This window comes from Streptomyces yatensis, from assembly GCF_018069625.1.
Lineage (GTDB): Bacteria > Actinomycetota > Actinomycetes > Streptomycetales > Streptomycetaceae > Streptomyces > Streptomyces yatensis.
In genome coordinates this window covers 6,405,233-6,519,254 of sequence record NZ_CP072941.1, presented here as the reverse complement: position 1 = coordinate 6,519,254, position 114,022 = coordinate 6,405,233, and the positions used below count along the sequence as shown (strand labels likewise).

96 protein-coding genes, 2 tRNA genes and 2 pseudogenes (2 of these 100 cut by a window edge) are annotated in these 114,022 nt (G+C 71.7%); 49 read left to right on the top strand and 51 right to left on the bottom strand.

Features of this window, described 5'->3' with window-relative positions; translation table 11 throughout:
* The 8 genes from J8403_RS27490 to J8403_RS27455 all read right to left on the bottom strand — a co-directional run.
* Positions 1-1,034: the 5' portion of a hypothetical protein gene (locus tag J8403_RS27490; protein ID WP_211125508.1), read on the bottom strand. Its footprint begins 781 nt before the window's first position; only the first 1,034 of its 1,815 coding nucleotides appear in the window; its start codon is at positions 1,032-1,034; its stop codon lies off the left edge, out of view.
* Positions 1,035-1,077: 43 nt separating this feature from the next.
* A complete protein-coding gene (locus J8403_RS27485) occupies positions 1,078-1,662 on the bottom strand; it encodes a hypothetical protein (protein ID WP_211125507.1) in 585 nt (194 codons plus the stop codon).
* 6 nt (positions 1,663-1,668) lie between these two features.
* Positions 1,669-2,550 carry a carbohydrate ABC transporter permease gene (locus J8403_RS27480; protein WP_093461948.1) on the bottom strand — a complete coding sequence of 294 codons (882 nt, stop codon included), beginning with the start codon at positions 2,548-2,550 and terminating at the stop codon, positions 1,669-1,671.
* Positions 2,547-3,509, bottom strand: a complete 963-nt coding sequence (locus tag J8403_RS27475; protein ID WP_211125506.1) for a carbohydrate ABC transporter permease — start codon at positions 3,507-3,509, stop codon at positions 2,547-2,549. The genes J8403_RS27480 and J8403_RS27475 overlap by 4 nt, the downstream gene beginning before the upstream one ends.
* Positions 3,506-4,795, bottom strand: coding sequence for an ABC transporter substrate-binding protein (locus tag J8403_RS27470; RefSeq protein ID WP_211125505.1), 1,290 nt, complete (start codon positions 4,793-4,795; stop codon positions 3,506-3,508). The genes J8403_RS27475 and J8403_RS27470 overlap by 4 nt, the downstream gene beginning before the upstream one ends.
* A 69-nt stretch (positions 4,796-4,864) precedes the next feature.
* Positions 4,865-5,614 (bottom strand): cupin domain-containing protein, encoded by a 750-nt coding sequence (locus J8403_RS27465; protein ID WP_211125504.1) that lies wholly within the window; start codon positions 5,612-5,614, stop codon positions 4,865-4,867.
* A 5-nt stretch (positions 5,615-5,619) separates the two neighbouring features.
* The gene (locus J8403_RS27460) at positions 5,620-6,567 is read right to left on the bottom strand and encodes a DUF6807 domain-containing protein (protein WP_211125503.1); all 948 of its coding nucleotides are present in this window, start codon (positions 6,565-6,567) and stop codon (positions 5,620-5,622) included.
* Between the two features lie 7 nt (positions 6,568-6,574).
* On the bottom strand, positions 6,575-7,732 hold the full coding sequence (locus J8403_RS27455) for a Gfo/Idh/MocA family protein (protein WP_211125502.1): 1,158 nt from the start codon (positions 7,730-7,732) through the stop codon (positions 6,575-6,577).
* Positions 7,733-7,915: 183 nt separating this feature from the next.
* On the opposite strand from J8403_RS27455, the gene J8403_RS27450 reads away from it, so the two are divergent.
* Complete coding sequence (locus tag J8403_RS27450; protein WP_211125501.1) at positions 7,916-8,974, top strand: LacI family DNA-binding transcriptional regulator; 1,059 nt, start codon at positions 7,916-7,918, stop codon at positions 8,972-8,974.
* Between the two features lie 132 nt (positions 8,975-9,106).
* Here J8403_RS27450 and J8403_RS27445 read toward each other — a convergent pair whose 3' ends face one another.
* Positions 9,107-13,192 carry a discoidin domain-containing protein gene (locus tag J8403_RS27445; protein WP_211125500.1) on the bottom strand — a complete coding sequence of 1,362 codons (4,086 nt, stop codon included), beginning with the start codon at positions 13,190-13,192 and terminating at the stop codon, positions 9,107-9,109.
* A gap of 222 nt (positions 13,193-13,414) precedes the next feature.
* Between J8403_RS27445 and J8403_RS43830 the strand changes: the two are divergent.
* Positions 13,415-13,528 (top strand): annotated as a pseudogene (locus tag J8403_RS43830) (LacI family transcriptional regulator); the annotation flags it as partial.
* Between the two features lie 43 nt (positions 13,529-13,571).
* On the opposite strand, the gene J8403_RS27440 reads toward J8403_RS43830, so the two are convergent.
* The 3 genes from J8403_RS27440 to J8403_RS27430 form a co-directional block, all read right to left on the bottom strand.
* The gene (locus tag J8403_RS27440; RefSeq protein ID WP_211125499.1) at positions 13,572-13,889 is read right to left on the bottom strand and encodes a hypothetical protein; all 318 of its coding nucleotides are present in this window, start codon (positions 13,887-13,889) and stop codon (positions 13,572-13,574) included.
* Positions 13,886-14,479, bottom strand: coding sequence for a hypothetical protein (locus tag J8403_RS27435; RefSeq protein ID WP_211125498.1), 594 nt, complete (start codon positions 14,477-14,479; stop codon positions 13,886-13,888). The genes J8403_RS27440 and J8403_RS27435 overlap by 4 nt, the downstream gene beginning before the upstream one ends.
* A 167-nt stretch (positions 14,480-14,646) precedes the next feature.
* Positions 14,647-15,879 (bottom strand): helix-turn-helix domain-containing protein, encoded by a 1,233-nt coding sequence (locus J8403_RS27430; RefSeq protein WP_211125497.1) that lies wholly within the window; start codon positions 15,877-15,879, stop codon positions 14,647-14,649.
* Between the two features lie 256 nt (positions 15,880-16,135).
* Here J8403_RS27430 and J8403_RS27425 point away from each other — a divergent pair, with 256 nt between their 5' ends.
* The 4 genes from J8403_RS27425 to J8403_RS27410 all read left to right on the top strand — a co-directional run bounded on the left by J8403_RS27425 (position 16,136) and on the right by J8403_RS27410 (position 20,729).
* The gene (locus tag J8403_RS27425) at positions 16,136-17,086 is read left to right on the top strand and encodes a bifunctional helix-turn-helix transcriptional regulator/GNAT family N-acetyltransferase (RefSeq protein ID WP_246586010.1); all 951 of its coding nucleotides are present in this window, start codon (positions 16,136-16,138) and stop codon (positions 17,084-17,086) included.
* Between the two features lie 345 nt (positions 17,087-17,431).
* Positions 17,432-18,211, top strand: coding sequence for an RNA polymerase sigma factor (locus J8403_RS27420; protein ID WP_211125496.1), 780 nt, complete (start codon positions 17,432-17,434; stop codon positions 18,209-18,211).
* Entirely contained in the window at positions 18,208-19,287 is a 1,080-nt protein-coding gene (locus J8403_RS27415) for a CU044_5270 family protein (RefSeq protein WP_211125495.1), read from the top strand. Before J8403_RS27420 ends, J8403_RS27415 begins: the two co-directional genes overlap by 4 nt.
* 296 nt (positions 19,288-19,583) lie before the next feature.
* On the top strand, positions 19,584-20,729 hold the full coding sequence (locus J8403_RS27410) for a N5-glutamine methyltransferase family protein (protein ID WP_211128448.1): 1,146 nt from the start codon (positions 19,584-19,586) through the stop codon (positions 20,727-20,729).
* Positions 20,730-20,877: 148 nt separating this feature from the next.
* On the opposite strand, the gene J8403_RS27405 is transcribed toward J8403_RS27410, so the two are convergent.
* Positions 20,878-21,873, bottom strand: a complete 996-nt coding sequence (locus tag J8403_RS27405) for an aldo/keto reductase (RefSeq protein ID WP_211125494.1) — start codon at positions 21,871-21,873, stop codon at positions 20,878-20,880.
* Positions 21,874-22,032: 159 nt separating this feature from the next.
* Between J8403_RS27405 and J8403_RS27400 the strand changes: the two genes are divergently transcribed.
* Complete coding sequence (locus J8403_RS27400; RefSeq protein WP_211125493.1) at positions 22,033-22,893, top strand: helix-turn-helix transcriptional regulator; 861 nt, start codon at positions 22,033-22,035, stop codon at positions 22,891-22,893.
* A 302-nt stretch (positions 22,894-23,195) separates the two neighbouring features.
* Entirely contained in the window at positions 23,196-23,993 is a 798-nt protein-coding gene (locus J8403_RS27395) for a sugar phosphate isomerase/epimerase family protein (RefSeq protein WP_211125491.1), read from the top strand.
* A 501-nt stretch (positions 23,994-24,494) separates the two neighbouring features.
* Here the strand turns inward: J8403_RS27395 and J8403_RS43820 are convergent.
* Positions 24,495-25,340 (bottom strand): annotated as a pseudogene (locus tag J8403_RS43820) (EamA family transporter); the annotation flags it as partial.
* 137 nt (positions 25,341-25,477) lie between these two features.
* On the opposite strand from J8403_RS43820, the gene J8403_RS27385 reads away from it, so the two are divergent.
* A complete protein-coding gene (locus J8403_RS27385) occupies positions 25,478-26,392 on the top strand; it encodes a LysR family transcriptional regulator (protein ID WP_211125487.1) in 915 nt (304 codons plus the stop codon).
* A 359-nt stretch (positions 26,393-26,751) separates the two neighbouring features.
* Here J8403_RS27385 and J8403_RS27380 read toward each other — a convergent pair whose 3' ends face one another.
* Positions 26,752-27,972: a macrolide family glycosyltransferase gene (locus J8403_RS27380; RefSeq protein ID WP_211125486.1), complete on the bottom strand. Its 1,221-nt coding sequence runs from the start codon at positions 27,970-27,972 to the stop codon at positions 26,752-26,754.
* Between the two features lie 220 nt (positions 27,973-28,192).
* Here J8403_RS27380 and J8403_RS27375 point away from each other — a divergent pair, with 220 nt between their 5' ends.
* Positions 28,193-30,130 carry a glycoside hydrolase family 3 protein gene (locus tag J8403_RS27375; protein ID WP_425519836.1) on the top strand — a complete coding sequence of 646 codons (1,938 nt, stop codon included), beginning with the start codon at positions 28,193-28,195 and terminating at the stop codon, positions 30,128-30,130.
* Positions 30,131-30,431: 301 nt separating this feature from the next.
* Here the strand turns inward: J8403_RS27375 and J8403_RS27370 are convergent, their stop codons facing one another.
* Positions 30,432-31,835 (bottom strand): S28 family serine protease, encoded by a 1,404-nt coding sequence (locus J8403_RS27370; protein ID WP_211125484.1) that lies wholly within the window; start codon positions 31,833-31,835, stop codon positions 30,432-30,434.
* 183 nt (positions 31,836-32,018) lie between these two features.
* On the opposite strand from J8403_RS27370, the gene J8403_RS27365 reads away from it, so the two are divergent.
* On the top strand, positions 32,019-32,462 hold the full coding sequence (locus J8403_RS27365) for a hypothetical protein (protein ID WP_078641555.1): 444 nt from the start codon (positions 32,019-32,021) through the stop codon (positions 32,460-32,462).
* Positions 32,463-32,671: 209 nt separating this feature from the next.
* Here J8403_RS27365 and J8403_RS27360 read toward each other — a convergent pair whose 3' ends face one another.
* Positions 32,672-36,880: an ABC transporter ATP-binding protein gene (locus tag J8403_RS27360; RefSeq protein ID WP_246586382.1), complete on the bottom strand. Its 4,209-nt coding sequence runs from the start codon at positions 36,878-36,880 to the stop codon at positions 32,672-32,674.
* Between the two features lie 358 nt (positions 36,881-37,238).
* Here J8403_RS27360 and J8403_RS27355 point away from each other — a divergent pair, with 358 nt between their 5' ends.
* Positions 37,239-38,231 (top strand): helix-turn-helix domain-containing protein, encoded by a 993-nt coding sequence (locus J8403_RS27355; RefSeq protein WP_211125481.1) that lies wholly within the window; start codon positions 37,239-37,241, stop codon positions 38,229-38,231.
* Positions 38,232-38,370: 139 nt separating this feature from the next.
* Here the strand turns inward: J8403_RS27355 and J8403_RS27350 are convergent, their stop codons facing one another.
* The 5 genes from J8403_RS27350 to J8403_RS27330 all read right to left on the bottom strand — a co-directional run bounded on the left by J8403_RS27350 (position 38,371) and on the right by J8403_RS27330 (position 45,616).
* Positions 38,371-41,151, bottom strand: a complete 2,781-nt coding sequence (locus tag J8403_RS27350) for a glycosyl hydrolase family 65 domain-containing protein (RefSeq protein WP_211125480.1) — start codon at positions 41,149-41,151, stop codon at positions 38,371-38,373.
* 165 nt (positions 41,152-41,316) lie between these two features.
* Complete coding sequence (locus tag J8403_RS27345) at positions 41,317-41,994, bottom strand: response regulator (RefSeq protein WP_211125479.1); 678 nt, start codon at positions 41,992-41,994, stop codon at positions 41,317-41,319.
* On the bottom strand, positions 41,991-43,346 hold the full coding sequence (locus J8403_RS27340; RefSeq protein ID WP_246586009.1) for a sensor histidine kinase: 1,356 nt from the start codon (positions 43,344-43,346) through the stop codon (positions 41,991-41,993). The genes J8403_RS27345 and J8403_RS27340 overlap by 4 nt, the downstream gene beginning before the upstream one ends.
* Positions 43,347-43,356: 10 nt before the next feature.
* Positions 43,357-44,610, bottom strand: a complete 1,254-nt coding sequence (locus J8403_RS27335; protein ID WP_211125477.1) for an acyltransferase family protein — start codon at positions 44,608-44,610, stop codon at positions 43,357-43,359.
* A gap of 82 nt (positions 44,611-44,692) precedes the next feature.
* On the bottom strand, positions 44,693-45,616 hold the full coding sequence (locus J8403_RS27330) for an alpha/beta hydrolase (protein WP_211125476.1): 924 nt from the start codon (positions 45,614-45,616) through the stop codon (positions 44,693-44,695).
* A 304-nt stretch (positions 45,617-45,920) separates the two neighbouring features.
* On the opposite strand from J8403_RS27330, the gene J8403_RS44615 reads away from it, so the two are divergent.
* Positions 45,921-46,880 (top strand): gluzincin family metallopeptidase, encoded by a 960-nt coding sequence (locus J8403_RS44615; protein ID WP_343245311.1) that lies wholly within the window; start codon positions 45,921-45,923, stop codon positions 46,878-46,880.
* Here the strand turns inward: J8403_RS44615 and J8403_RS27320 are convergent.
* From J8403_RS27320 to J8403_RS27310, 3 genes are all read right to left on the bottom strand, one after another.
* Positions 46,765-47,394: an SRPBCC family protein gene (locus J8403_RS27320; protein ID WP_211125475.1), complete on the bottom strand. Its 630-nt coding sequence runs from the start codon at positions 47,392-47,394 to the stop codon at positions 46,765-46,767. The two genes, J8403_RS44615 and J8403_RS27320, sit on opposite strands and share 116 nt — an antisense overlap.
* A 3-nt stretch (positions 47,395-47,397) precedes the next feature.
* Positions 47,398-47,769: an ArsR/SmtB family transcription factor gene (locus J8403_RS27315; protein ID WP_211125474.1), complete on the bottom strand. Its 372-nt coding sequence runs from the start codon at positions 47,767-47,769 to the stop codon at positions 47,398-47,400.
* A 152-nt stretch (positions 47,770-47,921) separates the two neighbouring features.
* Entirely contained in the window at positions 47,922-48,221 is a 300-nt protein-coding gene (locus J8403_RS27310; protein ID WP_211125473.1) for an SCO5918 family protein, read from the bottom strand.
* Between the two features lie 295 nt (positions 48,222-48,516).
* Between J8403_RS27310 and J8403_RS27305 the strand changes: the two genes are divergently transcribed.
* From J8403_RS27305 to J8403_RS27295, 3 genes are all read left to right on the top strand, one after another.
* Positions 48,517-48,720 (top strand): cold-shock protein, encoded by a 204-nt coding sequence (locus J8403_RS27305; protein ID WP_010986199.1) that lies wholly within the window; start codon positions 48,517-48,519, stop codon positions 48,718-48,720.
* A 98-nt stretch (positions 48,721-48,818) separates the two neighbouring features.
* The gene (locus tag J8403_RS27300) at positions 48,819-50,210 is read left to right on the top strand and encodes a DEAD/DEAH box helicase (protein ID WP_211125472.1); all 1,392 of its coding nucleotides are present in this window, start codon (positions 48,819-48,821) and stop codon (positions 50,208-50,210) included.
* A gap of 140 nt (positions 50,211-50,350) precedes the next feature.
* Positions 50,351-51,160, top strand: a complete 810-nt coding sequence (locus tag J8403_RS27295) for a phosphatase (RefSeq protein ID WP_425519835.1) — start codon at positions 50,351-50,353, stop codon at positions 51,158-51,160.
* Positions 51,161-51,317: 157 nt separating this feature from the next.
* Here J8403_RS27295 and J8403_RS27290 read toward each other — a convergent pair whose 3' ends face one another.
* The 3 genes from J8403_RS27290 to J8403_RS27280 all read right to left on the bottom strand — a co-directional run bounded on the left by J8403_RS27290 (position 51,318) and on the right by J8403_RS27280 (position 54,341).
* Positions 51,318-52,208, bottom strand: coding sequence for an acyl-CoA thioesterase (locus tag J8403_RS27290; protein WP_211125470.1), 891 nt, complete (start codon positions 52,206-52,208; stop codon positions 51,318-51,320).
* Positions 52,209-52,267: 59 nt separating this feature from the next.
* A complete protein-coding gene (locus tag J8403_RS27285; protein WP_211125469.1) occupies positions 52,268-53,425 on the bottom strand; it encodes an acyl-CoA dehydrogenase family protein in 1,158 nt (385 codons plus the stop codon).
* Positions 53,426-53,675: 250 nt separating this feature from the next.
* On the bottom strand, positions 53,676-54,341 hold the full coding sequence (locus J8403_RS27280) for an SACE_7040 family transcriptional regulator (RefSeq protein ID WP_211125468.1): 666 nt from the start codon (positions 54,339-54,341) through the stop codon (positions 53,676-53,678).
* Between the two features lie 93 nt (positions 54,342-54,434).
* Here J8403_RS27280 and J8403_RS27275 point away from each other — a divergent pair, with 93 nt between their 5' ends.
* From J8403_RS27275 to J8403_RS27255, 4 genes are all read left to right on the top strand, one after another.
* Entirely contained in the window at positions 54,435-56,087 is a 1,653-nt protein-coding gene (locus J8403_RS27275; RefSeq protein ID WP_211125467.1) for a carboxyl transferase domain-containing protein, read from the top strand.
* Between the two features lie 77 nt (positions 56,088-56,164).
* Complete coding sequence (locus tag J8403_RS27270; protein WP_246586381.1) at positions 56,165-58,672, top strand: ATP-binding protein; 2,508 nt, start codon at positions 56,165-56,167, stop codon at positions 58,670-58,672.
* A complete protein-coding gene (locus tag J8403_RS27260; RefSeq protein ID WP_211125466.1) occupies positions 58,672-59,604 on the top strand; it encodes a hydroxymethylglutaryl-CoA lyase in 933 nt (310 codons plus the stop codon). The genes J8403_RS27270 and J8403_RS27260 overlap by 1 nt, the downstream gene beginning before the upstream one ends.
* Before the next feature lie 3 nt (positions 59,605-59,607).
* Positions 59,608-60,774: an acyl-CoA dehydrogenase family protein gene (locus J8403_RS27255; protein WP_174887363.1), complete on the top strand. Its 1,167-nt coding sequence runs from the start codon at positions 59,608-59,610 to the stop codon at positions 60,772-60,774.
* Between the two features lie 97 nt (positions 60,775-60,871).
* Here J8403_RS27255 and J8403_RS27250 read toward each other — a convergent pair whose 3' ends face one another.
* Positions 60,872-62,506 carry a beta-N-acetylhexosaminidase gene (locus tag J8403_RS27250; RefSeq protein WP_211125465.1) on the bottom strand — a complete coding sequence of 545 codons (1,635 nt, stop codon included), beginning with the start codon at positions 62,504-62,506 and terminating at the stop codon, positions 60,872-60,874.
* A gap of 103 nt (positions 62,507-62,609) precedes the next feature.
* Here J8403_RS27250 and J8403_RS27245 point away from each other — a divergent pair, with 103 nt between their 5' ends.
* The 3 genes from J8403_RS27245 to glmS all read left to right on the top strand — a co-directional run bounded on the left by J8403_RS27245 (position 62,610) and on the right by glmS (position 65,904).
* Positions 62,610-63,518 carry a DUF4429 domain-containing protein gene (locus J8403_RS27245; RefSeq protein WP_211125464.1) on the top strand — a complete coding sequence of 303 codons (909 nt, stop codon included), beginning with the start codon at positions 62,610-62,612 and terminating at the stop codon, positions 63,516-63,518.
* Between the two features lie 156 nt (positions 63,519-63,674).
* Positions 63,675-63,950, top strand: coding sequence for a hypothetical protein (locus J8403_RS27240; RefSeq protein ID WP_037953108.1), 276 nt, complete (start codon positions 63,675-63,677; stop codon positions 63,948-63,950).
* Between the two features lie 121 nt (positions 63,951-64,071).
* On the top strand, positions 64,072-65,904 hold the full coding sequence (gene glmS / locus J8403_RS27235; RefSeq protein ID WP_211125463.1) for a glutamine--fructose-6-phosphate transaminase (isomerizing): 1,833 nt from the start codon (positions 64,072-64,074) through the stop codon (positions 65,902-65,904).
* A gap of 657 nt (positions 65,905-66,561) precedes the next feature.
* Here glmS and J8403_RS27230 read toward each other — a convergent pair.
* Entirely contained in the window at positions 66,562-67,083 is a 522-nt protein-coding gene (locus J8403_RS27230; protein WP_093462001.1) for a universal stress protein, read from the bottom strand.
* Positions 67,084-67,704: 621 nt separating this feature from the next.
* Between J8403_RS27230 and J8403_RS27225 the strand changes: the two genes are divergently transcribed.
* The 4 genes from J8403_RS27225 to J8403_RS27210 all read left to right on the top strand — a co-directional run bounded on the left by J8403_RS27225 (position 67,705) and on the right by J8403_RS27210 (position 70,574).
* Positions 67,705-67,956, top strand: coding sequence for a hypothetical protein (locus tag J8403_RS27225; RefSeq protein ID WP_343245310.1), 252 nt, complete (start codon positions 67,705-67,707; stop codon positions 67,954-67,956).
* Between the two features lie 497 nt (positions 67,957-68,453).
* Positions 68,454-69,776, top strand: coding sequence for a helix-turn-helix domain-containing protein (locus J8403_RS27220; protein WP_059142079.1), 1,323 nt, complete (start codon positions 68,454-68,456; stop codon positions 69,774-69,776).
* 5 nt (positions 69,777-69,781) lie between these two features.
* Positions 69,782-70,390 carry an oligoribonuclease gene (orn, locus tag J8403_RS27215; RefSeq protein WP_059142078.1) on the top strand — a complete coding sequence of 203 codons (609 nt, stop codon included), beginning with the start codon at positions 69,782-69,784 and terminating at the stop codon, positions 70,388-70,390.
* A 111-nt stretch (positions 70,391-70,501) separates the two neighbouring features.
* Positions 70,502-70,574 (top strand) — tRNA-His (locus tag J8403_RS27210).
* Between the two features lie 92 nt (positions 70,575-70,666).
* Here J8403_RS27210 and J8403_RS27205 read toward each other — a convergent pair.
* From J8403_RS27205 to J8403_RS27195, 3 genes are all read right to left on the bottom strand, one after another.
* Entirely contained in the window at positions 70,667-71,521 is an 855-nt protein-coding gene (locus tag J8403_RS27205) for a helix-turn-helix domain-containing protein (protein WP_211125462.1), read from the bottom strand.
* Positions 71,522-71,545: 24 nt separating this feature from the next.
* A complete protein-coding gene (locus tag J8403_RS27200) occupies positions 71,546-72,097 on the bottom strand; it encodes a DUF6879 family protein (RefSeq protein ID WP_343245309.1) in 552 nt (183 codons plus the stop codon).
* A gap of 142 nt (positions 72,098-72,239) precedes the next feature.
* A complete protein-coding gene (locus tag J8403_RS27195) occupies positions 72,240-72,674 on the bottom strand; it encodes an Rrf2 family transcriptional regulator (protein WP_211125461.1) in 435 nt (144 codons plus the stop codon).
* A 128-nt stretch (positions 72,675-72,802) separates the two neighbouring features.
* On the opposite strand from J8403_RS27195, the gene J8403_RS27190 reads away from it, so the two are divergent.
* The gene (locus J8403_RS27190; RefSeq protein WP_211125460.1) at positions 72,803-73,552 is read left to right on the top strand and encodes an SDR family NAD(P)-dependent oxidoreductase; all 750 of its coding nucleotides are present in this window, start codon (positions 72,803-72,805) and stop codon (positions 73,550-73,552) included.
* 213 nt (positions 73,553-73,765) lie between these two features.
* The gene (locus tag J8403_RS27185) at positions 73,766-74,368 is read left to right on the top strand and encodes a DUF4352 domain-containing protein (protein ID WP_211125459.1); all 603 of its coding nucleotides are present in this window, start codon (positions 73,766-73,768) and stop codon (positions 74,366-74,368) included.
* Positions 74,369-74,542: 174 nt separating this feature from the next.
* On the opposite strand, the gene J8403_RS43810 is transcribed toward J8403_RS27185, so the two are convergent.
* From J8403_RS43810 to J8403_RS27170, 3 genes are all read right to left on the bottom strand, one after another.
* Positions 74,543-74,716: a hypothetical protein gene (locus tag J8403_RS43810; protein WP_343245308.1), complete on the bottom strand. Its 174-nt coding sequence runs from the start codon at positions 74,714-74,716 to the stop codon at positions 74,543-74,545.
* 294 nt (positions 74,717-75,010) lie between these two features.
* On the bottom strand, positions 75,011-75,487 hold the full coding sequence (locus J8403_RS27175; RefSeq protein WP_211125458.1) for a hypothetical protein: 477 nt from the start codon (positions 75,485-75,487) through the stop codon (positions 75,011-75,013).
* 114 nt (positions 75,488-75,601) lie between these two features.
* Entirely contained in the window at positions 75,602-76,813 is a 1,212-nt protein-coding gene (locus J8403_RS27170) for a helix-turn-helix domain-containing protein (RefSeq protein WP_246586008.1), read from the bottom strand.
* Positions 76,814-77,049: 236 nt separating this feature from the next.
* Between J8403_RS27170 and J8403_RS27165 the strand changes: the two genes are divergently transcribed.
* From J8403_RS27165 to J8403_RS27155, 3 genes are all read left to right on the top strand, one after another.
* The gene (locus J8403_RS27165; protein ID WP_211125456.1) at positions 77,050-77,463 is read left to right on the top strand and encodes an ATP-binding protein; all 414 of its coding nucleotides are present in this window, start codon (positions 77,050-77,052) and stop codon (positions 77,461-77,463) included.
* Positions 77,464-77,723: 260 nt separating this feature from the next.
* Positions 77,724-78,272 (top strand): DUF1062 domain-containing protein, encoded by a 549-nt coding sequence (locus tag J8403_RS27160; protein ID WP_211125455.1) that lies wholly within the window; start codon positions 77,724-77,726, stop codon positions 78,270-78,272.
* A gap of 229 nt (positions 78,273-78,501) precedes the next feature.
* The gene (locus tag J8403_RS27155; protein WP_211125454.1) at positions 78,502-79,131 is read left to right on the top strand and encodes a hypothetical protein; all 630 of its coding nucleotides are present in this window, start codon (positions 78,502-78,504) and stop codon (positions 79,129-79,131) included.
* 30 nt (positions 79,132-79,161) lie between these two features.
* On the opposite strand, the gene J8403_RS27150 is transcribed toward J8403_RS27155, so the two are convergent.
* Both J8403_RS27150 and J8403_RS27145 read right to left on the bottom strand, forming a co-directional pair.
* The gene (locus tag J8403_RS27150; protein WP_211125453.1) at positions 79,162-79,542 is read right to left on the bottom strand and encodes a MerR family transcriptional regulator; all 381 of its coding nucleotides are present in this window, start codon (positions 79,540-79,542) and stop codon (positions 79,162-79,164) included.
* 83 nt (positions 79,543-79,625) lie between these two features.
* The gene (locus J8403_RS27145; RefSeq protein WP_211125452.1) at positions 79,626-79,982 is read right to left on the bottom strand and encodes a helix-turn-helix transcriptional regulator; all 357 of its coding nucleotides are present in this window, start codon (positions 79,980-79,982) and stop codon (positions 79,626-79,628) included.
* A gap of 107 nt (positions 79,983-80,089) precedes the next feature.
* Between J8403_RS27145 and J8403_RS27140 the strand changes: the two genes are divergently transcribed.
* Positions 80,090-80,575, top strand: a complete 486-nt coding sequence (locus J8403_RS27140; RefSeq protein WP_211125451.1) for an STAS domain-containing protein — start codon at positions 80,090-80,092, stop codon at positions 80,573-80,575.
* Here J8403_RS27140 and J8403_RS27135 read toward each other — a convergent pair.
* The 3 genes from J8403_RS27135 to J8403_RS27125 all read right to left on the bottom strand — a co-directional run bounded on the left by J8403_RS27135 (position 80,553) and on the right by J8403_RS27125 (position 84,739).
* Positions 80,553-81,302 (bottom strand): Clp protease N-terminal domain-containing protein, encoded by a 750-nt coding sequence (locus tag J8403_RS27135; RefSeq protein WP_211125450.1) that lies wholly within the window; start codon positions 81,300-81,302, stop codon positions 80,553-80,555. The two genes, J8403_RS27140 and J8403_RS27135, sit on opposite strands and share 23 nt — an antisense overlap.
* 50 nt (positions 81,303-81,352) lie before the next feature.
* A complete protein-coding gene (locus tag J8403_RS27130; protein ID WP_211125449.1) occupies positions 81,353-81,697 on the bottom strand; it encodes a hypothetical protein in 345 nt (114 codons plus the stop codon).
* A gap of 150 nt (positions 81,698-81,847) precedes the next feature.
* Complete coding sequence (locus J8403_RS27125) at positions 81,848-84,739, bottom strand: glycoside hydrolase family 48 protein (RefSeq protein ID WP_211125448.1); 2,892 nt, start codon at positions 84,737-84,739, stop codon at positions 81,848-81,850.
* 345 nt (positions 84,740-85,084) lie between these two features.
* Between J8403_RS27125 and J8403_RS27120 the strand changes: the two genes are divergently transcribed.
* Together J8403_RS27120 and J8403_RS27115 are read left to right on the top strand one after the other, a co-directional pair.
* On the top strand, positions 85,085-86,275 hold the full coding sequence (locus J8403_RS27120) for a glycoside hydrolase family 5 protein (protein WP_211125447.1): 1,191 nt from the start codon (positions 85,085-85,087) through the stop codon (positions 86,273-86,275).
* Positions 86,272-87,639 carry a glycoside hydrolase family 6 protein gene (locus tag J8403_RS27115; RefSeq protein ID WP_211125446.1) on the top strand — a complete coding sequence of 456 codons (1,368 nt, stop codon included), beginning with the start codon at positions 86,272-86,274 and terminating at the stop codon, positions 87,637-87,639. The genes J8403_RS27120 and J8403_RS27115 overlap by 4 nt, the downstream gene beginning before the upstream one ends.
* A 73-nt stretch (positions 87,640-87,712) precedes the next feature.
* On the opposite strand, the gene J8403_RS27110 is transcribed toward J8403_RS27115, so the two are convergent.
* Positions 87,713-88,759 carry a LacI family DNA-binding transcriptional regulator gene (locus tag J8403_RS27110; protein WP_211125445.1) on the bottom strand — a complete coding sequence of 349 codons (1,047 nt, stop codon included), beginning with the start codon at positions 88,757-88,759 and terminating at the stop codon, positions 87,713-87,715.
* 279 nt (positions 88,760-89,038) lie between these two features.
* Here J8403_RS27110 and J8403_RS27105 point away from each other — a divergent pair, with 279 nt between their 5' ends.
* The 5 genes from J8403_RS27105 (at position 89,039) to qcrB (ending at position 95,679) form a co-directional block, all read left to right on the top strand.
* On the top strand, positions 89,039-90,373 hold the full coding sequence (locus tag J8403_RS27105) for an ABC transporter substrate-binding protein (RefSeq protein WP_211125444.1): 1,335 nt from the start codon (positions 89,039-89,041) through the stop codon (positions 90,371-90,373).
* 7 nt (positions 90,374-90,380) lie between these two features.
* The gene (locus J8403_RS27100) at positions 90,381-91,406 is read left to right on the top strand and encodes a carbohydrate ABC transporter permease (RefSeq protein ID WP_211125443.1); all 1,026 of its coding nucleotides are present in this window, start codon (positions 90,381-90,383) and stop codon (positions 91,404-91,406) included.
* Between the two features lie 17 nt (positions 91,407-91,423).
* Positions 91,424-92,338 (top strand): carbohydrate ABC transporter permease, encoded by a 915-nt coding sequence (locus J8403_RS27095; RefSeq protein WP_211125442.1) that lies wholly within the window; start codon positions 91,424-91,426, stop codon positions 92,336-92,338.
* A gap of 72 nt (positions 92,339-92,410) precedes the next feature.
* Positions 92,411-93,817 (top strand): GH1 family beta-glucosidase, encoded by a 1,407-nt coding sequence (locus J8403_RS27090; protein ID WP_211125441.1) that lies wholly within the window; start codon positions 92,411-92,413, stop codon positions 93,815-93,817.
* A 179-nt stretch (positions 93,818-93,996) separates the two neighbouring features.
* A complete protein-coding gene (gene qcrB, locus J8403_RS27085; RefSeq protein ID WP_211125440.1) occupies positions 93,997-95,679 on the top strand; it encodes a cytochrome bc1 complex cytochrome b subunit in 1,683 nt (560 codons plus the stop codon).
* A 299-nt stretch (positions 95,680-95,978) separates the two neighbouring features.
* Here the strand turns inward: qcrB and J8403_RS27080 are convergent, their stop codons facing one another.
* From J8403_RS27080 to J8403_RS27070, 3 genes are all read right to left on the bottom strand, one after another.
* Positions 95,979-97,034 carry a chitinase gene (locus J8403_RS27080; RefSeq protein WP_211125439.1) on the bottom strand — a complete coding sequence of 352 codons (1,056 nt, stop codon included), beginning with the start codon at positions 97,032-97,034 and terminating at the stop codon, positions 95,979-95,981.
* A 138-nt stretch (positions 97,035-97,172) separates the two neighbouring features.
* Positions 97,173-98,576 (bottom strand): HAMP domain-containing sensor histidine kinase, encoded by a 1,404-nt coding sequence (locus J8403_RS27075; RefSeq protein WP_211125438.1) that lies wholly within the window; start codon positions 98,574-98,576, stop codon positions 97,173-97,175.
* Positions 98,573-99,286 carry a response regulator transcription factor gene (locus J8403_RS27070; RefSeq protein WP_211125437.1) on the bottom strand — a complete coding sequence of 238 codons (714 nt, stop codon included), beginning with the start codon at positions 99,284-99,286 and terminating at the stop codon, positions 98,573-98,575. The genes J8403_RS27075 and J8403_RS27070 overlap by 4 nt, the downstream gene beginning before the upstream one ends.
* A 42-nt stretch (positions 99,287-99,328) precedes the next feature.
* Here J8403_RS27070 and J8403_RS44770 point away from each other — a divergent pair, with 42 nt between their 5' ends.
* On the top strand, positions 99,329-99,904 hold the full coding sequence (locus J8403_RS44770) for a hypothetical protein (RefSeq protein WP_211125436.1): 576 nt from the start codon (positions 99,329-99,331) through the stop codon (positions 99,902-99,904).
* 94 nt (positions 99,905-99,998) lie between these two features.
* Here the strand turns inward: J8403_RS44770 and J8403_RS27060 are convergent, their stop codons facing one another.
* Together J8403_RS27060 and J8403_RS27055 are read right to left on the bottom strand one after the other, a co-directional pair.
* Positions 99,999-100,889, bottom strand: coding sequence for a spermidine synthase (locus J8403_RS27060; protein WP_211125435.1), 891 nt, complete (start codon positions 100,887-100,889; stop codon positions 99,999-100,001).
* Positions 100,890-100,982: 93 nt separating this feature from the next.
* Positions 100,983-101,504 (bottom strand): hypothetical protein, encoded by a 522-nt coding sequence (locus J8403_RS27055; RefSeq protein ID WP_211128446.1) that lies wholly within the window; start codon positions 101,502-101,504, stop codon positions 100,983-100,985.
* A 211-nt stretch (positions 101,505-101,715) separates the two neighbouring features.
* Here J8403_RS27055 and J8403_RS27050 point away from each other — a divergent pair, with 211 nt between their 5' ends.
* A complete protein-coding gene (locus J8403_RS27050) occupies positions 101,716-103,146 on the top strand; it encodes an NsdA family TPR-like regulatory protein (protein WP_211125434.1) in 1,431 nt (476 codons plus the stop codon).
* Between the two features lie 14 nt (positions 103,147-103,160).
* Here the strand turns inward: J8403_RS27050 and J8403_RS27045 are convergent, their stop codons facing one another.
* A complete protein-coding gene (locus tag J8403_RS27045) occupies positions 103,161-103,754 on the bottom strand; it encodes a histidine phosphatase family protein (RefSeq protein ID WP_211125433.1) in 594 nt (197 codons plus the stop codon).
* A gap of 311 nt (positions 103,755-104,065) precedes the next feature.
* Between J8403_RS27045 and J8403_RS27040 the strand changes: the two genes are divergently transcribed.
* The 7 genes from J8403_RS27040 to J8403_RS27010 all read left to right on the top strand — a co-directional run bounded on the left by J8403_RS27040 (position 104,066) and on the right by J8403_RS27010 (position 110,969).
* On the top strand, positions 104,066-105,088 hold the full coding sequence (locus J8403_RS27040; protein ID WP_211125432.1) for a phosphatase PAP2 family protein: 1,023 nt from the start codon (positions 104,066-104,068) through the stop codon (positions 105,086-105,088).
* Positions 104,976-106,283, top strand: a complete 1,308-nt coding sequence (locus J8403_RS27035; RefSeq protein ID WP_425519834.1) for a hypothetical protein — start codon at positions 104,976-104,978, stop codon at positions 106,281-106,283. The genes J8403_RS27040 and J8403_RS27035 overlap by 113 nt, the downstream gene beginning before the upstream one ends.
* Positions 106,274-107,935: a hypothetical protein gene (locus J8403_RS27030; protein WP_211125431.1), complete on the top strand. Its 1,662-nt coding sequence runs from the start codon at positions 106,274-106,276 to the stop codon at positions 107,933-107,935. Before J8403_RS27035 ends, J8403_RS27030 begins: the two co-directional genes overlap by 10 nt.
* Positions 107,935-109,317: an AAA domain-containing protein gene (locus J8403_RS27025; protein ID WP_211128444.1), complete on the top strand. Its 1,383-nt coding sequence runs from the start codon at positions 107,935-107,937 to the stop codon at positions 109,315-109,317. The genes J8403_RS27030 and J8403_RS27025 overlap by 1 nt, the downstream gene beginning before the upstream one ends.
* Before the next feature lie 370 nt (positions 109,318-109,687).
* On the top strand, positions 109,688-110,053 hold the full coding sequence (locus tag J8403_RS27020) for a hypothetical protein (protein WP_059142052.1): 366 nt from the start codon (positions 109,688-109,690) through the stop codon (positions 110,051-110,053).
* Between the two features lie 114 nt (positions 110,054-110,167).
* Entirely contained in the window at positions 110,168-110,839 is a 672-nt protein-coding gene (locus tag J8403_RS27015) for a bifunctional DNA primase/polymerase (protein ID WP_211125430.1), read from the top strand.
* Between the two features lie 56 nt (positions 110,840-110,895).
* Positions 110,896-110,969, top strand: a tRNA-Lys gene (locus J8403_RS27010).
* A gap of 111 nt (positions 110,970-111,080) precedes the next feature.
* Here the strand turns inward: J8403_RS27010 and J8403_RS27005 are convergent.
* The 3 genes from J8403_RS27005 to J8403_RS26995 form a co-directional block, all read right to left on the bottom strand.
* Positions 111,081-112,337, bottom strand: a complete 1,257-nt coding sequence (locus J8403_RS27005; RefSeq protein ID WP_211125429.1) for a nucleotide disphospho-sugar-binding domain-containing protein — start codon at positions 112,335-112,337, stop codon at positions 111,081-111,083.
* A 92-nt stretch (positions 112,338-112,429) separates the two neighbouring features.
* A complete protein-coding gene (locus J8403_RS27000; RefSeq protein WP_211125428.1) occupies positions 112,430-113,200 on the bottom strand; it encodes an SDR family NAD(P)-dependent oxidoreductase in 771 nt (256 codons plus the stop codon).
* 103 nt (positions 113,201-113,303) lie between these two features.
* Positions 113,304-114,022, bottom strand: partial view of a GlxA family transcriptional regulator gene (locus J8403_RS26995; RefSeq protein WP_211125427.1) — the 3' portion only. Its footprint extends 232 nt past the window's final position; 719 of the gene's 951 nt are visible here — the last part of the coding sequence; the start codon falls outside the window, past its right edge — the gene reads right to left on this strand; its stop codon occupies positions 113,304-113,306.

Sequence of the window (114,022 nt, the reverse complement as noted above, 5' to 3'; positions counted from 1 at the left end):
GCGGCCAGCTCCGGATGGTCCAGCACCTCGGCCAGGAAGTCCCCGAGCGGCGTCTCGTCGAAGGTCTGGTCCGCCCCGCGCCGCTGGATGGTGGCGGCGACGGCCGCGAACCGCCCGTCCCGCTCCCGCAGCGCCAGCGCCCGGAACTGCAGCCAGTACTCGGACAGATGCTTGAGGCTCTTCTGATCCTGGCGGCGCGAATGCACCGTCTCCACCTCGCCGTTCGGCTCCAGGAGGTGCAGGGTGGCCTCCAGATTGCGGCGCACATGGTCATGCAGCCGCGGGCGCTCGGTGAGCCGGGCGAGGGTCAGCAGCGACGGGTTGGTGACGATGGGCGCGTAGGTGGCGCTGCGCTCGCTGTACTGGCCGCTGTCGTACTGGTCGATGCCCTCGGCCAGCCAGGCGTCGATACGGCGGGTGAAGCGGGCGTCGGGCCAGAAGGAGTTGATCCGGGCCAGCGCGGCGCACACCTTCCAGCGGTGGTTGGGGGTGTGCACCCCGCCGGTGGACAGGCCCTTGCCCGCCTTGAGCAGGATCGTCTTCAAGGTGGCGCGGATCGCCCGGGTGCCGCTGTGGCCGTCCGCGTCCAGCAGGCCGTACACCAGGCCCAGATCGACGATCGAGAAGGCGGTGTCCGGGGGCGAGTGGACCGCGCCCTGGTCGTAGAGGCCGTCGTCGAACTGGGCGGCGGCCAGCGCGTCCACGAGCCGGGTCATCGGCGCGAGCAGCGCGCCGTCGTGGTGATGGGCGGCGTCGCCCCACACATGCACGGAGCTGAGCAGCCGCAGGCTCCGGGCGGCGGGGCGCGCCTGGCCGAGGTGGTCGAGCTGGTCGAGGACCGCGTCGAGCCCGTCCACGACCTCGGCCACCCGGGCGTCGGCCGCCTCGGTGAGCAGGGCCAGGAACGGCTTGTCGACCCGGCCCTCGGCGGAGACCCGGCCCGCGGCCGAGGCGGCCCCCGGAGCGCCGACGGCCAGCAGCCCGCCCGCGACGGCGGTCCCGGCGAGGAAGTGACGGCGGGGCAGGGGTGTCATCGGTGGTGCTCCGTGGCTCTCATCGGTGGTGCTCCGTGGCCTCTCATAGGTGGTGCTCCGTGGCTCTGGCGGCGATCGCGAGGGGGCCGGGGACGAGGAAGAGCAGCGGCGGATAGGCCCAGGCGCAGACGGCGGCGGTGGCGACGGCCAGCAGCAGCACGGCGCTCGCGCGGGGCCCGCGCACGCTGGCGTACGCCGCCGAGCGCAGCGCGGCCCGCCAGCTCGTCGCCGACTCGGGCCGGGCGCAGGCCCGCAGACAGACGACGGCGAGCAGTCCGGCCACGGCGAGCAGCGCGGGCCGGAAGACCACCGCGCCCGGCAGCCCCGCCCCCGCCGCGAGCGCGTTGAACAGCAGCAGGACGCCGCCGGCCAGCAGCCCCGCCCCGGCCAGCAGATCGCCGGTGCGCAGCCGCCTCCGCAGCGCGCGGAGGTAGCCGCCCGCCGTGGTGGGCGCGTCCTGGCGCACCCGCCGGTCCAGCACGGCGCAGGCCGTGGACATGGCGGCCGGGGCGGTGATCAGCGGCAGCGAGGCGGCGGCCGTGGCCAGGCCCACCGCCAGGACGTCGGCGAAGAGGGCGAAGCGCGGGCCGAACAGCTCGCCGGGTTCACGTTTGGTGGCGGTGTCCATGCCCGGTCACCCCTTCAGTCCGGAGCTGGCCATGCCCTCGACCAGGAACCGCTGGAAGGCGAGGAAGAAGAGCACGATGGGCAGCAGCGCGAACACCGACATCGCGAACATCGGGCCGAAGGCCGACTGGCTGGAGGCGTCCACGAAGGACCGCAGGGCCAGGGTCAGGGTGAACTTCTCCGGCTCGAAGAGATAGATGAGCTGGGTGAAGAAGTCGTTCCAGGTCCAGATGAAGGTGAAGATCGCGGTGGTGATCAGCGCGGGCCGGGTCAGCGGCAGGATGACGCTGAAGAACGAGCGGAAGGGCCCGCAGCCGTCGATCCGCGCCGCCTCCTCCAGCTCACGCGGCAGTCCGCGCATGAACTGCACGATGAGGAAGACGAAGAAGGCGTCGGTGGCCAGGAACTTCGGCAGGATCATCGGCCAGTAGGTGTTCACCATGCCGAGCTGGTTGAAGATGATGTACTGCGGAATGAGGATGGCGTGGTGCGGCAGCATGATCGTCGCAATCATGAAGGCGAAGAGCGGACCGCGCATCCTGAACCGCAGCCGCGCGAAGGCGTACGCGGCGAGCGAGCAGCTGATGACGTTGCCGAGCACCGCACCGCAGGCGATGAGCAGCGAGTTCCACAGCAGCCGTCCGACGCTGACCTCGTTCACCCCGTCCAGGGCGGTGGAGTAGTTGCTCCATTCGAAGTGGCTGGGCAGCAGCTTGAGGCTGGCGATGACCTCGTCGGCGGGCTTGAACGAGGTCGCCAGCAGCCAGGCCAGCGGATAGAGCATCACCAGCAGCACGGCGATCAGGCAGGCGTGCAGCGCGATCCGGCCCGCGGGCCGCCGCCGCGCCGCCGGGCCGGCCGGGGCGGTGGAGATCGGGGCGGTGGTCATCGGCCCCCCTCGTTGGTGTCGTTGGCGTAGAAGACCCAGGCCCGGGAGGTGCGGAAGAGCACCGCGGTGACGACCCCGATGGCCAGCAGCAGCACCCAGGCCATGGCGGAGGCGTAGCCCATATGGGAGGCGGTGAAGCCGCGGTCGTAGAGGTAGAGCGTGTAGACCAGCGTGGAGTCGGCGGGTCCGCCCTTGCCCGCGCTGACCGCGAAGGCGGGGGTGAAGACCTGGAACGCCTGGATCATCTGGAGCACCAGGTTGAAGAAGAGCACCGGGGAGAGCATCGGGATGGTGATGGAGCGGAACTGCCGCCACCAGGAGGCCCCGTCGACCGCGGCGGCCTCGTACAACTCCACGGGTATCTGCTGAAGCCCGGCCAGGAAGATCACCATGGGGGCGCCGAACTGCCAGATGGTCAGCAGCGCGACCGACAGGATGGCCCAGCCCGGCTTGTTGATCCAGCCGCCGATGTCGATGCCCATACCGGAGAGCAGGTTGTCCACCGAGCCGCCGTCGTTGAAGATCGCCCGCCAGACCAGGGCGATGGACATCGAGGCGCCGAGCAGCGAGGGCGCGTAGAACGCCGAGCGGTAGAAGCCCTTGCCGCGCTTGACCGACTTCAGCGCGATGGCGACGGCGAGCGCCATGGCGAGCTGCAGCGGCACCGCGATCACGACGTACGTCAGGGTCGTGACGACCGACCGCCAGTAGCGGGGGTCCTCGGTGAACATCTGCGTGTAGTTGCGGAAGCCGATCCACTGGGGCGCGTCGAACATGTCGTAGTCGGTGAACGACAGATACAGGGACACGGCCATGGGCAGCAGGGTCAGCACGGCGGCGCCGAGCACCCATGGGGACAGGAACACCCAGGCGGCCCCCTGCCGCTCGCGCTTGGGCGCCCGCTTGCCGCCGGTGGCGGGGGGCGCGGCGCCCTGGGGGCGGGTCGCGGTCGCGGTCATTGCCTCAGCTCCGCCTTCGCCTCGGTGATGTAGTTCTCCGCCGCCTCGCGCGGCGACAAGCGCTCGTAGCTGACCTGGTCGTAGTCGCGCGAGAAGGTGCCCTGCAAGGAGGTGTCGCCCTTGGGCGGCGCGGGCGGCGGGTCCTTCAGCTTGCCCTCGAACTGCTTCTGGTAGGTGGAGATGACCTGGTCGAAGCCCTCCAGCTTGGGCAGCACGCCCTGCCGGATGGCGTCATTGGCCGGGATGCCGCGGGAGGCGCCGAGGATGGCGCCCGCCTCCTTGTCGTTGAGCAGGAAGTCGATGAACTGGGCCGCCTGCTTGGGGTGTCCGGTCTTCGCCGAGGCGCCGAAGAACATGGACGGCTTGAAGTACTGCCCGGGGGTGCCGTCCTCGCCGACCGGGAACGGTGCCATTTTCAGCCCCTCGCCGACGATGGCCGAATAGCCGCTCACGGGGGCGTCCCAGTTGAAGTCGGCGACCGACTTGAGCCGGCCCAGCGGGGTGTTCTCCACCGTGCCGTCCATCTGGGTGGTCTGCTCGGCGGAGGAGACCGCGCCCTCCTTGCGGAGCTTGGTGCACCACTCCCAGTAGCGGGTCAGATCGTCGGCGGTGAAGCCGAGCCGCGCGTCCTTGGTGTAGAGGGACTTGCCCTGGCCGCGCAGCCAGATCTCGAAGACGTCCTCGCTCTGGCCCGGATCGGTGGAGCCGACCCGCCCCTTCGTCGCCGGGGACGCCGCCAGCTTGCGCATCGCCTCCGCCCAGTCGTTCCAGGTCCAGGTCAAGGTGGGTTCGGGGACGCCCGCCTTGCGCCACAGGGTGGCGTCGTACGCCATCGTCTCGGTGCCGCGGGCCACCGGGAGCGCGTACTGCTTGCCGTCCACCACTCCGGTGGCCAGCAGCCCCTTGTCGATCTCCGAGGTGCGCAGCTCGGGGTGTTCGCCGAGGTTCAGCAGGATGCCGGAGGTGGCGTACTGGTTGATCTGCCGGTAGTCCAGCTGCATCACATCGGGGGCGTCGCCGCCCGCCGCCTGCGTGGCCAGCTTCGCCTTGTAGGTGTCGAAGCCCGCGAAGGACGTGCTGATGTCGATGTCGGGGTGGCGCTTCTCGAAGAGCTTGACAGCCTCTTCGGTGCGGGCGGCCCGGTCGGGGTTTCCCCACCAGGTGAACCGCAGGCTGACCTTGCCGCCCGAGCCGCCGCCGCCATCGCCGCCGCAGCCCGTGAGGGTCCCTGCGAGCGTGAGCACGAGAGCCAGGGCGCAGGACGCCTTTGTCCTGTTTCCGCGCATACCGGAGCCGACCTCCCTCCTGAATTGTCCGTTGAGCGTATGAGCGTGCGTGTTGGTGTTCTACGGCGACTATTCGCCGTAGTACGGGAGCGTGACACCCGGCAGTTCGTACTCGTCCCGGCGGCCGCACATGCCGTAACCGCCCCTGCGGCTGGGCCCGGTCGCGGTGACCCGCGCCTCGGCCAGATGCGAGGGGTCGCCCGCGGCGAGCGCGGTGAGCTGCTCACCGGTGCGCCGGGCGGCGGCGAGCGCCCCGTCCCGCCAGCGCGGCTCCCACTCCTTGACCTTGGGCGCGGCGATCCGCACCGCCGCCTCGTGGAAGGCGCGCAGCGGTCCCTCGTCGCCGCTCTCGGCGGCGGCCCGCAGCGTCAGATAGCCCTCGATCGCCAGGTCCCGGCGGCGCCTGGCCGCCGCGTCGGCCTCCGGCCCCTCCTTGGCGGGCAGCGCGGCGGCCGCCGCGTACCGCTCGGGGTCGGCCAGCACCTCGGGCGGGAAGGTGAAGACGGCGTCCCCGGCCTCCGGCAGCCCGCTGTTCTGCATCAGCACGGTCACCTTGAGACCGCCGCCCTGCACCATCCGGTGCACCGTGCCGGGGGTGAACCACACCACCGCGCCCGGCTCCAGCGGGGTCTCGGTGAAGCCGTCCTGGACGGTCAGGGTCTGCACGGCGCCACGCCCGGCGGTGACCACATACGCCTCGGTGCAGGCCAGATGGAGATGGGGGCTGCCGCCGCACACCCCGTCGGCGGCCTCCCACTCGTACGCGCTGATGTGAGACATCCCCACACCACCCGGCAGCGGGGCGGACATCTCGCTCATCCGGCTCACCACCCGTGGTTCTTGAGGTAGCCCTCGGCACGCGCCCGGTCCCAGGCGCCGTCCGCGACCACCACCCGGTAGCGGTAGCCGAAGGACTCGCCCGGCGGCAGCTCGAACTCCTCGAAGAACGCCCAGGAGGGGGCGACCGAGGGGATCGGCTCGGAGCGCACGAACCAGTGGGAGGCGTGGATGGATTCGGCGTTCTCCGGGGCGTGCGCGAACAGCAGCGTGGAGTGCCCGTCCACGCCGTCGTGCTCACCGGTGAAGGCGACCCAGGGGGCCTCGGCGGCCGGGGTGCCCATCAGGTCCGAGGCGCCCTTCTCGCCCTCGCCGCCGCGCCCGTCCGGGCCGATCACATCGCCGCCGGTGAAGTCGCGCGGGCCGCGCCAGTTGAGCCCGGTGTATCCGGCCATCTCCCGGCCGGCGGTGGTCGGGGAGCCGAAGTGCAGGGCCTCACCGCGGATGTTGGTGAGCTGAATGGACCAGTCCAGCGCCCAGGTGCCCTCCTCCGGTTCCACCGAGTGGAGTTCGATGGTGCGCACCTCACGCGCCCACTCCTGGCCTGCGTTCTCGACCCAGGTGAGGTTCTCCACGAAGCGCAGCCGGTCGTCCGCGACCGCGAACTCCTCGAAGCCGTCGTGGCGCATCGAGCCCACGCGCTCCTCGACGTGCTGGTAGCCCTGCTCGGGGCCGAGGTAGGAGTTGCCGCCCCAGAAGTTCTGGCCGGACAGATGGCTGGAGGTCATCTGCAGGCCCTTGTGCCAGCGGTGGTCGCTGGGCCGGTAGCCGGAGACCGGGTTTCCGGCGAGGGTGCGCAGCGGATGGGCGTAGGGCTTACGGGCCTCGAAGGCTTCCGGGTCGGGCCGGTAGACGTAGGCCATCAGCTCGACGCCGCCGGAGGCGACCGAGATCCGTTCGCCGTGGGTGTGGGTGACGGTGATGTGCTGGGTCATGGCGGCCTCAGCTCTCCTTGGTGGTGGCGGTCGCTGCCTTCGGCGCCCAGGCGGGGTGGTTGCCGTGCATGGCGTCGTAGTACGGGTCCCCGGGCACGATCTCGCCCGCGCGCACGGGCTGCCCGGTGAAGGCCGCCTTGTAGAGCGCGGCGATGAACTCGAGGGTGCGGCGGGCGTCCTGGCCGCTGCCGGGCGGCCGTACGCCGTCGCGCATCGCGTCCAGCAGCCCGGTCAGCTGGGCCCCGTGCGAGCTGGGCAGATCGGCGGCCGGGGTGCGCCAGCGCTGCTGCCGGGCGGCCTCGTCGCGGACGTGCGGGGCGGGGGTGTAGACCCAGTCGTCGTTGCGGTGGCCGTAGAGATGGGTCAGCTCGACGGTGGCGTCCGCGCAGTCGATACGGATCCGGCTGACCTCGTCGGGCGAGAGCACGCTGTTGACGACGGTGGCCATGGCGCCGCATCCGAACCGCACCAGCGCGGTGGACACGTCCTCGCTCTCCACCTCGTGGATCAGCCGTCCGGCCATGCCGCGGATCTCGGTCCAGTCGCCGAGGAGATGGAGCAGCAGATCCATCTGGTGGATGCCGTGGCCCATCGAGGGGCCGCCGCCCTCGGTCTCCCAGCGGCCGCGCCACGGCACCGCGTAATAGGCGGTGTCGCGGTGCCAGGTGGTCTGGCAGTGGGCCACCAGCGGCTGCCCCAGCGCGCCCTGGGCCAGCAGCTCGCGGGCGTGGACGGCGCCCGAGCCGTAGCGGTGCTGGAAGACCACCGAGGCGTACGGGCCGCCCGCCTCCCGCTCGGCCGCGGCTATCTCGTCGTACTCGGCGAGCGTGAGGCACAGCGGCTTCTCGCACAGCACCCAGGCGCCGGCCTTCAGCGCGGCCACCGTCTGCTCGCGGTGCAGGGAGGGCGGGGTGCCGATGAGGACAAGATCGGGGCGTTCGGCCTCCAGCATGGCCGCCACATCGGAGTAGCCGGTGACGGCGAAGGTGCCGTCCTCGGCCGCGGCGGCGCGGAAGGCGTCGAGTCGGTCGGCGGCCACGTCGACGGCGGCCACGAGGTCCACACGGTCGGCGTGATCACGTAGTGCGGGCAGATGGCTGCCGGTGACGATTCCTCCGGTGCCGACCACTGCGGCACGGAAACGGGCGGTGGCTGCTGCGGCCATGGGCTGAGGCTCCTCGCCGGGGGTAAGCGCTTGCTGGGGAGGACCCTAGGCATGGTCCGGATGACAGGACAAGACCCTGGACGGCAGAATCGCGCCGCTCATGGAGTGAGAGCATGGGGGCGCCAACCAGTGCGCGCGGGGTCCCAGAAGGTGACCATCGGGTGACCATCCAACGGAGGAAACATGGCAGTGACCCTGGCCGATGTGGCGGCACGGGCTCGGGTCTCGGCGGCCACCGTGTCGCGCGTCCTGAGTGGCAACTACCCCGTCGCGGAATCGACCCGGACCCGGGTGCTGCGCGCCGTCGATGAGCTGGAATACGTGGTCAACGGCCCGGCAAGCGCTCTCGCCGCCGCCACCTCCGATCTGGTCGGGGTACTCGTCAACGACATCGCGGACCCCTTCTTCGGCATCATGGCGGGCGCCGTGCAGGCCGAGATGGGCGCACCCGCGGGCGAACCGGGCCGCGGCGCCGAGAAGCTGGCGGTCATCTGCAACACCGGTGGTTCGCCCGAGCGCGAGCTCAACTACCTCACCCTGCTGCAGCGGCAGCGGGCCGCCGCCGTCGTGCTCACCGGCGGCGCGGTCGAGCACCCCGACCACGCCGCCGCCGTGGCCACCAAGGCGTCCCGGCTGGCCGCGTCCGGCACCCGGGTGGTGCTGTGCGGCCGCCCGCCGATCGCGGACGCGACCACCCTCACCTTCGACAACCGCGGCGGCGCCCGCCGCCTCACCGAACATCTGCTGACCCTCGGCCACCGCCGCATCGGCTATGTCGCGGGCCCCGCCGAGCGCACCACGACCCGCCACCGGCTGGAGGGCCACCGGGCGGCGCTCGGCGCCGCCGAAGTGAACAGTCTCGATGCCGACATGGAGCGGCTGACCGTGCACGGCCTGTACGACCGCGCCTCCGGCTATGACGCGACCCTCGAACTGCTGCGCCGCGACCGGGGGTTGACCGCCATAGTCGCCGCCAACGACACCATCGCGCTCGGCGTCTGCGCGGCCCTGCGCGACCAGGGCCTGCGGATCCCCGAGGACGTCTCGGTCGCGGGCTTCGACGACCTCCCCTTCAGCGCGGACGCGGTCCCGGCCCTCACCACGATGCGGCTGCCCCTGCACGAGGCGGGCGCCCGGGCCGGGCGCCTGGCCCTGGGCCGCGAGCCGCAGCCGCCGGGCGGGGTGGCGATGGTCCGCGCCGAACTGATGGCTCGCGCCTCGACGGCCCCGCCGCGAGGTTAGCCCCCTGCCCCGCACCCACCGGGCGGCTGAGCCCTGTGGTGTCCACCGGCTCCGGCCGACTCGTGGAGATCTCTTCGCCCGACGCGGTGCCCCGGTTTCCGGCCCGAGTTCCGGAAACCGGGGCGCGGACGTTCACCCGCGCAGCGTCGCGACCGGGCTGTTGTACGCCTGTGCCGTCAGCACCGGGTGCCGGGGCGAGCCGGCCGTGGACGGCCAGGACAACTCGACCGTGCGGGATTCGCCGGGGAGCAGCCACAGATAGTTGTCGCCGTAGAGCGTGGGGAGCACCCGGGGGCCGTTGGGCCGCTCCAGCAGGGACAGGCGGACCATCGCGGCCACGGACGAGCCCCGGTTGCGGATCCTCGCCGTCAGACCGTGGCGGTCCGCGGCGCGGGTCACCTCGGCCACCTCGCCGGTCAGCTTCACCTGCTTCGCCCTGTTGAGCTCCCGCAGTGCCGCGGGATCGCGGTAGCGCCAGTAGGTGTTCCGCGACAGCTCCCCGCCCTTCGCGTCCTTCAGGGTGAGGCGCAGCAGGTGCAGGGCCGGAAGGCCGTCCGACCAGGGGGCGGCGAACGCTTTCGTGGTGCTCGCCCGTGCCACGTTCACCAAGGTCGTCCTGGGCTTGCCGAGCAGGCGGCCGGACAGGTCGTACAGCTGGGCCGTGACGGTCGCGCCGTGCACCTCGCTCGCGGTGTGGTTCACCGCCATGACCTGCCAGTTCACCGGGTCGGCCTGCACATGCAGCGGCTCGCAGGCCGAACGGGCGCCGAAGTAGGTGCCGTTGACGTCGAAGTCGTAGTCGTACGTCTGCCAGACCGTGCTGTGCCAGGCCGGGTGGGACATCCACAGCATCAGTCCGGAGGCGTTGTCCCACAGGTTGGCGTTCCACGCCTCGAACATGGCGCGGGCGTTCTCGTAGTTGACGAACTGCGCCTTGCGGGCGAAGTCGTCCAGGTCACCCGCCTCGCCGAGGCGCGCCTCAATGGCGGCCTTGTACACCTGGGGCGCCTGGTTGCCGCGCTCGCTCCAGTCGTGGTGGTACCAGGCGCCCTTGATCGGCCACTCCGGCTCGTCACCCGTCATGGAGCGCAGGCTCGCCGCGGTGGAGACGACGGGCATGCCGATCTCGGTGTGGAAGCCGAAGTCCCTGCTGCCGTACGTCATGGGGTCGAAGTACTTCTCCGGCTCGACCCAGCCGTAGGGGCCACCGCCCGTGATGATGCCGCCGGCCGAGTTGTTCTGGTAGAGCAGGCCGGGCACCTGCTGCTCCACCGCCTCGCGCATCCCCTTGTCGATGGCGGCGGGCGGGTTGCCCTCGTTGGCGCCGCACCAGATCACGACGGACGGGTGGACGCGGTAGCGCAGCACCGTGTCGCGGGCGAGCGAGATGAACGCCTCGTGGTCCGGCGGGTCCATGCCCCAGGCGTTGGGGAAGTCGTTCCAGACCAGGATGCCGTGCCGGTCGCAGGCGGCGAAGAACTCCTCCCGGTCGCTGCTGCCCACCCAGTTGCGGATCATGGTGAAGTTCATGTCGCGGTGCATGCGCACCGCCGCGTCCATGCGGTCGGCGGGCATGCGGCGCAGCAGTTCGTCCCAGCCCCAGTTGCCGCCGCGGGCCAGCACGCGCACACCGTTGACGAGGATTTTCAGCGGGTCGGGCGCGTTCGACACGGACTTGACGTCGGTCCACCGCTCACCGTCGCCGGACACCTGGATCACATAGCTCTTGGGGTACGCCGACTCCCAGACGATCGCCACCCGGTCGAACGTCCGCGCGGAGCCCAGGTCCACCTGGATCCACTGGTGGTCCTCGTACTGCGACGACCAGCGGGTACCCGCGTCGCCGTCCGTGGCGTTCGAGGCGGGGTGATCGGATTCCTGCGTCGACGCCGTCACCGTCTTGCGCAGGGCGAGGTCGGTCCCGGGCTCGGCGCGGTCGATGACCCCCAGGGACCACAGCGAGTTGCCATAGCCGGTGTTGCGCAGACCGCAGCTGATCCGGACATAGCGGGCGGTTTGCTGGTCGAAGTCCTCGACCTGGAGGCTGGCGTTGCCGTTGTTGAACGGCAGCGGCACGGCCCCGTTGTCCACCGACGTCACATCGGCCCACTCGGCGTCGTCCGTGGAGACCTGCACGACGAAGGTCTTGGCGTACGCCTGCTCCCAGGTGAGGTCGACCTGGTCGACGGAGTGCGCCGAGCCCAGGTCGACACGGATCCACTGGTCGTCCTCGAACGCCGAGGACCAGCGGGTGTCCGGATCGCCGTCGGTCGCGTTGCCCGGACCGTGGTCGTCGCCGTCCGTGCTCGACGACTCGGCGGGCGCGTGCAGGGCGAGGTCGAGGGTCGGCCGGGTGCTGTCCCGCACGGCCAGGGTCCACAGCGAGCTGCCCCAGGAGGTCGCCCGCGTCCCGCACCTGATCCGGACGTACCGCGCCTGCCGCCGGTCGAAGGTGACCGTCTGGGTGTACGAGTCGCCGGACGCGGCGAACGGCAGCGGCACGTTGTACTCGTAGCCGAACTGGCGGATGCCGAAGCGGGTGGTGCGCCGGTCGCTCTCCGAGCCGTCGACCGACGCGGTGAGGGTGAGGTCGTGCAGGTTCGGCTCGCCGAGGCCGTTCGGCCACCACAGCTCGGGGTCGCGCAGCCGCAGCTGCCCGAAGGCGTCGGGGGCGAAGACGACGTCGACGCTCTTGCCGGCCGGCACGGTGACGGCCTTGGACACCCGGACGCCGCCGAAGGACGCGGTGACCGTCGTACGGCGGTCGACGGAGTCGGCGTTGCGGACCGGGACGACGATCGTCAGCTCGGCGACCGAGACGTCCGGCAGCTTCGGCAGGACGGTGTCCACCCGCGGGTCACCGATGACGATGTGCCCGGTCGACCGCAGCCGGACGTGGTTCCAGATGCCGGCCGCGCGGTCGCGCACCGCGGGCATCCAGTCCCAGCCCGAGGAGGCGAGGTACGTCGGGGAGTTGAGGTTCATCGACGACGCGCCGGCGTCCACCCACGACTCGCCCTCCGGGCCCTTGTCCCCCGGGCTGCCGGGCACCGGCATCGGGGTGATGCGCACGGCGAGCGCGTTCTCGCCGTCCCCCGCGAGCCGCCGGGTGACGTCGAACGCGGCACGGGCGAACGGGTACGTCAGGTCGCCGACCCGCTCGCCGTTCAGCCACACGTCCGCCTTGTGGTTGACGCCGTCGAACTCCAGCCACACACGCCGGCCGGCGCCGGTGCGCAGACCGCGGGGCAGCGCGAAGTCCCGCTTGTACCACCAGGAGTGGCGCGACAGGGCCTCCGGAATGCGGAGGTTGTTCAGGCCCGCCACCGGGTCGGGCAGCTTGCCCTGCTCCACGAGCGAACCGAGCACCGTGCCGGGGACGGTCGCCGGCAGCCAGGTGCTGGTGTCCACGGACGTCTTCGACAGCCGGGCGCCGTCGTCGTCGGCCCAGTCGTCCATGGTGAGCCGCCAGCCCGACGCCACGGGTACGGTGCCGTCGTGGGCGACCGTGAGCCGGGGCGCCTCGCCCTTGTGGGTGCCCCAGTCGGTCCAGCCGGTGACCGGGGGGCGGTGGTCCCCGGCAGTGCCGTACACCTCGAAGCCGTTGAGTCCGAGCGGCAGCGGGCTGGAGCGCTTCTGGGAGGTCAGGCGTACATGGCGGGCCCGCACCGGCCGGGCGGGCCGGATGTCCACGACACCGCCGGTGCCCGCCGTGCTGCGGTACGCGGTGGTCCAGGACGTGTTGTCCAGGGACGTCTCCACGACGAAGACCAGCGGGTAGCTCGACTGGATCTCCTTGCCGGTGGTGCCGCTGTGCACATTGCCCGAAGTGGGCGGCGTGTAGACCGGATCCGAGGAATCCGCCTCGAAGGTCAGACGGATGTGGGTGACCTCGCAGGCCGACTGGAGGTCGACGGCCACCCACTGCGGGTCACCGCCCTCGGCGCGCCATCCGCTGCCCCTGACGCCCGGGGAGGACAGCCGGTCGACCACGAAGGTGCCGGGCGTGGCGGCGTAGGCCGTCGAGGAGACCGAGACGGGGCGGTAGAGGGCCAGTTCGCCGGAGCCGGGGGGCTCGGCCGACGCGCCGGTGGGGACGGCGGCAGCATGCGGCACGGGGAGCACGGATCCGAGGCCGAGCGAGGCCAGCAGCGTGGTTCCCGTGGCGACGACGGTGCGTCGCGACGGAAGGCGTGACGGACCCGACTGTTCTGTCATGTTATGTGACGTCCCATCAGACAAACGCAAGCCGAACCGGCTCCGCACGCCCTCGCGCCGAACCGGGATGACAACGTTGCCAAAGGCTGTGCCGCCCAGCGATCCCTGTCAACCCCCGCGACCCGGATTGGCGGTTTCGGCGCCGGTGACGGGCGGGCCGGGTGCCGCGTCTCGACGTGGCCGAGCGATGCTTCAGCCGGGGTGGCCGCCTCTGCACGAGGCGGGGCGCGGGCCGGGCGCCTGGCCCTGGGCCGCGAGCCGCAGCCGCCGGGCGGGGTGGCGATGGTCCGCGCCGAACTGATGGCTCGCGCCTCGACGGCCCCGCCGCGCGGCTGAACGCTTCGGCGGAGCCGAGCCCGTGAGTGGCGCCCCGCCCCGTCTATGCCCCGGTCCGCTGGCGGGGCGCGCGGATCGCCGCGCTGCCGCCGTCCGGCGGGACGGGGCGCTGTGCGGCGCGGGCCGCCTCGCATGCGGCGCGGGCCGCCTCGCACGAGGGGGCGCAGACGTACAGCCGGCACGTCTCGGTGACGCCGCCGTAGTCCACCTCCACCGTGCAGATCGGCCGGTCCGCGTAGAGGCGTGCCGCGCACAGGGCGCAGTTCCAGCCCTGGAGCTGGCCGAAGACCCATTTCCGGCCCGGGGCCAGCAGTTCCGCTATCCGCTCCCGCTCCTGCTCGGTGCGCTCCTCTTCCGTCACCGGGTGTGCCCCCGTTCGCGGGCGCGGCGCATGGCGGCGGCCTCGGCGACCGGGTCGCGCCGGTGGGCCAGGGCGTGGGTCGGGCAGGCGTACACCGTGCGGCCGGGTCCGCTGCCGCCGTGCTGGACGTCCACGATGACCGGCTCGTCGGTGGGCAGCTCGCAGCGGTAGCAGGTCTGGCGCCCTTGCGGGACGGGGCCGAGTTCGACACGGTCGGCCTCGGCCAGCGCTCCCCACAGCTTCCAGGCATCGGTCAGGTAGTGATCGACGGAGAGCGGCACACGCCAGTGGGTGCCGGGCGGCGTGGTCCAGGAGTTGGGCGGCACGCCGAGGTAGGTGCACTCGTCCGCCAGCTCGGTCAGGACCCGCACCTGCCGCAGCTGCCAGCTCGTGGCCGAGCCCACCGCGACGAGCCAGTACAGGGTGCCGTACTTGTCCTGGATGACGGCGCCGTTCTCGTCGCCGAGGAGCTTTAGGGCGCGTTCCCCGACGGTCGGCGCGGCTCTTACGGCATCCCACCACTTGCCTGCGGGTAACGCCTGGACATCCGTGGCGGGCGGCGGTGTCCACGGTAAGGCTCTGGTCGTCACGTCGGGCTCCCCTGCTGATCTGCGAGGGGCGGCGCCGAACAAATTCCTGGCGGGAGCAAGGGGCAACGCCGCCGCGATACGGATCACGCTAGGTGTGCGCGCGATTACGCCCCAGTGACGAAGTGCCGTAGCCCAGCCTCAGTTTTCGGCGGGACTACGGCACTTGTTCATGCCGCCGGGTCCACGCCCAGCCGCACCGCGAGCTTTCGCAGGTCCCGGTCGCGGCGCCGCTCGGTCTCCAGCAGTCCCCCCACGGTGGAGGCGGCGAGCATCTGGTGGGTCAGCCACTCGGGATGCTCCTCGTCGAGGGTGAGCAGCACATCGCGGGCGCCCTCGTCGTCATGCGTCTGGTAGCGGGCGAATGCCAGATCCAGCCGGTGCCTGGCGCGCGAGATCTTCCACGGCAGCTCATCCATGTTGACCCCACTGGCTGTGGCCAAAGCCTTGTCCGGGTGGCCGAGCGACACCTGGACGGTGGTGGCCTGCATGCCCACGCTCGCCGGGCCGAAGGCGGTGCCTCGCACCCGTACCGGGCCGGACAGCGCGGCCGCCGCCTCCGCCTGCCTGAGGAAGGTGAGCGCGTCGTCCTTTGTGCTGTCGGACTCATCGCGGTTCGCCCGTGCCGCCGAGACGGCACCGGACAGCAGCAGGATCCCGAACATCGCGAACTTCTCAGGGTTGCGGTCGGAGAAGCGCGGCTCGATCTCGGCCGCCCTGCGGGTCGCCACCTGCTGGGCATCGCTCCATCGGCCCTGCCGCAGGAGCACAAGCGAAAGCGTCGAGACGGCGAGAGCGTGCCGCAGCTCGTCGCTCGCGCGCGCCGTGGCCTGCATGGCTCGCTCCACCGCGGTGTAGGCCAGGTCGGTCTGCCCCAACTGCGCGGCCACGTCGGCGACGATGATGTGTGCGGCGGCGGACATCGACCACACCGTGTCGTGGTCGGGGCCGCCCTCGGCCTCGCGGGTGGCCGCCTTCAGATCGCTCACGAGCCCGGGCAGCATGCCGACCAGGTCGGTGAACTGGCCGAGCCGATAGTGCCTCTGGGCCTGCTCCATGACCGGGCGGAGATCGTCCGGGCCGGGCGCGTCACTGTCCGCGCCGCACAGGTCCAGCCCCGGCAGATCGCCCGGGGCCTGGATGGCGGCCCGCAAGGCGATGACTCCGCCGTCGGGCGCGAGGGATCGCGTCATGGTGGGCTGGCCCAGCAGGCGGGCGAGTTCGATGTCGAGTGCGCCCGCCAGCTTCTGATACGTGGCGATTCTCGCTCCCCGCTGGGTGCCCTGCTCCAACCTGCGGATGGTGTCGACGGACACGCCGGCGCGGTCGGCGAGTTGCTCTTGCGTGAGGTCGCGAATGTCGCGAAGCCGGACCAGTCGCTTGCCAACGGACAGATCAGTCATCTGATACACCACCGCCAGAAGGTCTTTGGGCCACGGTACGCCCGGAGGGGGGAGCCGTGGGAAGCCCAGCAGGCATCGGGCACACGAAGGAGCGCCCGCCCGCCGCGCGGGCCGGGGGCGAACTCGAAACGCGTCCGCGTTGCGGTCGCCGCCGAACATCTCCCCCTCCCGCAGGGGACCCCCCCTTCCCAAATACTTGATCTGGCGCAACTATGAGGTCAAGCGAAATCGACACAGGGGTACGGAGGGGTGCCGGATGGGCCCGCGCGACAATCTCGATCTGGCCGTGGACGAGGTCCGCGACTTCAACCGGATGTACACCCGCCTGATCGGCGTCCTCGACTACCCCGGGCAGCTCAACACCCCGTACACGCTGAGCGAGGCCCGCATCCTCTACGAGCTGGCGCGGCGGGAGCGCACCCACGTCTCGGCCCTCCGGGAGCAGCTCGGGGTCACCGCCGCGCATCTGAGCCGGACGCTCAGCCGGTTCGAGGAGCGGGGGCTGGTGACGCGCGAGCGCCACCACCGGGACGCCCGCTTCCAGGAGGTGCTGCTCACCGCCGAGGGCCGGGCGGCGGCCGACGATCTCGACCGGCGGTCGCACGAGGCGGTGACCAGGCTGCTGGCCAAGTTCCCCCGGAACGAGCTGGGGCGGCTGCGGGAGGCGCTGGCGACCGCGCGGCACGCGCTCACCGGCCCGGCCGAGCCCGAGGTGCGGCTGCGCGGGCTGGAGCCGGGCGACCTGGGCTGGATCGTGCAGCGCCACGGCGCCGTGTACGCCCGGGAGTTCGGGTGGAACGCCGAGTTCGAGGCCCTGGTGGCCCGGATCGTCGGGGAGTTCGGCGCGGGCCACGACCCGGCCCGCGAGCGGGCGTGGATCGCGGAGCTCGACGGCCGTCCCGTCGGCTCGGTGATGTGCGTCCGGGACGAGCAGCCCGATACGGCCCGGCTGCGGCTGCTGCTCGTCGAACCGGAGGCGCGCGGACGGCGGCTCGGCGAGTGGCTGGTCGGCACCTGTGTCGACTTCGCACGCGAGGCGGGCTACCGCGATCTCGTGCTGTGGACCAATGACGTCCTGACCTCCGCCCGCCGGATCTACGAGCGCGCCGGGTTCGAGCTGATCGCCGAGAAGCCGCACCGCGGCTATGGCTCGCCTCTGGTCGGCCAGGACTGGCGACTCGCGCTACGGGGCCCGGAGCACGACTGACGGCCTGCGGTCCGCGTCGGTCCGCCTGCCGTCCACGTCGGTCCGCCCACGGTCCACGTCGGTCCGCCCGCGGTCCGCGTCGGTCCGCCCACGGTCCGGGGGATGCGCCGTGCGCGTCCCAGCGGACCTGGTGAAGTCGGCCGCGGTTCAGCAGCGCCGCCAAGGGGCGCGGGGCTGTGTCCATGTGCGGCTCCGCCGCGGCCGTGTCGATATGCGGCTCCGCCGCGTGGGCGACCAGCCACGACGGGCGCCGCGGACGAACGACGGGACGTCACGGCGCACCCGGCGGAGCACTCTGTGACGCAGATCACCGCAACGCGGTCCGCGCGGTGGACAGGGGGGAGTGTGGAGACATCACTGCGCACTCGCGTGCGAGCCGGGGATCCGGATGCCTTCGGGCAGCTCTTCGACGAGTGCGCCTCGGTGGTCTACCGGCATGCCATCCGGCTGACCGGCGACGGGGGCATGGCCGACGACATCGTGTCGCTCACCTTCCTGGAGGCGTGGCGGCTGCGGGAGCGGCTGCTTCCGGGGGACGACAGCCTCCGCCCGTGGCTGCTGGGCATCGCGACGAACGTCACGCGCAACACCACGCGGGCGGCGCGAAGACACCGGACCGCGCTCGCCAAACTCCCGCCCCCGGACCCCGTTCCGGACTTCGCCGACGAGGTGACCCAGCGCCTGGCCGACACCGAGGAACTGGCCGCCGCGCAGAAGGCGTTGCGCACGATGCGCCGCGGGGAGCGCGAGGTGTTCACGCTCTGCGTGTGGGAGGGGCTGGACGCCGCGACGGTGGCCGAGGCCCTGGGCGTGGCCACCGGCACCGTACGGGCCCGGCTCTCGCGCGCGAGAAAGCGCCTGCGCAAGCTCACCGAGCTCGAACTCGCCCGCGGCACGGGCGGCGGCAACGTCACGGGCAGCACGGACAGCGACGCCACGGGCAGCGACGGCGGCACGCGGGACGCGGACAGCGACGGCGGCACGCGAGGCGTGCGCAGCGGACTCCCCACGCGGGACGCGGACGGCGGCGCCGGGCAGGGCGCGGTGCAACGCGCGGCGATGGTCGGACAGATACCGGTCAGCCGCCATCAGGCGGCCCGGTCCACGCAGGAGAAGAAGCGATGAACACCAACCCGCGACGAGCCGATCAGCCGGTCGACCCCCAGGAGCTGGCCGAGTTGCTGCCCGCCCCGGGCCGTCCGGTGCTCCGGCAGGACCGCCACCGCGTCCTGAAGGAGCATCTGATGAAGCAGATCAGCGACGAGACCATCAGCAACGAGACCGTCTACGAACTGTCGGGTACGCCGGACACGGCATCCGCGCCGCCCGCACCCCGGCGCCCCCGACGCCGCCTCGTCCTCATCGCGGCACCGCTGGCGCTGGCCACCGCCGTGGTCGTGGGCGCGGTGGCGGTCGACGGTCTGCGGGACGGCGAGGGCGGCGCCACCGGCGTCGGCGGTGACCCCAGGGCCGAGCACCGGCAGGCCGTACAGCTGCTGGACCGGATCGCCGTGGCGGCGGCCGACCGCCCGGCGGTCAAGGCCCGTGACGACCAGTTCATCTACACCAGGTCCCAGGGACCCTCGTCCACGTGGGGCGGTCCCTCGAAGCTCGTACGGGACTCCAAGGGGAAGGTCACGGGCACCAAGACGTACGAGGGGAACGTCCGCAGTGAGGAGTGGCAGCCCGTGTCCGGCAAGCGGGACGGTCTCCGGCACCTCACCGGGTTGTCCCCCAGCGGCGAACCCGTCCACAACGAGACCGAGGACATCGCCATGTCTCCGGGAGTTCGGACCGTCCGGCAGCTCGAGGCCCTCCCCACCGACCCCGACGCGCTGCTGAAGAAGCTCAAGAGCGACAGCGGGGTGGTGAAATCCCGGCTGACCGAGACGGTCTTCGAGAACGTCTCAGCCATCCTCGATCAGGCCACCCTGCTGCCCGAGTTCAATGCCGCGCTCTACCGTGCCGTGGCCAAACTGCCGGACGTCCGCGTCGTGGAGAACGTCAAGGACGGCGCGGGCCGGTCCGGTATCGGCCTCACGTACACCCCTCGCGAGAAGCGTGACCAGACCACGACCGAGTGCTGGGTCTTCGACGCGAAGAACCTGACCTACCTCGGAACGAACACGAGCGCGCTCCTGGACGTCACCGTCGCCGATGAAAAGGGCAAGGTGACGCGGATCGACATCGACGCGTCCTGAGCCGCCCTGAGCCGTCCCGCACCGTCCCGAACCGGCTCGAACAGTCATGAACAGGCTCGAACCGCCACTAACCGGCCGTCAAGCCGCCGAACGGCGTCCGCCCCGGCGGGCGCCTTCCCGGTCGCACAGGTGACGAGTCGTCACCTCGACCGGAAATCCGCTCGCGCGGGCGGGTCCCGTACGGGAAGGATCGGCGCACACGCAGGCCCGTACAGCACGCGGGAATCACACGGGGAACGTCCATACGACGCACCCGTGCGGCACGTCGGAACGGCACAAGAGCAAAGGGTGTACCCCTGAGTACCCAGCAGGTCATCGAGTGGACCGAGGACGGCCGGACCCGGACCGCCCACTGGCGCTCCGAGAACGGCACGCCGCCGCCCCGGCGGATCGAGGTGGCGGACGACCGGATGCCCGCCGGCACCGCCCACCGCCGCGCCTGCGAGGGCACCGCGCTGCTGTGGCGCGGCGACTACCAGGGCGCCCGTCAGCTGCTCACCGCGCTGGCCCGCCGGATCGACCGCGGACCACGCCGGGCCAAGGAGCGGCGGGCCCCGGCGGCGTCACCGGCCGAGGTGTTCCACCGGCACCGCCAGGCCCAGTCCCGGCGGGCCCGGCTGCTGGGGATGCTGCTGGTGCCGCTGGACGCGGACTTCGGCATCCCGCTGCGCCGGGCGCCGGACGTGCGGCAGGCGTGCGCCGAGGCGTACGGCCCGGCGAGCGGGCGGGCGTCGGTGACCTCGCTGCCGGAGTTACTCGGGCTGATCGGCGCGCACCAGTGGCGCCGTAAGGGCGTCGAGGTGCCGGCGCTGGGCGGCGACCGCATCCATCCGCACTACGGGGTCTTCTCGCCGGTGCGCGGCGAGTACGTCGACCTGGTGGCCGAGGCCCCGCTGCCCACGCGGGAGCTGGCCTTCGACATCGGCACCGGAACCGGCGTCCTGGCCGCCGTCCTCGCCCGGCGCGGCATCCGGCGAGTGGTGGCCACCGACCAGGACGCGCGGGCGCTGGGGTGCGCCCGCGAGAACGCGGCCCGTCTGGACCTGTCCGAGCGGATCGAGGTGGTCGAGGCCGACCTCTACCCGCCGGGCCGCGCCCCGCTGGTGGTCTGCAACCCGCCGTGGGTCCCGGCCCGACCCTCCTCACCGCTCGAATACGCGGTCTACGACCCGTCCAGCCGTATGCTGCGCGGCTTCCTGAACGGCCTGGCCGGGCATCTGACCCCCGGCGGCGAGGGCTGGCTGATCCTCTCCGACCTCGCCGAACACCTCGGCCTGCGGCCACGCGCCGAACTCCTGGCCGCCTTCGCCACGGCGGGCCTGACGGTCGCGGCCCGCCTGGACATCCGCCCCGCCCACCCCCGCGCCCTGGACCCCACCGACCCCCTCCACACGGCCCGCGCGGCGGAGGTCACCTCGCTATGGCGGCTGACGGCGGGCTGAACTCATTCGGGTGCGCCCCGAAGGGGCGCGGGGCTGTGTCGATATGCGGCTCCGCCGCGTCGGCGCGACCAGCCACGACACAGCCGCGGATGAACGACCGCACCTCGCAACACTTCCCGCGGAGCGCTTGCGCCACAGCGAGCCCGGCTCAGTTCCCCACGCCGAGGCCGGACATGAACGCGGACGGGTAGCGGTCGCCGCGTGCCGCGCCCCGGGGCATCGCCTTCTCGATCTCGGCGAGGTCGTCGGCGGTGAGGTCCAGCTCCGTCGCGGGCAGTGCCTCGGCCAGCCGCTCGCGGGTGCGGGCGCCGATCAGCGGCACGATGTCCTCGCCCTGTGCGAAGACCCAGGCGATGGCCAGCTGGGCGACGGTGCACCCCTTCGCCTCGGCCACCCGGCGCAGCGCGTCCACGAGGGCGAGGTTGTGTGCCACGTTCTCGCTCGCGAACCGCGGGCTGAACGCGCGGGAGTCGCCGGGGTCGGCGGTGCGGTCGGGGGTCCAGTGCCCGGAGATGAGGCCGCGGCCCAGGACTCCGTACGCGGTCAGTCCGATGCCGAGCTCGCGGAGCGTGGGCAGGACGTCCGCCTCCACCGCGCGGGAGATCAGCGAGTACTCGATCTGCAGGTCGGCGACCGGGTGCACGGCATGCGCCCGGCGGATCGTCGCCGCGTCGACCTCCGAGAGGCCGAGGTGCCGTACGTACCCGGCGTCGATCATCTCCTTGATCGCGCCCACCGTCTCCTCGATCGGCACCGCGGGGTCCAGCCGGGCGGGGCGGTAGATGTCGATGTGGTCGGTGCCCAGCCGGGTCAGCGAGTAGGCCAGGAAGTTCTTCACCGCCTCGGGACGGCCGTCATGCCCAGCGGCGCCGGGGCCGGGCCCCCGCAGCATGCCGAACTTGACGCTCAGCGTGTAGCTGTCGCGATCGCGGCCGCGCAGCGCCTCGGCGAGCAGCAGTTCGTTGTGGCCCATGGCGTAGAAGTCGGCGGTGTCGATCAGCGTGACGCCGGCCTCCAGCGCGGCGTGCACGGTGGCGATGCTCTCCGTACGGTCGGCGGCGCCGTACGCACCCGACATGCTCATGCCGCCCAGCCCCATGGCGGATACGGCCGGGCCGGTGCTGCCCAGGGTTCGCGTCTGCATCGCGTTCTCCTTCGTCGTCGATCTGTCGTCGAGCTTTCGTCGATCTGGTCTCGATCTGTCGCCCACCCTGCGCCCGCGCCGCGGCCCATGGGAGCGGAGCGTTCATCGTGGGAGAGCCGCTCCCTGGATGGTCCGCCCGCCGCGAGGGACCCTGGGGAGATGGAACGTGACCAGCTCGCCGACTTCCTGCGCCGCCGCCGCGAGGCGATCCGCCCGGCCGAGGTCGGCATCACCGACGGCCCCCGGCGCCGGACCAGCGGCCTGCGCCGGGAAGAGGTGGCCATGCTCGCGGGCATGTCGGTGGACTACGTCGTCCGCCTGGAACAGGGCCGCAGCAGTCAGCCCTCGCCCCAGCTGCTCGGCGCGCTGGCCCGGGCGTTGCGCCTCTCCGAGGACGAGCGCGACCACCTGTTCCACCTGGCCGGGCACCGGCCCCCGCCCGCGGACGGGGTGGCCGGCCTGGCGCGCGCCGGTCTGATCCGCATGCTCGACCTGCTCGGCGACAACCCGGCCCTGGTCCTGTCCGACCTGGGCGAGGTCCTCGCCCAGAACCGTGCGGCCGTCCTGCTGACCGGCGACCACACCGGCTTCACCGGCGACCGGCGCTACATCGCCTACCGCTGGTTCACCGACCCCGCCGAGCGCGCCGTCGCCCCGCCCGAGGATCGGGAGCACCACGCCCGCCAGCTCGTGGCCGACCTGCGCGCGGCCGCCGGCCGCCGGTCCGGCGACCCCACGGTCACCGGACTCATCGACCGGTTGCGGGCCGCGAGCGCCGACTTCCGCCGGCTCTGGGCCGAGCACGAGGTGGCGGTCCGGCGCGCCGACCGCAAGACCCTGCTGCACGCGCGGGTGGGCCGCCTGGTGATGGACTGCGAGACCCTGGTCACCCCCGACCAGGGCCAGCTCCTGCTGGTGCTCACCCCGGCGGACGCCGAGACCCGCGAACGGCTGCAGCTGCTTCAGGTACTCGGCATCGAGGAATTCCCCACGGGGTCGACGGACACGCCCATCCGGTGAGGCGGCCGCCCCACGGGGGCGCGGGGCGCCCGCAGAACCGGGCGGTCGGCCACGACGTAACGGGCCGCCGAGGCAGGCATAGCCCGCACGCTGCGGGCCGAGCGGCCACGGCCCCGACGGGCCCGGACGACCGCGCAGGGCACCGGGCGCCCGCGGGCCCGGGCGGTGGGCCACGACCTGCCCGCCAAGACACGCCGTAGGCGTGAGGTCAGGATTGACCCGACTCGTGCCCCTGCTTAGCGTCCGGGATGCAGGGCAGGAAGATCCCCACGTACCGCACGACCCCCATCAAGGGAGCCCGCATGAAGCTCGCCTTCTCCACTCTCGGCGTCCCCGGTATGCCCATGCCCGACGTCGCCCGGCTCGCCGCCGGGGCCGGATACCACGGCGTGGAGCTGCGCGCCCACCCCGAGGAGCCGGTGCACCCGGGGATCGGCGCGGATGAACGGGCCAGGGTGGCGGCGGAGTTCCGGGACGCCGGGATCGAGATCCTCACCGTCGCCGGATATGTGCGCGCCGCCGAGGCCGGGCCGGACGAGCCGGTGCTGGCCGGGCTGCGGGAGCTGCTGGAGCTCGCCCACGACCTGGGCGCCCGCCATGTCCGGGTCTTCCCCGGCGGCGGGGAGCAGAGCCCGGAGGAGGCCGACGCCACGGCCGCCCGGCGGCTCGCCGCGGCCGCGCCCCGCGCCGCCGACCTCGGCGTACGGCTGCTGCTGGAGACCCACGACTCGCATCGGACGGGCGCGGACGCGGCCCGGGTCCTCGGCCTGGTGGGCCATGGCAGCGTCGGGGCGATCTGGGATGTGATGCACACCTGGCTGGGCGGTGAGGACCCGGCCACCAGCTATCCGGCGCTCTTCCCGCATCTGGGCTACGTCCAGGTCAAGGACATCGCCTCGGCCGACGACACCACCCCGCTGCCGCTGGGCGAAGGGGTGCTGCCGCTGACCGAGTGCGTGGAGCTGCTCAGCCGTGAGGGCTGGGACGGCTGGCTGTGCTGGGAGTACGAGAAGCGGTGGTATCCGCAGGCCCGGGAGTTCCCGGAGCTGCTGGCCCCGGGCCGGGAGCACCTGCTACGCCTGCTGACCGACGCGGCCTGACCACGCCGGGTCCCCGACAGCCCCGGGCTCGCGGCCGCTCGGCTCGGAGCCGTCCAGCTCGGAACCGACCGACTCCGGCAGAAGCGGCTCGGGGCGGCGGTCCGACTCGTTCGCCTCGGATCGGGGGCCCGACCCAGGCGCCTCAGGTCGGAGGCCCGACCCGGGTACCCCGGGACGGAGGCCCACCCCAGGCGCATCTGGCAGCGCGCCCACCCCAGGCACATCCGGCCGGGCGCCCGCCCAGCGCACCTCAGATCGGCGGCCCGCCCCGCGGGATCGGGGACCCGACCCAGGTGCCTCGGTACGGAGGCCCGACCCGGGTACCTCGGGACGGAGGCCCGACCCGGGCACCTCGGGACGGAGGCCCACCCCAGGCGCCTCAGGGCGGAGGCCCACCCCAGGCACATCCGGCCGGGCGCCCACCCCGGGCACCTCAGATCGGCGGCCCGCCCCGCGCCGAACGCGCGCCCCGCCCGCCCCGCGCCGAAGGCGCGGTGGGCGCGGGAGCGAGGTCAGGGCCACGCCGCCCACCAGCAGCGCCGCCGCCAGCCAGCGCGGTGCGCTGATCCCCTCCCCCAGCACCAGCGCCGCCGAGGACATCCCGAAGACCGGCACCAGCAGCGAGAAGGGGGCGACCGTCGAGGCGTCGTAGGTGCGCAGCAGAAAGCCCCAGACCCCGAAGCCGAACACGGTGGTGACCCAGGCGACATAGACGATCGCGCCCACTCCGGCCCAGTCGAGCCTGCTCAGCGCGTCCAGGTCGGGGTCCGCGCCCTCGAACATCAGCGAGAGCCCGAGCAGTGGCAGTACGGGCACCACGCTCACCCACACCATGAAGTTCAGGGCATCGGGCGGCGCCGCCTTGCGGGTGAGGACGTTGGAGACACCCCAGAAGGCGGCCGCCGCGACGACGAGGACGAAGCCGATGAGCGGCCCGGCGGTGCCCTCGTCCACGGCGGCCACCGCGATCCCGGCGAGGGCGACGGCCATGCCCAGCAACCGCCGCCGACCGGGGCGTTCGCCGAGCACGACGGCCGCGAACAGCGCGGTGAACACCGCCTGGATCTGCAGCACCAGCGAGGAGAGCCCGGCGGGCATCCCCTCGTGCATCCCGATGAACAGCAGCCCGAACTTGGCCACGCCCAGGGCCAGCCCCACCCCCAGGACCCATCGCCAGGCGACCCTCGGCGGGCCGACCAGGAAGACGGCGGGCAGCGCGGCCACCAGGAATCGCAGGGCGCAGAAGAGCAGGGGCGGGAAGTGGTCGAGGCCCATCTCGATGACCACGAAGTTGACCCCCCACAGGGCCGTGACCAGCACGGCGAGGGCTATGTGCACAGGTCGCATGGATCGAGGATCAGGCGCCGGGACCTTGTAGCACCAGCGCGGATGTCTTCATGCTTGGATGCAGTAACGGTTAAAGATGCGGGACCGGTCAACGATGTGGCGACAGCCAAAGGCGACAGCCAAGGAGGGGAGGGCCCATGCTGGATCTGGCCCGGCTGCGGGCGCTGCACGCGGTGTCCGTGCACGGCTCGGTCAGCGCCGCCGCGATCGCGCTCGGCTACACCCCGTCCGCCGTATCGCAGCAGATCGCCAAGTTGGAGCGGGAGACCCGGACGACCCTTCTGGAGCGGCAGGGCCGGGGTATCGCGCTGACCGACGCGGCCCGCCATCTGGCCGCCACCGCCCAGCAGTTGCTCGCCATCGTCGAGGAGGCCGAGACCACCCTGGAGGAGCGGCGCGGACAGCCCACGGGCCGGCTGGTGATCGGCGCCTTCGCCTCGGCGGCGCGCGGGCTGATGCCCGTGGTGCTGGCCGCTCTCGCGGCCGAACACCCCTCCCTGGACGCCCGGCTGCTCGAAGTGGATCCGCATCTGTCGGTGGACCTGGTGACGCAGGGAGTCATCGACCTGGCGGTGGCCCATGACTGGGACATCGCCCCGCTGCCCGCCCCGGAGGGGCTGGAACGGGCGGTCATCGGCGACGACCTGTGCGATCTGCTCGTCCCGGCCGGACATCCGCTGGCCGAGCGGGCCGCACGGCGGACGCTGCGCCGCGAGGACCTGCCGGGGCAGCGGTGGATCTGTCAGCCGCCCGGGTCGGTGTGCCACGACTGGCTGGTCCGTACGCTGCGCGCCTCGGGCCATGAGCCGGACCTGGCGTATCAAACGGCCGAGAACCACACCCAGATCGCCCTGGTGGCGGCCGGTCTCGGCGTCGCCCTCATGCCCCGCCTGGGACGCGGTCCGCTGCCGGACGAGGTGCTGGCGCTGCCCCTGGAGCCGGTCCCGGTGCGGCGGCTGTACGCCCTGTGGCGCACCGGCGCGGCCCGCCGCCCCGCCATCACCGAAACGGTGCGGCTGCTGGGCGACCTGTGGCCGCGGCGCACGGTCTGAGCACCGGCAGGCACCGGCAGACAACGGCAGGGCACCGGCAGGGCACCGACTCAACTGGCTGCCCGGCGCAACCACTCGGGGCGCGTACGCCCCACCCTGCCGAATCTCTCTCCGCACACCCGTCGCGGAACCGGCGCGCGCCGCGACGCGTCGAAGCGGTGTGCTGATGGGGAGTCTCCGCATGGCGGTAATCGGCCTCGCCGCTGGCTGCGTCGCTGACCACCTCTCCGCCGCCCGCGGCCAGCAGCACCCCGCCGCCGACGCGACACCCCTCCCAGAGCGTCGGCGGCGCCCAAGGGGCACACCGGGGGGCACCCTAGGGGCGCCCAGGGGGGCCGGTGCGCCCCTAGGGCGACCGTTCAGACGGGCAGCTCCGCCTCGATCAGGTCCGCCGCGCGGTCCGGTCCGCCCTCGGCGGCCATCCGCGCCTTGAGCGTGGCGCAGCGGGCGGCCACCTCGGGGTCGTCCACCAGGTCGAGCACCGCCTTGCGCAGCGCCGGGGCGGTGGCCTCCTCCTTGGGCAGATGGCGGCCGACCCCGAGCGCTTCGAGGGTGTCCGCGTTGCTGAACTGGTCGACGGCCTGCGGTACGGCGACCATCGGCACCCCGCAGGCCAGCCCCTCCTGGGCGCCGCCCGCACCCGCGTGGGTGACGAAGGCGTCGGCCTTCCGCAGGATGCTCAACTGCGGTATCCAGCTGTGCACTTCGACGTTGGCGGGGATCTCGCCGAGGTCGGCCGGGTCGACGAACTCGCCGATCTGCAGCACCACATGCCACCCCGGCAGATCGCCGAACGCCGCGACGCAGGCGCGGTAGAAGCCGGGCTCCTTGGTCCAGGTCGAGCCGAGCGAGACCAGCAGGATCCGGTCGGTCTCGGCAGCCCGCTCGGGGCGGCGCCACTCCGCCACCTCGCGGCGGGCGCTCTGGCAGCCGCCGACGAAGCTGTAGACGGAGGGGTCGACGCGGTCGGCGTTCGGCTGGAGCAGCTCGGGGATGAGGGCGAGACAGCGGCTGGGGCGGCCGATGAGCCGGTCGGGGTCGGTGCCGGCCAGTCCGTTGTCCTCCAGCCAGGCGCGGTAGCGCGCGTAGTAGGCGCGGCCGCGCTCGGAGCACCGCAGCCGCGCGTACATCGGCTCGAAGACCTCTTCGCGGTAGCCGTCCCAGGGCACGAAGCTGGGCGCCAGCTCGACGGCGGACACGCCCCAGCGATGGGCGAGGACATGCGCCGGGTACGCCGTGACGTCGTACATCACCAGATCCGGCTCATCGCCCTCGTAGGCCGCCAGATGCTGCGGCAGCGCCTGCTCGGCCTCGGTGAGAAACGGCTCGATGTAGTCGATCAGGTCGGAGCCTCTGGCGCCCGGCACATTCTCACCGTGGAGAACCGAGGTATAGGTCTTCGGCTCGGCGCCGGTCTCGGCGACCTTCTCGGCGAACGACTCGGGAATGGCGTAGGTAACCCGGTGCCCGCGGGCCACCAGCTCGCGGATCACCTCCAGGCTCGGGTTGACGTGCCCGTGCGCCGCGATGCCGAACATGGCGATATGTGTGGGGGGCTTGGCACCCGTCGATGGGGTCATGAAAACGGAACCTAAGCGAGACCGGATGCCGCGTACAAATAGTGCGCATACCCGATCGGTACATTAGCGCCGGTTTCGCACGAGCACCAGATCCCCGTCTTTAACGAGTCTTTTCCTTTACGCTTCCGGGCCGTCGGAAAGTCCAACTCTCCTTGACCCGGCCACGCTTTGTGTCCCAGCGTGTCCTGCACCACCTTCGGCCACCCCCTCCGAACGTCCCATGGAAGGAGTGCGGGTGCACACGACGACGTCTCGCCGCGCCCTGCTCACCGCCACCCTGGCCGCCGCCGCGGCCGGTGCCTGCAGTGCGCCGACGAACAGCTCCCCCGCGCCCGCGGCCCCCGCGCGCCGCACCACCGCCGGTTCCGGCGGCCCTTCGGCGACGCCCTCACGAGCCGCCACGGATCCCGGCCGGGACCATGAGCGCGAACGCCGGCGGATCGACGAGCTCATCGGCCGGATGACGCTGGACCAGAAGATCGGCCAGCTCTTCGTGATGCGGGTGTACGGCCATTCGGCCACCCACCCCGATCCGGCCGATGTCGCGGCCAACCGCAAGGACATCGGCGTGGACAACGCCGCCGAACTGATCGCGAAGTACCACGTGGGCGGGGTGATGTACATCCGCTGGGCGCACAACATCCGCGACCCCCACCAGGTCGCCGCGCTCTCCAACGGCATCCAGAAGGCCGCGCTGGCCGCCTCCGTGCCCGTCCCCGTCCTGCTCTCCACCGACCAGGAGTACGGCGCCGTCGCCCGGGTGGGCGCGCCCGCCACGCTGTTCCCGGGTGCCATGGCGCTCGGTGCGGGCGGCAGCGCCGCCGACGCCCGTACGGCCGCCCGCACCGCGGGGGCGGAGCTGGCCGCGCTCGGCATCCGGCAGGACTACGCGCCGATCGCGGACGTCAACGTCAACCCCGCCAATCCGGTGATCGGCGTGCGCTCCTTCGGGGCCGATCCGAAGGCCGTGGCGCGGCTGGTGGCGGCCCAGGTGGAGGGCTATCAGAGCGCCGGGGTCGCGGCCACCGCCAAACACTTCCCCGGCCACGGCGACACCTCGGTGGACAGCCATGTGGGGCTGCCGCGGATCACCCACTCCCGCAAGGAGTGGGAGCGGCTGGACGCGCCGCCGTTCCGCGCCGCGATCGAGGCCGGGATCGACTCGATCATGACGGCGCATCTGCTCTTCCCCGCGCTCGACCCGGCCGACGACCCCGCCACGCTCTCCCGCCCCATCCTCACCGGTGTGCTCCGCGAGGAGCTGGGCTACGACGGGGTGGTGGTCACCGACTCGCTCGGCATGGAGGGGGTGCGGAAGAAGTACGGCGACGACCGGGTGCCGGTGCTCGCGCTCAAGGCGGGGGTGGACCAGCTGCTCAACCCGCCGAGCCTGTCCCGCGCCTTCGAAGGCGTGCGCAAGGCCGTGCGGGCGGGCGAGCTCGACGAGGACCGGATCGACCGCTCGCTGCGGCGCATCCTGGAACTCAAGGCGCGCCGGGGGCTGTTCGACGATCCGTACACCAGCGACCGCGCGGTCAACCGCACGGTGGGCACCCGGGAGCACCGGGCCACCGCCGACCGGATCGCCGAGCGCACCACCACGCTGATCACCAACCGCGGCGGCCTGCTGCCGCTGTCACCGCGCCGCCATCACGACCTGCTGGTGGTCGGGGTGGACGCCGCCGCGCCCTCGGGCACCGGCGGCCCGCCGACGGCCGTCCTGGCCCGCACCCTGTCCGGGCTCGGCTTCCAGGCGGAGGCGCTGCCCACCGGCACGGGCGACTCGCCCGGCCCCTCGCCCGCGCGGATCGAGGCGGCGGTCGCGGCGGCGCGGGGCCGGGACGCGGTGATCGTGGCGACGTACGACATCGCGGCCGGATCCGCCCAGCGCACCCTGGTGGCGCGGCTGGTGGCCACCGGGGTGCCGGTGGTGCATCTGGCGCTGCGCGGTCCGTACGACATCGCGCGGCTGGTCGGACGTGGCACGGAGCCCGCCGCGTCGCTGGCCGCGTACTGCTGGACGGATGTGGAGCTGCGCGCCGCCGCCCGGGTGATCGCGGGGCGGGTCACCCCGCACGGCAAACTGCCGGTCGCGGTGCGGCGCGCGGACGACCCGTCCCGGGCGCTGTACCCGATCGGGCACGGGCTGGGGTATTGAGCCCCGGTCACTCGGGTATTGAGCGGCGGTCAGATCACCGAGCGGATCGTGCCGCCGTCCACGCGGAGTGTGTCACCGCTGACGTAGGCGCCGTGGGGGCCGGCCGGACAGGCGACGGCGCCCGTGATCCGCGATGGCCGCGCCGAGCCCGGAGCCGGAACCGGTCACGAGGGCCCGGCGGCCCGTCAGCTTCAGGTCCCTCGCGGTGTCCTTCGATCATGTCCACGGATACGGGCCCAGCGTGCCCGCGACGAGGGTGTCCGCCTCGGCGGACACCCTCGTCGCCCACGCATGGGCTCGCCTACGGCCGCAAGGCCGGTTCGCGCTCGACCTCGCGGCGGTCCAGCTTGGCGTCATGCCGGGCGAGCGGCTTGCTGGTCGGGCTGACGCCCGCCCACCGCTGCACCTCCGCCGTGGCCTCGGCCTTCTCCTCGCCCGTGAGCTGGGCGATGCTGGAGCCGTGGTTGCCGCCGGCGACCGTGTAGACGTGGGAGTCCTTGGCGCCCTTGCCGACCCGGAAGCGCTCGGCGCCCCACGGGTCGTTCTGGCCGTAGACGAAGAGCATCCGCCGGGCGTCGTGCCGCACCCAGTTGTCGACGTCCCGCATCACGCCCGGCGTGAACCGCATCGGGATGTCGCGCGGCACATAGTTGCGCGGGGCGTAGATGCCGGGGTAGCGCAGCAGCCCGTCCAGGTGCGGGGTCTTGAAGGTGGGCGAGCCGAGCTCGGTGCCCGCCTGGTAGTAGTACGGCGTGTAGGTCTCCAGGCCCTGGTCGGTGTAGGCGGAGAAGCCCGAGATCTCGTCGATGAAGCCGTACAGCTCGTCGGTGGACGCGGTCGGGGCGGGGACGTCCGCGCAGTCCTTCAGAAGGTGGTACTGCCAGAAGGCCCACACCAGGTCCAGGACGACGTTCTCGTACGCCTTGTCGGCGCTGCCGACGACGGTGAAGGTCTGCTTCTCGTCGTCCGCCCACTTCTGGTAGCGCCGCACGATCTCGTCGCGCCGCACCAGCGCCTCGCGCTGCACCGCGTTGAGCTTGGTGCGGCATTCGGCCGTGCCGACGCCCGCGAAGAAGCGGTCGTAGGCGGAATCCTCGTCGTTGGCCACGTCGTTGGGCGCGACATACGCGACGGTGCCGTCCATGTCGTGCGGATAGAAGCGGCGGTAGTAGGTGGCCGTCATGCCGCCCTTGCTGCCGCCGGTGGCCAGCCACTTCTTGCCGTAGATGGGCTTCAGGGCCCGGTAGAGGCGGTGCTGGTCGCTCGCGGCCTGCCGGATGTCCAGCTTGGACCAGTCGGCGGGCTGGGGCCGGGAGGGAGTGAAGAAACGGTACTCCATGGACACCTGGTTGCCGTCCACCAGCTGCGTCGGCTCACTGCGGCGCGGTGCGGTGGTGACGTTGTAGCCCGAGGTGTAGAAGACCGTGGGCCGGTCGGTGGCCTTGTGCAGCAGGGTGAACCGCTGCTGAAAGGTGCCCTTGGAGGGATGCCGGTGGTCCACCGGCTGGGCATAGGTGAAGACGAGGAAGCGATAGCCCTCGTAGGGCTGCTCCTCCACGAAACGCATCCCGGGAATCGCCAGGACGCGCTCCTTGATGTCCGGCTGGGCGGGGGCGGCCGGCTCCGCGGACGCGCCTCCGGCGCCCGCACCGACCACCCCCATCAGTATCGCGAGCGCCACCAGCCATCTGAGCATCTTGCGCATGCACCCTCCCCTTGTTGCCGTGATGACCCTTGTGGCCCGAGAATTCGCACAGGCCGCCGAGAACCTATCCGGGCACACACTCGGGTCGCCAGAGGTCGTCGGTGCTCCAACACGACGCCGAATACGGAGAGTTGTTACCGTCGCCCTCTTTCGTAGCGGGCTGTGATGGCTCATGCTGCCTGTATGGACCGAGACGAACGGCACGACCGGAGTGAACGGGCCGAGCGGCTGACGCGGTATCTGAACGAATTGCAGGAACGAATCGATCCCCGCTCGCTCGAGCTGCTGATGCGGCTGCTGCGCGAGTTGAGCACCTCACCGGCCGTCCGCGGGGGGACGTACGAGCTCGGTATGGGGCCGGAGGAGAAAGAGCTGTTCACCCCCGCTCTCCAGGCCGAGCTGCTGGTGCTGTTCGGCCTGCTCACGTCCCAGGACGAGCGGGTGGTGGTCGACCTCGGCGACAGCCCGCACGCCAAGGGCATGAAGGTGCTGGTGCCTCAGGAGCGGGCCGGGGACCCCGATTTCCTGCACCGCCACAAGCAGCGGGTGGCGGCCGAGGCGGAGCAGCGGGAGCAGGACCGGCGGGAGGTGGAGGCCATAGCGAGGGCCAGCGGCATGGAACCGTGATGTTACCGTACGTAACAGCGGGCGAACGCTGAGCGTCACCGCCGTACGGCGGATGACCGGTGCGCAGCGCCCCGAAAGGGGCGCGGGGCTGTGTCGATGTGCGGCTCCGCCGCGGCCGTGTCGACGTGCGGCACCGCCGCGTGGGCACGACCCGCCACGACGGCGCCGCAGACGGTCGACGCCAGGTTGGGGCACTTCCAACGGCGCGCTCAGACAGTCGCAGGGGCCGTCTCGCCCATGAACGTGCGCCACAGCGCGGCGTACCGGCCGTCCCGCGCCACCAGCTCCTCATGAGTGCCGTCCTCGACGACCCGGCCGTGGTCCAGGACCACCACCCGGTCCGCACGAGCGGCGGTGGTCAGCCGGTGGGCGACGACCAGCGTGGTGCGCCGTCCCGTCAGACGATCCGTGGCCTGGTTGACCAGCGCCTCGGTGGCCAGATCGAGCGCGGCCGTGGCCTCGTCGAGCAGCAGGATGTCCGGGTTCACCAGCTCGGCGCGCGCCAGTGCGATCAACTGCCGCTGCCCGGCGGAGAGATTGCGCCCGCGCTCGGAGACCTCGTGCAGATAGCCACCGTCCAGCGACGCCACCATGGCATGGGCGCCGACCGCCCGCGCGGCGGCCTCCACCTCCGCGTCGCTCGCGCCGGGCCGTCCGTAGGCGATGGCGTCGCGCACCGTCCCGGGGAAGAGATACGGCTCCTGCGGGACGACCCCGAGGTGGCCGCGGTACCCGGCGAGGTCGAGCTCGCGCAGATCCGCGCCGTCCACCCGCACGGCGCCCCCGGTCGGGTCGTAGAACCGGGCCACCAGCTTGACCAGGGTGGACTTACCGGCCCCGGTCTCCCCGACGAACGCCACCGTCTGCCCCGCGGGGATCGTGAGCGAGATGCCCGCCAGCGCCTCCTCGTCGTCCCCGTACCGGAACCGCACATCGTCGAAGGCGATCTCGCCGCGCGTGGTGCGCACCTCGCGCGGATCGTCGGCGACCGGTGTGGTGGTGGGCTCGCGCAGCAGCTCCTGGATGCGGCCCAGGGACACCGAGGCCTGCTGATAGCCGTCGAAGACCTGGGAGAGCTGCTGGACGGGGGCGAAGAACAGGTCGATGTAGAGGAGATAGGCCACCAGCGCGCCCGCCGTCAGCGTGCCGTCCCCGACCCGCCCGGCGCCCACGATGAGCACCAGCGCGGAGGCCACGGACGACAGCAGCTGGACGAACGGGAAGTACACCGAGATCAGCCGCTGACCGCGCAGCCGCGCCTGGCGGTAGGCGTCGCTGCGCGCCGCGAACCGCTCCCGGCCGGAGCGCTCGCGCCGGAACGCCTGCACGATCCGCAGCCCCGCCACGCTCTCCTGCAGATCCGCGTTGACCACGCTCACGCGCTCGCGGGCCAGTTCGTACGCCTTGACGCTGAGGCGCCGGAAGACCACGGTGCCGATGATGAGCGGCGGGAGGGTCAGGAAGACCACCAGCGCGAGGCCCACGTCGATGATGAGCAGCGCGACCAGGATGCCGAAGAAGGTCAGCAGGCTGACGACGGCGGTGACCAGGCCGGTCTGGAGGAAGGTGGACAGCGCGTCGACGTCGGTGGTCATCCGCGTCATGATCTTGCCGCTCAGCTCGCGCTCGTAGTAGTCGAGGCCGAGCCGCTGCAGCTGCGCGAAGATCTTGACGCGCAGTGCGTAGAGCACCCGTTCACCGGTCCGCCCGGTCATCCGCGTCTCGCCGATCTGGGCGGCCCACTGCACGAGGACGACGAGGAGCGCGAGCCCGGAGGCGGCCCACACCGCCCCGAGCGAGAGCCGCTGGACGCCCTGGTCGATCCCGTGCCGGATGAGCACCGGCAGCAGCAGCCCGGCGACCGCGTCCACGGCGACGAGCAGCAACGCGACCGCCAGCGGCGCCCCGAAGCCGCGCAGCAGCCGCCGCAGCCCGTAGCTCTCCTCGGGGCGGGCGGCCTGCTCCTCGTCGATGTCGGGGGTGTCGGTGGCGGGCGGCAGGGCGGCGACCTTGGCGAGCAGCTCGGGGGTGGCGGGCATTCCGGACAGCGCCCCGGCGATCCCGGGCCCGGCCACGGCCGCGGCTCCCGGTCCGGCCGCCGTGTCGTCCTTACGGCCGTCACCATCGGGCCGCACCCATAGCTCGGGGGTCACCCCGCCACGGCTCGGGCCCGGTGGGCGGCCCGTCCCGGCCCCGTCCGGCGCGCCGACGGTGCCGTCCCCGTCCAGCGCACGGACGGTGCTGTCCCCGTCCAGCGCACGGACGGTGCTGTCCCCGTCCAGCGCACGGACGGTGCTGTCCGCCTCGCGAACGGCGTGCGCGGGGTCGTCCCCGCCGTACGAACGGCTCCGCCCCTGCCCGTCGGACGGCATCCACGGTTGGGGCGCCGCCCCGTCACGGGCCGCCTCACCAGTGGCGTGCTCGGGATCGTCCCCACCACGCGCCCGCAGACCCGTCGTCGGGCACGGGCACTCCTCGCGGTCATGCGCCGCGCCGTCGCCGTCCGCGGACGGCCCGCCGTCGATGCCCGGCTCGGCCAGCCCCGTCGCGGCGGACTCCCCGCCGAACGCCCCGGCGAGGCCCACCGCGTGCGCGGAGGCGTCGCCGCCGCGCGGCTCGGCCCGGTCCGGGGCCGGGCCGTCGGCCCCGGGCCACGGCCGGGGGCCGTTCGCCGTCGGCGGCACGACCGCGTGGCCCGGGCCGTCGCCCCGGGCGGCGACGGCCTCGGACCCGTCCGCCAGCAGCCGCCGGTAGACGGCGCTCCGCGCCCTCAGCTCCTCATCCGTGCCCACGTCCACGACCCGGCCCCGGTCCAGGACCGCGATGCGGTCGGCGAGGGCGAGCGTGGAGGGGCGGTGGGCGATCAGCAGGGTCGTACGGCCCGCCATGACGCCCCGCAGCGCCTCGTGGATCTCGTGCTCGACGCGCGCGTCCACCGCCGAGGTGGCGTCGTCCAGGACGAGCAGCCGGGGGTCGGTGAGGATCGCGCGGGCCAGGGCCAGCCGCTGGCGCTGGCCGCCGGAGAGGGTGAGCCCCTGCTCGCCGACCTCGGTGTCATAGCCGCCCGGCAGCGCGGAGATGAAGCCGTCGGCCTGCGCGGCGCGGCCGGCGGCCCGGATCCGCTCCTCGCTCGCGTCCGGCTGCCCGTAGGCGAGGTTGGCGCGCACGGTGTCGGAGAAGAGGAAGCTGTCCTCCGGCACCAGCCCGACCGCCCCGCGCAGCGAGTCGTACGTCAGCTCCCGCACATCGTGGCCGCCGATCCGCACCGCGCCCGACGACACGTCGTAGAAGCGCGGCAGCAGCATGGACAGCGTCGACTTGCCGCTTCCGGAGGCGCCCACGACGGCCAGGGTCTCGCCCGGCTCGATCCGCAGGGACACCTCGGAGAGCACCGGGCGCTCGGGGTCGTAGCCGAAGCTCACCCGGTCGAACTCGACCGTCGCCGGGGCGTCCTCGGGAAGCTCCCGGGCGCCGGGGCGCTCGTCGATGACCGGCTCGGTGTCGATGAGCTCGAAGACCCGCTCGACCCCGGCCCGCGCCTGCTGCCCGATGGTCAGGAGCATCGTGAGCATCCGCACCGGGCCCACGAGCTGGGCGAGATAGGTCGAGAAGGCCACGAAGGTGCCGAGGGTGATCTGGCCGCGGGTGGCCATCCAGCCGCCGAGCGCCAGCATGGCCACCTGACCGAGGGCCGGGACGGCCTGGAGGGCGGGGGTGTAGCGGGAGTTCAGCCGTACGGTCCGCAGCCGGGCGGCGAACAGCCGGCGGCCGACCGCCCGCAGCTTGTCGGTCTCCTGCGCCTCCTGCCCGAACCCCTTGACCACCCGGACACCGGTCACGGCCCCGTCGACGACCCCGGCGACGGCGGCCGCCTGCCCCTGGGCGTACCAGGTGGCGGGGAAGAGCCGGATGCGGCTGCGCGAGGCGAGGATCCACAGGGCGGGGGCGACGGCGAGGGCGACGACGGTGAGCAGCGGCGAGAGCGTCGCCATCACGACGAGCGAGACCAGGAAGAGGAGGATGTTGCCGATCATCATCGGCACCATGAAGAGCAGGCCCTGGATCAGCTGGAGGTCGCTGGTGGCCCGGCCGATGATCTGGCCGGTGGAGAGGTTGTCCTGCCGTCGGCCGTCGAAGCGGGCGATGGACGCGTACATCTCGGTGCGCAGGGCGTGCTGGACGTCGAGGGCGAGCCGCCCGCCGTAGAAGCGGCGGATATAGGTGAGGACGTACACCACGAGGGCGGCGACGATCAGCAGGGTGGCCCAGGGGGCGAGCGACCGGTCGTGCTGGACGATCACATCGTCGATGATCAGCTTCGGCACCAGCGGGACGAGCGCCATGACGGCCATGCCGGCGAGCGAGGCACCGAGGGCGAGCAGCACGTCCTTGCGGTACAGCCAGCAGTAGCCGAACAGCCGCCTTACCCAGCCCTGCCCGGCGGTCGGCCCGTCCGCATCTGACCCACTCTTATCCCTTTTGCCCGTTTCATCCGTTGCGTCCGTCGCTACGTCCGCCACCCGTTGACCTCCCGATCCGCACACGCTTCCGGAAGGCACCAACACACTGATGTGCGGATTTCATCCTTCGGCAACAATCGGACCGGGTCACATCCGGCCGGGCCGCCCCCTCGGCCCGCTCCGCCCCCGCCCGGATACGTGTTCGCGGAATCGCCCAAAAGCGGACTGTTCAATACCGGACCGTTCATCAAACACTTAGCAGTGCCGTCTAAGGTCGCGTCCACCGAAAAGCTCACCACCGTACGGCGAAAGGGTGATGATCGTGACGGGACTCCAGATCGACGACATCCCGCCCGAGGAGCGATTCGCGGCCTGGCGCGCCCTGTGCGAGCTGACGGCGATCCCGATGGAGCTCCGCAGCGACCATGAGCACGACTTCCGCGCGAGCGTACGGGGCGGAGTGAGCCTCGGCGAGGTGATGCTGACCTCCACCTCCGTACCGTCACTGCGCAACGAGCGGACGGCGGCCCATATCCGGCGCTCCGACCCGGAGCTCTACCATCTGCGGCTCACCCTGCGCGGCGAGAGCGATGTGCGCCACGGGGACACCGAAGCCACGGTCGGCCCCCGGCAGCTCATGCTCACCTCGACCTCCACGCCGTACGTGGCGGTGTGCGAGCGCGGCAGGGTCGACGGGATGTCGATCACCCTCAGCCCCTCGCTGCTGCCGTTCCCGGCGGCCGAGCTCAACCGGCTGCTCGGGCAGCGGCTGTCCGGGCGGTCCGGCATCGGGGCCATGCTCGCCGACTTCCTCACCCGGCTGGCCGCCGAATCCGGCCACTACGGCCCGGCCGACGCACCGCGCCTCGGCACCGTCGCCGTCGATCTGCTCAACGCGCTGCTCGCGCATGAGCTGGACGCCGGTGCCGAGGCGCGCGCCGAGAACCGGCTCACCCCCGAGAGCCGTCGGCGCACCCTGCGGTTACGCATCGAGGAATTCGTCCGGCAGAACCTGCACAGCCCGGGGCTCACCCCGGCGTCGATCGCCGCGGCCCATCACATCTCGCTCCGGTACCTCTACCGCCTCTTCGAGGAGCAGGGGCACACGGTCTCCGCGTGGATCCGCGCCCAGCGCCTGGAGCGCTGCCGCCGCGACCTCGCCGACCCCGCCCTGCGCGACACCCCCATCCATGTCATCGCCGCCCGCTGGGGTTTCGGCCACGCCGCGGACTTCAGCCGTGCCTTCCGCGGCGCCTATGGCATCCCCCCTCGGGACTTCCGCCATACGGCGCTGTGGACGAACAGGTGAGCGGGGCTCCCCCCGTGGTAACCCCAGCTCACCCGTCACTGATCAGCATGGGCCGAACGGGGCCGGGATGTCATTGGCGTTCTGTGCACAGTGCCTTGATCCTCTGTGCACAGAACGCACTGCCCCGCCTGCCGGGCCCTCACTTGGCCCGGGTCACCCGCAACTCCTCGATGCCCGCGCGCTTCTTGTCGTCCGCCGACCGCACGGTCACGCGGACGTAGCGGGCCGGGCCGGTCGTCCCCTCCCGCCAGTGGCGGCCGTCGAGCGAGGTCCGCACCTCGTGGGAGGCGGGCCGAGTGCGGGTCCACTCCGGGCTGACCTTCGCCAGCCGTACGGCGCGGCCGAGATCGGCCGTGAGCGTGCCCTGTGCCGCGTCGGGGACCCAGGCGGTGGCCGCGTTGCCGTCCACGGCGGCGCCCGCGTACATCCCGGGCTCCTCCGTGCTCGCCGTCGCCTTTCCGCAGCGCGCGACGTTGTCGGTCGGCTCGAGGTCCGGGCGGCGGGTCTTGAGCACCGCGGGCGCTCCCCGGCTCACGAGCTGCGCTCCGCCCCGCGGGGTGTCGATCCGCATCGGCGCGCCCTCGGTCAGCCTTACGGTCGTCTGGTGCGGGCCGATGGCCACGTCGTAGGTGCGGCCCCGCCAGTGCAGCCCCCGCAGGGTGACGCCGTCGTGGAGCTGCGGCGGCAGCATCGGGTCGAGCCGCACCCCGTCCTCGCCCATCCGCATCCCGGTCAAACCGTGGGTGAAGACCTGCAGAAAGCCGCCCTTACCGGTGAGGAAGTCCTGCGCCGGGGAGCCGGACAGGGGGTCCTGCGCGCCCGCCTTCTCGCCCCGCGCCTCCGAGAACGTGTCGAAGGGGCCGCGCACGAACGGCTTGATGGAGCGCTGGAGGTAGGTGTACGTGGAGCAGCCGGGCTCGCCGATGGCGGCGGCGTCGATGGCGTGCACCGAGTCCGTCATGGCCGGGCCGTCCGGGTCGGTGCGGGCCGCGTAGTAGTCGAGGGTCCTGGCCGCCGACGTACCGGACATCGGCCACTCCAGCGGATACATCAGCAGCACGGTGTCCGCCTGCTTGATGGTCGAGCCCTTATAGCCGTCGTACTGCTGGAAAACCCGCTTCTTCTTGTCGTACGGAATCCGCAGCCTGTCCGCGATCCGGGCCCAGGAGGCGGGCGCCGCACGGCCGAGGACGCGGGCGGCGCGGGCGGCGTCGCGCAGCGCGGTGGCGGCTCCGGCGTTGGTGAAGACACCGTCGTCGACGCCGTTGCTGTACTCGTCGGGACCGGCCACGTTCTTGATCGAGTAGCTGCCGTCGGCGTTGTGCGTGGCGCGTCCGGCCCAGAACTCGGCGATCCCCTTGAGCACCGGCCAGCCGCGTCCGCGCAGCCACCGGGTGTCGCCGGTGGCCTCGTAGTACTGCCAGGCCGCCAGGGCGATATCGCTCTGGAGGTGGTTCTGGGTGCGGCAGTGCGGCGGGTCCCAGCTGTGGCATTCGGTCCACAGTCCGCCCTTGCTCGCGCTGGTCCAGGGGTAGAACAGGCCGGGATAGCCGAGCTTGCGGGCGTTGGCGCGGGCGCCCGCGCGGGTCTTGTAGCGGTACTCCACCACCGACTTGGCGAGTTCGGGATGGGTGGCGAGCAGCCCGGGGTACATCCAGGTCTCGGCGTCCCAGAAGATCAGCCCGCCGTAGTTGTCGCTGCTCAGCCCGGTCGGGGAGATGCTGTTCCGGGAGCCGGCGCGGGTGGCGGAGAGCAGTCCGTACTGCGTGGAGCGCACCCAGTCCCGGAGGTCGTTCCGGCCCCGCCCGGCCACCTCGACATCGGAGCGCCACAGCCGCCGCCAGGCGGCGCTGTGCGCGGCGAACAGCCCGTCCCAGCCCTGGTCCGCCGCGCGGCGGGAGGCGGCGCGGGCGTCGGCGCGCGGGGTGCGGGAGGTCAGCGCGGTGTCCACGCCCACGTACTTGGTGAACTCATAGGAACGGCCCGGACGGACGGGGAAGCGGAGGGCCTGGCGCGCGGACAGCTTCCGCGCCGCCTCCGACCCCTCCGGCCCTTCCGACCCCTCTGTCCCCTCTGTCTCCTCTGTCTCCTCTGCCCTCGCCTCGCCCGCCCGGACTCCCGGGCCCGGCCGCAGTGTGGAGGCCACGGCTCCGTCGGTCTTCGTGCCGTCCGTACGGAAGCCGACATCGACCGTGCCGCCCTTGTGGGCACCACCGCCGGTCCCGCTCATCCGCCGCGCACCGCGTCCGTCGAGGAGGTCGGTGACGGTCGCGTCCCCGCCCCAGTGCGGGGTCATCCGCATCCTTACGGCGCCCACGTGCGCGTTGGCGCGGTCGGCGACGATGTCATACGTGAGGTCGGTGGCGCGTCCGTCGGACGCGGTCCAGGTGAGCGAGGTCCGCACCAGCCCGCAGCGCATGAAGACCGTCTGCCGGTAGTGGGAGATCCGCCCGGCGGGCGTCCGGGAGCCGAAGGTCTCCGAACCGGCGCCCCCGGTGGCCACGTTCAGTGTGGACCAGGTGGGGATGGCGGCGGCGACCTGCCGGTTCTCGGTGGTCTTCGCGTTGTGCGCGTAGAGGCCCGAGACGAACGCGCCGTCGTAGCGGGGGGTGAACAGCGGCCAGCCGGTCTTGTCGCCCCCTCCGGAGTACCCGGTCCCCTGGGGCGGCACCCGCTGCCCGAGATAGCCGTTGCCCACATACGCGTGGGAGCTGTCCTTGGGGTCGATACGGCCGGACGAGAGCGCCCAGCCGTCGGACGGCCCGCGCGTGCAGTCCCCGCCGGCGGCGGCGTCGGCCGCCGGGGCGGGGTCGGATTCGGGGGCGGCGGACGCCGGGGGCACGGCGGCGATCAGCCCGCAGACGAGCAGCGGGGCGAGCAGCCGGGCAGGCCGGGGCGGCCGGAGGGGGGAGTACGTCATTGTTCTCCGTCGTGGTGGGCCGATGACGGTCCCGGTGACGATAAAGAGGTGAACACGACAGGTCAATGGATGGCGTGATGTCTTCAATATCTGAACGTGAGTTCACATGAGAGAACACGATCAATACGCCTGCCGGGTGCGCCGGCGCCAGGCGTCCCGGGCCCGTCAGAACGCGGACGGGCGCACCAGCCCCGTCTCGTACGCGAAGACCGCCGCCTGGGTCCGGTCGCGCAGCCCCAGCTTGAACAGGATCCGGCTCACATGGGTCTTCACGGTCTGCTCGGCCACCACCAGCCGCGCGGCGATCTCCGCGTTCGACAGCCCCTGGGCGATCAGGGTGAGCACCTCGGTCTCGCGCTCCGTCAGAGCGCCCACCCGGTCCCGCAGGGGACCGCGCGGGGCGGCGGCGCTCACCCGGGAGAACTCGCCGATCAGGCGCTTGGTGATGTTGGGCGCCAGCAGCGCGTCCCCGGCCGCCACCACCCGCACCGCATGGGCCAGTTCGTCCGCCGAGGCGTCCTTCAGCAGAAACCCGGACGCGCCCGCGCGCAGCGCCTCGTAGACGTACTCATCGAGGTCGAAGGTGGTGAGGACCAGGATCTTGACGGTGGCCCCGGCGGGTTCGGTGAGCCGGCGGGTGGCCTCGATACCGCCGACTCCCGGCATCCGTATGTCCATCAGGACCACGTCCGGGGCCAGCTCGGCGACCTGCTCGATTGCGTCGGCACCGTCCACCGCCTGGCCGACGACCTCGATGTCCGGTTCGGCGTTGAGGAGCACCGTGAAGCCCTGGCGGACCATCATCTGGTCGTCGGCGATCAGAACGCGGATGGTCGTCGTCATACGGGGTCCTCGGCGGTTTCGGTCGCGGCGGTGGACGGGTCGGGGTGGTGCGTGGGCAGCACGGCGGTCACCTCGTAACCGCCGTCCGGCGTCGGGCCGGTGGTCAGCTCACCCCCTAGCATCGCAGCGCGCTCCCGCATCCCGAGCAGCCCGTGCCCGGCGCCCGGCGAGGGCGGGGCGGGCCGGTCCGGGGTCGTGTTGACGATCCGGACGGTGAGCCCGCGCCGCTGGTACCCCAGCTCCACCCGCGCCTGGGAGCCCGGCGCGTGCCGCATCACATTGCTCAGCGCCTCCTGCACGATGCGGAACGCCGACAGCTCGACGCCCGGCGGCAGCGGCCGCCGCTCCCCCGTGACATCCGTAAGGATCGTGATTCCGGTCCCGCGCACCGTGCCCACCAGCTCGTCCAGCCGGTCCAGGGTGGGCTGCGGGGCGTGCCGGGCGCCGTCGGCCAGGGCGTCCTCGGAGCGCAGCACGCCCAGCACGCGGCGGAGTTCGGCCAGCGCCTCGACCGCGTTCTGGCGGATGCCCGCGAGGTTCTCCTTGAGGTCGTCGGAGGGGTTCTCGGCCAGATGCGGGGCGACCTGCGCCTGGATGGAGATCACCGACATGTGGTGGGCGACCACGTCGTGCAGCTCGCGGGCGATGCGGTTGCGCTCCTCCAGCAGGGTGCGCCGGGCCCGTTCCTCCGCGGTGAGCTCCTCCTGCTCGACCAGCCGCCGCCGCGCCACCCGGCGGCCGCGCAGCGCGGCCCCCACCACCACGGCGGTGGTGAAGGACACGAACGCCTCGTAAAGGCCATCCGTATGGGGCCGGGTGGCGAAGGCCGCGGTGGCCACCCCCACCAGCAGGGTCAGGATCAGCGCCTCGGCGGCGATCCGGGGGCGGACCCGCAGCGCGAGGAGGAGCAGCACGACGGTGTGCAGCGCGATCTGGCCGTAGTTCCAGGGGTAGAGCACGTATACGGGGACGCGGCCGTCCACCTCCAGCGCCGTCACCAACAGCATGGCGGTCGAGAGCCACCACGCCGCTATCGGGCGGGTCAGCGCCACCTGGACGGCCAGCGCTTCGAGCACCACGAAACCGATCATGGGCACCGGGTCCTGGGCCGTCCCCGGGCGGGCGGGCTCCTGGAACTGCGCCATGCTGAGCCAGGCCATGAGCACCGCGAACAACACCACATGGCCATGGGGCAGCCGGCCCAGCCAGCGCATCCGCGGCAGCGGGTCCCGCCGCATCGTCCACAGGTCCGCACGGAGGATGCCCGGCGCCGCGCGCAGCCTCTCGCCCATCGTGCGCGGCAGGGCGCGCGCCCCCTCCGCCAGCCGGTCCGCCATCCGCCCGCCCGTCATGCCCTTGACTCTAGACACCGGGCTTCTCCACCTGCCGGGCCTCCCGGGCCAACCGCCCCTCGCGGACGACGCGGCTCCCACCGCGAGTGACGCCGCCACCACCGCGAACGCCGCCACCACCGCGGACGACCCCGCCACCGCGGACGACCCCGCCGCCGCCCTTGGGCGGCCGTCCCGCCTCGTAGGTGTGGAACGCCGCCCAGCAGATCAGCAGCGCCCCCGCGAACACCGGAAGCCAGCACAGCCGCGTCAGCACCCAGCCGAGGCCGTCGGGCACGGTGTGCAGCCCCGGCAGCGGCCCGTACAGCCGCAGTGTGGTCACGCTGACCGCCATCATCGCCGTCTGGTGCCACAGGAACACGGTCATCGCGGAGAGGTTGACCAGCGCCACCGCCGCCCACGCGGCGGGCCGCGCCAGCACCCGGCGCAGCGGGCCGCGCAGCAGCAGGGCCGCGCCGCACTGGGTGAGACCGAAGGTGACGGCCGCCAGGGTGGGCGGGTTGAGGTTGGAGACCGGGGCGCCGGGCACCCCGACCATCGCCGCCGGATAGCCGCCGAACAGGACCAGCCCGGCGGTGACCACCGCGCCCCCGATCAGCAGCACCCACCCGGCCGTCCGGCCGCGCAGCAGGCCCCGGCCCCAGGTGGCGCCCAGGCAGTACGGGACCAGCCAGCCCGCCGCCAGATTGATCCAGCCGAGCCAGGCCGGGCCGCCGAAGCCGAACCGGATCAGGTCGACATGGAGCACGACGGCCAGCGGCCACAGCGGATGCAGCCGCGCCACCAGCGGGGTCGCGGCCGTGAGCACCGCGTAGACCAGCAGGAACCACAGCGGGGACAGGACGAGTTTGAGCAGTGTGTGCACGGTCAGCAGGCTCACCCCGGAGCCGAGCATCGCCCCCGCCGCCACGGCCCACACCGCGAGCACGGCGGCGACGGGCCGGAACAGCCGGGCCAGCCGGGCGCGCAGCCACCGCCGGTAGCCGATGCCCCGGGCGCGGGCACTGGCGTGGCTCTTGGCACCCATCTGCCCGCCGACCAGGAAGAACACCGCGAGGGTCTGGAACGCCCAGGAGACGGGGGTGAGTTCGGGCTGGTACAGCAGCGGGCTGGCCGCGCGCAGGGTGCCGCTGTCGGCGACCAGGGCGGTCACCAGCCAGTGGCCGAGCACCACGCCGAGGATGGCGAGGGCCCGCAGGGCGTCCACGGCGCGGTCGCGGTCGGGCGGGGTGGCGGCCTCGATCCGCCGCACGAGATCACGCAAACGGAACGTGTCACGCGTACGAGCCGTGTCACGCGGGCGAAGCCCCGCGCTCCTACGAACGGTGTCAGGCGTACGCACGGTGTCACGCATAGCGGCCCTCCACGATCCGGCCCATGCTCGCCAGGGCGGCGGATCCGGGCTTGAGATAGTCGCTGTGCCCGACGTCCCCCGCGTCGAATTTCCGTGCCCCGAACCGCCCGGAGACGGGATCGGTCCCGAAGCCGACGGTCGTGCCCAGCAGCCGGATCCGCACATGCGGCACCCCGCCGATCCAGTCGTTCCCGCCCCGCCCGGCCCAGACGGTGGCCCGGGTGTGCAGCTGCCGGGCGTCGTCGAACCCGGTCCCGGGGCTGCCGTACAGGACGATGTCCGCGGCGTTCAGCCCCCGCGCGGCTCGGGCGCAGACCACCGAACCGTAGGAGTGGCACAGCAGCGAGATCCGGGCCCGGGGCTTGGCCGCGTTCAACTCCCGTACGAATGCGGCCAGTCGGGGAGCGGCACCGGCGGCCAGGCCCGTGGTCAGCACCTCGGGTCCCACGGTGCCCGGCGTCTTGTACCCGAGCCAGCTGACGACGGCGGTACGGCTGCCGAGTTGATGGCTCAGCGCGAGGGCCCCGGCCCGGAACCGGTCGTATGTCTCCAGGTTGGTGTCCGACCCCGGCACCAGTACGGCGACGCGTGTGGCCCGGCCCAGGTCCCCGTACACCTCGACGGCGCGGCCGCCGTCCCGCCCGTCGAAGGACAGGAAGTGCCGCGACGGCTTCCGCATCTTCCGCAGCGCCCGCTCCCGCGCGCGGTCGCCGTGCCGGGCCGCCATCGCCTCGGCCGCCCCGATCCCCTCCCGGTTGGCCGCGTACCGGTGGTCCAGCCCCTGGACGCTCACGGGCCCCAGCGCCACGGGTGCGGGCGCCGGCACCTCGCTCGGCCCTGCGGCCCCCATCAGGGGCACCACCACCGAGGTGGTGACGAGCGCCACGAGCAGGGCGCGGCGAAGACGGGACGCCATGGCTGTTCCTTCCGTACCGACAGCTGGTGTGAGTACGGAAGTTATGGAGTCGGCCGTGTGGTTGGCGTCCCACCGGGGAGTGCATCCGCGCGGTAGTCCCCAGGTATGACGGGTAGGGGGTCGGGCCGCCGCGGTGATCGCCCTGCGCGCCGCGACGGTGCCCGGGCCGACGGCCGGTACCTACGTGGTGACGGCTGATACGCGGCTACGGCCGATACGCGGTTGATGCACAGCCGAGCGGCTCCGGAGGCCCCGCTCCGCCGGGGCGGAGATCTCCTTCGCCCAAGGTGACGCCGGTGCGCCGATGCGGCGCACCGGTCTCACCGTAGGAGGTCACGATGTCCCCTGCCCCCACCCACCACCGGGCGCGCCGCCGCCGTACCGTGCTCATGGCCATGGCGGCCTCGACGGCGGCGATGGCGACCGTCGCGGCCGGTCCGCCCGGCGGGGCCGGTGCCTCCGCGGGCGACCCGGCCCCCCCGACGCCCGGAGCGCCGGTGACCGGCTGCTGCCGTATCTGGGCAACGGCGGCTACGACGTCCACTCGTACGACGTCGGCTACACCTACCGGCCCGGCACCACGCTGATGGACTCCTCCGTGCGGATCCGGGCCACCGCCACCCAGGCGCTGTCCCGGTTCAGCCTCGACGCGGCCGTGGACGAGATCGAGACGGTCACCGTCCAGGGCGAGCCGGCCCGCTTCGCCGTGGACAAGGCGGGCGAGAAGCTGGACATCACGCCGCGGCAGGCGCTCGGCAAGGGCCGGCCGTTCGAGGTGAACATCGCCTACCGCGTCGACCGGAGCGACAACCGGACCCGGCCCGGCGACCCGACCAGTCCCGCACCACGCCTGACCCCGTGGGTGAACAAGAAGGACGGCTTCGTGGTGTTCGGCCGGCCGGACCGGGCGCATATGTTCTTCCCCGCCAACGACTACCCGACCGACAGGGCCCGGTTCACCTTCCGCGTCACCGCGCCGAAGGACCTCCAAGCCGAGGATCGACCACATACTCGTCCGCGGCGTGGACCCGCGCTCGTCCTGGACGCTGCCCGCCACCGACAGCGATCATCTGCCGGTGGCGGCACGGCTGAAGCTGTGACCCGCCCCGGGAGCACCGCACGGCGGACCCGCACGGCGGGTCAGACGACTACCCCTGGGGTACGTAGAACTCCGTGGTCGCCCGCATCGTCGCGGCCGCGACCTCCGCCGGAGCCCCCGAGGCTTCGTGCGCCGCGCCCCAGGCCGCGCTGGAGCGGGTCATGAACTCCCGCGCCTCGTCCGAGGTCTGCCAGGCCTCCGGGTCGGCGGGCGTCTGCCCCACCAGATGCAGGGCGAGGCCGAGCAGTGCCCCGTCCCAGCCGACGCCGACCGCGCCGGGGCCGAACTGGTCCCACATCTCGGGCGGTACGACGGCGACATGCTCCAGTTCGAAGACGGTCCGATCCTCGCCCTCGGCGCTCAGCCGCACCTCGACCTCGCTGAAGCCGGGGTTCTCGCCGAACAGCCAGCTCACCGCGAGCAGCCGCGGGGGTTCGCAGCGCAGGATCTCGCCGCCCGCGTTGCCCTCCAGCTGGTAGTGGCCGCCGAGCTTCAGGTCGCCGCTCACCGGCAGGAACCAGCGGCTGATCCGCTGCGGATCGGTGCACGCGTCCCATACGTCCTCGATCGCGGCGTCGTAGGTGCGCCGCAGCAGGACGGTACGGGCCTCGCCGTCGGGCACCTGACGGGTGCCGGCCTCGCGGTGGACGTCGTTGATCTGGTCGACGATCTCGCTCATGACTTATGTTTCCTCACCGGTTCGACTGTCGCCGCCACGCTCCTGATCGAGCCGCCGCCGGCGCTTGCCCCGCGCCAGTTCGGTCCCCAGCGCGTCCAGCCGCTGCTCCCAGAAGCCCCGGAACTGGTCCAGCCACCGGTCGACCTCCCGCAGGGGCGCGGCCTCGACGGCGTATAACCGCCGTGTGCCCTCGGCCCGTACGGAGGCGAATCCGCCCTCCCGCAACACCCGCAGATGCTGTGACACGGCGGGCTGCGAGATGCCGAACTCAGACCGGATCACGGTGCTGACCTCGCCGGAGGATCGCTCCCCCGCGGCCAGCAGCTCCAATATCCGGCGCCGAACGGGGTCTCCGAGGACATCGAGTGCGTGCACGCCAGGACTATGACAGTCGCCGCTTATATAAGTCAACGCTTAAGTTCGTGCATGGCCGCCATGGACGGCCGATGATGTGGCCCGCTCGCGGCAGCGCAGGAGGTCAGCGCCTTCTCGACGCCCTTACCGCGCCCGCGCCGCACCGTCGGGTGTCAGCCCTCCAGCGGCTTGCCCAGAAGGTCCGAGGCGGTCTCGACGGGGTCGGCCGCCGCGACCGCGGGCGCCGGGTGACAGGTGAAGCCGAGGCGCGTCATCGCCCGGATCACCTCGCCCGCCGTGAAATCGCGGCGGTCCTGGCGGGTGACCACGGCTCCGACCTGCTTGACCGGGTAGGCACGACGGCCGATCTGGACCGATGGGCCGGTGATCGGCTCCGGGCTGACGCCGCTCATCGCGTCCGTCACCTCGCGCGCGGTCAGGTCGAAGGCGAAATTGGCGATGATGCAGCGCATAGTGCCTCAACGGGGAGAGAAGGGAGCCGGGACGACCAGCGTGTCACACCTCGCAGCGGGATGGCACAGCCCGGCGGCAAAAATCGCTCACGTGGTTCCCGCCGTTCCGAGGTGGCACGTGATAGGGTCCTTACTAGTTGCAGTTTTGGTACCCATGGACTTGTGTGCGCCTGACGATATGTAGCGTCCGGCGCATTTTTTGTTTCCGCCGGTCATTTCCGGATGGGGTCATTTCGGCGACTCGGGGCGCGTTTCCTGCGCGTTCCGGACCGATCCCAGCAAAAAGGAGAATGACATGGCTACTGGCACCGTGAAGTGGTTCAACGCGGAAAAGGGCTTCGGCTTCATCGAGCAGGACGGTGGCGGCGCCGACGTCTTCGCCCACTACTCGAACATCGCCACCCAGGGCTTCCGTGAGCTGCAGGAAGGCCAGAAGGTGACCTTCGACGTCACGCAGGGCCAGAAGGGCCCGCAGGCCGAGAACATCGTTCCCGCCTGATAGCAGCGCCTGTCACGAGCCGGGGCCCGCACCTGAAGGGGTGCGGGCCCCGGCTCGTACGCATTTCCACAGACCACGCCCAGCCGAAAGGCACCGCGTTGACCCGAACCACCCGCTCGCACCGCCGCAAAAAACCCGTCCCCTCCCGTTCCGCCGTCAGTGGGCGCCCCCGCCCATCCGGCGCGGGTGAATTCGCCCTTGCGCCCGGTTCCACCCCGGTGCTGCCCGCCGTCTCCTCCTTCGCCGAGCTCGACATGCCGAAGGAGCTGATCACGGAGCTGACCGAGCAGGGCGTCACCGTGCCGTTCCCCATTCAGGCGGCCACCCTCCCCAACGCACTCGCCGGCCGGGACGTACTGGGCCGTGGCCGGACCGGCTCCGGCAAGACCCTCGCCTTCGGCCTCGCCCTGCTGGCCCGCACCGCCGGGCAGCGCGCGGAGCCCCGCAGCCCCCTCGCACTGGTGCTGGTCCCCACCCGGGAGCTGGCCCAGCAGGTCACCGAGGCGCTCACCCCCTATGCCCGGCGGCTGGGGCTGCGTGCGGCCACGGTGGTCGGCGGCATGTCGATCAACCGCCAGGCCGATGCCCTGCGCAAGGGCGCGGAGGTGGTCATCGCGACCCCCGGGCGCCTCTACGACCTGATCGAACGCGGCGACTGCCGGCTGGACCAGGTGCGCACCACCGTCCTCGACGAGGCCGACCAGATGGCCGACATGGGCTTCCTGCCCCAGGTGACCCGGCTGCTGCGGCAGGTCCCCGCCGACGGCCAGCGCCTGCTGTTCTCCGCGACCCTCGACCATGACATCAGCAAGCTGACGCGCCAGTTCCTCGACGACCCGGCCGTGCACTCGGTCGACCCGTCCGCCGGTGCCGTCACCACGATGGAGCACCACGTCCTGCACATCGCGGACACCGACAAGCGCTCCGTCGTCACCCGGGTGGCCGCCCGGGACGGCCGCGTCATCCTCTTCCTGGACACCAAGCGCGCCGTCGACCGGCTCACCCGGCATCTGCTGACCAGCGGCGTCCGGGCGGCCGCGCTGCACGGCGGCAAGTCCCAGCCGCAGCGCACCCGGACCCTGGACCAGTTCAGGTCCGGCCATGTCACCGCGCTGGTGGCCACGAACGTCGCGGCCCGGGGCATCCATGTGGACGATCTCGATCTGGTCGTCAATGTCGACCCGCCCGCGGACCACAAGGACTATCTGCACCGCGGCGGCCGCACCGCCCGCGCGGGCGGATCCGGCAGCGTCATCACGCTGGTCACCCCGGACCAGCGCCGGGAGATGGGCCGTCTCATGGCCGACGCGGGCATCACCCCGCAGACCGCCCAGGTCCACTCCGCCGACCCCGAACTCACCCGGATCACCGGCGCCCAGGAACCCTCCGGCGTGCCCGTGATCATCAGCGCGCCCCAGCCCCAACCGCAGCGTGCGCGCCGCCCCGGCGCCCCCCGCCGCTCCGGCCGGAGCCGTCGGCCCGGCCGCTAGGCCAGATACGGGGCCCGGGCGTGAGGCCCGATACGGGGGCCCGGGCGGCGGCCGTCCGGGCCGACATCCGGAATTTCGCCATGGTCGCATCACGCCCGACCGGCGGCGGATGTCCCCATTCCCCCGTCGGAGAGGCGACAATGGGCCACATGCCGATACCCAGCTCCGTGCCCAGCCGTGCCGAACTGATCGACCACCTCATCCGTACGCGCATCGCGGGCGATGTCGCCACTCCTCGTGAGAACAACCTCTCCCACTACCGCAAGCTCGCGAACGGCGACCGCCACTACTGGCTCGGCCTGGAACTGGGCGACCGCTGGACCGACGAGCAGGACGTGCTGGCGGTCATGGCGGAGCGGTGCGGCGTGGTGGACGACCCGGAGTACCGCTCGGGACAGGACACGATCGACCCGGAGCTGACGGTCGGCGCGCTGGACCGGATGGCCTCGGTGCTGCGGAAGGCGGCGGAGGCGAACGAGCGGGTGCTGTTCGCCACCGGGCATCCCGGCGGGCTGCTGGAGGTCCACCGGGCCACGGCGGCGGCGCTGCGGGCCGCAGGCTGCGAGATCGTGGAGATCCCGGGCGGGCTGCAGGCGGACGAGGGGTACGTCTTCCAGTTCTGCGATGTGGCGATGCTGGAGCGGGGCGCCACGCTGTGGCACACCCACTCCCCCGCGCCCATGGCGGCGATCCTCGACGGGCTGGCCCACGAGGGGCGGCCGCTGCCCGATCTGGTGGTCGCCGACCACGGCTGGGCGGGCTGCGCGGGCCAACGGGGCATCGACGCGGTCGGCTACGCGGACTGCAACGACCCGGCGCTCTTCCTCGGCGAGTCCGAGGGCACGCTGTCGGTGGTGGTCCCGCTGGACGACCACGTCACCAACCCGCGGTTCTACGACCCGATGACGGCGTACCTGCTGGACGCGGCGGGGCTGTCGGCCCAGTTCTGACGGCGCCGGGCCGCCGCGGCAGACGCCCGGCGGGCCCTGGCCGCCCCCGCGGGCGCCCGGCGGGCCCTGGCTGCCCCGCTCGCGCCCGGCGGACGGCGGATTCCGGCCGTCCCCGCGGACTACCGACGAGCCCGGGCGGCCCCGCCGCCCGCCGCGCTCACTTCTTCGCGCGCGGCACCCGCATGACCCCCTCCTGGATCACCGAGACGGCCAGCCGCCCGTCGGCGGTGAAGATACGGCCCTTGGCCAGACCGCGCCCGCCGGACGCCGAGGGGCTCTCCTGGTCGTACAGCAGCCAGTCGTCCACCCGGAACGGCCGGTGGAACCACATGGCGTGATCCAGGCTGGCCCCGACGATGTCGCCGACCGCCCAGCCGCCGCGCCCATGGGCGAGCAGGATGGAGTCCAGCAGCGTCATATCGGACACATAGGTCGCCAGGCAGACGTGGAGCAGGGGGTGGTCGGCGACGCCGTCCAGTTTGCCGTTGGTCCGGAACCAAACCTGCGACTTGGGTTCGCGCGGCCGTCCGACGCTGCCGAAGGGCGGCTCGTCCACGTACCGCAGATCGATCGAGGCCCGCGCCTGGAGCATCCGCTGGGTCACCCCGGGAGCGAAGAGGTGCTCATAGCGGGGCAGCAGCTCATCGGCGGTGGGCAGGGTGAGCGGGTCCGGTACGTCCGGCATCGGCTCCTGGTGCTCGAGGCCGTCCTCGTAGAGCTGGAAGGAGGCCGAGAGATGGAAGATCGGCTGCCCGTGCTGGACGGCGACCACCCGGCGGGTGGTGAAGGAGTGGCCGTCCCGGATCCGGTCGACGGTGTAGACGATGGGCGCCCCGGGGTCGCCGGGCCGCAGGAAGTACGCGTGCAGCGAATGCGCCGAGCGGTCCTCGGGAACGGTGCGGCCCGCGGCGACCAGGGCCTGGGCGGCGACCTGACCGCCGAAGACCCGCGGTACGAGGGGGGCGGCGTCGCTGGTGCCACGGAAGATGTCCTCCTCGATCTGCTCGAGATCGAGCAGATCGAGAAGGCTCTGAAGTGCGTCATTCATGGTTCAAGCAGTCTTGCAGACCTGGATTGCGGTCCTGTTGCCGCCGCTCATGACGGTCGTCACAGCCCCATCGACTTGGCGACGATGGACCGCATGACCTCGCTGGTGCCGCCGTAGATCCGGTTGACGCGGGTGTCCGCGTACAGCCGGGCTATGGGGTACTCCATCATGTAGCCGTAACCGCCGTGGAGCTGCAGGCACTTGTCGATGACGACGGCGGCGCGCTCGGTGGTGAAGAGCTTGGCGGAGGCGGCGTCGGCGGCGGTCAGCTCACCGGCGTCATGCGCGTCCAGGGCCCGGTCCACGACCGCCTGCATCGCGTCCACCTCGGACTGGCAGTCGGCGAGCACGAACTTGGTGTTCTGGAACGACGCGACCGCCTGACCGAAGACGGTGCGGTCCCGGACGTACTCGGTGGCGAACCGGACGGCCGCCGCGGCCTGTGCGTACGCCCCGACGGCGATGCCCAGGCGCTCCTGCGGCAGATTGTGGGTGAGGTAGCCGAACGCCTTGCCCTCCTCGCCCAGCAGGTCCTCCACCGGCACCTTGACGTCGGTGAAGGAGAGCTCGGCGGTGTCGGAGGTCTTCAGGCCCAGCTTCTCCAGCTTGCGGCCGACCGCGTAGCCCTCGCTCTTGGTGTCGACCACGAGGATGGAGATGCCGCCGCGGCGGTCCTCGGGGGTGGCCGGGGCGGTGCGGGCGCAGACCAGCACCCGGTCGGCCAGGACGCCGCCGGTGATGAACGTCTTGGCGCCGTTGAGGACGTAGTGGGTGCCGTCCTCGGAGAGCTTGGCGGTGGTCTTCATGCCCGCCAGGTCGGAGCCGGTGCCGGGCTCGGTCATGGCGATGGCGGTCATCAGGTCGCCGGTGACGAAGGAGGGCAGCCAGCGCCGCTTCTGCTCCTCGCTGGCGTACTTGAGGAGGTACGGCAGGCACAGCGCGGTGTGGACGCTGCTGCCGCCGAAGCTGACCCCGGCGCGGGCGGTCTCCTCGGTGATGACGGCGTTGAACTTGAAGCTGGTCTCGCCCGCCCCGCCGTACTCCTCGGGCACCTCGATGCCGAAGACACCCAGCTCGCCGAGCTTCTTGTAGAAGTCGCGCGGGGCCTGGCCGGCCTCCCGCCACTGGTCGTAGTACGGCACGACCTCGGCCGCGATGAAGTCGCGGATGGTCTCCCGGAACGCCTCGTGGTCCTCGTTGAACACCGTGCGGCGCATTGGCGCGGCCCTCCTTACGGCTGAGCCGCCGCCGCTGCGCGGACCGGCCGACCGCCGTCGTGATTCCTCAACTGGTAGCTTGGCGACACTCACCTAAGCGCTTGCTCAGTGAAAGCTACCCGCGAGTCACCAGGACTGTCCAGCCCCCCTCTCAGGGGGCTCGGTTCGCCTCCGGGGCGCCTCAGCCGCTGTCGACGACTCGACCGCGCTCGGTCCTCCACGCGGCGGCAGCCGCATATCGATCACAGCCTCAGGACCTGCGCGCGCTCTCCTTGTCGACAGCGGCGCGCCCCTTCGGCTCACTCGCCCGGCCGTCCGCACCGTGGGCACCGCCGAACGCGCCGAGGGCCAGCCGGTGCAGCAGGGCGGCGGTGGCCGCGCGCCCCGGGAGGGCGCCGGGGCGGCCGAGGTGGGGCGTGGAGTTGAGCAGTCCGAAGACGGCGTGGACACACGCGCGGGCCTCGGCCTCCGCGAGCCGGGGGTAGACCTCGCGCACCACCTCGACCCACAGCTCCACGTACTGCCGCTGGAGCGAGCGCACCAGCTTGCGGTCGGTGTCCCGCAGCCGGTCCAGCTCGCGGTCGTGGAGGATGATCAGCGGGCGGTCGTCGAGGGCGAAGTCGATATGGCCCTCGATCAGCGAGTCCAGCACCTCGGCGGGGGCGAGCCCGGCCCCCTCCCCCTCGGCGGTGCGCCGCTTGCCACCCGTCAGCAGCCGGCCGCTGATGCCGACCAGCAGCTCGGCGAGCATCGCCTCCTTGCCGGGGAAGTGGCGGTAGAGACCGGGGCCGCTGATGCCGACCGCGGCGCCTATCTCATCGACGCCGACCCCATGGAAGCCGCGCTCGGCGAAGAGGCGGGCGGCCTCCCTGAGGATCTGCTCGCGGCGGGTCGGGGCGGCTGCTTGCGTGCTCATGAAATCGATTCTAGACAGCCGGGTTAGTGGTCGTTAACCTGGTGGTAACTAGTTAACGTTCACTAACGGTACCGAGCGAGGGGGCTCGCAGCCATGGAGCAGGCACCGGCGCTGCACAGCGGCGCCGACCCGGCGTCCGACGCCTGGAAGGCCAATGAGGCAGCGCACCGCGAGCTGGCCGCGCGGCTGCGCGAGAAGCTGGCCGTGGCGCGGCTGGGCGGCGGGGAGAGGGCGCGGGCGCGGCACACCGCGCGCGGCAAGCTGCTGCCGCGCGACCGGGTGGACACACTGCTGGATCCGGGCTCCCCGTTCCTGGAGCTGGCCCCGCTCGCCGCCGAGGGGATGTACGAGGGCCAGGCCCCGGCGGCGGGGGTGATCGCCGGGATCGGCCGGGTGTCCGGCCGTGAGGTGGTCGTGGTCGCCAATGACGCCACCGTCAAGGGCGGCACGTACTACCCGATGACGGTGAAGAAGCATCTGCGCGCCCAGGAGGTCGCGCTGGAGAACCACCTGCCGTGCGTCTATCTGGTCGACTCCGGCGGTGCCTTCCTCCCCATGCAGGACGAGGTCTTCCCCGACCGCGACCACTTCGGGAGGATCTTCTACAACCAGGCGCGGCTGTCCGGCTCCGGGATCCCGCAGGTCGCCGCGGTGATGGGGTCCTGCACGGCGGGCGGGGCGTATGTCCCGGCGATGAGCGACGAGGCCGTGATCGTGCGCGGGCAGGGCACGATCTTCCTGGGCGGGCCGCCGCTGGTGAAGGCGGCCACCGGTGAGGTCGTCTCGGCGGAGGAGCTGGGCGGCGGGGAGGTCCACTCCCGGGTCTCGGGCGTGACCGACCATCTGGCGGAGGACGACGCCCACGCGCTGCGGATCGTCCGCTCCATCGTCGCCACCCTGCCGCCGTCCGCGATGCGCCAGGGGTCGCCGCCGTGGGCGCTGGAGCCCTCCCAGGAGCCCGCGGTCGACCCGGCGGGGCTCTACGGGGCGGTGCCGGTCGACTCCCGCACGCCGTACGACGTGCGGGAGGTCATCGCGCGGCTGGTGGACGGCTCGCGGTTCGCCGAGTTCAAGTCCGAGTTCGGCACCACGCTGGTCACGGGCTTCGCGCGGATCATGGGCCACCCGGTGGGCATCGTCGCCAACAACGGCATCCTGTTCTCCGAATCGGCCCAGAAGGGCGCCCATTTCATCGAGCTGTGCGACCAGCGCGGCATCCCCCTGGTCTTCCTGCAGAACATCTCGGGATTCATGGTGGGCCGCAGCTATGAGGCGGGCGGTATCGCCAAGCACGGCGCCAAGATGGTCACCGCCGTGGCCTGCACCCGCGTCCCCAAGCTGACGGTCGTGATCGGCGGTTCCTACGGCGCGGGCAATTACTCGATGTGCGGCCGCGCCTATTCGCCGCGCTTCCTGTGGATGTGGCCCAACGCCAAGATCTCCGTGATGGGCGGTGAGCAGGCCGCCTCCGTGCTCGCCACCGTCAAGCGCGACCAGATGGAGGCGCGCGGGGAGGAGTGGAGCGCCGAGGAGGAGGAGACGTTCCGGGCCCCGGTCCGCGAGCAGTACGAGGCGCAGGGAAACGCGTATTACGCCACCGCCCGGCTGTGGGACGACGGCGTGATCGACCCCCTGGAGACCCGCACGGTGCTCGGCCTCGCCCTTACGGCCTGCGCCAACGCACCGCTGCCCGGCCGTACGGCCACCGAGCCCGCGGCGCCCGGCTACGGCGTCTTCCGGATGTGAGGGGGATGCACCAGATGAGTCCGAAGAGCCCGATGAGCTCGGCGAGTGGTCGGCGTGCGGCGAGCCCGTCGCCCGCGATGTTCGACACCGTGCTGGTGGCCAACCGCGGTGAGATCGCCGTGCGCGTCATCCGCACCCTGCGGCGGCTGGGCGTGCGCTCGGTCGCCGTCTACAGCGACGCGGACGCCGACGCCCGCCATGTGCGCGAGGCGGACACGGCGGTGCGGATCGGCCCCGCCCCCGCCGCGGAGAGCTATCTGTCCATCGAGCGGCTGCTGGACGCCGCGGCGCGCACCGGCGCCCAGGCCGTCCACCCCGGCTACGGCTTCCTCGCGGAGAACGGGGCGTTCGCCCGCGCCTGCGCCGACGCGGGCCTGGCCTTCATCGGGCCGCCCGCCGAAGCCATCGAGCTGATGGGCGACAAGATCCGCGCCAAGGAGACCGTGCACACGGCCGGGGTGCCGGTGGTGCCGGGCTCCTCGGGCAGCGGGCTGACGGACGACCAGCTCACCGCCGCCGCCCGGGAGATCGGGATGCCGGTGCTGCTGAAGCCCTCGGCGGGCGGCGGCGGCAAGGGCATGCGGCTGGTCCGCGACGAGGCGCTGCTGGCCGACGAGATCGCGGCCGCCCGGCGCGAGGCGCGCGGAGCGTTCGGCGATGACACGCTGCTGGTGGAGCGCTGGATCGACCGGCCCCGGCATATCGAGATCCAGGTGCTGGCGGACGGCCAGGGGCACGTCGTGCACCTCGGGGAGCGCGAGTGCTCGTTGCAGCGCCGCCATCAGAAGATCATCGAGGAGGCGCCCAGTCCGCTGCTGGACGAGGCCACCCGGGCCCGGATGGGCGAGGCCGCGGTGGCGGCGGCGCGGTCGTGCGGCTATGTGGGCGCGGGCACGGTCGAGTTCATCGTGCCGGGCGACGATCCGTCCGCGTACTGCTTCATGGAGATGAACACCCGCCTCCAGGTGGAGCATCCGGTCACCGAGCTGACGGCCTCGGTCGGCGGGCAGGCCGGGCTGGACCTGGTGGAGTGGCAGCTGCGGGTCGCGGCGGGCGAGCCGCTGCCGTTCGGGCAGGACGAGATCGGCTTCAGCGGCCACGCGGTGGAGGCCCGTATCTGCGCCGAGACCGCCCGCGCGGCGGCCGACGGCCGGGTGGACTTCCTGCCGTCCGCCGGCACCGTGCTGGCGCTGGACGAGCCGGAGGGCGAGGGGGTGCGGGTCGACTCCGGGCTGAGCGCGGGCACCGAGGTCGGCACGGTCTACGACCCGATGCTCGCCAAGGTCATCGCCCACGGCCCCGACCGCCCCACCGCCCTGCGCCGGCTGCGCGCCGCCCTCGGCTCGCTGACCGTCCTGGGTGTGGACACCAACACCGGCTTCCTGCGCCGGCTGGCCGCCCACCCCTCGGTCACCTCGGGCGAGCTCGACACGGGCCTGGTCGACCGCGCGGCGGCCTCGCTGATCCCGCCGGCCATACCGGAGGAGATCTACGCGGCGGCGGCCTTGCTGCGCCAGGCGGCGCTGGAGCCCGCCGCTCCGCGTGGTGGCGGATCCGTTGGGCGCCCGGAGCCCGGCGGCTCCGGCCCCGGCGGCCCGGCCCCGGACGTTTGGGTCGATCCGTTCTCGGTGCCCACCGGCTGGCGCCTCGGCGGCGCACCCGCCTGGACGGTCCACCGCCTCCGCGTGGCGGGCCACCCCCCGGTGACGGTCCGCGTCCGCGGCCGCGCCCACGACGCGGAGGTGCGCATCGAGCACCAGGACGGCGGCGCCCCGGCGGCCCCCGCCACCGGCTGGACCGGCGAGCCGCAGGGTGCGGCGGCCGAGGCCGCCCAGCCCATGGGCGCGAGCGAGGGCGGCGCGGCGGCCCTGGTCACCCGGACCAGCCCCAATTCCACCGTCACCGGCGCCAGTGCGCGCATCCCGGAAGCAGAGGCGGACGAGCGGGCCGCCGCCCACCACCCGGCAGCGGACCGCCGCCCCGGCGGGGCGCACGCGGCAGCGGGCACGGCCCCGCGCGTGGCGGACCCGCGCCCGGCGGCCGACACGGACGCGGGCACCACCACTCCGGCCCCCGCAGACGCGGGCGCCGGCACCACCACCGCTCCGGCCAGCGCGGCGGCGGACGCCGCATGGCGCCCCACCGCCGACGCGGGCGTCACGGTGCGGGCACGGCTCATCGCCCTCGACGAGGGCACCGTGCTGCTGGACCTCGGCGGCGTCACCCACCGCTTCCGCCATGCCGCGCACGGCGCGAGCCACTGGCTGGGGCGGGACGGCGACACCTGGCGCGTGGTCGGGCACGACCCCGTGGAGGAGGCGCTGCGCGGAGGCGCCTCCGCCGCCCACGCCGGGGAGCTGACCGCGCCCATGCCCGGCACCGTCACCGTCGTGAAGGCGGCCGTCGGCGACGAGGTCACCGCGGGTCAGGGCCTGCTGGTGGTCGAGGCGATGAAGATGGAGCACCTCATCTCCGCCCCGCACGACGGCACCGTCACCGAGCTCGATGTGACCCCCGGCAGCACGGTCGCCATGGACCAGCTGCTGGCCGTCGTCACCCCGCACGAGAGCGAGGAGCGTGAGTGATGACCCTCCCCATGACCGTCCCGGCCCCCGGGCTGCCCACCCGGGTCCGGATCCATGAGGTGGGCCCGCGGGACGGGCTGCAGAACGAGAAGGCGCTGGTCCCGGTGGCCCTCAAGGCCGAGTTCATCCGGCGGCTCGCCGAGGCCGGTCTCGACACCATCGAGGCCACCAGCTTCGTCCATCCCAAGTGGGTGCCCCAGCTGGCGGACGCCGAGGAGCTGATGCCGCTGATCGACGACGTGGCCGCCCGGCTCCCCGTGCTCGTGCCCAATGAGCGCGGGCTCGACCGCGCCCTCGCGCTGGGCGCGCGCGAGATCGCCGTCTTCGCCAGCGCCACGGAGTCCTTCGCCAAGGCCAATCTCAACCGCACGGTGGCCGGCGCGCTGGAGATGTTCGAGCCGGTCGTCGCCAAGGCCGAGGACGCGGGCGTGGCCGTGCGCGGCTATCTGTCGATGTGCTTCGGCGACCCGTGGGAGGGTCAGGTCCCGATCTCCCAGACCGTCTCGGTCAGCCGCCGCCTGCTGGACATGGGATGCGACGAGATCAGCCTCGGCGACACCATCGGCGTGGCCACCCCCGGCCATGTGCGGGAGCTGCTGGCCACGCTCAACGAGGCGGGCGTCACCAACGACCGGCTGGCCGTGCACTTCCACGACACCTACGGCCAGGCACTGGCCAACACCCTCGCCGCGCTCGAGCACGGCGTGACCACCGTCGACGCCTCCGCCGGTGGCCTCGGCGGCTGCCCCTACGCCAAGAGCGCCACCGGCAATCTCGCCACCGAAGACCTCGTGTGGATGCTCGACGGCCTCGGCATCGAGACCGGGGTCGACATCGGCCGTCTCACCGCCACCAGCGTGTGGATGGCCCGGCATCTGGGCCGGCCCAGCCCGTCCCGCACCGTCCGCGCCCTCTCCCAGAAGGAGACCTGAGCCATGCCGATCGACCACCGACTCTCGCCCGAACACGAGGAACTGCGCCGCACCGTCGAGGCGTTCGCGCATGATGTGGTCGCCCCCAAGATCGGGGAGTACTGGGAGCACCATGAGTTCCCGTACGAGATCGTCCGCGAGATGGGCCGGATGGGCCTGTTCGGCCTGCCCTTCCCGGAGGAGTACGGCGGTATGGGCGGGGACTACTTCGCGCTCTGCCTCGCCCTGGAGGAGCTGGCCCGGGTGGACTCCTCGGTGGCGATCACCCTGGAGGCGGGCGTCTCGCTCGGCGCGATGCCGATCTTCCTCTATGGCACCGAGGAGCAGAAGCGCACTTGGCTGCCGGGGCTCTGCTCCGGGGAGACCCTGGGCGCGTTCGGCCTGACCGAGCCCGGCGGCGGCTCGGACGCGGGCGCCACCCGCACCACGGCCCGGCTGGACGAGGCCACCGGCGAGTGGGTGATCAACGGCACCAAGTGCTTCATCACCAACTCCGGTACGGACATCACCGCGCTGGTCACCGTCACCGCCGTCACCGGCCGCAAGGAGGACGGCCGCCCCGAGATCTCCTCGATCATCGTGCCGTCCGGCACCCCCGGCTTCACCGTGGCCGCCCCCTACTCCAAGGTGGGGTGGAACGCGTCGGACACCCGCGAGCTGTCCTTCGCCGACTGCCGGGTCCCGGCCGCGAATCTGCTGGGCGCCGAGGCCCGGGGCTACGCCCAGTTCCTGCGGATACTGGACGAGGGCCGGATCGCGATCTCCGCCCTGGCCACCGGGCTCGCCCAGGGCTGTGTGGACGAGTCGGTGGCGTACGCCAGGACCCGCGAGGCGTTCGGCCGCCCCATCGGCGCCAACCAGGCCATCCAGTTCAAGCTGGCCGATATGGAGATGCGCGCCCATATGGCCCGGGTGGCCTGGCGGGACGCGGCCTCCCGCCTCGTCCTCGGCGAGCCGTTCAAGAAGGAGGCGTCGATCGCGAAGCTCTACTCCTCCGAGATCGCGGTGGACAACGCCCGTGAGGCCACCCAGATCCACGGTGGCTACGGCTTTATGAACGAGTATCCGGTGGCCCGGATGTGGCGCGACTCCAAGATCCTGGAGATCGGCGAGGGCACCAGCGAGGTCCAGCGGATGCTGATCGCGCGGGAGCTGGGCTTCGCGAGCTGAGCCACCACGGAGTGGGTCCCGGGGACAGCGCCCCCGGGACCCACTTCCCGGCACCGGCACCGGCACCGGCCGGCATCACGGCCGTGCCGGAAGAGGCTCAGCTCGTGGGCCAGGGGATCTGCGGGGAGTGGTAGTAGGTGATGCCCATGGCGTCCCAGCGGGGGCCCTGTGCCGCCACCCGCACCCGGTAGCTCTCCCAGTCATGTGCGCTCGCGGGCGACCAGCCGAGTTCGGCGATGCCGGGGAGGCGGGGGAAGGCCATGTACTCGATGTGCGCGCTGGTCTCGAGGGTCTCCGTCCACAGCGGCGCCTCGACACCGAGCACCGAGGACGCCGGGGCGTCCTTGATGTAGGTGCCCGGGTCCCAGTCGTAGGACTGCTTGGCCTCGACGTACCCGGCCCAGTTCTGCCCCAGCGGCGTGTTGGCGTCGTACTTCATGTCCAGATAGGCCCGGTTGGCCGGTGAGAGGATCAGCTGGGTGCCCGCCTTGGCCGCGTCCGCGACCTCCTTCTCGCTCCCGTCCGTCCCCCAGTACTGGGCGATCGCGCCCTTCGCGGGATGCGCACCGGTCAGCTGATGCCAGCCGATCGCCGTCTTGCCGTACTTGGCGACCACCGGCTGCACCCGGTCCATGAAGGCCACATAGTCCTCATGGCTGGTGGAGTGGGCCTCGTCCCCGCCGATGTGGAGGTAGGGGCCGGGGGTGAGCGCGGCGAGCTCGCGGATGACGTCGTCCACGAAGTCGTACGTCACGTCCTTCGGCACGCACAGCGAGCTGAAACCGACCTCGGTGCCGGTGTAGAGCGGCGGGGCGACGCCGTCGCAGTTGAGCTCCGCGTAGGAGGCGAGCGCCGCGTTGGTGTGGCCCGGCATGTCGATCTCGGGGACGACGGTCAGCTCACGGCTGGCCGCGTAGCTCACGATCTCGCGGTAGTCGTCCTTGGTGTAGTAGCCGCCGGGGCCGCCGCCGACCTGGGTGGAGCCGCCGTGCGTGGCCAGCCGCGGCCAGGAGTCGATCGCGATCCGCCACCCCTGGTCGTCCGAGAGATGCAGATGCAGCATGTTGATCTTGTAGAGGGCCAGCTGGTCGATATAGCGCTTGACCTGGTCCACGCCGAAGAAGTGCCGGGAGACATCGAGCATCGCGCCCCGCCAGGCATAGCGCGGCTCATCGGTGATGGTGCCGGCCGCGATCCGCCAGGGGCCCGTCTGCCGGTGGGTGCGCTCGATGGACGCGGGCAGCAGCTGCCGCAGCGTCTGGACGCCGTGGAACAGCCCCGCGGAGGCGCGCGCGGTGACGGTGATCCCGCGGCCGGTCACCTCCAGCCGGTATCCCTCCGCGCCCAGCTTCGACACCGCGGCGGCCTTGGGCGTCAGCCGCAGCCGGATGCCGTCGCCGCCCGCCCGCGCGGTGACGGGCAGCCGGTAGCCGGTGGCGGGGCGCAGCACCGTCGCGAGGTAGTCGGCCACCCGGCGCCCCGAGCGCGCCGAGCCGTCGGAGCCGGAGACCCGGATGGGGGTGCCGGAGCGGATCGCGTACGAGCCCGCCGCGGGCCGTACGGACGCGGGCGCGGGCACGACCCGGTCCAGGGGGGTGGGGGCGGCCGCGGCGTCCAGGGCCGAGGAAGAGGAGGAAGCCGGAGCGGCGGAGGCGGAGGAGGCCGCGGTCCCCGCTCCGGCCACCACGGTCAGCAGGAGGGAACACAGAAGTCGGGCACGACGTCGTCTCACAGGGAGTCCCTTCAACGCAACGTGGCATCTTGGGTACCGCGACGCCCAGTTGCGGTCAAGGTGTAGACCAATGTGTCGCTGTGGGCCTGTCAGAATTCCCCGCATGGCGGAAATCACCCAGCGCGATGGCGCCTGGAGCTTTGACGGGGAAGCGATCCGGATCGTCCCGGGGCGGGACCGCAGCGTGCACGCCGTACGGCAGGCGCTCGGCGAACTGACCGTCCCCCTAGTGGCCTTGGCCGGTGTCGCCTATGAGCCGGGGCGCAAGTCGGGCCGACTGCGGCTGCGGCTGCGCGAGGGGGCGGACCCGCTGCTGCAGACCACCGGCGGCAAGCTGCCGGACGCCGCCGATCCGTATCAGCTCTCGGTGGAACCGGAGCGCAGGGATCTCGCCGAGTATCTGGTCGACGAGGTCCGCCAGGGCCTGGCCCTGGATCAGGTGCCGTCCGGTCCCTGCGACCGCTATGTGCTGCCCGGCCCCTCGGTGCCCGTCTCGGCCTCGGCGGGCGACGCCACGGCCTCGTTCGACGGTGAGCGGATCCGGCTGGACTGGAACTGGAAGACCGAGGAGTCGAAGAAGTCCGGCGGCCCCCGCACGATCCTCCTGCCGGACCTGGAGCTGGTGGAGTGGGTCCCGGCGGCCGGGCTGGAGAACGGCTACCTCCGCTTCGTCGTGGCGAAGGCCACGGCCACGGCGGCGCCCAAGTACGACCCGCATGCCGTGGTGCTGTACGGCTTCAAGAAGGATCCGCTGATGGCGCTGGTCGCGGCGGCCGTCGTCGCGCGGATGCCGCATCCGGGCGCCCCGGCGAAGTCGCTCCCCGCCCGGCCGCCCGCCCCCGAACCGCCCGCGGACACCCCGCCCACCGGGGGCGACGAGGGTGACGTGGATCACGACGTTCTGCTGCGACGGCTGCGCGAACTCGGCGATCTTCACCAGAGCGGGACCCTCACCGAGGCGGAGTTCACCACCGCCAAACAGGCCGTGCTCCGCCGCTTTTCCGGCCCCTGAGGCACGGCTTTCCCGGCCCCTGAGGCACGGTTTTCCCGTCACCGAGCCCCCTTTTTTTCCGTCATCGAGCCCCATTTTTCCGTCACTGAGGCCCACCCTTGCCCGATATCGGGCAGGAATGTTGCGAAACACCGCGCTGCATCGCAGTATCAACGGATGCTCGACCGCCGTATGTCCCACGATGACCTGATCGACCACCTGGTTCGCAGTACGCCGCTCAGCCGCGGCGAGGCGGGCCGGGTGGTGCTGGACGTACTGGCGTACTTCGACGAGACGACGGAGGAGTTCGTCCGGCGCCGCCACCGCGAACTGCAGTCCGGTGGGCTGACCAACGCGGACATCTTCGAGCGGATCACGGCCGAGCTGCCGTACCGCGCGGTGGCTCCGCCCGAACTCTCGCTGCGCCAGCTGCGCCGCATCGTCTACGGCTGACGGCGCCGGTCCACGGCGCCGGTCCACGGCATCGGACACGGCACCGGTCCACGATGGCGGCCGCCACCGCCGGACACGAGCACGAGCATGTACGAGCGATCAATGGGAGGGCCTGAACACCATGTGCGGAATCGTCGGATACATCGGCAAGCGCGATGTGGCACAGCTGCTGCTGGAGGGGCTGCAGCGCCTGGAGTACCGCGGCTATGACTCCGCGGGCATCGCCATCCAGGGCAAGCCCGCCAAGGGCGCCCAGAGCGCCGGGCTGAAGACCGCCAAGGCCAAGGGCCGGGTCCGCGAGCTGGAGGCCAGGCTTCCCAAGCGGTTCGCGGGCACCACCGGAATCGCCCACACCCGCTGGGCCACCCATGGCGCGCCCAATGACACCAACGCGCATCCGCATCTGGACGCGGACGGCAAGGTCGCCGTCGTCCACAACGGCATCATCGACAACGCCGCCGATCTGCGCGCCAAGCTGGCCGCCGACGGCGTCGAGCTGGCCTCCGACACCGACTCCGAGGCGCTCGCCCATCTCATCGGCCGCTCCCAGGCGCCCACCCTGGAGGAGAAGGTCCGCCACGCGCTCTCGATGGTCGAGGGCACCTACGGCATCGCCGTGCTGCACGCCGACTTCCCGGACCGCATCGTCGTCGCCCGCAACGGCTCGCCGGTGGTGCTGGGCATCGGCGAGAAGGAGATGTTCGTCGCCTCCGACGTCGCCGCGCTGGTCAGCCACACCCGCCAGGTGGTCACCCTGGACGACGGCGAGATGGCCACCCTCAAGGCCGACGACTACCGCACCTACACCACCGAGGGCAGCCGCACCGCCCCCTCCCCCACCACCGTGGAGTGGGAGGCCGAGTCGTACGACATGGGCGGCCACGACACCTATATGCACAAGGAGATCCACGAGCAGGTCGACGCCGTGGACCGGGTGCTGCGCGGCCGGATCGACGACCGCTTCTCCACCGTCCGGCTGGGCGGGCTCAACCTGGACGCCCGCGAGGCGCGCGGGGTGCGCCGGGTCAAGATCCTCGGCTGTGGTTCGGCGTACCACACGGGCCTGATCGGGGCCCAGCTGATCGAGGAGCTGGCCCGGATCCCGGCGGACGCGGAGCCCGCGAGCGAGTTCCGCTACCGCAACCCGGTCGTGGACCCGGACACCCTCTACATCGCGGTCAGCCAGTCCGGCGAGACCTACGACACGCTGGCGGCCGTCCAGGAGCTCAAGCGCAAGGGCGCCCGGGTGCTGGGCGTCGTCAACGTCGTGGGCAGCGCCATCGCCCGGGAGACCGACGGCGGGGTGTACGTCCACGCGGGCCCGGAGGTGTGCGTCGTCTCCACCAAGTGCTTCACCAACACCGCCGTCGCCTTCGCGCTGCTCGCCCTCCACCTGGGCCGGATCCGCGATCTCTCGGTCGCCGACGGCAAGCGGATCATCGCCGGGCTGCGCAAGCTGCCCGAGCAGATCGCCGAGGTGCTGCGCGGCGAGGAAGAGATCAAAAAGCTCGCCGCGGAATATGCGAACGCAAAGAGCATGATGTTCGTCGGGCGGGTCCGTGGCTACCCGGTGGCGCGCGAGGCGTCCCTGAAGCTGAAGGAGGTCTCCTACGTCCACGCCGAGGCGTACCCGGCCTCCGAGCTCAAGCACGGGCCGCTGGCGCTGATCGAGCCCGAGGTGCCGACCGTGGCGGTCCTGCCGGATGACGACCTGCTGGAGAAGAACCGCGCGACGCTGGAGGAGATCAAGGCCCGCAGCGGCCGGATCCTGGCCGTCGCCCACCGGGAGCAGGAGAAGGCGGACCACACGATCGTGGTACCCCGCAACGAGGTGGAACTCGACCCGATCCTCATGGGCATCCCGCTCCAACTCCTCGCCTATCACACGGCGCTGGCGCTCGGCCGGGACATCGACAAGCCCCGCAACCTCGCCAAGTCGGTGACGGTCGAGTAGCCCCGCACCCCCGCGCGACCTGGGCGAATCCTCCGCGAATCGCTCCGCGAGCCCCTTGGCGGTCCCCCGCGTGTGCCACCACGCACGCGGGGGCCGCCTCCCCTTCGCCGGCGTCGCCCTTTACGCCGGCGGCTGGCCGACGCGCGGGAACCGTCACTTCCCGCGCGTCGGCACGATCGAACGTTTTGTACCCCTCACAAACGCACAATCCACCTCTACGCGCGGGTAGGTTTGTCCGTTGTCAAGATGAACTTGACGCCATCTCACCTGCGGTCAAGGGGAGTTGAGGGTGTCCGGTTCCGGGCGTCTGGGCCAAGGCATGCCGACGGCAGAGGTTTTGGGCTGAACAACCGCGCTTGACGAACGGGCGCCGGAGCCACGGCGCGCAAGGGCGCGGGGACTTGAGGGACCTCGAGGACCTCGAGGGGCCGGGAAGGCCCGCAGAAGCCGCTCAGGGGCGCTCGGGGGCCTGTTGAGCGCCTGGAGCGCCTGGAGCACTCTGAGGCGCCAGAAGACACCCGGTGACACTCAGGAGATGCCCAGCGGACACCCAGAGGATGCCCGGCGGACGACAGGAGACGCCCAGCGAATGCCCGGCGGACGTCAGGTGAGAACAAGGGAATGCCCGGCGGGCGTCAGTCGACGCCCAGCCGGCGCTCAGGGGATGACGATGACGGGCCGCTGCGCCCGCCGGGCGAGCCGCCCCGCGACCGAGCCGAAGATCCGCCCCACCAGCCCGTGCGTGGAGCCCACCACAATGGCGTCGGCCGCGTACTCCCGGCCGACCTCCTCCAGCTCATGACAGATGTCCCCGCCTCGTTCGACGAGGATCCAGGGCACCTCGGAGAGATGATCGGCGCAGGCCAACTCGAGCCCCAGCACTTCGGTGCGGTGATCGGGGACATCGACGAAGACCGGCGGCTCACAGCCCGCCCACACCGTCGTCGGCAGCCGGTTGGCCACGTGGACGATGATCAGCCCTGAGCCTGAGCGCCGGGCCATGCCGATGGCGTAGGCGAGAGCGCGTTCGCTCGACGTGGAGCCGTCGAATCCCACCACAACACCGTGCTGGAACGCTGGATCGCAGGAATGACGTGTTTCTTCCGCCGCTTCGGGGGTCGCCATGTGATCGGCGACCCGCTTGCGGTCCGCGGGTTCGGGGATTTCGTGACCGGCCATCGGTGTCTCGGCGAAGGATGTCCTCGTGCGGAGGGATCGGCGGGGGCTCAGGTTGGGGGTCGTCGGGGGACTTGAGCTCCGCTGGAGCTCGGGGACGATCTCGAGGGGTCGAAATCCGTCCGGGATTCATCTTTCCAAGCCCTTACCCCCAAGGGTACGGCGGCATTCACCACCTGCCCAGAGGCAGCCACGGGAGCGGAGCCGCCCGAAGCGTTCCCCGGAGCATGCCGGAGGGCGGCCCGTAACGCAATGCCCCAAGTGGTCCCCGCCACGCCCGGTCCCCGGCCCGTCACCCGGCCCGTCCGGACCGCCGTGGCACGCCGCCCGGCGGCCCGGCAGTGACCTGGGGGCGGGCCGGGCGTTGTAGTAGCGGCAGCCGGTACGGCGGCCCCGGCCCGCCCCGCTCACCTGCCCGGATCCCCGGCCCGCCGCCCCTCCCCACCCCCGCGCGGAGCGCCCTGCCGACATCTCGCCGGCCGCTCGAGAGGAGCCTTGCCCGTGTCCGTCGCCCGCGAGTACGACGCCCCCGGCGGCATCCCCGGCGACACGGCCGGGACACCCGGACGGCCCCATATTCCAAGCCCCGCTCGAGCCCCGGTCCAGCCCACCGCTAGCGACGCGGTGAGCGAGGTGATCCGCTGGGCGGCCTTCAGCTGCGCCGTGGTCCCCATCGTCCTGCTCATGTGCGGATTACCCTTCGGCGGCGCCCTGGGGGCCGGTGCGGGCCTCGCCGCCGTGACCGCCGCCAGCCGCGCGCTGCTGCGCCATTCCGAACGCACCGCGGCCCGGCTGGACGCGGACGGCGCCAGCCCGCACCGGGGCCGCCACGGCCGTACGGGCATCGGCGCGCACCGGGGCGGCCGCCGCGTCTGAGGACGCGCGAGGACCCCGACGCCGGGAACGCGGTCCGTAGCGCTCCGCACACTCAGCGCTGATGGAGCGGCGCTGGAGCGTCGCTCGAGCCCCGAGGATGTACGAGCCGGCCGTACGCCGGTCGCATGACGCATCCGTACGCATGCGCCCGCTTGTTTTAAGCCAACTTCGGGCCACACTTCTTCCCTTGGCAAACGCCGTGCTCAACACCCGTCCGGCCAGCGTGGAAAGGGGTCCGCGGGGCACGTACCCCCTACGGGAAGTGGGTGTCCGCACAAGGCGTACTTCACAGCGAGGGCTACGAGTGCAACGCTTCGTGATCGAATGCTTCGCGCCAAGTTCCCATGTCGACATAGTGGCGGGTGGTGAACTGGTCACGGCGACCACACGCGACACAGTAGATTCGATCTTGGCCATGACCGGCGGGGGAACCGTTCAGGACCGAGGGGAAACGTGCAGGACCGAGAGGACGCGACCACCGAGGGGGGCTTAGTGCCATGAGCCAGGACTCCACGACCGTACCGGAGACCTCGCGCAAGCTCTCCGGACGCCGGCGACGAGAAATCGTCGCGGTGCTGCTGTTCAGCGGCGGCCCCATCTTCGAAAGCTCCATCCCGCTCTCCGTCTTCGGTATCGACCGGCAGGACGCCGGAGTCCCTCGGTACCGATTGCTGGTGTGCGCGGGCGAAGATGTGCCACTGCGAACGACTGGCGGACTGGAACTGACCGCACCATACGGCCTGGAGGCACTCTCCCGGGCCGGCACCGTCGTCGTACCGGCCTGGCGGTCGATAACCCAGCCGCCACCGGCCGCCGCGCTCGACGCGCTGCGCCGCGCGCACGAGGAGGGCGCGCGGATCGTGGGCCTGTGCACCGGGGCCTTCGTACTGGCCGCCGCCGGGCTGCTGGACGGCCGCCCGGCGACCACCCACTGGATGTACGCACCGACACTCGCCAAGCGCTACCCGTCGGTCCATGTGGACCCCCGCGAGCTCTTCGTCGACGACGGTGACGTACTGACCTCGGCGGGCACCGCCGCCGGGATCGATCTATGCCTGCACATCGTGCGCACCGACCACGGCGCGGACGCCGCAGGCGCCCTCGCCCGGCGCCTGGTCGTCCCGCCACGCCGCAGCGGAGGGCAGGAGCGCTATCTGGACAGGTCGTTACCAGAGGAGATCGGGGCGGATCCGCTCGCCGAGGTGGTGGCGTGGGCGCTCGAGCATCTGCATGAGCAGTTCGACGTCGAGGCCCTGGCGGCGCGCGCCTATATGAGCCGCAGAACCTTCGACCGCAGGTTCCGCTCGCTCACTGGGAGCGCTCCACTGCAGTGGCTGATCACCCAGCGGGTACTGCAGGCGCAGCGGCTCCTGGAGACCTCCGACTACTCGGTCGACGAGGTCGCCGGCCGCTGCGGCTTCCGTTCGCCGGTCGCGCTGCGCGGGCACTTCCGGCGGCAGCTGGGGTCCTCCCCGGCCGCCTACCGGGCCGCGTACCGCGCCCGCAGGCCCCAGGGCGGGCCGGCGGAGCGCACGGACCGCCCCGACCGCCTGGAGCGGCTGGAGCGGGCCGACCGGCCCGACCGCGCCGAGGTGATCGAACCCCGCTCGGGCGACCACTCCCTGCCGCTGCGGCGACAGGGCGCGCCCGGCGGTCCCACCGGTCACTCGGGGCATCCACCGCACCACCATCACGCTCCGCATCCGGACCCTGGCAAACCGGAGTCGGACGCCTACGCCCCACGTCTGCCCGAACAGGCCGCCGGCCGCGCTCCGGGCCGTCCGTCCCTGCCCGGCCAGCGGGAACGCCCCGTAGGGTGAGACGTATGAACGATCGCATGGTGTGGATCGACTGCGAGATGACCGGGCTCTCGCTGGCGAACGACGCGCTTATCGAGGTGGCCGCGCTGGTCACGGACTCCGAGCTCAACATCCAGGGCGAGGGAGTGGACATCGTTGTCCGCCCCCCCGCGGAAGCGCTGGTCACCATGCCCGAGGTGGTGCGCGAGATGCACACCACCTCCGGCCTGCTCGCCGAGCTCGAGGGCGGGACCACGCTCGAGGATGCCCAGGACCAGGTCCTGGCCTACATCCGCGAGCACGTCCCCGAGGCCGGCAAGGCCCCGCTGTGCGGAAACTCGGTCGGCACCGACCGGGGCTTCCTCCTCCGGGACATGCCGACGCTCGAGAGCTACCTCCACTACCGGATCGTCGACGTCTCCTCGATCAAGGAGCTGGCCCGCCGCTGGTATCCGCGGGCCTACTTCAACAGCCCCAAGAAGAACGGCAACCACCGCGCGCTCGCGGACATCCACGAGTCCATCGCCGAGCTGCGCTACTACCGTGAAGCGGTCTTCGTCCCCGCGCCCGGCCCGGACTCGGACACGGCGAAGACCATCGCGGCCAAGCACGTCCTGCCCGCCCGCCAGACCTGACCCGGGCCGGCCCGACCCGGTGCTCGCTCCCGACACCCCGAAAGCCGGGAGCGAGCACCCCTTCGGACCCTGTACACTTTTTCTCGGCCGGTGCGGAAAGCGCCGGTCGTGGTGGGTATAGCTCAGCTGGTAGAGCACCTGGTTGTGGTCCAGGATGTCGCGGGTTCGAGTCCCGTTACTCACCCTCTGCGAAGAGGCCGCTGACCTGTGTAAGTGGGACAGCGGCCTCTTTCTCGTATCTCCCTGCGGCCGATCTCCCCACGGCCGCGCCCGGAGTCAGTTCAGGGCCTCGATGGCCTTCAGGATCAACGCCCTCGCCTCGCCCCCGTACACGGCCATGCCGCGCAGCTCCTCGAACGCCTTCAGATACAGCGCGACCTCCGAGGGCTGGGTGATCCGTACCCTGGCGGACACCAGCTCCATGGACACCAGCTTGTCGTCATACACGTGAAAGGTCTCGCGTGGCCACTGGCAACGCAGGCGCGCGGCTGCCGGGATAATGCCCAGGGACACTGTGGGGATCGCGCCAGCAGTGAGGAGGTAGCCGAGCTGGGCTGCCATCGCATCGATGTCGGCGATCTGGCAATGCAGAACGGACTCTTCGATGAGCAGGGCAAAGCGGCGGCCAGGGTCGTGGATAACTCGCGAGCGGTCGACCCGGGCACGCGCGGCTTCGGTGCTGTCGTCAACAGGGAGTTCACGGAAACGGGCTGCCGCCCCGAGAACGCTGACCGCATAGCCCTCGGTCTGCAGTAGACCAGGGACGAGCGTGGACGAGTACACGCGGAAATGGCTCGTGGTGCGGAAGAGCTTGCCGGTGTTCTCCTGTAGCCCCGTAAGGCCCCTGCGGATCTGGTGACGCCACTCCGTGTACATCGACTCGGCGTTCACCGATTGCACGATGATGTCCTGCACCTGCGACTGTGCACCGATGGCAGCGCACCACTGGCGGATGTCCTTGGCCGTGGGGCCGGTGATCGCGTTCTCGATACGGGACGTCTTGGAGTGGTGCCAGCCGCACCGGTTTGCCAGCTCGGTGATCGTCAGTCCTGCCTCTTTGCGGAGGTCGCGCAGTCGTCCAGCGACAGCCTCGCGAGCGTCCTGGGCAGACGAGGATGGGGAGACAGGCATGAGCTGGCTTACCGATGCTTTCTACTAGTGGAGCTCGTACTGCTCGTGCGGGATGGCCGCGGCCCATACCTCGTCAAATGCGGCGGCGCACAGTTTGGCGGCGGCGGGATCGTCTGAGACGTCCTGGCCCGCCGATCCGCCGTCGCCAGTGAAGTGGTTCCACCGGATGATGCGGCTGTCGAAGAGCCAGAAGTCATTGCCGGGCAGGGCGATGTCGGACGCGCGGCGCCGTGGAAGCCAACGCACCTGTTCGCCTGCCGCGATGTTGGTGAAGGTGCCGGAATGCTCGAAGCGGATGTATTCGCTGACTGGCTCCGACACGATCCGGGCGCGGCGCACCACGACGCCGCGGGCAACGGTGTCCTGGATCAGGTCCAGCCACGGCCGCCACCAGGAGGCCCGGTCTGCCGGGTCATCGGCCGTCAGGCAGCTTGGTCTGCGGCTGCGGAAGACCGCCTCTTCTGGGGTGGGGATGTCGTAGGCGGCTGGTATCTGCGAGGTACTCGATTCGCCTCGGTCCAGGTGGTCGCGTGCAGCGCGAACCGCATCCGCCCGACCATGCCGTGCCCGATGCACTGACGACCGCATCAAGCCCCGCCGGGTGTCGCCCCCATGGCGTATCGAGGCGGCTCACACGGCCGGGACCCACACCGCTTTCCTCGGCGTACTGGATCAGCATGGATGGGGATCTTGGTGATGTCAGGGCGTCACGGGAAGGCTAGCGAGGTGCCGCGAGTACGTCCCGGAGTACGTTCGCGAGCGTGACGCGGGCCAGCTCGCGCCTCAGGGTCTCCTCGATGCCCTCGTAGACGCCCTGCATCGCCGGCTGGATGCCGTAACCCACCACGCATCCCTGGTCCGGGGTGGTGCGGTGCATCCCGAACAGCGGTCCGGGTTCCACTGCCTCGTACACGTCGAGCAGGGTCATCGACTCCAGCTCGCGCGCCAGCGACCAGCCCGCGCCCACGCCCCGCCGGGACTCCACGAGCCCGGCCCTGCGCAGCTCGCCGAGCAGCCGTCTGATCACCACGGGGTTGGTGTTCGCGCTGGTCGCGATCTGTTCGGAGGTGGCGACCTCATGGCCCTGGCGCTGGTAGAGACCGATCCAGGCCAGCGCATGGGCGGCGATGGTCAACCTGCTGTTGGCACTCATGAACCCCTCCTCTCGGCCGCAACGCTTTATGTTACGACAGCCCAGTCGTAACAGTGAAGGTTGCAACAGGCTGTCGTAACAATTAATGTTGCGACTGTCGGGAAGCGTCAATCAACGAGGTGAGAAGAATGAGCAAGCCACTCACGGGCAAGGTCGCCCTGGTCACCGGGGGATCGCGCGGACTGGGAGCCGCGACCGTACGACTGCTGGCCGAGCAGGGCGCCGACGTCGCCTTCACCTATGTCAGCTCCGAGAAGCAGGCGCAGGCTGTCGTCGACGAGGTGCGCGGCAAGGGAGCGAACGCCGTCGCCTTCAAGTCCGACCAGGCGGACACGAGTCGGGCGCCGGCGCTGATCGACGACGTGGTCGCGCATTTCGGCGGCCTGGACATCCTCGTCAACAATGCGGCGATCTCCGCGGCCGGCACGGTGGACGACCCTGACGCCGACACCGCCGCGCTGGACCGGATGCACGCCACCAACTACCTCGGTGTGATCGCCGTCATCCGGGCCGCCTCCCGAGTGCTGCGCGCGGGCGGCCGCATCGTCACGGTGAGTTCCGGACTGGGCTCCCGGGTCGGTGTCCCGGGAGCTGCCGACTACTCGGCGACCAAGGCAGGGATCGAGAGGTACACCATGGGGGCCGCACGAGACCTCGGGCCCCGGGACATCACGGCCAACGTCGTGGAGGCCGGACTGATGGACGGCGGCATGGACGCGCCGGACCCCGAGACCCTCAAGACCCTGGTCAGCTCGCTGTCCCTGCAACGCCTGGGTCGCCCCGAGGAAATCGCCGCGGCGATCGCCTTTCTGGCGAGCCCCGCCGCGTCGTACGTCACGGGCGCGGTGCTGGACGCCCACGGTGGCTACAACGCCTGAACCCGAACCCCTGCAGCGCGCCCCGAAGGACATCGCGCCTTCGGGGCGCGCACCGCCGACGGCCCGCGCTCCTGGCAGTGCTCGGGCGACCCGCCCCGTCGACACCGGCTGGCGGCGACATGTCCCGCCGTATCCCTCCACACCAGGCCAGACGACCGATACAGTGCTCATCCCCCCACACACAGCGCATCAGCACGCACTCAGGGGGGAACCATGCGCACTCGCGCCATCGCACTCACCGCCGCCATCCTCTGCCTGCCGCTCACCGCATGCGGCAACGAGGGCAGCAAGATCAGCACCAGCCCCAAGGTTCAGTCCTCCTCGCCGGCCGCAACCACCAGCGAGGCCGCAGACCCCGCGCGGACACCGGCCGCAACAGACGAACCCGAGCAGGCCCAAGACGCCCGCGTCGGCGACACGCTCACCCTCTCGGGCCAGAACGACGGCGACAAGCTCGACGTCACCGTGAAGAAGTGGCTGGACCCCGCCAAGAGCGCCGACGAGTTCACCGCGCCCGGGTCCGGCAAGCGCTGGGTCGCTGTTCAACTTCAGCTCACCAACACCGGCACCACCGTCTACAGCGACAGTCCGTCCAACTGCGTCCAGGCCGCTGACAGTGAAGGCCAGCGGTTCGACGCCACGTTCGGCGACATCACGGCCGGGCCACAGATGACATCCGACCTCAAACTCCCCGCAGGCGACAAGGCACTCGGCTGGATCGTCATCGAGGTGCCCAAGACGTCGAAGGTCGCCACGCTGCAATTCACGATGAACAGTGGCTTCGCCGACGAGACCGGCCAGTGGAAGATCGGCTAGCCCCCATCACGCCGAAGCGCCCTCTCACCTGGCCGCAGGTGAGAGGGCGCTTCGGCGTGTCCGGCGTCAGCTCGGCAGCGGAAGCTCCGCGAGCATCACGGCGAAGAGCGGAGAGTCCGCGGACGGGGCGCCGTACGCGAAGCCCACTGCCTTGTCGCCGTCGAACGCGATCACTCAGGAGAACTCCGGGTTGCCGCCCCAGTGGTCCACGAACCAGGAGAAGCGCTGGTTGAACTCGTCGTCCATCGCGTCCGCATAGGCCCCGGCGTGTACGTCGATCAGCGTCTGGCGGATCTCCGGGAAATCCGCGTGGGTGAAATGGCGGGCGTCCAGACCAGCGGCACTCAAGATCGGCTCCATTCGGTTCGGTAGCGGTCTCCCCACTCTCGGGCGACGCCCGCGTCGGGGGCGAGAGTGATCAAGTCGCGGTAGAAGTCACCGAGAAGTGAGCGCATTCGGCCAGGGATCGCGCTGGTGCATGCGACCGTACTGACGACGCTACGAAGCGGGCCCGGCAGGCAACAGAGCGCGATGGAAACACCGACCGGCGTGCGGTGACTTCCCGCGGGGCGCAGTCAGTCACCGGTGGGCGGCTGCACGTCCCCCGTCGTCCCTGGGCCCCACGGACCCCGTGCGTTCACGTCAGTCCCGTGTCGCGCCCGCTGGCCAGACCCTCTCCACGGGTACACCTGTCCTCTCCGCATAGGACACGACGTCCGCAGTGCCGCCGTATCCGCGAGCGGGTTGTCCGTCCCAGACGGCGATCAGCTTGTCCACCACACCCACGAGGATCTCACTGGCCGCTTGGTGAGCCTCCGAGGTGGACTCCTTGAGACCGGTCGAATGGGTCTCGGAAGCGCGCATGAGCAGGGCGTCATAGGCGGGGTGGTGCCAGGTGGGAAGGCCGGCGCGGTACTCGTCTGCCGGGATCACCACTTCGATCTGCCCTCTGTGGTCCAGAACGAACTCGGCGAACCAGGAGTCCGGACCGTCCGCGATGCACGAGACCCCGACCAGATCATCGCTGCCGTACTTCCGGACCACTACCGCGAGAGCGGTACGAACCAGGTTCCCGCTGTCCTTGGGCAGCCCCCGGTGCCCGGTGATCCCCAGTCGCATAGCCTCATCCTTCCGCTCACTGCTCACTGCTCACTGCTCACTGCTCACTGCTCACTGCTCACTGCTCACTGCTCACTGCTCACTGCTCACTGCTCACTGCTCACTGCTCACTGCTCACAGATAGATTCCGTGCAAGCGCTCGTCGAACTCCCTGACCACTTGTGGCTTGTTGGCCGAGGTGAAGGATCGGCGCAACGCGCGGGACCGCTCCACGATCCGTCCGGATCGATAGCGCACGCCCGTCTCCAATGCCCTGGTCGCCAGGGAGAATGCTCCGTCGAACCGCCCCGAGACCAGGTGAGCGGAGGCGAGATCGAGCATGATCAGGGCCCGCTGCTTCTCATGTCCGGAGGTCATGGCCTCGCCCGCCTCGTCCTGGGCTGCCCTGACCCATTCAGGGAGCCCGAGTCGCGCTCCGCAGGTCAAGCGCATGGCCGCGACCTTGGCGCCGTTGAACGTGAACATCCAAGGCCAGGGCGCGGGGTCCTCGGTGGACACCTGCTCGGCAGCCTTGGCTGCCTGGGCCAGGGCCCGGTCCGACATCCGGGCATCACCCGCTACGGCATGCGCCAGGGTCTCGGAGGCGCTCAGCCACGCGGTGGCCGTGGCGATGGGTCGTTCTTCGAGCCGGCTACGGACCTGGTTGAGGAGGTTCAGGCTTTGCACGGCATTGCCGGCATGAGCCTCGAACTGGGCGAGGGAGCCGAGTTGATAGGCGGCCAGGAGGCGGTCTCCGGAGCTGCGGGCCGCCTTGATGGCGTTCCCGTACCAGGTCCTGGCGGAACCGTAGTCACCCATGTCCCAGGCCAGCCATCCGGCCAAGCTCGCGACCTCGCTCCCGACCGCGGCAAGGCGATACCTGGCCTCCTGGTTGTCAGCCTCGCTGGCGATGGTCTGTGCGAGGCGAAGGTGGGCGAGTACGGGCTCCTGAAGCTGTCTGGACGGCGTTGTGCCGTCGAGACGCCGGAACGCCGTCGTGGCGAGCCTGAGGCTGGCTGCCTGGCCTCCGTCGCCGCCTTGATGACGGTGCGCCATGGAGGCCGGGGTGAGTATCGGAGCAGCGACTATCGCCGCCGACCCGTGAAGGAAGGTGCGCCTTTCCACGTCTGATCCGTCCACATCGGCGGTCTGGACCGCGGGTTGATCGGCGAGGCCGACCAGCCGCAATGGGATGTTCAGGTGGGTGGCCACCCTCGCCAAGAGGGTCATGTTGTAGGTCGCGGCGCCGTGCGCCTCCAGTCGCGAGATCGCGGACTGGCTCAAGCCACACGCCTGCCCCAACTGCTTCTGGGAGAGCCGCGCATCGACCCGGACGAGCTTGACCACACGCCCGTAGTCACCGCTGCGCGATGCGTCTCGTACCGCTTGAGTCGACCGGTTCATTGCTCTGGTTCCCCCCGACACCTTGGTACCTCGCCGCGAAGTGATTCCGCCAAGCGCATGCGCACAACGCATAACCGTATGCACAGGACGGGTCACGTTTGGTACAGACAGCATGTCTCACGCTTCAGTCGTCCCACCACATTCACGGACCGTAGAGGCATCTCCATGGGGGAGCGCTGATGACCGTGACCGCTACACCTCGCCCCACGGGGCACCCCGGATACTCCCAGACCATGCGCCGCTTACCGGCGAGCGCGGAAGCGGCCCGCAAGCTGGTGCGGACCGCATTGGCCGCCTGGGGCCAGGAGGACTTGATCGAGGACGCCGAGCTGGTGATCACCGAGCTGGTCTCCAACGCCGTCGACCACGCCCGTCTGGAGTCGATCCGGGTCGTCGTCAGCAGACCGTCCGAGAAATTCGTCCGCCTCGGGGTCGTGGATAGGTCCCGCAATGTTCCCTTCCTGCGGACGGACTCCAACGGCGACAACACCCGAGGCCGGGGGCTGCTGTTGGTCGACGCCCTCACGGACCGGTGGGGGACGGACCGGTACCGCTGGGGCAAGCAGGTCTGGGGTGAGCTGAGGTGCGATTGATCATCCGCCGCGCCGAGCACCGGCCGCACGGCCGACCGCGTGACCTCACCGCAGCGGCCCATCCCCGGCGGTGAGGCTCCCGAAAAGCAGTGGAGCAGCGCCGCCGTGCGCCATTACTGTGCTGCCGGACCAAGTCGCCCAGTCAAGGACGTGCCGTTGTACACCCTGTGAGACCTCCCGAGTGCTGATTCGTCGCGCGTCGCGCATGTGCGCCGCGCTCCTTTCTGCTGCGGATTTCTCACTGAAACCGGTGTACTTCTGTGCTCAAAAACTGGGTGGTCATGCCCACCTGCCTGCCGCTCGTCCTCCGCCGCTGCCACGCGTGCGCGTCCGAGCGCTTCCGGACAAGCGGCAAATTTCGCGTCAACGCGAACCACAAGCTCATCGACGCCTGGCTCCTCGCGCTCTGTACCACGTGCGGGGAAACCGCAAAGCTCACGGTCCTGGAGCGGATGCATGTGCGGTCCGTACGGCCTGAGCTGCTGGACCGGCTGCATGCCAACGACCCTGGTCTGGCAGCTGAGCTGCTCCAGGATCCGGTTGTGCGGCGCCGCCATCGCATCGCCCTCGACTGGGACAACGCCTGGCGCCTCGACACCGGCGGTTCGGATCACCTGGACCGCGACGTGATCGACGTCTCGGTCCGCTTTGCGGCGCGGATTCCCGTCCGGCCGGTACGGCTGATAGCGGAAGGGTGCGGACTCTCACGGGCCGAGACCGAGAGACTGATCACGGAGGGGAAACTCGTTTCGGCAGTCCGGCTGAACGGCAAGTTCTCCGGCGACTTCACCTTCACGCTCAAGCGCTGAGCCTCCTCGGGACCAGGGGTCTGTCCGGCACGATCCGCCGGGCATGCCCCTGGCCGCGGCTCGGGCCGCACCTCCTCCGAAGCGGGGGCGCGAGGAACTTCCGCCCCGGCTGGGTGAATTGGTTCGGGCAGCGATGCGCGCGGCGGGATACGGGGAACCATGAAGGTCCTCTTCGGCGTGGCACATGGCGAAGGCGGTCGTCCCGTCAGAAGCGAGGTGTCGCGTCCCGATGAAGCGCAAGACCAGAATCCTCCTGGCGGGCCTGGCGTCCGTGGGCGGCGCCGTCGTCGGCGCGGGCATGGTGCACAACCGGCGGCCCGATCGCAGGGAACGCCTTCAGGTCACGGTCTACAGCGAGCCCGGCTACACGGGCCGCTGGGAGAGGCTGACCTGGAACGGCGGCAAGCGCGAGGTCGTCCCGCTCAACCGGATGAAGCTGCCGCGCATCGGCTCGATCAGGCTGGACCGGCTGGTCTACCGCTTCCAGCCCGATGTGCGGCTGCCGAACCCGTACTTCCTGTGGCACGCCCTCACCGAGCGCCTGGCCTCCTCGGACTCCTCGGACCCCGAGGAGGGCATCGTCGGCTTCATCGCCATGCACGAGCTCGCCGGCATGTTCTCGATGGGCTTGTGGGAGCCGGTCCGTGAGTCCGAGGCGCGGTCGGGGGTGCGGCTCTGGGCCGGGCGCCCGGCGCGTGACCCGGGGGGCCCTTCCGGTAAGGCGGCTTCCGGTGAGGCGGCTTCCAGGGGCTCGCGCTGGCACGACGTCCTGGCCAACACGCCCGACCTCGGCTCCTGGAGCACCCGCGCCCGCTACCTCGAACTCGACTATCACGGCGGGAGCGGCGCCCGACGCTGACCGGCCGTCCGCCTCAGCCGTCGCGGTGGATCAAGCGCTTTGCGGAACGCACGCGGTCTCGCCGTCGACCATGCCGTCGCCCGCGGCCATGAGGGCCTCCAAGTGGTCGCGGGCCTTGGCCAGGTCGGCGATCTGGGCGTTCATACGGTCGCGTTCGGAGGTCAGGCGGGCGCGCATGGCGGGGGTGGCGACGCCGGTGTGCATGCAGGGGACGAGTTCACGGATGGTCTTGCTGGACAGGCCCGCGGCGTAGAAGCACTGGATCATCAGGACGTGGGCGACCGCGGTGTCCGGGTAGTGGCGCTGGCCGCTGGGGCTGCGCTCCGAGGTGAGCAGGTGCTGCTCCTCGTAGTAGCGCAGCGCTCGCACACTGACGCCGGTCCGGGCGGCGAGTTCGCCTATACGCACCATGACTCCTACCTCTGACGTCAAGGGTCGTTTCAGCGTAGTCGAGGTGTGGTGCGGCGGGGCCGGACCTCGCTCGGGCGGGAGCGTCAGTGCGCTGTCGGTTTCCCACCGCCGACGGACTCGTCGACGACGTGCTTGCGCCGGGCCTCGTCCTCGACGAGCAGGGAGAGGAGCGAGGCCACGGGGAGTCCGGCCTCGGCCGGGTGGCGCAGGACCTTCCCCGGCTCGATGCGGTAGGTGTTCGTACGCCCCTCACGGGTGTGGGACAGATATCCGTCCTGCTCCAGGTCGGCGATGATCTTTTGCACGGCACGCTCCGTCAGCCTGCAGTGCGCAGCGATGTCGCGAATCCGTACATTCGGGTCATCGGCGATCGCGGCCAGCACGCGGGCGTGGTTCGTCAGGAACGTCCATCCGATGTGTGATTCAGGCAGTCCTCCCATGGCCTCATGATATTGCCAAAGCGATGATGCATCTGGAAACATGAATCGCGCTTCGTGTAAAAGAAGTCGTGTAATGGTAGCCCGACGACTCGAAGGGAGACAGACAGATGCACGCACGAGAGGTCTCCTCACCCGAGCCCGGACACCGCTCGCCGTACCGGCCCATACACGAGGCGGCACCCGTGGTGTCAGCCGCGCCGACACCGTCGCTCCCGTCCCCCGCACCCTCGACCACCCTCATCACCGACAGCTACCAGGAGGGACCCCGAAAGGTTGCCGTGGTCCGGGGCGAAGTGGACTACGAGACCGCCCCCGCGTTGTCCGCCGCCCTGCGCGACGCCCTCCGCGCGTCCGCCGAGGGCGTCGACGTGGACCTGAGCGGGGTGGGGTTCTGGGACTGCTCGGGCCTCAACGCGCTGCTGAGGCTTCGCCGAGAGGCGCTCGCACACGGCAAGACGGTCACCGTACGCTCCCCGAGTCGCGCGGTCAGGCGAGTCCTCACCCTGACCGGCACATCACCGCTGTTCCTGCCCCCGCGTCCCTGCCGTCGGGCCACCGAGGGTCGCTCGGTCACGCCTCCATCTCGTCTTTGACGGCCTCGGCGATTCGGGTCAGCGTCCTGGTGAGAGTGTCCACGGCGGTGGCCTTGTCGATGCCCAGGCCGGTCAACACGCCCGCGCCGTCCTCGTGTTCGAGGAGGGCGAGGAGGATGTGCTCGGTGCCGATGTAGTTGTGGCCCAGCCGCAGGGCCTCGCGGAAGGTGAGCTCCAGGACCTTGCGGGCGCCCGCGTCGTACGGGATGAGCTCGGGCACCTCCTCGGCGGCCGGCGGAAGGGCCTCGGTGGCCGCCTGGCGGACGGTGTCGAGCAGGACGCCCTGGGCGAGGATCGCCTTCGCGGCGAGGCCGTCCGGGTCGTGGAGGAGGCCCAGGACCAGGTGCTCGGCGCGCACCTCGCCGTTGGACGCCGCACGGGCCTCGTTCGCCGCCGCCATCACGGCGTTCCGCGCCCGTGGGGTGTAGCGGCTGAAGCCCTGGCTGGGGTCGAGGTCCGACGGCTCGCCGGGCGCCTTGGGGACGAAGCGCTTCTGGGCCGCCTGCCGCGTCACCCCCATGCTCTTGCCGATGTCGGTCCAGGAGGCGCCGGAGCGGCGGGCCTGGTCCACGAAGTGGCCGATGAGGTGGTCGGCCACCTCATCGAGGTGCTCGGCGGCGATCACCGCGTCGGTGAGCTGCTCGAGAGCGTCGGCGTGGACCTTCTTGATGGCCTCGATCAGATCGTCGAGGCGTACGGGATGACTGAGTCCGACTGGTTTCGTCATGCGTCAACCATAGGTTGACACTTCGGGAAGCGTCAACGTTGGGTTGACAGTCAATCCACATCACCGGAGCCCGCCCCGCGGGACCGCCTGGCCCGGTGCTCGTGGTGCGACCCGTGCGACCCGTGCCACCCGTGCGGCCGGTGCGACCGGTGCGGGGGCCAGAACGACGTCCACGTGAACTTGTCGCCGCCCACCCACCGGACCACGTCCGGATCGTCCAGATCGACGTCGTCCAGCCCGACCTCCCGGGCGATCTCGATGACGTCCAGGACCGAGTGCGCCTTGCCCGCCAGCTCACCGGCGATCTCGACCAGACGGTACGGGGGGTCGTTCTGCTGCACGCCGAGCACCACGATCGGAGGCCGGTGAATGCGCGGGGCCTGGGATTCGGTCATATGTCCCAGGCTGCTCCCCACGCCCTCACACCGCACCTCGGAAACGCCGGACGCGTGAGCCCGCCGCCCCCACGCGGCACCACGGCGGGGCCCCCGGTCCCGGGAGCCCCGCCGTCGCGCGATGGTGACTACTCGAACGCGCGCTGGTGACTACTCGAAGAGGTCCGCGTACGACCCCATCGCCAGCGCGATATCCGCCTGGGCCCAGAACCGGTGGTAGGTGAAGCTGGGCACCGCGCCGCCCTTCAGATACGCCTCGACCTTCGACCAGGCCGGATCGTTCTTGTAGAAGGAGCGGATCGACTGGAAGGTGGAGCCGGAGTCGATCTTGTCACCGTTCGGCATGGTCCCCGTCCAGCCGCTGGGGACGTAGACCGGGTCGTCGAAGCGGTTGTAGTCGGCGCGGGACTCGGGGACCGCGATCCCGAGGGCGTCCTGGTCGTTGTTCCACATGCCGTCCAGCAGCGCCTTCGCGGTGTCCCTGGCCCGGGTGTCGCCGGACTTGGCGGCGTAGTAGGACAGGGTCTTGGCGTACGCGGCCGCCACGCCCACGTCATTGGTGTAGTCGGCGACGGTGACGTGCAGGCCCGCGTTGGCGCCGGGGCTGGAGGCGTTCCAGGTGTCGGGCCGGCCGGACCACTGGAGGGTGGACGGGATCTGGTAGGTGCCGTCGGCGTTGACGGTGGTCTTGGACAGCGCCCACTTGACCCACTTGTCCAGGACCGTCTTCGCCGAGGCATCACCGGTGCGGTTGTAGTACTCCGCGACCCGCTCCATGGACCACGCCTGGAAGCCGAACCACTGGTTGGACGGCGGATCGTGGTAGACGGGCTTCTCGTCGTAGTACATGCCGTAGAAGGTGGACGTGCCCGACGGCGGTGTGGCGTAGCGGCCCTGCCAGCTGTTGGTCGCGCCGCCCGCGATGGCGCCCTCGCTGGACTGCAGCCAGCGGTAGAACTCCAGCTGGCGCCCCAGGCTGGTGGACCAGTCGCTCGCGCCCGTCGCCGACTTGGGCTTGAGGTCGGCGTACGAGCTCAAGGCCCAGGCCGCCATCGGGTTCTGGTAGCCGCCGTGGGCGTGGCTGGAGCCGATGCGCCAGGACCAGCCCGCGGAGGTGTCGGTGGCGCCGCCCCAGGCGTAGTACCAGGACAGCAGGTAGTGGGAGCTGTTCTTGCCGCTGCCGGCCGGGCAACCGGTCTCGCCGACGCAGTTGCCGATCTTCTTGAAGTACTTGTCGTACATCGCGTAGCGCAGATAGTCGCCCATCTTGGCGGCCTTGGCGATGTTGCCGGAGATCTGGCCGCCCTTGCCCTGCGCCTTGGCCCACTCCGAGGCCCAGTAGGCGGCCTGGACGACGCGGGCGTCGGCGTCGGGGGCGTTGGTGAACTTCCACTGCTTGGCGTACGAGGCGTCGCCGGTGAACAGGTCCAGGTAGCCGTTCTTGCCGCCGTACTTGAAGCCGTCGCAGGTGGGCTGGGTCACGGTCTCCCAGACCGACTCCTGCGGGCCGCGCTGGAAGGTGTTGACATAGCTCGGGCCGGTGTCGCTCGGGCCCGCCTCGCACTTGCCGGGCGCGTTGCCGTAGCCGTAGACGTTGTCGACGTCCTGGATCCAGTGCATGCCGTAGATGTCATCGGTGCCGTACGCGCTCCTCAGCTCGGCGGCGATGGGGTCGTTGCCGACCGGCACATTGCCGTTGAGCTGCGAGGGGTACTGGGAGGGCTGGTCCCATTCGGGCGCGTAGGTGGCCGGCTTCGAGGCGTTGTAGAAGCTGTTGGTGGGCTGGTCGGCGTGGGTGGGGATCATGTACTTCTCCATGATGTCCCACGCGTTGTTGAACTTGGACCAGTCGCCGGTGACCTTGCCGTACATCGCCTGCAGCCAGATCAGATAGCTGTACGCCTCGGAGGTCGTCTCATGGCCGTGGTCAGGGGCCTCGACGATCAGGGTCTCCACCGAGTGGTACGGAATGCCCTCGGGCGAGAAGTAGCCCGCCGAGGGTGCGGTGATCTTGCCGTAGAGGTCCAGGAACCGGGCGTCGTAGACCTTCGCGGCGGCCAGCTGGGTGACGGTGACCTCGGCCTTGGTGTGGCCGGCGGCGGTCACCGTGAAGGTGGCGGCGCCGGTCCCGCTGGTGGCGGCGGCCACGGTCACCTGCTGGGCGGTGTCCCAGTTGGCGGGGGTGAAGGTGAGGGTGGCGCCCGAGGAGATCGTCAGCCCGGTGTTGCCCGAGGTGCGGGCCACGGAGACGGTGACGTCTCCGGAGGGCTTGGTGGACAGCTTGACGCCGAACGTCCCGCTCTTGCCCTGCTGCACCCCGAGCTGACCGGGGCTCGCCACCAGCGCGGGACCGGCCGCCACATGGATGCCGACGGGGGTGGACTCGGCGGAGGCGCCCTGGCTGTCGTACGCCTTGGCGTAGAGCGAGTAGTCGCCCGCCGGGACGTCCTTGTGGTCGAAGGCGTACGGGGAGGTGGTGTCGGTGCCCAGGAGCTTGGTGTCGCTGTAGAACTCGACCTTGGTGATCGTCGCCCCGTCGGCCGCCGCGGCCGTGGCCGTCATCGGAACGGTGCCGCCGGAGGTGAAGACAGCGCCGGGGGACGGGCTGCTCAGCACCGCGATGGGCGGCTGATGGGCGCCCCGGCATGCCACGCCGTTGACGGCGAACGAGGTGGGGGCGGCGTTGGTGCCGCTGTAGGTGAACTGGGCGCCGGTGGTGACATTGCCCCCGGCCGCGATCTTCGCGTTGTGCCCGGCGTTGGTGACGGTGACGGTCTTGCCGGACTGTGACCAGCTGCCGTTCCAGCCGTTGCTCAGCTTCTGGTTGCCGGCGTAGTCGTAGGTCAGCGTCCAGCCGTCGATGGCGTCGGTGCCGGGGTTGGTGAGGGTGAGGTCGGCGGTGAAGCCGGAGCCCCAGTCGTTGGTCTTGTAGTCGACCCCGCACTGGACCGCCGCGGCGTGAGCGGGGGCGGCGCCGCCCGCCGCGGTCATGGCCACGGGGAGCGAGAGCGCGGCGGCCAGGGCGGTCACCAGCCGTCTCATGCGTCGTCGTGCCCCGAGCCGTGCGCCTGAGAGCCGTGCCCTCGAAAATCGGGCGCCGGATAAGGGGGAGCCACGCTGTACGCGCATCGGGGGACCTCCTCGCGGTTCGTGCGGGTGGTGGGGGAAAGTGCGAACCAGTGGGAGCGCTCCCAAGGTTCGGGTCAGCCCGATGAGGTGTCAAGTCTTTGAACAACACCCGGTGCTCAGAGGTCTTCTACCGATAACTCCGTGAACGGGGACTGTTGACATGAGCTTGTCGAGCGCTACCTTCACTTTCAACCAGTGGGAGCGGTTCCAGCAGTCTGCGCCGTATCGAACGGCGCTTGGACCCCAAGGAGTCGCTCCATGCGAGCACCCCCGCGCCTTTATGCCTTGGTGGCCGCCGCGGTCTTATCCGTGGTGGGCGCCGCCCTGGTGCCCACCACCGCCACCGCCTCGGCTGCGAGCGCATCGGCCACGACCACCGCGTCGGTCGCCCCGGCCGACGCGCCGTCCAAGCCGCTCCGCCCGAACACCGCCGCCGCACCCCCGAAGCTGCGCGCCTCGGGCAACAAGCTCGTCGACGAGAACGGCGCCACCCGGCGGCTGCTCGGCGTCAACCGCTCCGGCGGTGAGTTCATGTGCGTCCAGGGCTACGGCATCTTCGACGGCCCCGTGGATGACGCCTCCGTCAAGGCCATCGCGGACTGGAAGGTCAACGGGGTCCGGATCCCGCTCAACGAGGAGTGCTGGCTGGGCCTGTCCCATATCAACCCGGCCTACGGAGGGGCCAACTACATCACGGCGGTCAAGGCACTCGTCGCCCGGCTGGAGGCCCATGGCATCACGCCCATCGTCGAACTCCACTGGTCCCACGGCACCTACACCGGTGGGGACAGCCACTGCCCCGGCACCGCGTACGCCACCTGTCAGAAGCCGATGCCGAACGCGCAGTACACCCCGGCCTTCTGGAGCTCGGTCGCCCAGACCTTCAAGAGCGACCGGGCCGTGGTCTTCGACCTGTTCAACGAGCCGTTCCCGGACCGCGCCACCTCCGACCTGACGGCGGCGTGGAAGTGCTGGCGCGACGGCGGGAGCTGCCCCGGAATCGACTTCCAGGTCGCCGGGATGCAGACCCTGCTGAACGCCGTGCGGACCGCGGGTGCCAAGAACCTGGTCCTGATCCCCGGCGTCGCCTACTCCAACGATCTGCGCCAGTGGCTGACGTACAAGCCGAAAGACCCGGCGGGCAATCTCGCCGCCGCCTGGCACACCTACAACTTCAACACCTGCTCGAGCGAGAGCTGTTTCGACGAACAGCTCGCCCCGGTCATCGCCCAGGTCCCGTTCGTGGCGGGCGAGATCGGCGAGAACACCTGCTCCCACGGCTATATCGACCGGGTCATGGCCTGGCTGGACGCCAAGGGCGCCTCGTATCTGGGCTGGACCTGGAACACCTGGGACTGTTCCTCGGGCCCGTCTCTGATCAGCGATTACAACGGCACGCCGACCAACTTCGGCGTGGGACTCCGTGATCACCTGAAGGGAATGCAATGAGCCGCAGAATCCGAATGGCGGGCACCTTGCTCGCCGCCTCCGCGCTGACCATGGGGGCGCTGACCGGTGTGGCCTCCGCCCAGGTGGACAGCGGCAGGGCGGCCGCCGCGAAGGTCGACAACCCGTACGCGGGCGCCAAGGTGTACGTGAACCCCGACTGGTCGGCGAAGGCCGCCGCCGAACCGGGCGGCAGCAAGATCTCCAACCAGCCCACCGGCATCTGGCTGGACCGGATCGCCGCGATCAACGGCACGGGCGGCGCGATGGGGCTGCGCGCCCACCTCGACAAGGCGCTGCAGCAGTCGGCCGGCAGCCCGACCGTCGTCCAGTTAGTGGTCTACGACCTGCCCGGCCGTGACTGCTCCGCGCTGGCGTCCAACGGCGAGCTGGGCCCGACCGAGATCGACAAGTACAAGACGCAGTTCATCGACCCGATCGCGGCGATCCTCTCCGAGTCGAAGTACGCCAACTCCAATCTGCGGATCGTCACCACGATCGAGATCGACTCGCTGCCCAACCTGGTCACCAACACCGGCGGCCGTCCCACCGCGACCCCGCAGTGCGACACCATGAAGGCCAACGGCAACTATGTGAAGGGCGTCGGCTACGCCCTGAACAAGCTGGGCGCCATCGGCAACGTCTACAACTACGTGGACGCGGGCCACCACGGCTGGATCGGCTGGGACGACAACTTCAACCCCACCGCCCAGGTGCTCAAGCAGGCCGCGACGGCCGAGGGCAGCACGGTCGACAAGGTGGCCGGCATCATCGTCAACACGGCCAACTACAGCGCCCTGAAGGAGAACAACTACACCGTCAACGACTCGGTCAACGGGACCACCGTGCGCCAGTCGAAGTGGGTGGACTGGAACCGGTACGTGGACGAGCTCTCCTTCGCCCAGGCGTTCCGCCAGGAGCTGGTCAACGTCGGCTTCCCGAGCAACGTCGGCGCGCTGATCGACACCTCCCGCAACGGCTGGGGCGGCAGCGCCCGGCCCAGCGGCCCCGGTGCGAAGACGGACGTGGACACGTACGTCAACGGCGGGCGCTACGACCGCCGGATCCACATCGGCAACTGGTGCAACCAGTCCGGCGCCGGGCTCGGTGAGCGGCCCAAGGCGGCACCGGCATCGGGGATCGACGCGTATGTGTGGATGAAGCCCCCGGGCGAGTCCGACGGCTCCAGCTCCGCGATCCCGAACGACGAGGGCAAGGGCTTCGACCGGATGTGCGACCCGACGTACACCGGCAACCCGCGCAACGGCAACAACATGTCGGGCGCGCTGGGGAACGCTCCGCTGTCGGGCCACTGGTTCTCGGCCCAGTTCCAGGAGCTGCTGAAGAACGCCTATCCGGCGCTGTAAGCGCCTGGCCCGTCCCCTGAGGTGGGGCCGGTGGTCGCGAAGACGCGACCACCGGCCCCACACGCTTTGCCCCTCAGGACGACTCGCGCCGCACCAGCTGGGTAGGAAGGACCATCTGCGGCCGCTTGGAGGTGCGGTCCGTCAGCCCCCCGATCTCCTCCAGCAGCACCCGCACCATCGCCCGGCCCATCTCCTCCGTGGCCTGCCGGACGCTGGTGAGCGGAGGGTCCATGTGGCGGGCGACGGCCGAGTCCTCGAAGCCGACCAGCGCCACATCGTCCGGGACGCGGCGTCCGCTCTCGCGCAGCACCTGCCGGGCGCCCGCGGCCATCACGTCCGAGGCGGCGAAGACCCCGTCCAGCTCCGGGCGCTGGTCGAGCAGTTGGCGCATGGCCCGGCGGCCGCCCTCCTCGGTGAAGTCCGCGGAGGCCACCAGCTCCGGTTCCACCTCCCGGCCGGCCGCGCGGACCGCGGCGCCGTAGCCCTCCAGGCGGCACTGTGCGACATACATGTCCAGCGGTCCGGTGATGGTGGCGACCGTCGAGCGGCCGCGGCCGATGAGGTGTTCCACGGCGGACTGGGCGCCCCCGGTGTTGTCCGAGTCGACGTACGGCACGGATTCGTGCGCGGAGCGGCGGCCGCTGAGCACCGCGGGCATCTCGATCCGCTCCAGCAGGTCCGGCAGCGGATCGTCCGCGTGCACGGAGACCAGCAGCACCCCGTCGACCCGGTGTGCGGAGAGGTAGTCCGCGAGCCGCTGCCGTTCCTTGGGGGTGCGGATGAGGGTCAGCAGCAGCTGCAGATCGGTGTCGGCGAGTTCGGCGCCGACGCCGCGGATGATGTCGGAGAAGTACGGTTCGGCGAAGAGCCGGGTCTCGGGCTCGGGGATGACCAGGGCGACGGCGTCGGCACGGTTGGCGGCGAGCGCGCGGGCCACCCGGTTGGGCACATAGCCGAGTTCGGCGACGGCCTGCTCGACGGCCGTCCGGGTGCGGTCGCTGACCCGCGGCGAACCGTTGATCACGCGGGAGACGGTGCCGCGGCCGACTCCGGCACGGGCCGCCACTTCCTCGAGGGTCGGCCGTCCCCGCCCCGCGCCATGCCGCCGCGTTCCTGCCATATCGCGCCTCCAGCCGTCCGTACCCCGCAGCTCCAACCCCCCAATGGGCGGCCGCGGGGCCATTCAACAGCAGTGTGGTTTCGGGAAGTTGTTTCGCGCGCTCCCTTGACACCCCAGCGGGGAGCCGCGACCCTTCAACACATCACAGCTGGGAGCGCTCCCACAGTACCTGAGCCATACACAACCCGCACGATGTCCACCCGGCTCGATGCATCTCAAAGAACCATGTATCGCTACGTATTGGCCGGAAGTCGTTGGGCGGGGCGCTAGGAGGACGGAATGCGCAGGAACACTGGTAGTCACCGCAGCACAGCCGTGGTCCTCGCGGCCGTCGCCGCTTTAGGAGCCGGGCTGCTCAGCGGCTGCGCCGATGACGGCGACGACGGATCCGCCGGCTCGTCCGGCGGCGGCGACAGCAACGGCAAGACGGTCGTGACCGTCGGCACGTACGGCGTCATGGGTTTCAAACAGGCCGGGCTCTATGACGAATACACAAAGCTGCACCCGGATATCAAGATCAAAGAGAGTGTGATCGACCCGGCCTCGAACTACTACCCGCAACTGCTCACCCATCTCGGCTCGGGCAGCGGGCTCGCCGATATCCAGGCGGTCGAGGTGGGAAACATCAATGAGGTGACCACCACCCAGGCCGACAAGTTCGTTGATCTTTCGAAGGCGGACGGCGTCAAAAAGGAGAACTTCCTCGGCTGGAAGTGGTCGCAGGCCACCGCCAAGGACGGAAAGACGATCGGTCTCGGCACGGACGTGGGCCCGATGGCGATCTGCTACCGCAAGGACCTCTTCCAGCAGGCCGGGCTCCCGGCCGACCGTGACGCGGTCTCCGAGCTCTGGGCCGGCGACTGGCGGAAGTACCTCGAGGCCGGCAAGGACTACGCGAAGAAGGCGCCGGGCGGAGCCGCCTTCCTGGACTCGGCCGGCGGGCTGTTCAACGCGGCGGTCTCCGGCAGCTCGGAGGTCTACTACGACAAGAGCGGGAAGCCCATCTACAAGGACAGCCCGGCCGTCAAGGAGGCGTGGAAGCTGGCGACCGACGCGTCCGCGGCCAAACTCTCCGCGGGGCTGCAGGAGTTCACCAAGCCCTGGCAGCAGGCGCTCGCCAACGGCAAGTTCGCCACCGCCTCCTGCCCGGCCTGGATGCTCGGCCAGATCAAGGAGTACGCCGGGGACAAGTACAAGGGCAAATGGGACGTCGCCGCCGCCCCCAAGCCCGCCAACTGGGGCGGCTCCTTCCTCTCCGTGCCGCAGGTGGCGAAGAACAAGGACGAGGCGGTCAAGCTCGCCACCTGGCTGACCGCGCCCGAACAGCAGGCCAAGCTCTTCGAGAAGCAGGCGAGCTTCCCCAGCGCCCAGGCCGCGTACGACCTGCCCCAGGTGGCCGACGCCAAGCTCCCCTACTTCAACAACGCGCCCATCGGCAAGATCTTCTCCCAGGCCGCGAAGGCCAGTCCGACGCAGGTCCTGGGCCCGAAGGACGCCGTCATCAAGCAGAACTTCACCGATGTCGGCCTGCTCCAGGTGGAGCAGCAGGGCAAGTCCGCCGACGAAGGCTGGAAGGCCGCGATCAAGACGAACGACAACGCGCTGGACCAGTGACCCGGACATGACCGCACCTTCCGGTTTCACCCCTGATACGGCCGCGCCCCCCGCAGGGCAGGGGGGCGCGGCCCCGCGCACCGCGACCGCGCCGGCGCCCGATCCGGCCGAGCAGCGGCGTCGCGACCGGCGCAGCCGCCGCTACCGCTGGGATGTGCGATGGAGCCCGTACGCCTTCGTCGCCCCCTTCTTCGTCTTCTTCGCCGCCTTCGGCCTCTTCCCCCTGCTCTATACGGGGTGGGCCTCGCTGCACCAAGTGGAGCTCACCGACCCGACCCATATGGAGTGGGCGGGGTGGCACAACTTCTCCAGGCTGTGGGAGGACGAGTTCTTCTGGAAAGCGCTGCGGAACACCTTCACCATCGGGGTGATCTCCACCGTTCCCCAGCTGATGATGGCCCTCGGGATCGCGCATCTGCTCAACTACCGGCTGCGCGCCTCGATGTTCTTCCGGGTGGCGATCCTCACTCCGTACGCCACCTCCGTCGCTGCCGCCACGCTGGTGTTCGCGCTGCTCTTCGGGCACGACTACGGCATGGTCAACTGGTCTCTGGGGCTGGTCGGACTGGACGGCATCGACTGGCAGAACGGCACCTGGACCTCGCAGATCGCGGTCTCCACGATCGTCATCTGGCGGTGGACCGGTTACAACGCGCTGATCTACCTGGCCGCCATGCAGGCCGTGCCGAACGATCTGTACGAGTCGGCGGCGCTGGACGGGGCCTCGCGCTGGAAGCAGTTCCTGCATGTCACCGTCCCGTCGCTGCGGCCCACCATCCTCTTCACGGTCGTCGTCTCCACGATCGGGGCCACCCAGCTCTTCGGTGAGCCGCTGCTGTTCAACACCGCGGGGACGGCCACCGGCGGCGCCGATCACCAGTACCAGACGCTCGGCCTGTACATGTACGAGCAGGGCTGGGTGAACCTGCACCTCGGCCGGGCCTCCGCCATCGCCTGGACGATGTTCCTGATCCTGCTGCTGATCGCCGCGGCCAACGCGCTGTTCGCGCGACGGCTGCGAAAGAGCCAGTGAGGGAGACGAGGAGAACCATGAGCGCCACTGTCTCTTCCCGGCAGACACGCGATCCGGCAGCTCCCGCGCACACCGCTCCGCGGGGCGGAAGGGGCCGCGGCCGAGCGGGCAGGCAGCTGCACGGGGGCAAGATCACCTATGCCGTGCTGATCCTGTTCACCATCGGCTCGCTCTTCCCGCTGGTGTGGACCGCCATCGCCGCCTCCCGCACCAACACCCGGCTGGCCCAGACACCCCCTCCCCTGTGGTTCGGCAGCAACCTCTTCAACAACCTGGACAAGGCGTGGAACGGCGCCAACATGGGCACCGCGCTGCTCAACACGACGGTGGTGGCGGGCACGGTCGCGGTGTCGACCGTGCTGTTCTCGACCATCGCGGGCTTCGCCTTCGCCAAGCTGCGCTTCCGCTTCAAGAACATCCTGCTGATGCTCACCATCGGGACGATGATGGTGCCGCCCCAGCTCAGCGTGGTGCCGCTGTACATGATGGTGGCCAAGCTGGAGTGGACCGACCAACTCCAGGCGGTCATCGTGCCGACGCTCGTCAGCGCCTTCGGGGTCTTCTTCATGCGGCAGTACCTCACCCAGGCGCTGCCGACCGAGCTGATCGAGGCGGCGCGGATGGACGGCGCGAGCAGCCTGCGGATCATCTGGCATGTCGTCTTCCCGGCAGCGCGTCCGGCGATGGCGGTGCTGGGAATGCTCACCTTCGTCCAATCGTGGAACGACTTCTTCTGGCCGTTCATCGCGCTCACGCAGAACGGCAACCCGACCATGCAGGTGGCATTGACGGGTCTGAGCCGGGGGTACACCCCGGATCAATCACTGATCATGGCGGGGGCGCTGCTGGGCACCCTGCCGCTGCTGATCGCCTTCGTCCTCTTCGGCAAGCAGATTGTGGGGGGCATCATGCAGGGCGCGGTCAAGGGCTGAGCCGCCCGCCACCACCACTCGGTCCTCCCTCCCCGTTTCCCCCTCCCCACGACCTCGAATGGGAGCGCTTCCATGACCCTTACCTTCCCGCCCGGATTCCTGTGGGGCGCTGCCTCGGCCGCCTACCAGGTCGAGGGCGCCGCCCAGGAGGACGGCCGCACCCCGTCCATCTGGGACACCTTCAGCCACACCCCCGGCAAGGTGCTCGCCGGTGACACCGGTGATGTGGCGGTCGACCACTACCACCGCTTCCGCGAGGACGTCCGGCTGATGGCGGAGCTGAACCTGGCGGCGTACCGCTTCTCGGTGTCCTGGTCACGGGTGCAGCCCACCGGCCGGGGACCGGCCGTGCAGCGCGGGCTCGACTTCTACCGCTCGCTGGTGGACGAGCTGCTGGGCGCGGGCATCCAGCCGGTGCTCACCCTCTACCACTGGGACCTCCCCCAGGAGCTGGAGAACGCCGGCGGGTGGCCGGAGCGCGAGACCGCCGAGCGGTTCGCCGAGTACGCGGGCATCGTGGCGGGGGCGCTCGGCGACCGCGTCGAGTTCTGGACCACCCTCAACGAGCCGTGGTGCAGCGCCTTCCTGGGCTATGGCTCGGGGGTGCACGCCCCGGGCCGCACCGAGCGGCTGGCCCCGCTGCGCGCCGCCCACCATCTGAACCTCGCCCATGGCCTCGGCGCCCAGGCGCTGCGCGCCGCGCTCCCCGCCCGCGCCCAGATCGCCATCAGCCTCAACCCGGCCGTGGTCCGGCCGCTCAGCGACAAGCCCGGGGACCTGGATGCTCAGCGGCGTATCGACGCGCTGGCCAATCGCGTCTTCACCGGGCCGCTGCTGCGCGGGGCGTACCCCACCGACCTGATCAAGGACACCGCCTCGATCACCGACTGGTCGTTCGTCCGGGACGGCGATCTGGCCGTCATCAAGCACCCCCTCGACGCGCTGGGCATCAACTACTACACCCCGTCATTGGTAGCAGCCGGCACCGACGACGAGGGCTCGCCCGCCCGCCACGACGGCCACGGCGCCAGCGCCCACTCCCCCTGGCCGGGCTCGGAGCAGGTGGCCTTCCACCAGACGCCGGGCGAGCGCACCGAGATGGGCTGGACGATCGACCCGACCGGACTGCACGACCTGCTGATGCGCTACACCCGCGAGGCGCCGGGCGTACCGCTGTACATCACCGAGAACGGCGCCGCGTTCGACGACAAGCCGGACGCGGAGGGCGCGGTCCACGACCCGCGGCGGATCGACTACCTCCGGGACCATCTGGCCGTCGCCCACCAGGCCATCGCGGACGGCGCCGATCTGCGCGGCTATTTCCTGTGGTCGCTGATGGACAATTTCGAATGGGGGTACGGCTACAGCAAGCGCTTCGGCGCGGTCTACGTCGACTATCAGACGCAAGGCCGGGTGCCGAAGTCCAGCGCCCGCTGGTATGCCCAGGTGGCCCGCACCGGAGAGCTTCCGGCGGCGTAGCGGACCCGCGTCCGCGGCGCCGCCCGCTGGGGGGCGGGCGGCGCCGCGGACGGCGGTCGAGGCGGCGCACAGGTGCGCAACCGGGCCGGTGCGTTCTTCCTTCAAAGGGGTTACACCCTGATCCACCCGGCCGAAGAGCGCCGTCATCCCTTGAGAATGCCTGGTAAACCCATTGAGACATGAGAGCATTTCCGGAGCGCCGCCAGAGGTTCCGCGATGAGGGATCCGGTCGGCGCGCGCCCGCCGGAAAAGGCGAGGCCCTCGCCGACTGGTTCGACGGCCGGGTGGGCCTCTACAAGATGGCCAAGGCCAATCTGCGCAAGGTCTTCCCCGACCACTGGTCCTTCCTGATCGGCGAGATCGCCCTCTACACCTTCGTCATCATCATCTTGACCGGCGTCTATCTGACCCTGTTCTTCAAACCGGCCATGAACGAGGTGGTCTACGACGGCCGGTGGACGCCGCTGAACGGCATCCGCATGTCGCAGGCGTACGAGTCCACCCTGGACATCAGCTTCGATGTGCGCGGTGGCCTGCTGATGCGGCAGGTCCACCACTGGGCGGCGATCATCTTCATCGCCAGCATGCTCGCCCATATGATGCGCACGTTCTACAACGGCGTCTTCCGCAAACCGCGCGAGATCAACTGGCTCTCCGGCGCCGGTCTGCTGATTCTCGGGATGTTCGACGGCTTCATGGGCTATTCGCTGCCCGACGATCTGCTGTCCGGCACCGGTCTGCGCTTCATGGAGGGCGCGATCCTGTCGATCCCGATCGTCGGCACCTATCTGTCGTTCTTCTTCTTCGGCGGCCAATTCCCGGGAACCTCGATCGTGCCACGGCTGTTCACCGTGCACGTACTGCTGATTCCGGGCATCATGCTGGGGCTGCTGGCGCTCCATATGATCCTGCTCGTCTATCACAAGCACACGCATCTCCCGGGGCCCGGCAGAAGGAACATGAATATCGTGGGGCCGCCTTTGTGGCCGGTCTATGTGGCCAAGTCCGGCGGTTTCTTCTTCCTGGTCTTCGCCGTCACCACCCTGATGTCGGCCATCGCCCAGATCAACCCGGTGTGGGCCTATGGCCCCTACCGGCCCGACCAGGTGTCCACCGACGCCCAGCCCGACTGGTACATGGGCTATTCGGAGGGGCTGATCCGGCTGATGCCGGGCTGGGAGATCAATCTGTGGGGCCACACCCTGGTGCTCGGGGTGCTGATCCCCTTCCTGATCTTCCCCACGGTGCTGCTGGTGATCTGGCTCTATCCCTTCCTGGAGGCGTGGATCACCGGGGACAGACGCGAGCACCATCTGAACCAGCGCCCGCGCAACGCCCCCACCCGCACCGCCTTCGGCAACGCCTGGGTCGCCCTCTACGGGGTCCTGCTGCTGGGCGGCGGCAACGACCTCATCGCCACCCACTTCGATCTGTCGATCAACGCGATCACCTGGGCCTGCCGGATCGGATTCTTCGTGGTGCCGGTCGTGGTCTTCATCATCTCCAAACGGATCTGTCTCGGCCTCCAGCGCAAGGACCGCGAGCTGCTGCTGCACGGCCGCGAGACCGGCATCATCGAGCGGCTGCCGCACGGCGAGTTCGTCGAAGTGCACGAGCCGCTGTCGCCGGAGGAGAAGTACACGCTGACCGCGTACGAACAGTACGAGCCGCTGGAGCTGCCGCCGACGGTCGACGAGGCCGGAGTCGCCCGCAAGCTCTCCTTCATGGAGAGGCTGCGCGTCTCGCTGTCCCGGAGCTACTTCGGTATCAACGGCCAGATCGCCAAGCCCACGAAGGAGCAGGTGGCGGAGCACGAGGAGCATGAGGAGCCGGAACGGGCCGAGGAGCCCCAGCGTCCCTAGGGGTCTCCACCGGATCGTGACGCCTGCGGCGGGCTGTTCCCCTCCCCGCCCCTTCCCGAAACTGGGGCTCCGCCCCAGACCCCGGCCCCTGCCACGCAGCGCCCGGGGTGCGGCTCGGCCGCTTGCAGGGGCTCCGCCCCGGGGTCCAGGGGCGGAGCCCCTGGTACGGGAAGGGGCGGGGAGGAGTAAACCGACGGAAGCGGCGGGGCGCGGTGGGTGGGGGATTCCTTCCGCGCCCCGCCGTGTGGGGGGTTTCCGTGGGGGGTGGCGAATGCGGGGCCTGGACGACTACGTCGTCGTCAGCCGTTGAAGGCGCCGAACGCCTTGGTGAAGGCGAGCTCCTCCTGGTCGATCGAGCTGCAGGTCGGCGACGCGGTGTCCTGCGGGCTGGGGCACTGCTTGTCGCGGGTCGCGGACCACATCGACAGCCAGGCCAGCCCCTTGGACTTGGCGAACTCCACCAGCTGGGAGGCGTCGTCGACCTTGAATATCTCGTTCTTGACGTCGTTGACGCCGATCATCGGGGTGACCGCGACGGCCTTCCACGCCTCCTCGTCGCTCAGCTCGAGGGCGCCCTTGATCTGGCCCTGGGTGGCCGTGGCGGCGTCGATGGCGTACTGGCCCATGTCGTCGTCGAAGGAGGCCCCGTAGTCCATCGCCATGATGTTGACGGCGGAGACCTTCACCCCGTTCTTCTTGGCGTCGGCGACGAGGTCGACACCGTCCTGGGTGAGGCCGGTCGGGAGCACCGGAAGGGTGAAGGAGACGTCCAGGTCGGGGTTGCTCTGCTGCAGCTTGGCGATGGCCTGGGCGCGGCGGGTGTTGGCCTCCTTGTTCGGGAGCGCGCTGCCCTCGATGTCGAAGTCGACCTTGGTGAGCTTGAGGGCGTCCACGACCTTGCCGTAGGCCGCGGCGAGCTCGTCCGCCGAGGTGCAGGCCAGGCCCAGCTCGGAGCCGGACGCGCCGCCGAAGGAGACCCGGACGTCGCCGCCGGCCGCCCGCAGCTTCTCGGTCTGCTTGGCCACCTCGTTGTCGCCGACCTCGGTGACGCCGCCCCACTTGGGGGTACAGCCGCCACCGGAGGTGATGAAGGCGAGGTTGAACTGCTTGACGCCGGTCTTCTCGGCGGTGCCCACCATGTCGTAGGCGGGGTAGAGCGAGGTGTCGATGTACGGGGCGAAGCCGCCGCTCGCCGCCGCCGCGGCCTTCTCGGACGCGGCGGGCTTCTCGGAGACGGTGCCGGCGTTCGCCGCCCCGCTGAGCGCGAACGCCGTGCCGCCGGCCACGACGGCGGCGACGGTCGCGCCGATCGCCTTGGTGGTCCGGCTCGCCTTGCGACGGTGCGTGCTGCTCATCAGGTCCCTGCCTTCGCTGTGCGGGTGTGGGGGGTGATGGTGCGGGCGCCACGCTAGCGAGGGGAAGTCGGACAAACGGCAGGATCCGTGCACCGGCCATGGATCTTATGGCTGCCTTAAGGAACCCATGGGCGGCGATTAATGCTCCGCGGTCTCCTTGGGCCGGGCGCGGCCCCGGGTCTTCCGCTTACGGCCGCGCCGCCGCTGCCCCGGGTCCGCGGAGCCGCCGCCGTTCAGCGAGAGCCACACCCGTACCTCGGTGCCGCCCAGCACCGACCGCCCGATCCGCAGATCGCCGCCCGTGGACTCCGCGACCCGGCGCACGATGTCCAGGCCGAGGCCGGTCGAGCCGGGGCCGCCGTCGCCGTGGCCGCGGCGGAGCGCCGCGTCCGGGTCGGCGATGCCGGGGCCCGCGTCGGAGACCAGGATGATCACTGAGTTGCTGGCGTCCCCACCATCGTGCACGTCGACCGCGAACGCCGTGCCCTCGGGCGTGTGCCGGAAGACATTGCCGAGCAGGGCGTCCAGCGCGGCGCCGAGTTCGGGGCGGGCCACCGGCACCCGTACGGTCCGGTCGACCCCGGCCAGCCGCACCCTACGGTCCTCGTCCTCGGCCAGCGCGGACCAGAACTCCATCCGGTCCCGGATCACCTCGGAGGCGTCACAGCCGGACGGGGTGTGCGTCTTCTGCTGGCGCGCGGTGCGGATGATCTGGTCGACCTCGCGCTCCAACTGGGCGACGGCGGCGCGGGTCTGGTCGGCCGCCGGTCCCTCGCCCAGCGAGGCGGCGTTGAGGCGCAGCACAGTGAGCGGGGTACGGAGCCGGTGGGAGAGGTCGGCGGCCAGCTCGCGCTCACCGGCCAGCAGCTGGACCACCTGGTCGGCCATGGAGTTGAACGCGGCGGCGGCCGCGCGGAGTTCGGCCGGGCCGTCCTCCGGGACCCGCACCCCGAGCTCGCCATGGCCCAGGTCGTGGGCGGCGTCGGCGAGCCGCCCGGCCGGACGCACCAGCCGGGTGCCGAGCCGGTCGGCGGTGGCGACCGCGCCGACGATCAGCGCGAGACCCACCCCCGCCAGCACCAGCCAGGACGTGGTCACCCCGCTGGTGACCACCCCACGCGGGACGAACACCTCCACGACCGCGACCTGACCGCTGCCCAGTGCGGTCGGCTGGAGCAGTGCGTAGCCCCCGGGGGCGTCGGACACCGAGGCGCGGCCCAGCCGCCGCGCGGTGGCCAGCTCGCCCTTGGCCGCACGGCTCTTGCCGAGGTCGTAGCCGCTCCCCGGCTCGCCCGGCTCATCGGGGACATGCACCGCCATCCGGCCGTCCCCGCCCGCCTGGGTGCTGGCCACCGCGCGCTGCAGCCGCGCCCGCTCGGTGGTGATGGCGAGCGCCGGGCCGATGGTGGCGGCCTGCCGCTCGGCGTCGGCGAACGCCCGGTCCCGGGCCAGCTCCTTGACGACGAGGCCGAGCGGTACGGCGAAGGCGACCACCACCATCGCGGTGACCGCCAGGCAGACCTTGACCAGGGCCCATCTCACGTGGGCTCCGCCGGGGGCTCCAGTTTGACGCCGACCCCGCGCAGCGTATGGAGATAGCGCGGCCGGGCGGCCGTCTCGCCCAGCTTGCGGCGCAGCCAGGACAGATGGACGTCTATCGTCTGGTCGTCCCCGTACGCCTGCCGCCAGACCTCGGCGAGGAGCTCGCGGCGCGGCACCACGACGCCGGGCCGCCCGGCGAGGTAGGCCAGCAGATCGAATTCCCGCCGGGTCAGATCGAGCGTCACCCCGTCCAAGTGGGCCTGGCGGCGCAGCGGATCGACGGCCAGCCCGCCGACCCGGAGCACCGCCGGGGGCGCCGCCGCCCGGCCCGGCTCGCCCGCCCCGCCCCCGCGCACCCGGCGCAGCACGGCGGTCATCCGGGCGGAGAGATGCGCCACGGAGAACGGCTTGACCAGGTAGTCGTCGGCGCCGTCGTTGAGCAGCCGGACGATCTCGCCCTCGTCGTCACGGGCGGTGGCCACGATGACCGGCACATCGGTGATGCCGCGCAGCATCTTGAGTGCCTCCGCCCCGTCCAGATCGGGCAGGCCGAGGTCCAGGATGACGACGTCGAATCCGATCTGTGCCACCTCGCGCAACGCCTCCAGGGCGGTGCCGACGCTGCGCACGGTATGGGACGCCTCGGTCAACTGCCGTATGAGGGCTGAGCGTACGAACTGGTCGTCCTCGACGACGAGCACACTTGCCATGAGCGGCACCGTACGCCATTCGGGTGAGGCAGGATGGGGAAGATGCGAAGAGGTCTGGTCCAATGTCTGGCGTGGGTCCTGGCGACCGGCGCCGCGGTCACGCTGTCGTGGTACGGCGTGCGGACCGTGCTGACCGGAACGGCCTACGATCCGCCGCGCGCACTGCCGATCGCGGACGGCTCCCGTTCGGCGAACGGGGCCTGGTCCTCCTCGACGCACCGGCCCAAACCGCCGTCGCCCTCGGCGACTTCACCCTCTTCGTCGTCCTCGCCTTCGCGCCCGGGGGCGGACGCGGGATCCGATGGGGATAAGGGGACGGGAGCTGGTTCGGCCGGGCGCGCCCGGAAGCCGACGCAGGCGCCGCCCCGGAAGGAAACGGCGCGGCCGGAGGAGAGCGGAGAGGTGCGCAGCTATCCGGCCAAGGGCGGCCGGGCGGTCTTCGACATCCGGGCGGCGTCGGCGGATCTGGTCTCGGCGACACCGGACGGCGGATGGCAGATGCAGGTGTGGAAGCAGACCGAGTGGATCCGGGTGGACTTCGTCTCCGGGGCCGACACCACCACGATCTTCTGCACCTGGCATGACGGCCCGCCGCAGGTCCGTATCGACGAGCACTGAGCGCTCCGCGGGAAGTGCCGCGAGGTGCGGTCGTTCCTCCGCGGCTGTGTCGTGGCCGCTTAGGGGGGCGGGCCGGCTGCCGGTCCGCCCCCGCTCAGGTGAAGACGGCGGGTGGCGGGGCCGGGGAGGGGGCGGCGGTCGCGTCGGTGACCGGGGCCGCGCCACCGGTGAAGTCCGCGAGCGCGCGACCGTGTTCGACCCGGGCGGGGTGCGGATCTCCGGCGGCCCGGCGGGTGAGCTCGGCCAGCGGCAGATCGCGGTCGGCGGCCAGCAGCACGGCGTTGCCGAAGCGGCGGCCGCGCAGCAGGGCGGGGTCGGCGGTCAGACACACCTCGGCGAACGCGGCGCGGGCGGTGGCGATCTGGGCCTTGAGATGGGCCAGCGGCGGGCCGTCGGCGAGATTCGCCGCGTACCACCCGTCCGGGCGCAGGGCGCGCCGCACCTCGGCGAGGAACTCCACACTGGTGAGATGGGCGGGCGTACGGGCCCCGCTGAAGACATCCGCGATGATCAGATCCGCCCAGCCGTCGGGCACCTTGGCGAGCCCGGCCCGGGCGTCGGCGCCGCGCACCCGTATCCGGTCGCCGGGGTCCAGCGGCAGCTCACCGCGGACGAACTGGACGAGCGGGGCGTCGATCTCGATGATCTGCTGGGTGGAGCGCGGGCGGGTCGCCGCGATGTAGCGGGCGAGGGTGAAGGCGCCGCCGCCCAGATGGACCGCGTGCAGCGGGCGGCCGGGAGGGGCGACGAGATCGGCGAGATGGCCGAATCTGCGCTGGTACTCGAAGTCGAGATACGCGGGATCGTCGAGATCCACATGCGACTGCGGCTTGCCGTCGAGCAGCAGCGTCCAGCCTCGCGGCCGGTCCCGGTCCGGCACGAGCTCGGCGAGCCCCCCGTCGACGGATGCGGTGACCGGCTCGGGGCTGCGCCCCCGCGCCGCTCCGCGCCCGCGCGCGGCTCGCTTGTTCGTGCCTTTCGCCATGTGTCCCAGTATGCGGCGGACCGCTGACAGCCGGTCGCCGGCAGGGAGGGGCGGATGGTCACCGCTGATGGCGGCGGTCACCCGGGGTCTGGATCACTGGCAGCGGTCGACGGCCTCGATCGTGCGGGCCGCCTCGCCGAGCGCCGCCCGGAGCTCGGCGGGATCGGTGGCGACCGTGTACGCCGCGTCGGGCGGCACCAGCCAGCCGGTGCCGATACCGGGCGGCGCGTCGTCCCCGGCCACTCCGGATTCGGTGCCTCCGGCTTCGGTGCCTCCGTGGGCGGCGTCTCCGGACGGGGTGTCCCCGGCCCGGGTCCCCGCGGTGTGGGTGTCTCCGGCTTCGGCGGGTGCGCCGGTGCCGGAGCCGATATTTATCCGGATGCCACGCCCGGATGTCTGGGTGCACGCCGAGCCCGGCAGATCCCAGCCGTCCGCCGTTCCGGGCGGTACCAGGAAGCCGAGCGTGTCGCAGGCGTTGTCATGCAGGACGGGACCGAGGCCGTCGCACGCACGACGCAGGATGTCCACCGCCTCCAGCCCCTGGCGGGCGGGCACGGTGACGAGATCGCAGTCCTGGCGCTGGGGGTGCTGGGCAGTAGTCCGCGAGCGGCTGATGTCCACTCCGGCCTCCCTCTTCATCGGGTCGCACCTCATTCAACGCGCGGCGGTGTCAACGGCTACGGCCGAATGCCGCCGTAAAGGATGGCAGTTCATGGCAGATCATGGGCGGTATATAACGTTTGCCGGGAATCTCCGAGTGTCGGAGATCTCGCAGCCGGTACGGTTCTCCCCCGCCCACCTGGCATCCCCAAGGGAGAGGCACAGCATGACGCCGCTTCCGGAGCCCCCGCCTCCCCGGCCGAACACCGCGTTCCGCCGACTGCGCGGACAGCTCTCGCCCGCCGAGTTCGCGGCGTCCGTGCGCCGCGCGGCCCTCGAGATCGGCGAGCAGGTCTCCTGCGACGCCCGCTATATCGGCCGTGTCGAGTCGGGAGCGATCCGCTGCCCCAACTACGCGTACGAGCGGGTCTTCCGCCATATGTTCCCCGGCCGCACCCTTACGGATCTCGGCTTCGCCTCCCGTGAGTCGGTGCGCGGCCACCAGGCCCGCGGCCCCATGGGCCCTCCCGTACCCGTACCCCTGTCCGTCCCCGTATCCCTCCCCGGCCCGCGCCCCGGGCCTCCCGAGCCCCAGGGCAGGGGGACCGTCGACATCTTCGAGGAGAGCGAACTGCTACGGCGCTCGTTCATGGCCGGTGGGGCGGCGGCCGCCGCCGTGGCCGCCGCGCCCCGGACCGGAACGCCGCCCCGGCGGGCGGGACGGCGAGTGGGGGAGGCCGAGGCCGCCGCCGTGGAGGAGGCCGTACGGCGGATCCGGTTACTGGACGACCGGCACGGCGCCGATTCCCTCTACGCGCACACCGCCAAGCCGCTGAGCGCCGCCTACGCGCTGCTCGACGCGGGCGGCTACAGCCGCTCCATCGCCGAGCGGCTCTTCGCGGGCGCCGGTGAACTGGCCATCTCGGTGGGCTGGCTGGCCCATGACTCCGGGCGGCTGTCCGACGCGCGGTCCCACTACGCCGAGGCCCTGGCCACCGCGCGGGTCTCCGGCGACGCCGCCCTGGAGACCCACGCGTTCTGCAACACCGCCTTCCTCGCCCGCGACGCCGGCCGCCCCCGCGAGGCCGTAAGGGCGGCACAGGCGGCCCAGCGGGTCGCCGAGCGGCTCGCCTCGCCGCGGCTGCTGTCGCTGCTCGCGCTGCGCGAGGCCGGGGGGCTCGCCTGGCTGCCCGACCGGGGCGGCTGCGAGCGGGCGCTGCTGCGCGCCCGGACGCAGTTCGGGCGCGGGCCCTGCGACGCCGACCCCGAGTGGATGAGCTTCTTCGGGGAGGCCGAACTGGAGGGGCTGGAGGCGCAGTGCTGGTCGGCACTGGGCGACTGGAAACGCGCCGTGGAGCACGCCCGGCACGCGGTCGCCCTCCAGAACCCGCACTTCACGCGCAATATCGCGCTGTTCACCACGGAGTTGGCGAGCGATCTGGTGGCCGGGGGCGCGCCCGACGCGGCCGCCGCCGCGGCCGGCCGGGCCCTGGGCCTGCTGGACCAGGTGAAGTCGTCGCGGATCCGCCGGATGCTCGACGACACGGCCCGGATACTGCGTCCTTACGGTCGCGATGAGGCGGTCGCGGACTTCCTCGACCGCCATGAGGCGACCGTCACCCGCCCTGAGACGGCCGGCCGCGCCTGCCCGGTCTGACACCGGTTCGGCTCTCAGTCGAGATGGCCGGTGTCGTTCCAGCGCTCGATGGCGGGTTCGCCGTAGGCCCAGCCGAGCACCGACAGGGACGTCGGATCGAGCCGGATCCGGGCGGCGAAGGAGACGTCATGGCCGAGCCAACGGGCGCCCAGTGTCCTCAGGATGTGGCCATGGGCGAAGACCAGCACATCGCGGTCGGCCGAGCGCGCCCACGCCACGACCTCGTCGGCCCGCGCCGCGATCGAGGCGATCGACTCGCCCTCGGGCACCCCGTCGCGCCAGATGAGCCAGTCGGGCCGGGCGGCCTTGATCTCGGCGGGGGTCATCCCCTCGTACGCGCCGTAGTCCCACTCCAGGAGCGCGTCCCACTCCCGCGCCCGGTCGCCGAAGCCCGCCAGCTCACAGGTCTCCTTCGCCCGCGACAGCGGGCTGGTGCGCACCTCGGCGTCCGGAAGGCCCGCCCAGGGGCCGTGGTGCAGCCGCTCGCCGAGCAGCTTGGCGCCGCGCCGCCCCTCGTCCAGCAGCGGGATGTCCGTACGGCCGGTGTGCTTCCCGGAGAGCGACCACCGCGTCTGTCCGTGCCGGGCCAGGAGGATGCGTGGGGGCATGCGTACTGCCTTCTTTCACCGGTTTCGCACCGCGGCGCCGCCGTGCCCCATTACACGTCGCTGCCTGCGGTTTCATGCACTCTTCGGGAACCGGCACATGGCCGATCACCATCCCTCCATCATCGCGCATGTGATCGGCAGGCAACCTCCGGGTCACTCCTGGCGTCTTCCTGTCTGCGCGCGGGTCCGCCAGGGGGGTTCCGACAGTGGGCGCCGCTCGCGGACGGGGGCGGTGCGTTGGTCGCTTCGCCTACACCGTACGGTTGACCGCGCGCCTTCTTGTGGCCGCCTGAACTTTGGAGAGCGTCCGAATGCCCCATACGGTGCCCCGTGCCGGAGCAGCACAGGGCAGTCGGCCCCGTTGGTGGACCGAACTGCCGCTCATAGCGGTGGTGTACGCCGCCTACTCGGCCGGTCGGCTGCTGGCCCGCGGCGACGTGTCCACCGCCGTCGATCATGGTCTGGCGATCCTCCATTTCGAACAGCGTCTGAACATCGACTTCGAGTCGCCGCTGAACGATCTGTTCACGGCCCACGCGCTCCTGGGCATACCGGCGGACTTCGCCTACGCCTCGCTGCACTACGTCCTGACCCCCGCGATCCTGCTGTGGATGTGGAAGCGCCGTAAGGCGTCGGACTACCGCTTTCTGCGCACCTGGCTGCTGGTATCCACGATCATCGGGCTCATCGGCTTCACGCTGCTGCCGACCTGCCCGCCGCGGCTTCTGGAGGCGGGCCACGGCTTCGTCGACACCATGGCGCAGTACCGCTCGTACGGCTGGTGGGGCGGGGACGCCAGCGCACCGCGCGGACTGGGCGGGCTGACCAACCAGTACGCGGCGATGCCCAGCCTCCATGTGGGATGGGCGCTGTGGTGCGGGGTCGCCCTGTGGCGGCACGGACGCTCCACGTGGGCCAAGATCGGCGCGGTCGGCTATCCGCTGACGATCACGCTCGTGGTGATGGGCACCGCCAACCACTACTTCCTGGACGCGGTCGCCGGCGCCGCCACCATGGCGCTCGGGGCGCTGCTGACGCGCCCCGCGCTGCGGCTCACGGAGTCGCTGCGCAGCCGCCTGCGTCCCGCCCGCGAGACCGTCACCGCCTCCCGAAACGCGGGTGTGCCCGCGAATGTCGGTGACAAGTGCGAGACTTCGGCGCGTGAACGGGAACGGATCCCCCGACAGCAGGGCAGGGGCGCGGACAGGCAACGCACCGACGGTGCCGCGGACGACGGCGGCCGGGGAGCCGGTGCCGGTACCAGCGGCCGGGGAGCCACCGCGGGCGGTTCGGCCCCCGCGGCAGGTGACGGGGCTGCGGCAGCGGCTCGCTGAGCTGCGCGGCCCGGCCACCGTTCCCCATCCGATGGACGCCCGCGCGCTGGCCGCGCTGGCCGCCAACCCGGGCTGCCGCCGCCGCGCGCTGCTGGACGGGGCCGGGGTCGACAAGGGCGCGCTGGCGTCGGCGCTGGGGGCTCCCGCGAACTTCGGGCAGTCGCAGTTCGCGCATCAGCGCGGCAACTCCTTCGAGGCCCGGGTCAAGGCGGACGGCGGCGCCGATCTGGTGCGGCTGCTGCACGAGCGGTTGCGTGACGGCTCGGAGGCGCCCGGTCCCGGCGCCGTGGCGACCCCCGATCTGACCGCGCCAGGGCCGCAGGGCCGCACGGCCCGTACGGCGCTCGCGCTGCGCGAGGCCACGGAGGCGGGGCGCTGGGCGCTGCTGGACCATCCGATGGTGAGCCTGGACGTCGCGGGCTCGCCCGCCTTCCTGGAGCCGGACGCGGTCGTGGTCCACCCCGACGGGTCGTGGACGGTCGTGGAGATCAAGTCCTTCCCCATGGTGGACGGCTCCGCCGACCCGGCCAAGGTGGGCGCGGCCGCCCGCCAGTCCGCGGTCTACACCCTGGCGCTGGAGCGGGTGGCGGCGATGACCGGCCGGCCGCCGGAGGGCGGGGACGACGCGGCGGCGCGCGAGGGCTCGGTGACCCCGGCGGAGGGCGCCTCCGTACGGGCCCGGGTGCGCCATCATGTGCTGCTCGTCTGCCCCAAGGACTTCTCCAACCTGCCGACCGCCGAAATGGTCGATGTGCGCAAGCAGCTCGCGGTCACCCGGCGGCAGCTGGACCGGCTGACCCGGATCGAGGACATCGCCGCCGCCCTCCCCGAGGGCACCACCTTCGATCTCCGGCTCACCGACGACGGCCGGACCCCGACCCGGCCGGTCGAGGAGCTGACGGCCGCCGTCGAGGCGGTGGACGCGGCGTACGCCCCGGAGTGCCTGTCCACCTGCGAGCTGGCCGCCCACTGCCGGACGCGGTCCCGCGCGGCGGGCCGGGTCGAGGCGCTGGGCCGTGGCGTCCGGGGCGAGCTGGGCGGGCTCACCACCATGGACGCCGTCCTTACGGCCGCCATGGAACGCCCCGCCGACGGCACCCCCACCGGCGACCCCACCGTGGACGCCCTGCGCCGCGCGGCGGCCCTGCGCGCCGAGGCGCTCGCGTCCCGCGCCGAGGCGGTGGCATGTCGCTGATCACCACCCTGGCCCGGATGGAGGCGGTCCGGGAGGGGCGGGCCCAGCCCCTGACCACCGTGCGCCACCGCCACCTGTCCGAGCGCCCGCTGGCGTTCGTCCCGCTCACCACCGCCGGTGAGGCGGGGGCACCGCTCGGGGCGCTGGTGGGCACCGACCGGGACGCGCCGCGGCTGCTGATCGTGGCCCAGCCGCGCGACCGCGACCTGCGGTTCGCGTTCCTCGCCGAGCTCGCGGAGGAGATCCAGCCGTATCTGGACTCGTACGCGGACCAGGTCGAGCTGGAGGAGCGCAAGGAGACCGATCCGGAGACCGGTAAGAAGGTGCCGGTCCAGGTCGAGCTGTGCGAGGACGCGCCGCAGCTGCTGGTGCCCAGCGCCGCGGGCGTGGCGTTCGTCCGGCTGCTGGGCCGGTCGATGCGGTTCCGGCGGACCGCCGAGCAGGACCCGGAGACGCCCTTCCCGGCACCCGCGCGGGTGCCGCTGCTCGGCCGCTGGCTGACCCACTACGGGGAGCGGTCGCGGGTGCCCGGCTCCTGTCTGCTGCTGTCGCTCACCGAGCTGCTGAGCCGTCACTGGGCGACCGGGCAGAGCAATCTGGAGGACCAGCACCTGGGCTCGCTGCTGGCCTGGATCGACCCCCCGCCGGGCGTGCCGGGGGCGGAGGCGGCGCTGCGGGCGGAGTCGGAGCGGGACGAGGCCGGGCAGCTGCGCTGCCCACCCGCCGGCCCGGCCACCGACCCCGCCTTCGACAACAAGCTGCTGGCACCGGCGATGTCCCGTTACGACGCGGCGCGTGCCGAGACGTCCCAGGGCGTGGCCGGGGGCGAGGCGCGGCTGCGGCTCGCCGAGGCGGAGCTGCGCGGGCTGATCGAGTCGCAGCTGCGGCCCACCTGGGACGCGCTGTGGCGCGGGGTGGATCTGCTGCGCTCCCTCCCGGAGGGCGCGCGGGTGGCGGACCGCTGGAAGCGCGATCGCTGGTCCTACACCGGCCACCGGGACCGGGTCCGGGCCGGGGAGCCGCCGCAGCCCAAGCGGGACGACGCGGTGACGGCGGCGCAGAAGCTCGCCGCGCGCGAGACCGCGCAGGCCCAGCTCGACGCCCATGAGGCGCTGGACGATCCGCTGGTCATGGCGGGGCGGCGGCTGGCCGGTGAGGCGTTCGCGGGCGAGGTGATCGATGTGGAGATGGCCTGGTCGGACGCGAAGGTGCCACGCCCGCGCCCGCTGGTCACGGTCCGCACCGAGGACCGTCCGCATCTGGCCGAGCGGGTCAAGCTGCACCGGGTCATGGCCGACGGCAAGGCGCAGAGCGGGGAGTTCGCCGGTTTCGCGGACACCGACGAGGCGGGCGCAGCCGATGAGCCCGACGGCCTCGACGGGGCGGACGCCCCGGGCTCTGCGGAGGACCCGGCCCGCGCGCTGGTGGTGCGGCTGACCGGTGGGATGGGCCGGGGCAAGCAGCCGGAGCCGGGCTCGGTGCCCGAGAAGGGCGACCGGGTGTGCTGGACGCTCTTCGAGCACGCCCCGCGCGGCGGCCCGGAGCTGCCCGACGCGGAGAGCACTCCGTGGACCCACGGCGGCCCGCCGGACGCCGCCGCGCCGGCCCAGGGCCCCGAGCCCGACGCGATGACCGAGGAGGACTATCTGTGATCGCCGCGGACCCGGCCGCCGGCGCGGCCCACGCCGGGCGCGCCCGAGCGGGCGAGCCGTTCGACCCGTCGGCCGCGGCGGCGCGCGCGACCGAGGCGATCCTGCGGGACACGCTGCAGGGAGCGGACCGCGGCGTCGTCGTGGACTCCCCGCCCGGTGCGGGCAAGTCGACACTGGTGGTGCGGGCGGCGCGGGAGCTGGCCGCCGCCGGGCGGCCGCTGATGGTGGTCGCGCAGACCAACGCCCAGGTCGACGATCTGGTGGACCGGCTGGCCACGGCGGACCCCGAGCTTCCGGTGGGGCGGCTGCACAGCAGCGATCCGCATCCGTACGACCCGGTGCTCGACGGCCATGCGTCGGTCCGCGCCTCCGCGAAGATCGGCGACCTCGCCGGGCTCGACATCGTCGTCTCCACGGCCGCGAAGTGGGCGCACATCAAGAACGTCGAGCCCTGGCGGCACGCGATCGTGGACGAGGCGTACCAGATGCGCTCCGACGCGCTGCTGGCGGTCGCCGGGCTGTTCGAGCGGGCGCTGTTCGTGGGCGACCCGGGGCAGCTGGACCCGTTCAGCGTGGTGGGCGCCGACCAGTGGGCGGGGCTTTCGTACGACCCGTCGGCGAGCGCGGTCACCACCCTGCTCGCGCACAATCCGCGGCTTCCGCAGCACCGGCTGCCGGTGTCCTGGCGGCTGCCGGCCTCGGCCGCGCCGCTGGTCTCGGACGCGTTCTATCCGTACACCCCCTTCCGCAGCGGCACCGGCCACGGCGAGCGGCGGCTGAGCTTCGGGGTGGCCTCCGACGGCTCGGGCCCGGACCGGGTGCTGGACGAGGCCGCCGCGTCCGGCTGGGGGCTGCTGGAGCTGCCCGCCCGGCGCACCCCGCGCACCGACCCGGAGGCGGTGGCGGCCGTGGCCCAGGTGGTGCGGCGGCTGCTGGACCGGGGCGCGGTGGCGGTCAGCGAGCGGTCCGACGAACCGCTGCCGGTCGCGGCGGACCGGATCGCGGTGGGCACGGCGCACCGCGACCAGGCGGCGGCCGTCCGGGCGGCGCTGACGGGGCTCGGGGTCTCCGGCGTCACCGTCGACACCGCCAATCGACTCCAAGGGCGTGAGTTCGAGGTCACGGTCGTTCTGCACCCGCTGTCGGGGCGGCCGGACGCCACGGCGTTCCATCTGGAGACGGGGCGGCTGTGCGTGCTGACGTCGCGGCACCGGCAGGCGTGCGTGGTGGTGTGCCGGGCGGGGGTGGCCGAGCTGCTGGACGAGCATCCGTCCACGGAGCCGGTGCAGCTGGGCGTGACGGTGAAGTTCCCGGACGGCTGGGAGGCCAACCACGCGGTGCTGGCGCATCTGGCCGAGCACCGCGTGACATGGCGGCCGTAAGGGCGCGTTGAGGGTGGCCATGGCCGCGTTGGGGGCGGATTTGGCTGGGCGCAAGGGGCGCCCTGGCGCTGTCGTGAGGGCGAGTCCGTGGCCGCCGTAAGGCCGTGACGGCGGGGCGGTGGCGGCTGTGAGGGCTTGTCGGCGGCGGCCGTGGGCGGGTCGGTGGCTGCCGTAAGGGCGTCGCCTCAGCGGCGGCCGTACGGCACGTCACCAGGGGCGACGGTCCGGCCATGGTTCAGGGGGCGGCGGGGTGGGGAGAGACCCCAGGTCGGCGGCGTACGGCGGGGGCGCCCTTGCCCTACGCGCGACAATGGAGACAACAGGACCACCGCGAACCGTAGGTGCCTCACGACCCAGGAGGAGAGATCACATGCCCGAGCCGGATTCGGCTCAAGGCCGGCACGGCTCCGCGCCCCGGCGGCTGAAACCAGCCCCCCTGCTCTTCGAACCGGCCGCCGCCGCCTCGGACGAGGCGCACTTCTTCGACCTGGAGTCGATCGAGGACCCGCGTGAGCTGCTGTCCCGCTCGACGGAGCTGGTGCTGGCGTTCCGCGCGGCGACGGACCGGGCCATGGAGTTCCAGGCAATGGCGGCCGCCCAGCTCGCCGACCCGAGGCGGTTCGATCGGCTGACCCCCGCCGTGATCGCCGAGCGTGCCGAGTGGACCGAGGACTACGCCAAGAAGATGGTCGAGTTCGGCCGTGAGCTGATGCGGAGCGGCGAGTTGCCGGACTGACGGCAGGCGTGAGCCTGGGGCATATGCGGGCGGAAGATACCCGATGCCAACACGCGATGTCCCGGTTTCGCCGCATCTCTCTACACCGTCATCGCCGACGGTAAAGGTGGAAACATGACCAGAACGCCGCAGGACGCACTTCACACCGCCGCCTACGTCACCCCGGCGGGCGCGGACTGGCTCGCCTCGGCCAGCGCCTCGCCGCGCGGTGTGCAGGCCCTGTGGGCCGCGGCCCCGACCGCCGCGGTGACGCTGCCGTGCGGTACGGCGTTCGACGTCATCAGCATGGACGCGCTCTTCGGCCGCCGGGTGGTGGGCCGGTTATGGACCGACGGCCCCGGCACCGGGCCGGTCGCGGCCCGGGGCGGCCGCGTCCTGCTCTTCGCCACCCCGGGGACCGCCCAGCGGCTGCCGGCGCTGCTCGGCTGGGAGGAGTGGGGCGCGACCGCTCCCCCACTGCTCTGCTACGGGCGGGGCGACGCGGTGACCGTGCCGCCGCTCTTCCCGCCGGACCCCGACCAGCCGGAGGCGGCGCCCCTGGAGCACGAGGCCCGGGGGACCGGGACCCCGGAGACCGGCGCCCGGAAGACCGGCGGCCGCGAGTCCGGCGACCGCGAGCCCGCCCCCGTGCCGTCGCCGCGCTGGCTCGTCGCGCCCGATGTCCGCAAGCCCTGGCTGCCCGGTCCCGAGGTGCTGCTGTGGGCCTGTGTGAGGGCGGCCCGCGCCGCCGGTGATGATCTTGTCGGCACGGCTGTGACCAGCACACCCGCCGTTTTTCCGGGCTGAAAGTTATCGATTTTCACTCCGTGGCGTCCGGGTGCTAAGGTCTCCTACGTCAGCAGGCGCCGCTAGCTCAGTTGGTTAGAGCAGCTGACTCTTAATCAGCGGGTCCGGGGTTCGAGTCCCTGGCGGCGCACAGACAGCGAAAGGCCCCCCACTTCGGTGGGGGGCCTTTCGCGTGGCCTGTTGCCCGAGGCGGGGCCCTCCTTACCCAGGGCGGGGCCGTCCGCGTACGAGGGTCCGGCCCTCACATCGCCGGGCCCGTGAGCCGGGTGACCGCCAGGACCGCCTTGTCCGGGCCGGGCATCGCCAGCGCCTCCCGCCGCAGGGCATGCGCCGCCGCCGCGTACGACGGCTGCTCCAGCAGGGCGAACAGGTCCAGGGCCAGCCGCCCGCCCACCGCCCGCGCCCCGCACCGGCTGCCGTCGAGGGCGTCGGCGGGCAGATACATCCCGGCGCCCGCCCGGGCCAGCCGCGCCCCGTTCAGCTGCTGCTCGAGGCCGGGTGCGACGACCAGCTGTGGCACCCCGGCAGTGGCGGCGGCCAGCACCGCCGAGCCCCCGCCCTGGTGGAGCAGGGCCCGGCAGCCCGGCAGCACCCGGTGCAGCGGCCCGGCGGGCGGCCGCCCCTCGGCGGCGCTGCCGACCCGGACGACCTCCACGCCCCGCGCCTCGGCGGCCCACAGCGCGGCCCTTACGGCGTCCGGCGGGCCACTGGCGTCGTCCCAGGCCGCGCACACCCGCACCGGCCCGGAGCGCCTGGGGCCGCCCGGCCCGCGCCGCCCGTTCGGCACGGCGGCCCGGCGCGCGGGGTGCGGCCCGGCGCGGCGGGCCTCGTAAGGCGATGGCGTCTCATGCGGCGACGGCCCGTCCTGCGGAACGAGGCGCACCGGCAGGCGCCGCGCCCGCGAGGGCAGCGCGAGGCTCGGCGGGCAGGGGTCGAGCCACAGGTCGGGCTCGCGCGCCGGGTCGGCGCCGTAACGCCGCATCAACCGGGCGTAGCCGGGCAGTGGCGGGCCTTCGAGCCGCTGCCGGTCCAGCCGCAGCACGGCCGCGCTCCCCCAGAGCTGACCGATGGCGGGCACCCCCAGCGCCCCCGCAGCCACCGTGCCCGCGTACGCGCTCGCGTCATGCACCACCAGCTCCGGCTGCCAGCAGCGGGCGAAGGCCACCAGCCCCTGGGCCATCGCCTCGGCGATCCGCACCTGCCGATCGCCCAACGCGCGCAGCACCCCGTGCTGTTCCGGGGTGAGCGCGGCGGGGCGCACCGGCCAGTCCGTCGGCCAGATGCCGCGCGGGCGCCGCGTCGCGTCCGGTGCCCTGACCACCGCCATGGGCAGGGCACCGAGCTGCACCGGCACCAGACCGGTCCGGGCGACGGCCGCCGCGCAGTCGGACGGCACCGCGACCCGCACCTGGTGCCCGGCCCCGAGCAGGGCGCGCGCCAGCGGCACCATGGGAACGAGATGGGCGCCGGAGGCCCAGGTCGTGAACAGGACGCGCACGGTTCACCTCCCGCAGAGGTCGAGCCGGCCGGACCGCCCCGTCCGGCCGATGGACATGACACCGAGCCGCCCCCTCGCATCCCTCGCCGGGCTCAGCGGCATCCCGTGAGCGTCAGCGCTTCGCCGGTGATCGTGCCGTTGGCCGCCGAGCACAGGAAGAGGAGGGCGCGGGCGATCTCCTCGGGAGCGGCAGGCGGCCGGTCGGGCGGGGTGAACGGCCGGTCGGGCGGGGTGGACCGCTGGTCGGACGCGGTCGGCGGCCGGTCGGGCGGGGTCGGCCCGGGGCACACGGCGTTGATCAGCACGCCGTCGCCGCCCACTTCGCCCGCCAGACCGCGGACCAGACCGTGCAGCCCGGCCCGTGCCACCGCATGGAACTCCCCGTCGGCCGCGCCGTCCGGTGGCCGCGCCAAGGCCACCAGCGCGATCCGGCCCCAGCCGCGCTTGCGCATCCCGGCGACGGCCCACTGGACGGTGCGGACCGCGGGCACGAAGCCGTCGGCGACGAGCGGCCGCCAGTGCTCCTCCGGTACGTCCTCGAACCGGGTGTGCGGATCGCGGCGCGCGCCCCGCCGCCGGGCGGCCGCCACCAGCACGTCCAGCCCGCCCCAGTGCTCCTCGACGGCGGCCACGACCCAGCGCGGCGACGCGGCGTCGTCCAGGGCGTACGGCACGGCGAAGGCCCTGCCGCCGTCCGGTCCGGAGAGCTCGGCGGCCAGCGCCTCGGCGGCCTCGCGCTGGTATCGGAAGGCGAGCGCCACCCGGGCGCCCTGCTCCGCGAAGGCGCGTGCGGCGGCCCGGCCGATGGCCCCGGTGGCCCCGGTGACCAGGACCGTGCGCCCCTCCAGGCCGAGGTCCAACATGGGCGCTCCTCGCGGTCGTTCCCACTGAGAAGGACATGGTCGCCGCCGTGACTCGAGTCCGCCTCGACCCGCGCCCGAGGCTGCCCAGGGGACCGCTCGGCGGCTATCCCGCGTTTCGCTGGAAGGCGGAGCGGTAGCTGTGCGGGCTGGTGCCGACGACGCGCTTGAAGCGGTCCCGGAAGGAGGTGGGCGAGCCGAAGCCGACCTGGCCGGCGATGCGCTCGACCGGGTAGTTGGTGGCCTCCAGCAGATACTGCGCCTGCCGGATCCGGGCGCGGTGCAGCCATTGCAGTGGGGTGGTCCCGGTGTGCTCCCGGAAGCGGCGGTTGAGGGTGCGGGTGCTCATGCCGATGTGGGCGGCGATCTCGTGGAGGGTGAGGTCACGCCCGGCGTTGTCCTCCATCCACCGCAGCAGGGGTTCGAACACCGATCCGCGCGGTACGGGCGGCTGGTCGTGAACGATGAACTGGGCCTGCCCGCCCTCCCGCTCCAGGGGCATCACGGACAGCCGCGCGGCGTCGGCGGCCACGGCGGAGCCATGGTCGCGCCGGATCATGTGCAGACACAGATCGAGCCCGGCCGCGGCGCCCGCCGAGGTGAGGAACTGGCCGTTGTCCACATAGAGCACATCCGGGTCGACCTGGATCTTCGGATGGAGCTCGGAAAGCAGCGCACCGGCGAGCCAGTGGGTGGTGGCGCGGAGTCCGTCGAGCAGCCCGGTGGCGGCGAGGACGAACGCCCCGGAGCAGATCGAGGCGATCCGGGTGCCCCGGTCGGCGGCGTCCCGCAGCGCGCCGATCACCTCGTCGGGGACCGGGAGCA

Bases quoted from the DNA above. Each gene is read 5' to 3' on its own strand.
- J8403_RS27485 (WP_211125507.1), bottom strand. From the start codon at position 1,662: ATGGACACCGCCACCAAACGTGAACCCGGCGAGCTGTTCGGCCCGCGC.
- J8403_RS27480 (WP_093461948.1), bottom strand. From the start codon at position 2,550: ATGACCACCGCCCCGATCTCCACCGCCCCGGCCGGCCCGGCGGCGCGG.
- J8403_RS27475 (WP_211125506.1), bottom strand. From the start codon at position 3,509: ATGACCGCGACCGCGACCCGCCCCCAGGGCGCCGCGCCCCCCGCCACC.
- J8403_RS27470 (WP_211125505.1), bottom strand. From the start codon at position 4,795: ATGCGCGGAAACAGGACAAAGGCGTCCTGCGCCCTGGCTCTCGTGCTC.
- J8403_RS27465 (WP_211125504.1), bottom strand. From the start codon at position 5,614: ATGAGCGAGATGTCCGCCCCGCTGCCGGGTGGTGTGGGGATGTCTCAC.
- J8403_RS27460 (WP_211125503.1), bottom strand. From the start codon at position 6,567: ATGACCCAGCACATCACCGTCACCCACACCCACGGCGAACGGATCTCG.
- J8403_RS27455 (WP_211125502.1), bottom strand. From the start codon at position 7,732: ATGGCCGCAGCAGCCACCGCCCGTTTCCGTGCCGCAGTGGTCGGCACC.
- J8403_RS27450 (WP_211125501.1), top strand. From the start codon at position 7,916: ATGGCAGTGACCCTGGCCGATGTGGCGGCACGGGCTCGGGTCTCGGCG.
- J8403_RS27445 (WP_211125500.1), bottom strand. From the start codon at position 13,192: ATGACAGAACAGTCGGGTCCGTCACGCCTTCCGTCGCGACGCACCGTC.
- J8403_RS27430 (WP_211125497.1), bottom strand. From the start codon at position 15,879: ATGACTGATCTGTCCGTTGGCAAGCGACTGGTCCGGCTTCGCGACATT.
- J8403_RS27425 (WP_246586010.1), top strand. From the start codon at position 16,136: ATGGGCCCGCGCGACAATCTCGATCTGGCCGTGGACGAGGTCCGCGAC.
- J8403_RS27415 (WP_211125495.1), top strand. From the start codon at position 18,208: ATGAACACCAACCCGCGACGAGCCGATCAGCCGGTCGACCCCCAGGAG.
- J8403_RS27405 (WP_211125494.1), bottom strand. From the start codon at position 21,873: ATGCAGACGCGAACCCTGGGCAGCACCGGCCCGGCCGTATCCGCCATG.
- J8403_RS27400 (WP_211125493.1), top strand. From the start codon at position 22,033: ATGGAACGTGACCAGCTCGCCGACTTCCTGCGCCGCCGCCGCGAGGCG.
- J8403_RS27395 (WP_211125491.1), top strand. From the start codon at position 23,196: ATGAAGCTCGCCTTCTCCACTCTCGGCGTCCCCGGTATGCCCATGCCC.
- J8403_RS27385 (WP_211125487.1), top strand. From the start codon at position 25,478: ATGCTGGATCTGGCCCGGCTGCGGGCGCTGCACGCGGTGTCCGTGCAC.
- J8403_RS27380 (WP_211125486.1), bottom strand. From the start codon at position 27,972: ATGACCCCATCGACGGGTGCCAAGCCCCCCACACATATCGCCATGTTC.
- J8403_RS27375 (WP_425519836.1), top strand. From the start codon at position 28,193: ATGGAAGGAGTGCGGGTGCACACGACGACGTCTCGCCGCGCCCTGCTC.
- J8403_RS27370 (WP_211125484.1), bottom strand. From the start codon at position 31,835: ATGCGCAAGATGCTCAGATGGCTGGTGGCGCTCGCGATACTGATGGGG.
- J8403_RS27365 (WP_078641555.1), top strand. From the start codon at position 32,019: ATGGACCGAGACGAACGGCACGACCGGAGTGAACGGGCCGAGCGGCTG.
- J8403_RS27355 (WP_211125481.1), top strand. From the start codon at position 37,239: ATGATCGTGACGGGACTCCAGATCGACGACATCCCGCCCGAGGAGCGA.
- J8403_RS27350 (WP_211125480.1), bottom strand. From the start codon at position 41,151: ATGACGTACTCCCCCCTCCGGCCGCCCCGGCCTGCCCGGCTGCTCGCC.
- J8403_RS27345 (WP_211125479.1), bottom strand. From the start codon at position 41,994: ATGACGACGACCATCCGCGTTCTGATCGCCGACGACCAGATGATGGTC.
- J8403_RS27340 (WP_246586009.1), bottom strand. From the start codon at position 43,346: ATGACGGGCGGGCGGATGGCGGACCGGCTGGCGGAGGGGGCGCGCGCC.
- J8403_RS27330 (WP_211125476.1), bottom strand. From the start codon at position 45,616: ATGGCGTCCCGTCTTCGCCGCGCCCTGCTCGTGGCGCTCGTCACCACC.
- J8403_RS44615 (WP_343245311.1), top strand. From the start codon at position 45,921: ATGCGGCGCACCGGTCTCACCGTAGGAGGTCACGATGTCCCCTGCCCC.
- J8403_RS27320 (WP_211125475.1), bottom strand. From the start codon at position 47,394: ATGAGCGAGATCGTCGACCAGATCAACGACGTCCACCGCGAGGCCGGC.
- J8403_RS27310 (WP_211125473.1), bottom strand. From the start codon at position 48,221: ATGCGCTGCATCATCGCCAATTTCGCCTTCGACCTGACCGCGCGCGAG.
- J8403_RS27305 (WP_010986199.1), top strand. From the start codon at position 48,517: ATGGCTACTGGCACCGTGAAGTGGTTCAACGCGGAAAAGGGCTTCGGC.
- J8403_RS27295 (WP_425519835.1), top strand. From the start codon at position 50,351: ATGGGCCACATGCCGATACCCAGCTCCGTGCCCAGCCGTGCCGAACTG.
- J8403_RS27290 (WP_211125470.1), bottom strand. From the start codon at position 52,208: ATGAATGACGCACTTCAGAGCCTTCTCGATCTGCTCGATCTCGAGCAG.
- J8403_RS27285 (WP_211125469.1), bottom strand. From the start codon at position 53,425: ATGCGCCGCACGGTGTTCAACGAGGACCACGAGGCGTTCCGGGAGACC.
- J8403_RS27280 (WP_211125468.1), bottom strand. From the start codon at position 54,341: ATGAGCACGCAAGCAGCCGCCCCGACCCGCCGCGAGCAGATCCTCAGG.
- J8403_RS27275 (WP_211125467.1), top strand. From the start codon at position 54,435: ATGGAGCAGGCACCGGCGCTGCACAGCGGCGCCGACCCGGCGTCCGAC.
- J8403_RS27270 (WP_246586381.1), top strand. From the start codon at position 56,165: ATGTTCGACACCGTGCTGGTGGCCAACCGCGGTGAGATCGCCGTGCGC.
- J8403_RS27260 (WP_211125466.1), top strand. From the start codon at position 58,672: ATGACCCTCCCCATGACCGTCCCGGCCCCCGGGCTGCCCACCCGGGTC.
- J8403_RS27255 (WP_174887363.1), top strand. From the start codon at position 59,608: ATGCCGATCGACCACCGACTCTCGCCCGAACACGAGGAACTGCGCCGC.
- J8403_RS27245 (WP_211125464.1), top strand. From the start codon at position 62,610: ATGGCGGAAATCACCCAGCGCGATGGCGCCTGGAGCTTTGACGGGGAA.
- J8403_RS27240 (WP_037953108.1), top strand. From the start codon at position 63,675: ATGCTCGACCGCCGTATGTCCCACGATGACCTGATCGACCACCTGGTT.
- glmS (WP_211125463.1), top strand. From the start codon at position 64,072: ATGTGCGGAATCGTCGGATACATCGGCAAGCGCGATGTGGCACAGCTG.
- J8403_RS27230 (WP_093462001.1), bottom strand. From the start codon at position 67,083: ATGGCCGGTCACGAAATCCCCGAACCCGCGGACCGCAAGCGGGTCGCC.
- J8403_RS27220 (WP_059142079.1), top strand. From the start codon at position 68,454: ATGAGCCAGGACTCCACGACCGTACCGGAGACCTCGCGCAAGCTCTCC.
- orn (WP_059142078.1), top strand. From the start codon at position 69,782: ATGAACGATCGCATGGTGTGGATCGACTGCGAGATGACCGGGCTCTCG.
- J8403_RS27205 (WP_211125462.1), bottom strand. From the start codon at position 71,521: ATGCCTGTCTCCCCATCCTCGTCTGCCCAGGACGCTCGCGAGGCTGTC.
- J8403_RS27195 (WP_211125461.1), bottom strand. From the start codon at position 72,674: ATGAGTGCCAACAGCAGGTTGACCATCGCCGCCCATGCGCTGGCCTGG.
- J8403_RS27190 (WP_211125460.1), top strand. From the start codon at position 72,803: ATGAGCAAGCCACTCACGGGCAAGGTCGCCCTGGTCACCGGGGGATCG.
- J8403_RS27185 (WP_211125459.1), top strand. From the start codon at position 73,766: ATGCGCACTCGCGCCATCGCACTCACCGCCGCCATCCTCTGCCTGCCG.
- J8403_RS27175 (WP_211125458.1), bottom strand. From the start codon at position 75,487: ATGCGACTGGGGATCACCGGGCACCGGGGGCTGCCCAAGGACAGCGGG.
- J8403_RS27165 (WP_211125456.1), top strand. From the start codon at position 77,050: ATGACCGTGACCGCTACACCTCGCCCCACGGGGCACCCCGGATACTCC.
- J8403_RS27155 (WP_211125454.1), top strand. From the start codon at position 78,502: ATGAAGCGCAAGACCAGAATCCTCCTGGCGGGCCTGGCGTCCGTGGGC.
- J8403_RS27150 (WP_211125453.1), bottom strand. From the start codon at position 79,542: ATGGTGCGTATAGGCGAACTCGCCGCCCGGACCGGCGTCAGTGTGCGA.
- J8403_RS27145 (WP_211125452.1), bottom strand. From the start codon at position 79,982: ATGGGAGGACTGCCTGAATCACACATCGGATGGACGTTCCTGACGAAC.
- J8403_RS27140 (WP_211125451.1), top strand. From the start codon at position 80,090: ATGCACGCACGAGAGGTCTCCTCACCCGAGCCCGGACACCGCTCGCCG.
- J8403_RS27135 (WP_211125450.1), bottom strand. From the start codon at position 81,302: ATGACGAAACCAGTCGGACTCAGTCATCCCGTACGCCTCGACGATCTG.
- J8403_RS27130 (WP_211125449.1), bottom strand. From the start codon at position 81,697: ATGACCGAATCCCAGGCCCCGCGCATTCACCGGCCTCCGATCGTGGTG.
- J8403_RS27125 (WP_211125448.1), bottom strand. From the start codon at position 84,739: ATGAGACGGCTGGTGACCGCCCTGGCCGCCGCGCTCTCGCTCCCCGTG.
- J8403_RS27120 (WP_211125447.1), top strand. From the start codon at position 85,085: ATGCGAGCACCCCCGCGCCTTTATGCCTTGGTGGCCGCCGCGGTCTTA.
- J8403_RS27115 (WP_211125446.1), top strand. From the start codon at position 86,272: ATGAGCCGCAGAATCCGAATGGCGGGCACCTTGCTCGCCGCCTCCGCG.
- J8403_RS27110 (WP_211125445.1), bottom strand. From the start codon at position 88,759: ATGGCAGGAACGCGGCGGCATGGCGCGGGGCGGGGACGGCCGACCCTC.
- J8403_RS27105 (WP_211125444.1), top strand. From the start codon at position 89,039: ATGCGCAGGAACACTGGTAGTCACCGCAGCACAGCCGTGGTCCTCGCG.
- J8403_RS27100 (WP_211125443.1), top strand. From the start codon at position 90,381: ATGACCGCACCTTCCGGTTTCACCCCTGATACGGCCGCGCCCCCCGCA.
- J8403_RS27095 (WP_211125442.1), top strand. From the start codon at position 91,424: ATGAGCGCCACTGTCTCTTCCCGGCAGACACGCGATCCGGCAGCTCCC.
- J8403_RS27090 (WP_211125441.1), top strand. From the start codon at position 92,411: ATGACCCTTACCTTCCCGCCCGGATTCCTGTGGGGCGCTGCCTCGGCC.
- qcrB (WP_211125440.1), top strand. From the start codon at position 93,997: ATGAGAGCATTTCCGGAGCGCCGCCAGAGGTTCCGCGATGAGGGATCC.
- J8403_RS27080 (WP_211125439.1), bottom strand. From the start codon at position 97,034: ATGAGCAGCACGCACCGTCGCAAGGCGAGCCGGACCACCAAGGCGATC.
- J8403_RS27070 (WP_211125437.1), bottom strand. From the start codon at position 99,286: ATGGCAAGTGTGCTCGTCGTCGAGGACGACCAGTTCGTACGCTCAGCC.
- J8403_RS44770 (WP_211125436.1), top strand. From the start codon at position 99,329: ATGCGAAGAGGTCTGGTCCAATGTCTGGCGTGGGTCCTGGCGACCGGC.
- J8403_RS27060 (WP_211125435.1), bottom strand. From the start codon at position 100,889: ATGGCGAAAGGCACGAACAAGCGAGCCGCGCGCGGGCGCGGAGCGGCG.
- J8403_RS27050 (WP_211125434.1), top strand. From the start codon at position 101,716: ATGACGCCGCTTCCGGAGCCCCCGCCTCCCCGGCCGAACACCGCGTTC.
- J8403_RS27045 (WP_211125433.1), bottom strand. From the start codon at position 103,754: ATGCCCCCACGCATCCTCCTGGCCCGGCACGGACAGACGCGGTGGTCG.
- J8403_RS27040 (WP_211125432.1), top strand. From the start codon at position 104,066: ATGCCCCATACGGTGCCCCGTGCCGGAGCAGCACAGGGCAGTCGGCCC.
- J8403_RS27030 (WP_211125431.1), top strand. From the start codon at position 106,274: ATGTCGCTGATCACCACCCTGGCCCGGATGGAGGCGGTCCGGGAGGGG.
- J8403_RS27020 (WP_059142052.1), top strand. From the start codon at position 109,688: ATGCCCGAGCCGGATTCGGCTCAAGGCCGGCACGGCTCCGCGCCCCGG.
- J8403_RS27015 (WP_211125430.1), top strand. From the start codon at position 110,168: ATGACCAGAACGCCGCAGGACGCACTTCACACCGCCGCCTACGTCACC.
- J8403_RS27000 (WP_211125428.1), bottom strand. From the start codon at position 113,200: ATGTTGGACCTCGGCCTGGAGGGGCGCACGGTCCTGGTCACCGGGGCC.